General features: G+C 51.3%; 98 protein-coding genes (1 of these 98 only partly in view). 49 read left to right on the top strand and 49 right to left on the bottom strand.

Features of this window, described 5'->3' with window-relative positions; all coding sequences use genetic code 11:
• Positions 1-63 precede the first annotated feature (63 nt).
• Entirely contained in the window at positions 64-1,725 is a 1,662-nt protein-coding gene (locus JMI88_RS23930) for a peptide ABC transporter substrate-binding protein (protein WP_201364487.1), read from the top strand.
• A 104-nt stretch (positions 1,726-1,829) separates the two neighbouring features.
• Here JMI88_RS23930 and JMI88_RS23925 read toward each other — a convergent pair whose 3' ends face one another.
• Positions 1,830-2,150, bottom strand: a complete 321-nt coding sequence (locus tag JMI88_RS23925) for a hypothetical protein (protein ID WP_201364486.1) — start codon at positions 2,148-2,150, stop codon at positions 1,830-1,832.
• Positions 2,151-2,712: 562 nt separating this feature from the next.
• On the opposite strand from JMI88_RS23925, the gene JMI88_RS23920 reads away from it, so the two are divergent.
• Positions 2,713-3,030 carry a type II toxin-antitoxin system Phd/YefM family antitoxin gene (locus JMI88_RS23920; RefSeq protein ID WP_201364485.1) on the top strand — a complete coding sequence of 106 codons (318 nt, stop codon included), beginning with the start codon at positions 2,713-2,715 and terminating at the stop codon, positions 3,028-3,030.
• A gap of 18 nt (positions 3,031-3,048) precedes the next feature.
• On the opposite strand, the gene JMI88_RS23915 is transcribed toward JMI88_RS23920, so the two are convergent.
• Entirely contained in the window at positions 3,049-3,537 is a 489-nt protein-coding gene (locus JMI88_RS23915; RefSeq protein ID WP_201364484.1) for a helix-turn-helix domain-containing protein, read from the bottom strand.
• 447 nt (positions 3,538-3,984) lie between these two features.
• On the opposite strand from JMI88_RS23915, the gene JMI88_RS23910 reads away from it, so the two are divergent.
• The gene (locus JMI88_RS23910; protein ID WP_201364483.1) at positions 3,985-5,184 is read left to right on the top strand and encodes a sensor histidine kinase; all 1,200 of its coding nucleotides are present in this window, start codon (positions 3,985-3,987) and stop codon (positions 5,182-5,184) included.
• On the opposite strand, the gene JMI88_RS23905 is transcribed toward JMI88_RS23910, so the two are convergent.
• Together JMI88_RS23905 and JMI88_RS23900 are read right to left on the bottom strand one after the other, a co-directional pair.
• Positions 5,172-5,801 carry an RsmD family RNA methyltransferase gene (locus JMI88_RS23905; RefSeq protein ID WP_201364482.1) on the bottom strand — a complete coding sequence of 210 codons (630 nt, stop codon included), beginning with the start codon at positions 5,799-5,801 and terminating at the stop codon, positions 5,172-5,174. The two genes, JMI88_RS23910 and JMI88_RS23905, sit on opposite strands and share 13 nt — an antisense overlap.
• Complete coding sequence (locus JMI88_RS23900) at positions 5,782-6,993, bottom strand: hypothetical protein (RefSeq protein WP_201364481.1); 1,212 nt, start codon at positions 6,991-6,993, stop codon at positions 5,782-5,784. Before JMI88_RS23900 ends, JMI88_RS23905 begins: the two co-directional genes overlap by 20 nt.
• A gap of 366 nt (positions 6,994-7,359) precedes the next feature.
• On the opposite strand from JMI88_RS23900, the gene JMI88_RS23895 reads away from it, so the two are divergent.
• The 3 genes from JMI88_RS23895 to JMI88_RS23885 all read left to right on the top strand — a co-directional run bounded on the left by JMI88_RS23895 (position 7,360) and on the right by JMI88_RS23885 (position 11,819).
• Positions 7,360-8,046, top strand: a complete 687-nt coding sequence (locus JMI88_RS23895; RefSeq protein ID WP_201364480.1) for a hypothetical protein — start codon at positions 7,360-7,362, stop codon at positions 8,044-8,046.
• Between the two features lie 118 nt (positions 8,047-8,164).
• Positions 8,165-10,105 (top strand): AAA family ATPase, encoded by a 1,941-nt coding sequence (locus tag JMI88_RS23890; RefSeq protein ID WP_201364479.1) that lies wholly within the window; start codon positions 8,165-8,167, stop codon positions 10,103-10,105.
• A gap of 178 nt (positions 10,106-10,283) precedes the next feature.
• Positions 10,284-11,819, top strand: a complete 1,536-nt coding sequence (locus JMI88_RS23885; protein WP_201364478.1) for an ArnT family glycosyltransferase — start codon at positions 10,284-10,286, stop codon at positions 11,817-11,819.
• Positions 11,820-12,207: 388 nt separating this feature from the next.
• On the opposite strand, the gene JMI88_RS40390 is transcribed toward JMI88_RS23885, so the two are convergent.
• Positions 12,208-12,561, bottom strand: a complete 354-nt coding sequence (locus JMI88_RS40390; protein WP_201364477.1) for a DnaJ domain-containing protein — start codon at positions 12,559-12,561, stop codon at positions 12,208-12,210.
• 3 nt (positions 12,562-12,564) lie between these two features.
• Positions 12,565-13,014 (bottom strand): dUTP diphosphatase, encoded by a 450-nt coding sequence (dut, locus tag JMI88_RS23875; RefSeq protein WP_236023028.1) that lies wholly within the window; start codon positions 13,012-13,014, stop codon positions 12,565-12,567.
• A 179-nt stretch (positions 13,015-13,193) separates the two neighbouring features.
• Here dut and JMI88_RS23870 point away from each other — a divergent pair, with 179 nt between their 5' ends.
• From JMI88_RS23870 to JMI88_RS23855, 4 genes are all read left to right on the top strand, one after another.
• Positions 13,194-13,622, top strand: coding sequence for a hypothetical protein (locus JMI88_RS23870; protein ID WP_201364475.1), 429 nt, complete (start codon positions 13,194-13,196; stop codon positions 13,620-13,622).
• Positions 13,622-14,464: a DedA family protein gene (locus JMI88_RS23865; RefSeq protein WP_201364474.1), complete on the top strand. Its 843-nt coding sequence runs from the start codon at positions 13,622-13,624 to the stop codon at positions 14,462-14,464. The genes JMI88_RS23870 and JMI88_RS23865 overlap by 1 nt, the downstream gene beginning before the upstream one ends.
• A gap of 350 nt (positions 14,465-14,814) precedes the next feature.
• On the top strand, positions 14,815-16,050 hold the full coding sequence (locus JMI88_RS23860; protein ID WP_201364473.1) for a sigma-70 family RNA polymerase sigma factor: 1,236 nt from the start codon (positions 14,815-14,817) through the stop codon (positions 16,048-16,050).
• Positions 16,051-16,338: 288 nt separating this feature from the next.
• Positions 16,339-16,680: a hypothetical protein gene (locus tag JMI88_RS23855; RefSeq protein ID WP_201364472.1), complete on the top strand. Its 342-nt coding sequence runs from the start codon at positions 16,339-16,341 to the stop codon at positions 16,678-16,680.
• A 62-nt stretch (positions 16,681-16,742) separates the two neighbouring features.
• On the opposite strand, the gene JMI88_RS23850 is transcribed toward JMI88_RS23855, so the two are convergent.
• The 3 genes from JMI88_RS23850 to JMI88_RS23840 all read right to left on the bottom strand — a co-directional run bounded on the left by JMI88_RS23850 (position 16,743) and on the right by JMI88_RS23840 (position 22,840).
• A complete protein-coding gene (locus JMI88_RS23850; RefSeq protein ID WP_201364471.1) occupies positions 16,743-19,217 on the bottom strand; it encodes a RelA/SpoT family protein in 2,475 nt (824 codons plus the stop codon).
• Between the two features lie 328 nt (positions 19,218-19,545).
• A complete protein-coding gene (locus tag JMI88_RS23845) occupies positions 19,546-21,993 on the bottom strand; it encodes a RelA/SpoT family protein (protein WP_201364470.1) in 2,448 nt (815 codons plus the stop codon).
• 541 nt (positions 21,994-22,534) lie between these two features.
• Entirely contained in the window at positions 22,535-22,840 is a 306-nt protein-coding gene (locus JMI88_RS23840; RefSeq protein WP_201364469.1) for a zinc-ribbon domain containing protein, read from the bottom strand.
• Between the two features lie 534 nt (positions 22,841-23,374).
• On the opposite strand from JMI88_RS23840, the gene tgt reads away from it, so the two are divergent.
• The 4 genes from tgt to JMI88_RS23820 all read left to right on the top strand — a co-directional run bounded on the left by tgt (position 23,375) and on the right by JMI88_RS23820 (position 27,324).
• Positions 23,375-24,556, top strand: a complete 1,182-nt coding sequence (gene tgt / locus JMI88_RS23835) for a tRNA guanosine(34) transglycosylase Tgt (protein WP_201364468.1) — start codon at positions 23,375-23,377, stop codon at positions 24,554-24,556.
• Positions 24,557-24,622: 66 nt separating this feature from the next.
• Entirely contained in the window at positions 24,623-25,444 is an 822-nt protein-coding gene (locus JMI88_RS23830) for a lipoate--protein ligase family protein (RefSeq protein WP_201364467.1), read from the top strand.
• Positions 25,445-25,810: 366 nt separating this feature from the next.
• Positions 25,811-26,545, top strand: coding sequence for a GlcG/HbpS family heme-binding protein (locus tag JMI88_RS23825; RefSeq protein WP_201364466.1), 735 nt, complete (start codon positions 25,811-25,813; stop codon positions 26,543-26,545).
• Positions 26,542-27,324 carry a hypothetical protein gene (locus JMI88_RS23820; protein ID WP_201364465.1) on the top strand — a complete coding sequence of 261 codons (783 nt, stop codon included), beginning with the start codon at positions 26,542-26,544 and terminating at the stop codon, positions 27,322-27,324. The genes JMI88_RS23825 and JMI88_RS23820 overlap by 4 nt, the downstream gene beginning before the upstream one ends.
• A 46-nt stretch (positions 27,325-27,370) precedes the next feature.
• Here JMI88_RS23820 and JMI88_RS23815 read toward each other — a convergent pair whose 3' ends face one another.
• Positions 27,371-29,806: a glycoside hydrolase family 2 protein gene (locus JMI88_RS23815; RefSeq protein ID WP_236023027.1), complete on the bottom strand. Its 2,436-nt coding sequence runs from the start codon at positions 29,804-29,806 to the stop codon at positions 27,371-27,373.
• A gap of 460 nt (positions 29,807-30,266) precedes the next feature.
• Here JMI88_RS23815 and aroF point away from each other — a divergent pair, with 460 nt between their 5' ends.
• The 4 genes from aroF (at position 30,267) to JMI88_RS23795 (ending at position 34,806) form a co-directional block, all read left to right on the top strand.
• Complete coding sequence (gene aroF / locus JMI88_RS23810; RefSeq protein ID WP_201364464.1) at positions 30,267-31,331, top strand: 3-deoxy-7-phosphoheptulonate synthase; 1,065 nt, start codon at positions 30,267-30,269, stop codon at positions 31,329-31,331.
• A 137-nt stretch (positions 31,332-31,468) separates the two neighbouring features.
• Positions 31,469-32,041, top strand: a complete 573-nt coding sequence (locus tag JMI88_RS23805; protein ID WP_126595593.1) for an ANTAR domain-containing response regulator — start codon at positions 31,469-31,471, stop codon at positions 32,039-32,041.
• A gap of 126 nt (positions 32,042-32,167) precedes the next feature.
• Positions 32,168-33,181, top strand: coding sequence for a PSP1 domain-containing protein (locus JMI88_RS23800; protein ID WP_201364463.1), 1,014 nt, complete (start codon positions 32,168-32,170; stop codon positions 33,179-33,181).
• A gap of 47 nt (positions 33,182-33,228) precedes the next feature.
• Positions 33,229-34,806: an SPFH domain-containing protein gene (locus JMI88_RS23795; RefSeq protein ID WP_201364462.1), complete on the top strand. Its 1,578-nt coding sequence runs from the start codon at positions 33,229-33,231 to the stop codon at positions 34,804-34,806.
• An 85-nt stretch (positions 34,807-34,891) separates the two neighbouring features.
• On the opposite strand, the gene JMI88_RS23790 is transcribed toward JMI88_RS23795, so the two are convergent.
• Positions 34,892-35,860, bottom strand: a complete 969-nt coding sequence (locus tag JMI88_RS23790) for an alpha/beta fold hydrolase (protein ID WP_201364461.1) — start codon at positions 35,858-35,860, stop codon at positions 34,892-34,894.
• 517 nt (positions 35,861-36,377) lie between these two features.
• On the opposite strand from JMI88_RS23790, the gene JMI88_RS23785 reads away from it, so the two are divergent.
• Together JMI88_RS23785 and JMI88_RS23780 are read left to right on the top strand one after the other, a co-directional pair.
• Positions 36,378-37,295: a pseudouridine-5'-phosphate glycosidase gene (locus JMI88_RS23785; RefSeq protein ID WP_201364460.1), complete on the top strand. Its 918-nt coding sequence runs from the start codon at positions 36,378-36,380 to the stop codon at positions 37,293-37,295.
• A gap of 163 nt (positions 37,296-37,458) precedes the next feature.
• Positions 37,459-37,848 carry a hypothetical protein gene (locus JMI88_RS23780; RefSeq protein ID WP_201364459.1) on the top strand — a complete coding sequence of 130 codons (390 nt, stop codon included), beginning with the start codon at positions 37,459-37,461 and terminating at the stop codon, positions 37,846-37,848.
• A 194-nt stretch (positions 37,849-38,042) separates the two neighbouring features.
• On the opposite strand, the gene purH is transcribed toward JMI88_RS23780, so the two are convergent.
• Positions 38,043-39,614, bottom strand: coding sequence for a bifunctional phosphoribosylaminoimidazolecarboxamide formyltransferase/IMP cyclohydrolase (gene purH / locus JMI88_RS23775; RefSeq protein ID WP_201364458.1), 1,572 nt, complete (start codon positions 39,612-39,614; stop codon positions 38,043-38,045).
• 293 nt (positions 39,615-39,907) lie between these two features.
• On the opposite strand from purH, the gene JMI88_RS23770 reads away from it, so the two are divergent.
• The 4 genes from JMI88_RS23770 (at position 39,908) to JMI88_RS23755 (ending at position 44,510) form a co-directional block, all read left to right on the top strand.
• Positions 39,908-40,816 (top strand): glycosyltransferase family 9 protein, encoded by a 909-nt coding sequence (locus tag JMI88_RS23770; protein ID WP_201364457.1) that lies wholly within the window; start codon positions 39,908-39,910, stop codon positions 40,814-40,816.
• A gap of 384 nt (positions 40,817-41,200) precedes the next feature.
• A complete protein-coding gene (locus tag JMI88_RS23765) occupies positions 41,201-42,046 on the top strand; it encodes a hypothetical protein (protein ID WP_201364456.1) in 846 nt (281 codons plus the stop codon).
• A 98-nt stretch (positions 42,047-42,144) separates the two neighbouring features.
• A complete protein-coding gene (locus JMI88_RS23760; RefSeq protein ID WP_201364455.1) occupies positions 42,145-43,104 on the top strand; it encodes an AAA family ATPase in 960 nt (319 codons plus the stop codon).
• Positions 43,101-44,510, top strand: coding sequence for a DUF58 domain-containing protein (locus JMI88_RS23755; protein WP_201364454.1), 1,410 nt, complete (start codon positions 43,101-43,103; stop codon positions 44,508-44,510). The genes JMI88_RS23760 and JMI88_RS23755 overlap by 4 nt, the downstream gene beginning before the upstream one ends.
• Before the next feature lie 66 nt (positions 44,511-44,576).
• Here JMI88_RS23755 and JMI88_RS23750 read toward each other — a convergent pair whose 3' ends face one another.
• Positions 44,577-44,834, bottom strand: coding sequence for a helix-turn-helix domain-containing protein (locus tag JMI88_RS23750; protein WP_201364453.1), 258 nt, complete (start codon positions 44,832-44,834; stop codon positions 44,577-44,579).
• Positions 44,835-45,102: 268 nt separating this feature from the next.
• On the opposite strand from JMI88_RS23750, the gene JMI88_RS23745 reads away from it, so the two are divergent.
• Positions 45,103-46,281 (top strand): citrate synthase/methylcitrate synthase, encoded by a 1,179-nt coding sequence (locus tag JMI88_RS23745; RefSeq protein ID WP_236023026.1) that lies wholly within the window; start codon positions 45,103-45,105, stop codon positions 46,279-46,281.
• Between the two features lie 265 nt (positions 46,282-46,546).
• Here the strand turns inward: JMI88_RS23745 and yabN are convergent, their stop codons facing one another.
• Positions 46,547-48,067: a bifunctional methyltransferase/pyrophosphohydrolase YabN gene (yabN, locus tag JMI88_RS23740; protein WP_201364452.1), complete on the bottom strand. Its 1,521-nt coding sequence runs from the start codon at positions 48,065-48,067 to the stop codon at positions 46,547-46,549.
• A gap of 185 nt (positions 48,068-48,252) precedes the next feature.
• Here yabN and JMI88_RS23735 point away from each other — a divergent pair, with 185 nt between their 5' ends.
• The gene (locus JMI88_RS23735) at positions 48,253-48,774 is read left to right on the top strand and encodes a hypothetical protein (protein WP_201364451.1); all 522 of its coding nucleotides are present in this window, start codon (positions 48,253-48,255) and stop codon (positions 48,772-48,774) included.
• Positions 48,775-48,846: 72 nt separating this feature from the next.
• On the opposite strand, the gene JMI88_RS23730 is transcribed toward JMI88_RS23735, so the two are convergent.
• Complete coding sequence (locus JMI88_RS23730) at positions 48,847-49,803, bottom strand: alpha/beta fold hydrolase (RefSeq protein ID WP_201364450.1); 957 nt, start codon at positions 49,801-49,803, stop codon at positions 48,847-48,849.
• 309 nt (positions 49,804-50,112) lie between these two features.
• Here JMI88_RS23730 and JMI88_RS23725 point away from each other — a divergent pair, with 309 nt between their 5' ends.
• The gene (locus JMI88_RS23725; protein ID WP_201364449.1) at positions 50,113-51,279 is read left to right on the top strand and encodes an MGDG synthase family glycosyltransferase; all 1,167 of its coding nucleotides are present in this window, start codon (positions 50,113-50,115) and stop codon (positions 51,277-51,279) included.
• A 138-nt stretch (positions 51,280-51,417) separates the two neighbouring features.
• Here JMI88_RS23725 and JMI88_RS23720 read toward each other — a convergent pair whose 3' ends face one another.
• From JMI88_RS23720 to JMI88_RS23680, 9 genes are all read right to left on the bottom strand, one after another.
• A complete protein-coding gene (locus JMI88_RS23720) occupies positions 51,418-52,566 on the bottom strand; it encodes an acyl-CoA dehydrogenase family protein (protein ID WP_201364448.1) in 1,149 nt (382 codons plus the stop codon).
• Between the two features lie 135 nt (positions 52,567-52,701).
• Entirely contained in the window at positions 52,702-54,783 is a 2,082-nt protein-coding gene (locus JMI88_RS23715) for a serine/threonine-protein kinase (RefSeq protein WP_201364447.1), read from the bottom strand.
• A 121-nt stretch (positions 54,784-54,904) separates the two neighbouring features.
• Positions 54,905-55,759: a hypothetical protein gene (locus JMI88_RS23710; protein ID WP_201364446.1), complete on the bottom strand. Its 855-nt coding sequence runs from the start codon at positions 55,757-55,759 to the stop codon at positions 54,905-54,907.
• 177 nt (positions 55,760-55,936) lie between these two features.
• The gene (locus tag JMI88_RS23705; protein WP_201364445.1) at positions 55,937-57,064 is read right to left on the bottom strand and encodes a MerR family transcriptional regulator; all 1,128 of its coding nucleotides are present in this window, start codon (positions 57,062-57,064) and stop codon (positions 55,937-55,939) included.
• A gap of 371 nt (positions 57,065-57,435) precedes the next feature.
• Entirely contained in the window at positions 57,436-58,473 is a 1,038-nt protein-coding gene (locus tag JMI88_RS23700; protein ID WP_201364444.1) for an aldose 1-epimerase, read from the bottom strand.
• Positions 58,474-58,667: 194 nt separating this feature from the next.
• Positions 58,668-59,576, bottom strand: a complete 909-nt coding sequence (locus JMI88_RS23695) for a carbohydrate ABC transporter permease (RefSeq protein WP_201364443.1) — start codon at positions 59,574-59,576, stop codon at positions 58,668-58,670.
• Between the two features lie 28 nt (positions 59,577-59,604).
• Positions 59,605-60,543 (bottom strand): carbohydrate ABC transporter permease, encoded by a 939-nt coding sequence (locus tag JMI88_RS23690; protein WP_201364442.1) that lies wholly within the window; start codon positions 60,541-60,543, stop codon positions 59,605-59,607.
• A gap of 147 nt (positions 60,544-60,690) precedes the next feature.
• On the bottom strand, positions 60,691-62,070 hold the full coding sequence (locus JMI88_RS23685; protein WP_201364441.1) for an ABC transporter substrate-binding protein: 1,380 nt from the start codon (positions 62,068-62,070) through the stop codon (positions 60,691-60,693).
• Positions 62,071-62,897: 827 nt separating this feature from the next.
• The gene (locus JMI88_RS23680; protein WP_201364440.1) at positions 62,898-63,686 is read right to left on the bottom strand and encodes an SDR family NAD(P)-dependent oxidoreductase; all 789 of its coding nucleotides are present in this window, start codon (positions 63,684-63,686) and stop codon (positions 62,898-62,900) included.
• 544 nt (positions 63,687-64,230) lie between these two features.
• On the opposite strand from JMI88_RS23680, the gene rplU reads away from it, so the two are divergent.
• The 4 genes from rplU to JMI88_RS23660 all read left to right on the top strand — a co-directional run bounded on the left by rplU (position 64,231) and on the right by JMI88_RS23660 (position 67,100).
• On the top strand, positions 64,231-64,569 hold the full coding sequence (gene rplU, locus JMI88_RS23675; protein WP_201364439.1) for a 50S ribosomal protein L21: 339 nt from the start codon (positions 64,231-64,233) through the stop codon (positions 64,567-64,569).
• Between the two features lie 35 nt (positions 64,570-64,604).
• Positions 64,605-64,922: a 50S ribosomal protein L27 gene (gene rpmA / locus JMI88_RS23670; RefSeq protein ID WP_201364438.1), complete on the top strand. Its 318-nt coding sequence runs from the start codon at positions 64,605-64,607 to the stop codon at positions 64,920-64,922.
• A gap of 280 nt (positions 64,923-65,202) precedes the next feature.
• Positions 65,203-66,186, top strand: a complete 984-nt coding sequence (locus JMI88_RS23665) for an ABC transporter ATP-binding protein (protein WP_201364437.1) — start codon at positions 65,203-65,205, stop codon at positions 66,184-66,186.
• Entirely contained in the window at positions 66,183-67,100 is a 918-nt protein-coding gene (locus JMI88_RS23660; protein ID WP_201364436.1) for an ABC transporter permease, read from the top strand. The genes JMI88_RS23665 and JMI88_RS23660 overlap by 4 nt, the downstream gene beginning before the upstream one ends.
• Positions 67,101-67,283: 183 nt before the next feature.
• On the opposite strand, the gene JMI88_RS23655 is transcribed toward JMI88_RS23660, so the two are convergent.
• The 4 genes from JMI88_RS23655 to JMI88_RS23640 form a co-directional block, all read right to left on the bottom strand.
• On the bottom strand, positions 67,284-68,720 hold the full coding sequence (locus JMI88_RS23655; protein ID WP_201364435.1) for a hypothetical protein: 1,437 nt from the start codon (positions 68,718-68,720) through the stop codon (positions 67,284-67,286).
• Positions 68,721-69,073: 353 nt separating this feature from the next.
• On the bottom strand, positions 69,074-69,442 hold the full coding sequence (locus JMI88_RS23650; protein WP_201364434.1) for a hypothetical protein: 369 nt from the start codon (positions 69,440-69,442) through the stop codon (positions 69,074-69,076).
• A gap of 9 nt (positions 69,443-69,451) precedes the next feature.
• Positions 69,452-71,194 (bottom strand): ATP-binding protein, encoded by a 1,743-nt coding sequence (locus JMI88_RS23645; RefSeq protein WP_201364433.1) that lies wholly within the window; start codon positions 71,192-71,194, stop codon positions 69,452-69,454.
• A 15-nt stretch (positions 71,195-71,209) separates the two neighbouring features.
• The gene (locus JMI88_RS23640; protein WP_201364432.1) at positions 71,210-71,914 is read right to left on the bottom strand and encodes a DUF8166 family protein; all 705 of its coding nucleotides are present in this window, start codon (positions 71,912-71,914) and stop codon (positions 71,210-71,212) included.
• Between the two features lie 392 nt (positions 71,915-72,306).
• Here JMI88_RS23640 and JMI88_RS23635 point away from each other — a divergent pair, with 392 nt between their 5' ends.
• Complete coding sequence (locus JMI88_RS23635) at positions 72,307-72,693, top strand: ArsR/SmtB family transcription factor (protein WP_201364431.1); 387 nt, start codon at positions 72,307-72,309, stop codon at positions 72,691-72,693.
• Positions 72,694-72,727: 34 nt separating this feature from the next.
• On the opposite strand, the gene JMI88_RS23630 is transcribed toward JMI88_RS23635, so the two are convergent.
• The gene (locus tag JMI88_RS23630) at positions 72,728-73,141 is read right to left on the bottom strand and encodes a response regulator (RefSeq protein WP_201364430.1); all 414 of its coding nucleotides are present in this window, start codon (positions 73,139-73,141) and stop codon (positions 72,728-72,730) included.
• A gap of 451 nt (positions 73,142-73,592) precedes the next feature.
• On the opposite strand from JMI88_RS23630, the gene JMI88_RS23625 reads away from it, so the two are divergent.
• On the top strand, positions 73,593-74,207 hold the full coding sequence (locus tag JMI88_RS23625) for a superoxide dismutase (protein ID WP_201364429.1): 615 nt from the start codon (positions 73,593-73,595) through the stop codon (positions 74,205-74,207).
• A gap of 90 nt (positions 74,208-74,297) precedes the next feature.
• Here the strand turns inward: JMI88_RS23625 and JMI88_RS23620 are convergent, their stop codons facing one another.
• Positions 74,298-75,542: an MFS transporter gene (locus tag JMI88_RS23620; RefSeq protein WP_201364428.1), complete on the bottom strand. Its 1,245-nt coding sequence runs from the start codon at positions 75,540-75,542 to the stop codon at positions 74,298-74,300.
• Between the two features lie 183 nt (positions 75,543-75,725).
• Here JMI88_RS23620 and JMI88_RS23615 point away from each other — a divergent pair, with 183 nt between their 5' ends.
• From JMI88_RS23615 to JMI88_RS23600, 4 genes are all read left to right on the top strand, one after another.
• Positions 75,726-76,628: a LysR family transcriptional regulator gene (locus JMI88_RS23615; RefSeq protein WP_201364427.1), complete on the top strand. Its 903-nt coding sequence runs from the start codon at positions 75,726-75,728 to the stop codon at positions 76,626-76,628.
• Between the two features lie 82 nt (positions 76,629-76,710).
• Complete coding sequence (locus JMI88_RS23610) at positions 76,711-77,958, top strand: glycosyltransferase family 9 protein (protein ID WP_201364426.1); 1,248 nt, start codon at positions 76,711-76,713, stop codon at positions 77,956-77,958.
• Positions 77,959-78,113: 155 nt separating this feature from the next.
• Positions 78,114-78,497, top strand: a complete 384-nt coding sequence (locus JMI88_RS23605) for a hypothetical protein (RefSeq protein ID WP_201364425.1) — start codon at positions 78,114-78,116, stop codon at positions 78,495-78,497.
• A 383-nt stretch (positions 78,498-78,880) separates the two neighbouring features.
• On the top strand, positions 78,881-80,437 hold the full coding sequence (locus tag JMI88_RS23600; protein WP_201364424.1) for a DUF4129 domain-containing protein: 1,557 nt from the start codon (positions 78,881-78,883) through the stop codon (positions 80,435-80,437).
• Positions 80,438-80,471: 34 nt separating this feature from the next.
• Here JMI88_RS23600 and recF read toward each other — a convergent pair whose 3' ends face one another.
• Complete coding sequence (gene recF / locus JMI88_RS23595) at positions 80,472-81,665, bottom strand: DNA replication/repair protein RecF (RefSeq protein ID WP_201364423.1); 1,194 nt, start codon at positions 81,663-81,665, stop codon at positions 80,472-80,474.
• Positions 81,666-81,767: 102 nt separating this feature from the next.
• Positions 81,768-82,907, bottom strand: coding sequence for a DNA polymerase III subunit beta (dnaN, locus tag JMI88_RS23590; protein WP_201364422.1), 1,140 nt, complete (start codon positions 82,905-82,907; stop codon positions 81,768-81,770).
• Positions 82,908-83,715: 808 nt separating this feature from the next.
• Between dnaN and JMI88_RS23585 the strand changes: the two genes are divergently transcribed.
• Positions 83,716-84,102, top strand: coding sequence for a response regulator (locus tag JMI88_RS23585; RefSeq protein ID WP_201364421.1), 387 nt, complete (start codon positions 83,716-83,718; stop codon positions 84,100-84,102).
• Positions 84,099-85,169, top strand: a complete 1,071-nt coding sequence (plsX, locus tag JMI88_RS23580) for a phosphate acyltransferase PlsX (protein ID WP_201364420.1) — start codon at positions 84,099-84,101, stop codon at positions 85,167-85,169. Before JMI88_RS23585 ends, plsX begins: the two co-directional genes overlap by 4 nt.
• A gap of 190 nt (positions 85,170-85,359) precedes the next feature.
• On the opposite strand, the gene JMI88_RS23575 is transcribed toward plsX, so the two are convergent.
• From JMI88_RS23575 to JMI88_RS23535, 9 genes are all read right to left on the bottom strand, one after another.
• The gene (locus JMI88_RS23575; protein WP_201364419.1) at positions 85,360-86,712 is read right to left on the bottom strand and encodes a transposase; all 1,353 of its coding nucleotides are present in this window, start codon (positions 86,710-86,712) and stop codon (positions 85,360-85,362) included.
• 270 nt (positions 86,713-86,982) lie between these two features.
• Complete coding sequence (locus JMI88_RS23570; protein ID WP_201364418.1) at positions 86,983-87,723, bottom strand: winged helix-turn-helix domain-containing protein; 741 nt, start codon at positions 87,721-87,723, stop codon at positions 86,983-86,985.
• Between the two features lie 36 nt (positions 87,724-87,759).
• Positions 87,760-88,506, bottom strand: coding sequence for a response regulator (locus JMI88_RS23565; protein ID WP_201364417.1), 747 nt, complete (start codon positions 88,504-88,506; stop codon positions 87,760-87,762).
• 21 nt (positions 88,507-88,527) lie between these two features.
• Complete coding sequence (gene pstB / locus JMI88_RS23560; RefSeq protein WP_201364550.1) at positions 88,528-89,319, bottom strand: phosphate ABC transporter ATP-binding protein PstB; 792 nt, start codon at positions 89,317-89,319, stop codon at positions 88,528-88,530.
• Between the two features lie 162 nt (positions 89,320-89,481).
• Entirely contained in the window at positions 89,482-89,706 is a 225-nt protein-coding gene (locus JMI88_RS23555; RefSeq protein WP_201364416.1) for a hypothetical protein, read from the bottom strand.
• A 77-nt stretch (positions 89,707-89,783) separates the two neighbouring features.
• Complete coding sequence (gene pstA / locus JMI88_RS23550; RefSeq protein WP_201364415.1) at positions 89,784-90,719, bottom strand: phosphate ABC transporter permease PstA; 936 nt, start codon at positions 90,717-90,719, stop codon at positions 89,784-89,786.
• A complete protein-coding gene (gene pstC, locus JMI88_RS23545; protein ID WP_201364414.1) occupies positions 90,716-91,675 on the bottom strand; it encodes a phosphate ABC transporter permease subunit PstC in 960 nt (319 codons plus the stop codon). Before pstC ends, pstA begins: the two co-directional genes overlap by 4 nt.
• 147 nt (positions 91,676-91,822) lie before the next feature.
• The gene (locus tag JMI88_RS23540) at positions 91,823-92,770 is read right to left on the bottom strand and encodes a phosphate ABC transporter substrate-binding protein (RefSeq protein ID WP_201364413.1); all 948 of its coding nucleotides are present in this window, start codon (positions 92,768-92,770) and stop codon (positions 91,823-91,825) included.
• 258 nt (positions 92,771-93,028) lie between these two features.
• Positions 93,029-93,397 carry a hypothetical protein gene (locus tag JMI88_RS23535; RefSeq protein WP_201364412.1) on the bottom strand — a complete coding sequence of 123 codons (369 nt, stop codon included), beginning with the start codon at positions 93,395-93,397 and terminating at the stop codon, positions 93,029-93,031.
• A gap of 366 nt (positions 93,398-93,763) precedes the next feature.
• Here JMI88_RS23535 and JMI88_RS23530 point away from each other — a divergent pair, with 366 nt between their 5' ends.
• Entirely contained in the window at positions 93,764-94,072 is a 309-nt protein-coding gene (locus tag JMI88_RS23530) for a hypothetical protein (RefSeq protein ID WP_201364411.1), read from the top strand.
• A gap of 54 nt (positions 94,073-94,126) precedes the next feature.
• On the opposite strand, the gene JMI88_RS23525 is transcribed toward JMI88_RS23530, so the two are convergent.
• The 4 genes from JMI88_RS23525 to JMI88_RS23510 form a co-directional block, all read right to left on the bottom strand.
• On the bottom strand, positions 94,127-95,446 hold the full coding sequence (locus JMI88_RS23525) for a glycosyltransferase (RefSeq protein WP_201364410.1): 1,320 nt from the start codon (positions 95,444-95,446) through the stop codon (positions 94,127-94,129).
• A gap of 246 nt (positions 95,447-95,692) precedes the next feature.
• On the bottom strand, positions 95,693-96,337 hold the full coding sequence (locus tag JMI88_RS23520) for a 50S ribosomal protein L25 (RefSeq protein ID WP_201364409.1): 645 nt from the start codon (positions 96,335-96,337) through the stop codon (positions 95,693-95,695).
• Positions 96,338-96,661: 324 nt separating this feature from the next.
• Positions 96,662-98,422 carry a DNA polymerase/3'-5' exonuclease PolX gene (gene polX, locus JMI88_RS23515; protein ID WP_201364408.1) on the bottom strand — a complete coding sequence of 587 codons (1,761 nt, stop codon included), beginning with the start codon at positions 98,420-98,422 and terminating at the stop codon, positions 96,662-96,664.
• Positions 98,423-98,432: 10 nt separating this feature from the next.
• A complete protein-coding gene (locus tag JMI88_RS23510) occupies positions 98,433-98,900 on the bottom strand; it encodes a hypothetical protein (RefSeq protein ID WP_201364407.1) in 468 nt (155 codons plus the stop codon).
• Positions 98,901-99,036: 136 nt separating this feature from the next.
• Here JMI88_RS23510 and JMI88_RS23505 point away from each other — a divergent pair, with 136 nt between their 5' ends.
• Together JMI88_RS23505 and JMI88_RS23500 are read left to right on the top strand one after the other, a co-directional pair.
• On the top strand, positions 99,037-99,642 hold the full coding sequence (locus JMI88_RS23505) for a chromate transporter (protein WP_201364406.1): 606 nt from the start codon (positions 99,037-99,039) through the stop codon (positions 99,640-99,642).
• Position 99,643: 1 nt separating this feature from the next.
• Complete coding sequence (locus tag JMI88_RS23500; RefSeq protein WP_201364405.1) at positions 99,644-100,156, top strand: chromate transporter; 513 nt, start codon at positions 99,644-99,646, stop codon at positions 100,154-100,156.
• A gap of 324 nt (positions 100,157-100,480) precedes the next feature.
• Here JMI88_RS23500 and JMI88_RS23495 read toward each other — a convergent pair whose 3' ends face one another.
• Positions 100,481-101,830 carry a replication-associated recombination protein A gene (locus JMI88_RS23495; RefSeq protein ID WP_373323966.1) on the bottom strand — a complete coding sequence of 450 codons (1,350 nt, stop codon included), beginning with the start codon at positions 101,828-101,830 and terminating at the stop codon, positions 100,481-100,483.
• A gap of 200 nt (positions 101,831-102,030) precedes the next feature.
• On the bottom strand, positions 102,031-102,918 hold the full coding sequence (locus tag JMI88_RS23490) for a DMT family transporter (RefSeq protein WP_201364403.1): 888 nt from the start codon (positions 102,916-102,918) through the stop codon (positions 102,031-102,033).
• A gap of 165 nt (positions 102,919-103,083) precedes the next feature.
• On the opposite strand from JMI88_RS23490, the gene JMI88_RS23485 reads away from it, so the two are divergent.
• From JMI88_RS23485 to JMI88_RS23470, 4 genes are all read left to right on the top strand, one after another.
• A complete protein-coding gene (locus JMI88_RS23485; RefSeq protein ID WP_201364402.1) occupies positions 103,084-103,509 on the top strand; it encodes a TIGR03667 family PPOX class F420-dependent oxidoreductase in 426 nt (141 codons plus the stop codon).
• Between the two features lie 239 nt (positions 103,510-103,748).
• Positions 103,749-104,291 (top strand): PadR family transcriptional regulator, encoded by a 543-nt coding sequence (locus JMI88_RS23480; protein ID WP_201364401.1) that lies wholly within the window; start codon positions 103,749-103,751, stop codon positions 104,289-104,291.
• Between the two features lie 52 nt (positions 104,292-104,343).
• Entirely contained in the window at positions 104,344-105,492 is a 1,149-nt protein-coding gene (locus tag JMI88_RS23475) for a WD40 repeat domain-containing protein (protein WP_201364400.1), read from the top strand.
• Positions 105,493-105,704: 212 nt separating this feature from the next.
• Positions 105,705-106,649: an alpha/beta fold hydrolase gene (locus JMI88_RS23470; RefSeq protein WP_201364399.1), complete on the top strand. Its 945-nt coding sequence runs from the start codon at positions 105,705-105,707 to the stop codon at positions 106,647-106,649.
• A gap of 9 nt (positions 106,650-106,658) precedes the next feature.
• Here JMI88_RS23470 and priA read toward each other — a convergent pair whose 3' ends face one another.
• Positions 106,659-109,280, bottom strand: coding sequence for a primosomal protein N' (gene priA / locus JMI88_RS23465; protein WP_201364398.1), 2,622 nt, complete (start codon positions 109,278-109,280; stop codon positions 106,659-106,661).
• Between the two features lie 5 nt (positions 109,281-109,285).
• On the bottom strand, positions 109,286-111,475 hold the full coding sequence (gene mutL, locus JMI88_RS23460) for a DNA mismatch repair endonuclease MutL (protein ID WP_201364397.1): 2,190 nt from the start codon (positions 111,473-111,475) through the stop codon (positions 109,286-109,288).
• 614 nt (positions 111,476-112,089) lie between these two features.
• Here mutL and JMI88_RS23455 point away from each other — a divergent pair.
• The 3 genes from JMI88_RS23455 to JMI88_RS23445 all read left to right on the top strand — a co-directional run.
• A complete protein-coding gene (locus JMI88_RS23455; RefSeq protein WP_201364396.1) occupies positions 112,090-112,845 on the top strand; it encodes a hypothetical protein in 756 nt (251 codons plus the stop codon).
• An 88-nt stretch (positions 112,846-112,933) separates the two neighbouring features.
• The gene (locus JMI88_RS23450) at positions 112,934-114,298 is read left to right on the top strand and encodes a dipeptidase (protein ID WP_201364395.1); all 1,365 of its coding nucleotides are present in this window, start codon (positions 112,934-112,936) and stop codon (positions 114,296-114,298) included.
• Positions 114,299-114,472: 174 nt separating this feature from the next.
• On the top strand, positions 114,473-115,343 hold the 5' portion of the coding sequence (locus JMI88_RS23445) for a M20/M25/M40 family metallo-hydrolase (protein ID WP_201364394.1). It continues 527 nt past the right edge of the window; 871 of the gene's 1,398 nt are visible here — the first part of the coding sequence; it begins with the start codon at positions 114,473-114,475; the stop codon falls past the right edge of the window.

Here is a 115,343-nt window from a genome sequence, read left to right as displayed (position 1 = left end):
GGAATTCATCGCTATTATTTTTTTTGGACATAAGCAAGTCTCGTTCAGAAAGAGAGTCACAGCATGGTCAATTGCCCCACGCATTCCCGACTCAGGAATGCGCCACGAGCAACGCTGCCATTCATTATTTTTAGCCTTCTACTGGCAGTGTTGGCCGCCTGCGGTGGTAGCAATACCTCCACTTCATCCACAAATTCACAAAAAGCGAACCTGGCTCAGCAACAGGTACTGAATTTTCCTAATGTCGGTATCAACGACCTGGCGGTGTTAGATCCAGCCCAGGGGCCAGATGGTAATTCGGCCCAGGCCGTCAATATGATCTATAGTGGACTGGTCAAAAACGATCAAAATCTGAAAACACTGCCAGATCAAGCGACGTGGCAAATTTCCAGTGATCAAAGGGTCTACACCTTCAAGATCAATCCTAATGTCACGTTTTCGGATGGAACTCCAGTTACGGCTCAAACCTATGTGTATACCTGGACCCGCTCCCTGCTCCAGGCTACAGCCTCCCCGATTGCATCATTCTTTATGGCTCCGATCGAGGGCGCCGATGCCGTGGCTAACAATAAAGCCAAAACTTTATCTGGTGTCAAAGCCATCGATGATCATACTCTGCAGGTAACATTGACCCACCCCACACCATATTTCTTGAGTGAGCTGAGTAATTCACTTTTCTTTCCCCTGAATCAGAAGGTAATTGAAAAGTATGGCAGCCAGTGGACCCAGCATGCGGCCGGAAACGGACTGGGTACGGGTCCCTTCATGGTAAAAGATTGGCAGCATAGCAAAAAAATGGTGCTGGTCCCCAATCCACACTACTATGGCAACAAACCCAAACTGACCCAGATCAATATGTTGTTTGTTGTCAATCCTGCTACGGCCCTGCAAACCTACCTGGCCGGCCAATATGACTTTATGTGGAATATTCCGGCCGAACTGCAGGTGACAGTAAAAGACAAACCTGGCTTTGTGCGCAAGCCGCTCCTGCAGAGCGATCTCCTCTTCTTCGATAACACGAAGGAACCTTTTAATAAAACCGCTGTGCGCCAGGCCTTTGCCTACGCCACCGACAAGCAAACCCTGGTCAAAGACGTCTTCAAAGATGCGGTCACGGTCGCTCCCACAATTATTCCTCCAGGTATGCCCGGTTACCAACCTGGCTATGCGGGACTTCCATACGACGCCAATAAAGCGAAGGAGCTGCTCAAATCAGCCTATCCCGATCTCAATAAGGTACCAAAGATAACCTTTTCGTATCCCAGCTCGCAGGTTTCAGCCAATGAGGCTGCCGTACTACAAAGTATGTGGCAGAGCGCGTTAGGTATTCAGGTAAAGCTCGATCCGGTGGAATTGAGTGCCTACAACGATCGCACCTCCAAGCATGAAGTGCAGTTTGGCTTCACCCAATGGGGAGCCGATTTTCCGGATCCTTATGATTGGCTGACCTTAAATCTAAGCAGCCACGCATCCAATAATAACGGTCAGTGGAGCAATGCTCAGTTTGATCAAATCGTTAAAAAGGCAGAGCAGACCAGCGATCAAAATGCGCGCATTCAGCTTTATAACCAGGCGGAACAGATTGCCGTCAGCGATGTGGGCTGGCTACCCATTGATCACCAGGCGCTGGCCGCCATTATTTCTACCTGGATTCATGGGCTAACCATGAGCGGCAATGGCCTCTACTTCGGCGATTGGTCAAATGTCTATATCCTGCAGCACTAAAACTGCGGCCTCCTATCTGTAACAAAAAACACAGCTCGTATGGTTACTAGATTAGAGTAGCCATGCGGGCTGTGTTTTTGAGTATCTCTACCTCGAAAAACGCACTAGACGCTCTCGATGGTAGGGCCAGCGCTCTCGGGGGTCGTCGTAGGTGGAGGCGTTGTTGGGGTCTCCTGTGCGGCGGCTGATGCAGGCTGATCGGCATAATCGCCATCCTGGGCCGGACGCTTAAACACATAGTATGCGGAGTTAGCAGTCAGGGGCTGATTGCTGGACAGTTCCCAGCCATCACGACCGATGCTATCGAAGTAGCGCCGTACAAAAGCGCTGCGGCGCTCATTATGCCCAATCAACGTCTCCACACCCTCGCAAGAGATACGTCCTCGATAATCGACGTATACGACTTTATATGCCCATTGTCCCATCGCGTACTCCCTCCTTTCCAGGAAAAATTTCCTCGCTATATATGGTCTACTTATTGGCATGCCTTAAGTCTCCATCAGTATAGCTCCATTGATACTATATCCGATAGCACCCTCAGCCACTACTTTTCTGCTCCGTGCCACATCGTCACGCCTCGCCCGCAGACAAATAGCACATAACAAGTAGCTCAACTGAACGATCATAGAGTGCCGGGTTCCACAATCAGCACACTATTTCTCACTGGGTACCATACCGATGGTTCCTCTGCACAGTCGTAGTATACCCGCGTATCAGAGCAACCACACCGCTATTTCAGCCAGTCTTTCAAGCCGGAAAAACTACCTGCCTGTTACCTGTCTATTTCTACAGGTATGCCAGACAACAAAAAACATTCACCAGGTACGTTACAATCTATGCAAAAATGCGTCTTATCATAGATAAGATACAACACTATCCCATCACTATATGATAGTGGGATAGCCTCATTGTCAAAAAGCAGATGATCCAATATAGTAGGACTGAGCAGAGCACCAATGCAGGACAATTTACACAAAGGGGAGTACTATGTCCGAACGTCATTTGTCGTTGTCTGAGGCACAAAAACAGTTAGCAGATTTGCCGCAGCTATTTCAACAGATTGAAGATCCAATTATTGTCACGGAAAATGATAAAGATATAATGGCTATTTTTTCTATGAAGAGCTATATGCAGATGCGTGAAACGATTGCCTCCCTCAATCAAACACTTCAAATCCTTCATGATGAAAAATTTATGGCGTCATTTCTCCTGACCCATCGTGGAATGAAGGCGGATAACCTGGTCTCGCTGGATCAGCTTAAACGTGAGCTCGGCTGGGAAGACGAAAATCTGGAATCGAAATGATGGGCATGTACATGCCCATCATGCCTGATCGGCCTCGCGCCGCTGCGCGTCTTCGATTAACTTAACCATAAATTGTAGCTTCTTGATTGTATGCTCCGCGTTGCGCTTATTACGTTCATAGCCATCGGGCGCTAATTGCTGGAACCAGAAACGAATATCTTCTTCCGAAATATCATACCACTTGGCATCGGCCTGCAAGCGTAAATACACACGCATCTGCGGGTCTTGCTTTTTGCGCGCAGCTTTGGCCGGACCCGCTTCGTCAGCGGTCTCCTGTTCATCTGCGGCCACGGCCTCAGCCACCTCAGCCGTTGGATGTAATTCGTTATACAATGCCTCCACATCACCCGCACGGAAGAACACATCGCGTCCCACGCCCCGATGTGTCTTTATACGCCCCTCTTTAACCCACAAATCCAGCGTCACCCGATCAATGCCTAAACGACGAGCAGCTTCACCCGCATCAACAAACGCAAACCGCCCACCACCTGGCTTACCAACCATCATACCAACCCTCCTTATGGTTTCTTACAATTATATGTTTATTTGTATTATAGCCCACAACGGTGCCGCTTTGCGCCCACCCAAAATACACATTCACATAAATTTAATACTTTTTATATACAAAAATAATTGTCCAAACGAATAAAGGTATGCTATGCTTGAAAATGGAAGAAACTTGTTTTAACGTTGTTAAATCAATAAATATCAATACATTTGTATTGGCTCAGGCTGTGTCTGAATGCCTTGCTTTACGTGCCTTCGGCTCCTAACACTACGCGCCCGCGGCGCTCAAAAGGTTTTTATTCGTTGGTGCAGCATGAGCGCTTTGCGCTCATGCTGCACCAACGAATAAAAAGGGCTCGGGCGCGCATGCGCCCGCCCGTATGGGGGCGCTTGGCTTCTTATGGTGACAGGTCTCAGATACATTTTTATACAAGGGAGGGAAGAGATATGTATGGGAACCAACGCTGGCCGTGGATATTATCGGTATCCAATATACCATTCACTCTTCGACTATGTGCCTGTCTGGCCAGTGTTCCCATCTGTGTGCTCATTTATGTGCTGACTTTCACGAAATTCTACGATAGCAGAATTCTGGTGGTGCCTATGCTTATCTGGGCCTGGACTTTTGATAAAAAGGGCACTTATATCTATTTCTGGAGTTTTGTGGGAGGTGTGGGTATATACTATCTGCTATCCCTGATAAGTGCTCTTCACCTGCCTGCGGTACCAATATCATTAATCATCGATATACCAGTGATAATTATAGTAGCCGTAGCCATAATAGCGTTAAAGAAACGGCAAATAGATAGAGATACCGAACCATTACGGGTTTTAACTGAGGAGAATAAACAGCAACGACAGCTGGCCGCCGAGCAGATTCGTCAATTTGAACAAATCAAAACACAGTTTTTGATCAATGTAAATCATGAGTTGAGGACACCGCTGGCCGCAACCTACAGCTACTTTGAGCTACTTAAAGTACTCTTTGAGCAGAAGGGTCAACTGGACTACAAAGATCACGGGACGTACTTGCGCGACGCTTTACGCTACTGTGAGGAATTACGCTCAATCGTCAATAATATCTTAGATACAATGGATATTGATAATATCCAGCCAGCTTACAGCTATGGGCAATATAATGTGGCAGAGGTTATTCTAGAAATATGCACAAATATCGATATAGTACGGCATGAACAGTACCGTATCCACATACAGGTGCCGTCCAACCTGTATGTGCAGGCCAACATGCAATACCTGCGCCACATTCTGCACCAGTTACTCACCAACGCCTTTAAATATACTCCTCCCGGCTCGCCCATCATTATTCGTGCCGAGCTCGATCCCGCGGAGGAGAATACGGTTTATATCAGCGTCAAAGATAGAGGGCCCGGCATTCCCTTCCGGGAGCAGGCGCATATCTTTGATCAGTTCGCGCGCTTGCCCCGGGATATAGGGGGAACCGTACGCGGCACAGGACTAGGGCTCTACATTTGTAGACAGCTAGTTGAACGCATGCATGGACATATCTGGGTAGAAAGCTCAGGACTCCAGGGGAGAGGCTGTTGTTTTCGCTTTACGCTACCCCGGGCCGAGGTTGTGACAGCAACCACGGGCCATATGCCCGGTGATCCAACTCAGGGGTTTTGAAGTCGATAAAACATCAAGAGTGTGCTACCGTAACGGCGCTCATCGGTTAAAACAAAATTCTGGCACTCAACCGCCGCTACGCCAGGACGCTCTTTCGGGTGAATCTGGACAATAATGACTGTATCATCTACCCAGAGTTTCGAGCTATCAACTAATCCTAATGCGCGAGCCGCCATCTCTTCATATTGAGGAGGAGCAATATAGATAATGTCGTATACTCGCGGCTGTCCCAGGGCCGGCGCGGGAAAGTAAGCACGCCTCTCCTGCCCATGAGCTGGCGGCAAAGGCTGCGCCTGATGGGCCTGCAAGAACTTAAACGAGTCACCTTGCAATACCTCTGCATGCGCGGTTAAATCAGTGATCTGCAAATTTTCACGCACCAGCTTGACGATTTTTGGATTCATTTCGATAAAAGTAGCCCGGGCGGCACCACGGCTCAACGCCTCAATGCCAACGCCACCAGTACCCGCGAAAAGATCCAGAAAGCGAGCGTCCGTAACCTCATCGGAAAGGATATCAAACAAGGCCGTCTTCACCCGATCCATAATCGGCCGGGTGCCAATTGTTTTGGGAGACTTCAGTTTTTTACCCTTTGCCTCACCGGTTACCACGCGCATAGCGTTCCTCCTCTAGCACTGCCAGAACAGCTTCTACCTGTTCAATAAAATCATCTTCCAGCTTCGCCCAGGAGATCAACGCTTCTACCTGGTCAACTTTCAACTTCTTGGTCACTGTAATATTCCAGACCCCCTCAATCAACTCACGCAATTGATCGTCAGAGATCTGCGAGAGTACGACATTGCTCAACACCTGCAGGCGCTGTGGGCTGGCGGTGGTAGCGCCCTGTGATTCACGCAAAGAGCTAATTTTGGTGCGGGCGCGCTCTAGCTCCTGCTCGCTAAATTCATCCGGAGACACGGGTAAATCTTCCAGTTCCTCCAGATCTTCATCGAGTCCCGGCCCGTCCTCCAGATCCTCAGGACCGATTTCTTCCACAAAACCAGCCCCTGACCGAGGCACACGCATCTCGATAATCGATGAATCACGGTCCCCCCGTCCAATGCGCGGCAGTTGTCCCGAGGATTGAGGACGAATGGGATCGGGCTCACTCTGCCCGTAATCAGGGCGGGTGGTGTTGTCGCTCTCGCTCCGCTTCGGCAGAGAAGTAGGTGCCGGACCACTCTGGCCAACGATCTCTTTGAGTTGCTCCAGGGCCTCGCGCAGATTAATGCCAGTAGTCAGGGAGCGCACATTGAGTAACTCCATCGCCTGCTTGGGGGTCAGATCCATATTTTCTTTTATATAATGGATAAATTGAGGCAGCGGCATATTGCTACCTGGTTCACCGCCCGGAACGGTCAGATTGCCTGTGCGCATAGTCTCGCCACTGCGCCCGGTCTGCGGCTCAGCTTGCGCGCCACCGCGTCCCTCGTTCGGTTGCGTGGCGGTCGGGGGAGCAGCCATGGCGGCCGGGCGATTGCCCGGCGTATTTACCCGTGAATTGACAGTGGGTTGAGCAGGCGCAGGTTTGGTCTTGGCCTGCGGTTGAGGAGTAGATCGCGCCATTTGAGCACGCGCCGCCCCTTGTGGCGAACGTTGATCCATATGTGTCGCCAGCTGCTGCATGCCAGCCTCAGCCTCATTAAATAGCTGTTCCCGCTCTTCTGCACTGGCGCCGAGAGGCACAGGAACACTCATCTCAACGGTATGGGTACGGCCATCTTTTGTATATTGGGACGCATAACGTAACCAGATATATGGCCCCGATTCTTCCTGTTTTTTACTATTGCCGTCCATGGACGCGCTCACCTACTTTCTCCTACAATGCTGCTCTACCTGCAATTCCAGGGACTCAGGGTCGATTATAAACAGTGTACATATATTATATCAAAAACGTCCCGCTGGCACATCCTAATATCATCACATTTCTTCAGTTTGTTAACAAATGTAAGCAGGCAGGGAGTAAATACTAACTATAGCTTACATAAGCACAGTGGAATGTCTTGATAAATGCTAAGATATAATGTATGGTACTACAATGAACCCATATTATAGGGTTGGTAATCAAAAGCCGTCCAGCGCAACCAGCATATGTTGCTCTCTTACGATGATACACGTTGTATAGTTCGTACTCGATAGTTTGCTTCTGTGCCAGAAAGTTGAGATAAGCTATCTATGATACCAGCACCGACTCAGCCGCCTACGCAGGTTGTTCCATCACCGAACACGACTGAACAGAACGCGGCCGCACCACCTAAAGTTGCGCTGACGCCGGCGCGCAGAAGAATGGGCCAGGCACCCCTGGCCAGGGCGATCAAAGCGATCTTGCGTCCCATCTTTAAGTTGCTCTACTATACGATTCGCTGGATGCGCTCGCATAAACTTGTGACCCTCCTGGCCATTTTGCTCGTTCTGGCAAGCATTTTCGGCACCAACTATCTATTAACCGGGCAGACACCGTTCAGCTCAGATTCCTCGGCCGCAGTGCAACAATCTGTACAACAGAATACACAGATCAGCCCTGATGTCCAGAACTGGCTGCTGGCCCTACGCTCGGGCGACCTCAATACGATGCTGAACATCCAAAAATCAATGGGTGCATCAACCAGGCCGCCAGATAGTGCTTTGTATGTTTTACAGTTCAGCGAGAAATATGCCCAGGTGAAGTGGACAGGTATCAGCGTCACCGGTCTAAACAAAGCCCCAGATGGTATGCTGGATATCTTTATCGAAGTGGACATGTCCTCAACCAGTACCAGTTCAACCACCAGTAGTAGCAATAGCATTGTGCTCTGGCATTTTACGACCATGCCAACTGGCCACATTTTCCTGATTGATTATGTATCGGGGCGAACAGCCTGATACTTCCACTACAATAATTAACAACATTTCGCTAAAATATTCTCGTAGCGCGAACGACCGATACCTAACCAATAAAACACCCTGTTAATGCATACAGTGTGCTGAAGGGATAGATACAGTGTCAACAAATACAACCAGAACCAAGCGGCCGCGTAGCGACCTTGATAAGTCCATTGATCTGGGTATAGATCAGTTTGGACGCTTTATTCGACGAGCCTGGTGGTGGATTGCCCTGAGTATTTTCGCCATCTGGTTCTTTACTTCTGGCGTCACTATCGCTGGCCTGGATGGTGGTACAGCCCTGAGCGGTATCATCCAGATTACATTCGCGATCTGTTATGTCTTAATCCAGTTTGTGGCCCTCTTCTGGTTCCTGGCTCGTCCGCGCCTCTATTGGGTCATGCCTGGCGAGACTGGCGTCACCTTTGACGACTACAAAGGCAATCCTGAGGTCTTAGAAGCTGCCCGCCGTATTGTGGCCCTGCTGCGCGGCGTGAAAGAATTTCAGGAAATGGGCGGTAATCCCGTCCGTGGTCTCCTTCTTTCAGGACCTCCCGGAACCGGTAAGAGTTACCTGGCGCAGTGTATGAGCACCGAGGCCGGCGTCCCCTTCGCCTATGCCAGTGCCGCCAGTTTCCGCGCCATGTTCATCGGTATCGATGTCCTGATGATCAGCAATCTCTATCGCAAAGCTCGCCGTCTGGCCCGCGAATACGGCGGCTGCGTCGTCTTTATGGATGAGATCGATGCCATCGGTGGCTCGCGTGGCAATAACGGCGGTATGGGCATGATGGGTGGCATGATGGGTGGCATGATGGGCGGCGGCACTGGCGGCCTTAACCAGCTGCTGATGGAGATGGACCCACCCAACATCGAGACCGGCTGGTTCAAGAAGATTCTGCGCACGCTGGGCCTCTACCACGGTCGAGCGCAGCATCAACCCGTCCTGACCATCGGAGCCACCAACCTTCCCGATGCGTTGGATCGCGCCCTGCTGCGCCCCGGCCGCTTTGATCGTCAGATCAACGTCGCTCCACCCACCGACAAATATCGGCCCGAAGTGATCGAATACTATCTCAACAAAGTCGAGCATGTTGACAACATCTCTATCACAGCCCTCTCGGCCCGTTTCGTCAACTATACACCTGTTGCCATCAAGCACGTTGTCAACGAGGCAGTGATCATCGCCCACTTCGCCGGACGCACAAAGGTGACCTATAAGGACCTCACCGAGGCCCAGGATGTTCATGAATATGGCCTGCGCCAGATCAGCGAGCTCACAGAAATTGAACGACGCCGCCTGGCCTATCATGAAGCCGGCCATACCGTTGCCAGCTACTATCTGATGGAGCGTTACTTCCCAGCCTATGTCACCATCCATATGCGTGGAGATGTTGAAGGGGCTGCTGCCTTCGCCCATCCACGTCCAAAAGAAAGCGTTGTAACGCATAACCGTGAAGATGTCCTGGCCGATATCCAGGTTTCGCTGGCTTCACGCGCCGCGGAAGAATTATTCTTGAACACAAAATTGAATGGCGTTACTGGTGATTTTGCGCATGCCACAGCTCGTGCAGCTTTCTATATCGGTGCCTATGGCATGGATAATACCATCACGTCCTTCCTGGCCTTTGGGGATGCGGGAAATGCTCTGGGAGCGGTACCACGTTTTGCGGATCGGGTTGAGGCGCTACTGCAATCTCAGTTAAATGCGGTCAAGCAGCTTTTTATTGAGCATAGTGAGGCGGTCATCGCGGTCTCGGAGGCATTGATCGAAAAGGATGAGTTGGTGGCGGAGGAGATCAAAGAGTTGATCGACAATGCCGATGCTCGTCAAGCCTCGAAAAACATTTTCAAGGAGCTTACCCCCTTGCTGGAGGCAGGCTCAAGTTGGAATGGCAACGGCAACGATCATGATAATGGTCATGAGACCTATAGCAATGGCCATGGGCACAGCAGCGAATCGATAGCCAGTCCCCCGATCAACAATATGAGTCTGAATATCAACGTAGATGGGGTGCACCTACCACCCCTGGGCTATACAGATAATCTGGATCTGTAAAGTGTAAAGTCAATCATAATTAGCCACGAGGTTCCCGGGTAAGGGAACCTCGTTTTTTGTGTGTAGGTAAAATAGATAGCTTAAAGTCGTGATTACTTGAATAATTTTGGGTTATTTGCTACTGTTGTCAAAGATTATTAGTAATTTCCCCATCATAGAGGAGATAGGTGCGACATTCATGAATACAGTTCTCTCAAATGCGACCAGTACACATGAACATACTTCCACGCCCATGACCAGGAAAAAGTTACTTTTGATCGGCGGCGCCCTGCTTGTGCTATTGATCATTGGACTGTTGATGCGCCTGTATACTCTGGGTGTGCCCTTTGACCGGGACTCATATGATGAGGGAGTTTACTGGCAGACATTGCGCTCACTGGCAGCTGGCTCGGCGCTGTACCATCCCACGTTCTATTCGCAGCCACCAATGTTCATCCTCTCTATCTTCCCTACCTACCTGCTGTTTGGTCAGACCCTGTGGGCGGCCCGGCTGGGTATTGTCCTGGTGTCGCTGCTGGGTCTGGTGGGAGTATTTCTGCTGGGCTATGCTTTGCGTGGCTGGATCGGAGCTTTTATTGCCCTGCCATTATTGCTGCTGGCACCGCTCTACCTTTCGGCCTCACAAACCATTCAGGCAGAAGGGCCCCAGGTAGCCTTCTCGATCCTGGCAGTGGCCTTTGCCTACCTCTGGTGGCTTAAACCCTCTGGCTGGCGTGGTGACCTCTACGCGGCCCTCTGTACGCTTACACTGACCTTAAGTGTCTTCAGCAAACTCTTCGCACTGGCCACGCTGGTACCAGTCTGTCTGCTGGCCCTGGCCCATCTCTGGCGCATCCGGCAGCAGGCAACAGGAATGCGCTGGCAGGCCAGCCGCTCGCTGCTTATCGGCATCGCCGTCATGGTCATAGCAACATTATTGATCATGCTGCCTTATCTGAACCGGCTAGGAGATTTCTGGTCGGGCGTGATCAGCTTCCATACCGCGGCGAGCGAGGTCACTGGCCATGTAAGCAACACCGGCAAGGTTGTGCGCTTCTTTATTGCTCCCCTGGGTATTGCCGCCCTTTATGGCAGTATCGTCGCCCTTGTGAGGAAAGATTGGCGCGTCGTACCGCTACTGGGCTGGGCGCTGGCCTGCGCAATTTTGCTCTGGCAGCAAGAGCCGCTGTTTGACCATCATTTTGTGATAGTGATACCTGCGCTGGTCGCTTTGACCTGCATGGGACTGGGACCTCTGCCCCTGAACGGTCAGCAGTGGCGTCAACCTTCCGCGCTGCTCACAGCCGGCTGCCTGCTGCTCGTGCTGATCAGCATTGGCTTCGGGGCCAGAACAATCCAGCTCAATTATCGCCATTTGCAGACACAGGCAACGTCGGCGGCCACTCAGGGCACGCTGCGTACCGCTCATGACCTGCAGCAGGTCGTATCACCCGATCAACTTGTAATTACCGACGGGCAATTCGTTACTGGCCTGGCTGGACGCAACACGCCACCGGAACTGGTGGACACATCCAGTGTCCGCATCAACACCAATTATCTAACCAGCGACCAGCTGATCCAGCAGGCATCGCAGCCCAAAGTACAGGCCATCCTATTCTATACAGGGCGCCTGACAAATAGCAGACTACAAGCCTTCCGCGACTGGATACCCGCACACTTCCGCAAAGTACATAGCTATGGCAAGGATAGTTCCCTATGGGTTAAAATACAATAAAGTAATTGTTTACCAACCGTTGCTATTCGTGCTTTCGCAATAAGCCATGGCAAGCCTGGCACATACACGCCGATGCTTAAAAATTTATGGTGTGTGTTGCATGGATGGTGCCGGGCACCATCCATGCAACACACACCATAGAAAAATGATTGGAGGCGTCAACGCCTCCAAGCCAGCACATTTTGAGCGGCAGATAGGCATCGCTTTTTAAGCGAGGAAGAAGAAAAAAATGCAGAAGAAAAAGAAGACATTTAGTACGATGGAAATCGTACTGGTCGGAGTCCTGGTTGGCTCACTCGTACTCTCATTCCTGCAAGCGCGCCAGGAAGAAAACAAAAAATAGGCACAAATAGACAATTAAAAGGGCTTGATTTGACATCAAGCCCTTTTAATTGTCTCGCATCCCCTTTTTAAGTTCGCGCACGAAGCCGATGGCCCCTTCTTTCCAGGTCATGCGCGGCTGCTGTTTCCTGTGCCTGGCCTGTTCACGCTGCTGCAGAATAAAGTTGAGCAAAACATCACGTTTCATAGTTTCCAGACGCTGAATATCATAAGCCATGCGCCGGGTAGGGTCGCTGAGAACGGCATACGCTTCATTGATCAGTTTAATGTACCGATCCTCGGCATTGCGATTGATATCAGGATGATACAAGCGCGCCAGGCGCCGATATGACTGCTTGATATCTTCAAGTCGCGCCGTAGAAGGCACTTCAAGGATGGCGTAATAGTCTGGTAGAGCCATAATTTAGTCCCCCGTGCTTCCGAAGCCTCCCCTGGCACTCCCAACCTGTTCCACTTCATTCCAAGCAAAGCGTCCAACCGGAATAAAAATACCTTGCGCGATACGCTCACCGCGCAACACGGTTACTGGCTCATCCCGAAAGTTGTAAACCGATACCAGCAGTTCGTCGCTTTCACCGCAATAATCCTGGTCGATTACACCCACGCCATTGGGCATCAATAACCCTTTGCGACGGGCGGTGCTGCTACGCATAGTTAACAGCAACATATATCCGGGAGGGGTCTGCACAATCAGATTACTAGGGATCAGTGCCAGTGAACGTGGCGCGACCTCAGTAGTTTCCCGGCTGAGCAGATCAAAGCCTACCGATCCTGCCGTTGCATAGGTGGGCAACGGCAATTCTGTATCAACTCGTTTAATATTAACCTCTAGAGGTTGTGCAGAGTCATCCATATAAGTTATTCTAGAGAATAGATGGTATCTCGTCAAGAGAGTTTTTTTCAACTGGCCACCTGCGGTAGCCAATTGAGGGGGGAGAGACGTAGGTTCGTGCCTTGCGCCCGATTTGTCCCGTCGACGCAAAGCGTTCCCATAAGTTTAACCCTTATGGTCAATTTATTCGTAATATGGATATGCAAACACGTATAGTGCCAAAACAATCAATGCAACGACGCTTTATCATTATTAGCTTCTTTCTGATTTTATCATTAGGGGCGACTGTCATTGCGACAAATGCGACCATTGATGCAGTGCAGAATGTTCATCAGCATCAGATAATGGCGCATGAGGGTGATGTGCATCTCATTCGTCAGTGGATGACAATTCCTTATGTGGCTCATGTTTATCGAGTACCAGATAGCATACTGTATTCAGCCTTGAAGTTGAAAAATGATACAGTTACACGCCATAGCACTTTGCAGACCATTGCTCTCCAACGCAAACAGTCCCCTGATGTCATCATTCATACACTCCAGGTGACTATTCTAAAGTACCGCAAATCGCACCCCTTTAAACCATATCCAACACCAGCGGTGCACGGAGGGGGGAGCATAACTATTTAATGAATACTTTACTGCCATTAATTCTTAGCTGGCTGCAGTTGTATGGCTATCCAGTTTTGTGGATTTGTGTATGCGTGGCTGCTGTGGGAGCCCCTTTACCCATCGGGCTTTTGTTGTTGGCGACCGGCGCCTTTGCTGCATTGGGAGATTTTAATCTTTTTCTGCTATTTATTATCGCTTTGAGTGCCTCGGTCTGTGGCGATAGCATCGGATATTTTATTGGCCGTAAAGTAGGCACGCGCGTCATTGCCTGGTTGACCCGGCAAAAACGCTTTCGCTTCATCTCACCGAAAGTAATCAACCGCTCTCAGGAATATTTTCAGAGCCGGGGCGGCTGGGCCGTCTTCTTGAGCCGCTGCCTGGCGCCAGCCCTGGGAGGAACCATCAATATTCTGGCCGGCGCTGAACGCTACCCTTACCGCAAATTTTTGCTGGCCGACGCCACAGGCGAAGCCCTCGGCATCATTCCACCCCTGATTCTCGGCTTTGCCTTTGGCGCCAGTTGGGAAGCGGTGGGCAATTTGCTCACCACGATTTCAATCCTGACATTATTATTACTCATTGCAATCTATCTGATCGTCTTACTGATACGTACCCTGAGAAAAATGAAACCGGGGCAAGCACAAACTACGATAGAAGAAACAGGAGAGTCAGCAACTTCCCACAAGAAGGCGCAGGACTCAAAATTTCGTTATAAACAGTCAGGCAAGGAAAAAAATCCGAAAACCACTCTATTTCTTGCCACTTTAAGGCGTGTTCAAACGTATAAAAGTACAGATGGATTACACACGGGTTACAGTTTTCCCAAGGAAACTACGTCAAATCCACGCCGTAGGGACTAGAATGAAAGGGTGACTTGCGTTATAATTGAGGTAAGGACGTAGTTCCTTGTGCTGATTGACAACAATATTGTCATTATTGTTTGACAACCCGATTGACAAAGCCGGCAACATTGCACGCGCTGTTATTCAAATATCGGGGGAACGTCATTATGTCAATGAGTCTAGGAATATTTTCCAAACCGGCGATGTTTCTACTAGTAGAGACTGATTGCATGTCATTGATTTTCCTCCCACTCGGCTCGGACAGAATGGTCCGATGAAGGGCTCAAATTCCCTGAGTGTAGGACCAGACTGACGACGAACAGATATCTTGCTGCTTAGGATATACTACTTTTCATGGAGGGCGCACAATGATAGACACCAAGCGTGCCATGACGGGAACAACGCTTACCTTAAATAAATCACATACCACAGATCTTGACAAGCCGTTCGATATTGTGGAACAGCTTCTTTCAAAAGATCTTGACTATACATCGGAAGATGATGGGGAGGCTGGTACAGAGAAGGATGACCACGAGTTGGAAGATAATATGGGTGGCATTGATACCGGTGCGCTCGATATCGAGACAGGTCCATTGGATTTAGAAGAGGATCTTTCCGATTCCGATATCCATGAGGAGCCGCATACCGCAGAACTTGACAATGACGCGCTTATTCATCTTCCTTCCATCCATGCGGGTGAAGAGCAACAGGCTCGTCGCCCCGCGCCGCGCCGCCGCCGCTCTGAAGATCAAGATGAGAACCAGGTGAATAGCGCTGACGCAGGCGAATCTGACGCGGTGATGACCTACTTGCGTGAGATTGGCCGCGTTCCTATGATTACCCACGAACGCGAAATCGAATTAGCCAAACGGATTGAGGCTGGTGATCGCGATGCGATGAAGCAGTTCATTCTGGCAAACCTTCGTCTGGTGGTAAGTATCGCCAAACGCTATGTGGGCCGTGGTTTGACCTTGCTAGACCTGATTCAAGAAGGCAATATCGGTCTTATTCGCGCCGTGCAGCGCTATGATTGGCGGCGTGGACATCGTTTCTCGACCCATGCAACCTGGTGGATTCGACAGGCCATCAGTCGTGCCGTGGCCGATAAGGGGCGCACCATTCGCCTCCCGGTATATGTCAATACGGCATTAAATAGAATTCGCCGTGAACGCCAGAGGCTGCTACAGGAACTTGGTCGCGAACCAACAGAGATGGAGCTGGCCGAGGCTACGGGGCTAGATCCAATTCGCATGGTTGAATTACAGTCAGCTCCCGGCGCTCCTGTTTCTCTTGAGCTGCCCGTTGGCGAAGACGAAGAGCAGGAGCTGGGCGATGTGCTGGCGGATACCGAATCCGCCTCACCCGAAGAACTGGCAACCACACAGACATTAAAGGACGAAGTGCAGCGAGTGCTGGAATCGGTGCTCACACCACGCGAGCAACTGGTATTGCAGTTGCGCTTTGGCCTGGGCAATGGGCAGGCTCATCCACTAGAACAAGTTGGTCGTGAGCTAGGTATCACGCGCGAACGTGTGCGTCAGATCGAGGCCGGTGCTCTGGCTAAACTGCGCCAACCACCAGTGCTTGAGCGTCTACGCGGCTAGCTTTAAAAGCAACATAACATACCAAAAAACATGTGCGAAGTCCTCCGGGAGGGTGCATCTTATTAAGACGCTTCCTCCCGGAGGACTTCGTGCTGCCCGTAAAATTTCCTTTCTCCTCTGCGTTTATACATTGAGCATTATCACAGTGACCTTCTGATAGACCCGACTGTACTAAAAATAGTCCTTTGGTCTATTTTCATTTTGGAGATCAGCGGTTATGCTAGGTGTGACAGCGACCAAGAAACTATACTTCAATATTCTGATCTAAAGAGGGGAAAGAATACTGGTATGGATGGTAAAACGTGCCCGAAGGAGTGCGAAAAAAACACTTCGCGGATCCATTGGACGGCGTATCTCAGCATTAGCCTATGCTTGATCGCAGGTATCTGCTTTTCACTGGATACCTATTTGTCGTCCATACTAGGATTACTACCACTTGGCTTTGTGCATCTCTCGGTTTATCTTTTTCTGATCTGTCCTTTGCCGGCCTTAATTCTAGGTATTGTGGGGCGTTATCGGGCCCGCAAACCCCTGTGGAAGGAAGGAAGACTGCTGGCAACTCTGAGCCTGGTAATTGGCAGCGTGCTCCTGATAATGGAAATCGCGATTGTCGTAACCGAGCTTCCCTGATCAACCAACGAGCAGAACAGGAAAAAGCGCCCACAAGGGGCGCACCTACGTTTTCGGGTGGCTTATTTGCGCTGTCCCAGGTCGCGTGCTACATGGATCACACCCTTGACCTTCTCCAGTTTCACGAAGAGGCGATGCATCTGATCCAGGTCAGCAATCTCTAGCGTGGCCATAATAACGACCGTCTGATGGTTAGCACTGACGCTGGAGTTAATAGACATCAAGTTAGCCCCGGAATCAGAGACCACGGTAGCCACGTCACGAATCATGCCTGTACGGTCATGGGCGGTAATCACGATCGGCGCATGATAAGGCTGCTGGCTCATACCAGACCAGTTGACGTGAATCAGACGCTCACGGTCCTGTTCGCCCAGACGCGCAATGTTGCGGCAGTCAGAGCGATGCACAATCACGCCTTTGCCGCGACTGATAAAGCCCACGATGTTATCGTCGGGCAGAGGATAGCAACAATTCGCCAGCCGGGTAAGTAATCCACTGACGCCAGCCACCTCTAGCTGGGCGGTCGCCGTTTGCTTGGCTGAGACCGAAGGCAAGGATAAGGTATCATCGCTCTCCTTCGACTCTTTCGTATCCTTATTTTCGCGCTGCCAGTATTCGAGCAACTTGACAACAACCGCGCGGGGTCGGAGATCATCAGAGCCGATGGCCGCCAATAGATCCTCAAAAGAATCAGCGTTCATGCTGTTGCAGACCCAATTTTCGGCATCCTCAGTGATAGCATCCGCTCCCCGAGAACCGGCGGCCTTCAGTTCACGCTCAAGCCGTTCTTCACCAATTTGAATATTGATCGGGCGCTCATTCAATTTGAGGTAGCGGCGAATCTTATTGCGGGCCGCCGCCGTACGCGCAAAGTGCAACCAATCGCGCGTTGGATGGGCACTGCGGCTGGTCACGATATCCACAATCTCGCCATTTTTCAGCTCGTAATCCAGCGAAACCATACGTGAGATGAGCCGATCACCGCTGCCATCTCCTCCATCAGAAGCAATAATGCGCGCCCCCGCACAGTGGTCGCCCACTTTTGAATGGACGCGGTAAGCAAAATCCAACGGCGTCGAACCAACAGGTAGATCTTTCACTTCCCCTCTGGGGGTCAGGACAAAGATCTGCTCCTGGAAAATATCATCCTTGACCGCTTCCACGAATTCGGTGTCGCTGGTGTTGGCAGTACGCAGGTCTTGCTGCCATTCGGTCAACTGTCGCAGCCAGGTCAGCAATTCTTTCGCCGAAGCCGAAGCATTGTCGCCGACATCCTTATAATGCCAGTGCATAGCCACACCATACTCGGCCGTTTCATGCATATCATGAGTCCGGATCTGGATCTCAACCAGCTGGTCATCCAGGCAAAAAACGGTCGTGTGCAGGGCGCTATAGCCATTGGGCTTAGGGTTGGCAATAAAGTCTTTGATGCGCCCCTCTTTGGGTCGCCACAGGCTGTGCACATGTCCCAGCGCCACATAGCAGTCCGTGGTCGTATCGACCAGGATACGGAAAGCCAGCAGATCATGAATCTGGCTGAGATCGGCCGCCGCCTTGAGATGTTCTAGATCCTCAAAGTCACCGGCAGTGCGAGCGATCTTCTTATAAAAGCTATAGGCATGTTTGACGCGCCCAGAGATATCAGCTTTGACGCCGATCGAGGCCATCTCGGCCCGCAGCCACTCGCACACCCGATCCACATAAGAGCGCCATTGTTTGGTTTCTATATCTAACAGATTGCGCACCCAGAGATAGCGATCAGGCTCTAGAATCTGGAAAGCCAGGTCTTGCAGCTCGCTCTCCACCAGCGACATACCCAGGCGACCGGCCAGGGGAGCATAAATCTCGCGCGACTCCTCCGCCAGCGTCATCAGTTCCTGCGCATCGCCCTCGTAGGATGGCTCACACATCATACGCATCGCATGCAGTCGATATGCCAATTTGAGTAACACCACCCGTGGATCATCCGCCATTGCCACGAACATTTTGCGCACAGTCTCAGCCTGCTGGCGCCTCATCGCTTCACGTACACGAGGCTTCTTATTCTCTAACGAGGAAGAGATGATATCATCATCACGCTCGCCATAGGATTTTTTTGAAGAAGAGAGCTGAGGATTTTGAATCGCCAGCATGGCGCCTGTCGCAACATTCTGCTTTTTACGTTCCAGGATATTCAGGCGCAGCATGCTCTCAACCACGCGGGCCGTAGCCGCTCCCAAAGTATACTCGACCTGGTCGTGGATCAATAATTCAGCATCGACAGCCTCATATACCAGTCCGGCAGCGATTCCAATGGCATCCACATGCATCATCTGTGCCATGATAGTCGTTACCGCCAATGCCTGCTCCAAAGGTGGGATTGGACGTGCGCTCGTACCAGGAATGTCCTCGCAGGCCTCTAACGTCAGTTGAAAGGCTTTCACTACGAGGTCAACTTCGGCTGGCGCCATATACCGGCTGATCAGCGCAAGCAGTTGCTTCATAGCAGGTGGATAAGGAGGCTCAACAAATTGTTGTTCTACAGACCTATCTATCATAATTCATCTATGGCCATCTGACATATCCAGTGCAGGATTGTCGAATATCATTTACTCCGTAGTATTCAAATTGATTCACGATACATTCATGACTCTATACAATTTTAAACCTACAACAGTATACGTGCCAACAGGTTACTCGTTGGATTTTGGCTCATGCTTCTCACAACAAGGCACAGGCACTGCGTCGGCGCAGCACGTGAACGCTCAATATATATTGTCGCACATTTATAGCAGATGCCACTTACAGTGAGGGTGAGGATGATACACCCTGAAACAGGGGCTGGAGCACCTGCCCTCACGCCAAGTGCTCGCATTGGCGGGAGCCTTATTTTCCTATTGCTCGCTCAACGCTGACCACTGTTTTTACCTGTCGCAAACGCCGCAGGATGCGCTCCATCTGATCTACTAATTCACCCTCACCGGGATAAATCTCCAGGGTCGCGGTAATCACAGCTCTTTGGGATGCAGGGGTGGTGGTCGAGGTTACCGACGCCATATTAATCCCGGCATCTGCCACGACAGCGGCGACATCGCGCAATAATCCGGAGCGATCATGGGCTACCAGTGAGATAGTCACCAGGTAACTGATAGGATGAATCTGTCGCCAGTTGACCTCAACCAGATTAGAGAGTGGCTCTTGATTGCGCCGCAACAGATCACAGTCGGTCCGGTGCACGACCACACCTTGATCCGGGGTCAACTGACCAATAATAGGATCGCCTGGAATAGGACAACAAAAGCGATCCAGTTGAATCAATAGCGTGCCCTCGCCATCTTTCTGCAAATACAGGCCTCCCTCGCCTTCAGAGGTAGCAGAGGCCACGCATTGCGGCAACCGGGGTTGCAACAGGTTCAGGACTTGCTCGACCAGTAGATCTTCACGCCCTAACGCCACATAGATATCTTCAATGGTAGCGTATTTCTTGAAGGTTGTGCTGGCCGTTGGTTCTTCTGTGCAAAAGCGGCGCAACAGTCCTTCGACCTGCTCATCCACACCGGCCTGGTAACCAATGGTTTTCAGGGCGAAGTCCAGGCGCTCATGGCCCAGTTGCAAGTTGATCTCGCGCTCATATGTCTTGAGATAGCGGCGGATCTTATTGCGAGCCGCGGCGGTACGCGCGAACGATAGCCAGTCGCGCGTCGGGTGGACGGTGCGATTGACCATAATCTCGACGATCTCGCCACCCTTTAATTCGTAGTCTAGAGGCACCAGGCGCGTCACCAGGCGACCACTATCATCAGTATTCGTGATGATACGCGCTCCGGCACAATGATCACCAATATCCGTATGAATACGATAGGCCATATCCAGGGGCGTCGAGCCACGCGGAAGATCCTTGACCTCGCCCTGCGGCGTAAAGACAAAAATCTGCTCCTGGAAGATATCACCCTTCACCGCCTCCACAAACTCATCGGCACTCTGTGGTAGCGCTCGCTGCCATTCCCGCAACTGCTCAATCCATGTCACCATCTCACGATAGGAGAGACGCCAGCTGCCTGGAGTGCTTTCGTTAGTATGCTCACCGCCACGCTCTTTATCTTTATCCATATTGCCCATGCGCTCGCGCAAGAACCAGTAGCTGGCAATCCCATAATCAGCGGTTCGCTGCATATCATAGGTGCGAATTTGAATTTCAGCCAGGTGATTGTCCAGACAGAATACGGTCGTGTGAAGCGACTGGTAACCATTCAGCTTAGGAGTGGCGATAAAATCTTTAATGCGGCCATCCTTTGGTCGCCAGAGAGCGTGAATATGGCCCAGTGCGAGGTAACATTCATAATCAGAGTCGACCAGAATGCGGAACGAGATCAGATCGTGGATCTGGCTCAGTTCATTACCATTCAACTGAGAGGGCACATCTTCCAGCTTGCGATTAATGCTGGCCAGGTGCTTCTGCCAGGCCATTACATCGGCCCGAATACCGGCTCGCCCCATCTCTGCGCGCAAAATGCGGCAGACTTCATCGACAAATGGCTGGCGGCGCTTGACCTCTTCCTCGACCTGCCTGGCCAGCTGAACATACTTCTCAGGTTCCAGATAACCAAAAGCCAGATCTTCCAGATCGGCCTGTACGATGGACATACCCAGGCGTCGAGCCAGGGGAGCATAGATCTCGCTCGTCTCGCGCGACGTGTTTTGCTGCTGTGCTGGCGACATCGCACTGAGTGTCCGCATATTGTGCAAGCGATCGGCCAGCTTCACCACCACGACACGGGGATCCTCGGCCATCGCCAGCAGCATCTTACGCACCGTCTCGGTACGGATGCGCCGCTTATCTACCAGAGAAGGTGGAGCAGCATCTTTTGCCTCCACCGAAGGTTTGGCAGGTTTATTGCCAGCCAGGGTGTCAAACTTCGTCACCCCATCCACTATATTGGCCACAGCCGGCCCAAACTGTTCACTTAGATCCTCAAGTGAGTATTCAGTATCTTCAACTACATCATGGAGGAGTGCAGACACGATACCATCTGCATCAATACGCATTCCAGCAAGCAGTAGGGCTACCTCCAGTGGATGTTGAATGTAGGGTTCGCCAGAGCGGCGCACAGCCCCCTTATGCGCGCGATTTGCTAAATCGTAGGCGCGCTGAATTTTCTCCATATCCTCTGGAGTAAGGTAGTGTTTTGTTTCATCTAATAAGTCTTGAATTGTCATCCGAGAGGGCGCTACTTTCGTTCCCCAGGTTGTCGTTGTCCTCACCATGGGCATGATCGCCTGAGTATCCCTGGATTTGCCAGACTCATCAGCAACTTTGTCGAAATTGGTAGCCATTCTCTAAATACCTGCTACTACATGCTGTACCATCTGCCCATATCTGCCTGGATAGTTGGTAGCTTTTTACTAATAAAGTGTCCCCATCAATAGAGCTGTCCTCTATATGGAAACACTTACACCTGGGCGAAACTGATGTTACTTCTCTATTATAAGGAGCAATGAGCGACTGTCAAGCAGGTACAATGTCACTTATGCTGGAGAAGGAGTAAAAAGAAGGCACTCAGGCAGGAAAACAAGGCTATAAATTCACCTTTTACGGGCCTTTGCGGCATTTTTATCTTCAATCACCACAAACGGTACATATACTTTATCGTTTTGTAGTTAATTATACCACATAGGGATGAATCGCTGCGGGGATGCTAAAAGTCAGGGGAAACAAAAGAGAAAGGCCAAGCCAAGAACACACCTTGACTAAGCCTCTTTGTTTTTGGGAAAAGTTCAGTAAACTGGCGCCTATTGCTTACCAGCGGAAATCCTCAGAAATAGAGCACTTCACACTGAGATAGAAATGTGAGCGCAGCACGCAACCAACGTAAAGTTAGTCGCGAGCAACACGGACCTTGTCGTAGCAAGGGCTGCAATAGACCGGGCGATCATTCTTTGGTAAGAATGGCACCTGTGTTTCGGTACCGCACTCGGCGCAAATTACTGTGTGCATTTCACGGGGAGCACGCTCGCGGCTACCTGAACCACCGGCTGCCTGACGGCGAGCCGAGCGGCAAGAAGGACAGCGACCAGGCTGATTCATCAGACCCTTTTGCTGGTAGAACTCTTGTTCTCCGGCGGTGAACACGAAATCTGTTCCGCACTCACGGCACTTTAAGGTTTTGTCAACGAAGTTCAACTAGGGACCTCCTGTGTGATATGTTGGTTATCCTCCGGGTCCATATCCTAGCAGTTGTCACCAGTCATTTGTCCCCCTACCAGCGTGGGATTCTATAACCCTGGACGAGCACTGTATGCGAGACCGAGATTGGATACCGATTGAAAGCATACACTATTGTTTCGAGATTTGCAAGTGTTTTTGTGATAAATTATCGTTATGGTACATATTTTTATATAGCTTTTATATGCAAATGAATTTGGTGATTTACATATGATGATTATAGTTAGCTTTCACAAACAGATTCTCAATCTTGCGTAAATACGATTATACTCATCCTTTCCTGCGGGATTGTATTTTTTTACATGATAAAAGATTTATCTTTCAGAGGCAATACTTCGGCGCCGCTTAACGGTGCCACCAGGGAGAGGGAAGAGCAGCGTAAGAGCTAACCGCTTGCACAACTATTGACGTTCATGAGAAAATAAGGAAAAAATCGGGCACCATTTAAACTCAATTTGTGCTCGCTGTTACCAACCCACTTTTGAGAAATGCATGTCATCATTCAACTTTACAATTGAGGCTGAATGTCCGGAAACATGGGCACGCGCCGGAACCATTCAGACCCCACACGGGACGATTCAAACTCCTATTTTTATGCCTGTAGGGACACAGGCAACCGTTAAAAGCGTTGCCCCAGAAGAGCTGCACGCAGCTGGCGCCCAGATTATCCTCGCCAATACTTATCATTTGATGCTACGACCCGGCTCCGCCCTGATTGATTCTTTTGGTGGTCTGCATTCTTTTATGCAGTGGCATGGCCCTATTCTGACCGATAGCGGTGGTTTCCAGGTCTGGAGCCTGGGTCACTTACGCAAATTGAATGAGGATGGGGTAGTGTTCAAGTCGCATATCGATGGCTCGCTGCATACATTAACCCCCGAGCGTGTGATGCAAATTGAGGCTGAGCTGGGATCGGATATTATCCTACCGCTCGATATCTGCGCTCCCTATCCGTGCAGTCCTGAGGAGGCCAGAAAAGCGATGGAGTGGACCCATCGCTGGGAAGAACGTGCCCTGGTGGAGAAGGAGAAACTACGACCCGAACAGACGCTATTTGGGATTGTGCAGGGTGCCTTTGAGCCTGAGCTGCGGGCGCAAAGCGCACAGGTGATTGGAAATATGCCTTTCCCAGGCCTCTCAATCGGTGGACTATCTGTGGGCGAGCCAAAGGAAGAGATGTGGGGGATGCTGAAGCATGTGACCCCTAATTTGCCGCGCAATAAGCCACGCCACCTGCTGGGTGTCGGCTCACCGGAGGATCTGGTGATCGGAGTGGGACTGGGCATGGACATGTTTGACTGCGTGCTGCCAACACGTGTGGCTCGCCACGGTGGCCTCTTTACCCGCGATGGCCGTGTCAGCATTAAGGGCGCGCGCTTCCGTACCGCCAGGGGTCCAATTGAAGAGGGCTGCGACTGCTACACCTGTCAGCATTATAGTGCAGCTTATGTCAATCACCTGGCTCGAGCCGAGGAACAATTATATTTTCGCCTGGGCAGTATTCACAATATTCGCTTTATGCTACGCCTGGCTGGCCAGCTACGGCAGTCAATTATTGATGGAACCTATCCAGCCTTCCGCGAAGATTTTATGGCTCGCTATGTACCCGCTTCAGAGAAAGTACGCGAAGCGCAACGCGAAAAATGGAAAGAAGCTCGCGACAAACGCGCATAAATAAATTAACTCAGACAAAGAGCAATTTTCTATGCATTTATTATGCATTTATAAGGAATCTAATTTATGCAGAAAACTCCATATCGTTTTGTGAGTACAGGTATTCAGGATGCCGCTTTAAATATGGCGATCGATGAAGCAATCCTGCTTCACCATCTTCGAGGAGATGTACCTCCGACGCTGCGCGTCTTTCGCTGGAACCAACCATCGATCTCGCTGGGACGATTTCAGAGTATCGAGCGCGAAATCGAGCAGCCGTATTGTGAGGAGCAGGGGGTAATCCTGGTACGGCGCCCTACTGGCGGGCGTGCGGTCTATCACCGCGACGAATTTACTTATAGCATCGTCATCGGCAAACGCGATGGGGTGCCTTCGGGGGTGGTCGCGGCCTACGCCTATCTCTCGCGGGGATTGTTGGCCGCCTTACGCCTGCTGGGTGTGCAGGCTGAGATCAGCGATGAGCGCGTCAATAAACATCCTTCGGCAGCCTGCTTTGCTTCATCTACCCAGGCCGATCTCACCAGCGGCGGCTTTAAACTGGTAGGCAGCGCCCAGGTCTGGAAAGAGGAGGCGCTGCTCCAACAGGGCTCGCTACCATTGGATGATCGCTCGGCCGAATTCTTTAGCATGCTGCGCTATCCCGATGCTCAGGCACGTGAGAAAGCATTGCAGTCTTATCGCGAAAAGACAACACCCCTGCACACTTTCGCGCCCCAGGCCAGCTGGGACGACGTGGCGCAGGCGTTCCGCCAGGGCTTCAGTACTTTTTTACAGCACGAGATGCTCGAAGAAGAGCTCAGCGCTTCAGAATGGGAGCTGGCTCGTCAACTGGTGGAGGAGAAATATAGTAAGCTCAACTGGCGCAAAGAGCGCATCTCGTTGTCGTAACCTGATAGGTAACAACTACGTAGATAATAACAGCCAAAGGTATGGGTAGCCCGCGGCCATCGTGTTGTAGCGCGCAATCGGCATACAGCGCCGCGCCCGCGCTCACAGCTATAAAAAAAAGTTCGCCCCACAGAAACTGATACATTGCACGTAAATGGTATGTGATGTACAATGAGCAAACATACACGTAGTTATGTTTTTTAACTTTTTGAGTGGGTGTATACAGCCATCTTCATCTATCTCTAGAAAAGCACAACATAGCAACGGGGAAACACTACCTCACCAGCACTGGAACACCGGTCATGGACTTGCATTTGCTAATTGTCCATCCATCGAGAACAGTCATTTAGTAAGGAGTATCTGGGCGTGAGTATATCTATCGAGATGGCCCGCAAAGTTCTGGAGGCTTGCAAGCAGCGAGCAAGAGAGCTGCGTAGTCCAGTCAGCATCGCAATCGTCGATGCAGGGGGGCACCTCGTCTTATTTGAGCGCATGATGGCACCATATGGTTTTGCGACTGGTGATATCAGTATCGCCAAAGCCCATACGGCGGTGATGTTTAATCAATCTACCGACGATGTGGCCCAATGGGGGGCCGCGATTCCAGGTTTTGCCTCTAGCCTGGCCAGCATGACCAGTGGCAAGTTTATCATGGCAGCGGGCGGCTGGCCTCTGCGCGTCAATGGTATTACAATCGGTGGTGTTGGTGTCAGTGGTGGAAATGCCCCCGGAAGAGATGATGAAATCGCACGAGCCGGCCTCGGTATCATGGAGTCCATGGCACCTCCAGTGAAAGTGGCTCCAGCAAATATGCCACAGCCACAGCCACTCTATGTTAATCCATCAGAACCCACAGCCCCATACTCGCAGCCGCTTTACTCACAGGCAGCGCCATATCCCCGGGATAATAGCAACAATGGAGCCCCAGTCGCTGGCTCAGCACTTGCCAGGGATAGAGATAACAACTCCAGCTATAATCAATCTCGGGAAAAGTCCGTGGACCAGCCTTCAGCCACCACGCGCGAGTATGATGCTTATCAATCATTCCGTAATAATTCAGCTAACCCACCAGAGGTGGACCATCCAGGAGACCAAGCATGAGTCAAGATTACAATACTGTTGCTAAGAGACCCCGTCGCAGCCGTGTGCCACGCAATCGACCAGTCCTCGTTACCGGTAGCGAGACTCAGGAAGAGACGCTCGCCCCTACTACCGAAGATCTGACATTGGACACGGCTCCAGCTGCGGAGGAGGTGACCAGCGAGCCTGTAGCAACTTCCAGGCGTCTACCACGTCTCCCTAAATTTTTCTCCAAAGTTGAGCAGAGCGAAGAGGATGGTCCTGCCAACAAAAATGATGTGGTTGAAGCACGCATGGCCCGCGCTAAGAAGAGCATGAATACCAAAACCGCCATTACCAAGGCGGAAGAGGCTGCGGAGGCAAAGGAGAAACCAGCCGCCGCCAAAGCCCGGCCGGCGACACGCCCCTCCCTGTTCAAGCCACGCCACTTCATTGGTATGGTCATCTACCTGATTGGTGCCAACGCCCTGCTGCCTTTAGAGCACACATTCTCGGTCAATATGCATATCGAGAGGGTCATCTTCACGCTTCCCATTGGGAACCTGCCATTAACAACGTCCTTCTTGATCAATATTCTGACCCTGATCATCCTCTTGTACGCTCTGGTGGCCTTTGACCTGCTGCCAAATGGTAAGCAATTCGCCGCCAGCCAGGCGCAAACCAGCAAAACCAGAAGCGGCGCCAGCTCACAGGGTCCTCGGACCCCCAAGGTCGCGCCTCCCACGATGCGCCAGGGTGTCAAAGGTGAGCACGATGATCTCTACCAGGCCTATCGCACCAACCAGCGCAAAAAACGATAAAAAAACGATAAACGTAGGTGCGCCCCTCGAGGGCGCACCTACGTGTTTATTTATCGAGCCAGCGGGCTTGAATGGCTTGGTCACCAAGGCCGGAGGCGACAATAATCTGTGGGTCACCGGGTACAATGTCCAGCATGTTGTCGCTCCATTTAACCGTAGCACCAGCCTCCAACCAGACTCCTTTGGCTGGTCGCCTGGCGCTGACCCGAATGTGCTGGTCATCGAGCCGTTCGACGCTCAACTGGGGATCTGGCAGAGTCAGGTATTTATAGGGCTCGGACCATAATGTGGCGCGAGCCACAACCACACCGTCCCGCCACAGGCGCGCTTGCAAGACCTCTTGATCGTTCTGAGGCTGCTGGATCACATCCAGCTCTCTGGAACGATTGCCGGCCAGGGTCACAGTGCGGCGATGCTCGGAAAGTACTTCGCCCCCCAGATTAACCGTCCGCAGCTCCAGCTCAATCTGCACCTCAGCAGTATCACCGTTGACGGCCCAGATAGCGACACTATCAGGGGATTGGCGGCTCAGGCCAACTGCCAGCGGCGCCAGTTCACGAGCAATGGTATAGTAGGCAGGCTTGATGCGCAACTGGTAGTCGACCAGCGCCCAACTCATCACCGGATAACAGTCGTTCAATTGCCATACCAGAGCGCCGGCCGTATATTCGCAGCCCGGACCCTGCCAGCGGCGGCGCCAGCCTCGAATGGCAGCGCTAAGGGCCTCGGATTGCACCAACTGGGTCGCATAAATCTGGCCCTCCAGGTCGGCGGGCACGCGTACATTGTTCACCAGGTACGGCGCCATCAGCCCGGGACCGCCATCCGCTTTGTTGTGGTAGTCCAGTGTGCGACTCTGAGGGTAGAGTTCTTCAGGCGGAGCAAATTCCTGAATGGTTTCCAGGACAGGAAAAGCCTGCATGCCAAACTCGCTGACAAAGCGACCGGCCAGCCTGGGATAATCCTGATAGGGTAATCCTCCATGCCAAACGCTCCAGACATGGACATCTCCGATGGTTGGGTCAGATGAGCGAACGCCACCGTAGGGACTACCGGGCCAGTAAGGACGGGTCGCATCCAATTCAGCGCAGACCGCTGGCAACAATTGTTCATAGAGTGCCCGAGCCGGAAAAGCTGTCTGTTCAAAATGCTCGGTAATCTGCGGATCTGACACTCCCTTGCTCTCAGCTATCGCATAGTCTTCATTGTTGGCGCACCAGATGACGATGCTGGGATGGTGGCGCAGTCGGCACACAGCGGCCTCGGCTTCGGCCCGTATGCTCTGCTGGAACTCTGTATGGGCTGGATAGAGTCCACAGGCAAACATGAAATCCTGCCAGACCATCAGGCCGAGTTCATCGCATAGTTCATAGAAGGCGGGATCTTCATAAATACCTCCACCCCACACTCTCAGCATGTTCTGGTTGCCATCAACCGCTAGTTGCAGCCATTGGCGATAGCGGTCCCGACTGATACGTGGAGTAAAAGAGTCAGCGGGAATCCAGTTGGAACCACCACAGAAGATAGGGGTGTTGTTGATTTCAAAATAGAAGCTGCTACCAGGCTCATCCTGCAATGCTTGCTGTACCAGGCGCAGGCGGCGCAGACCCAGGCGCAATTCATGGCGATCCTCCTCACCTTGCGTGCCGTGCAGAGTGGTCACCAGGCGGTACAGCGGTTGTTTGCCATGAGTGTGAGGCCACCAGAGCTCTGGCTGGCTTATTTCCAGCTGCGTCTCCACTACTTGCTCGCCCTGCAGAGCCAGGGTTCTTTCCACCACCAACTCACCGGAGGGAGCATACAGAGCCACATGCACTTCCTGCGCACTGTCCGCTGCCAATTCCTCAACCTGTATCCTCACCGGCAACAACGCGCTGGCTAGATCCTCAGCCACTTCATAAGGACAGTGCACATTAGCCAGGCGCGCATTATATGCCTCCAGGCGCACCGCACGCCATAAACCAGCCGTCATGAAGACCGGACCCCAATCCCAGCCATAGTGGTATTGGGCCTTGCGTACATAGAGACGACTGGAATCGCCGTTCCAGAGCGGCAATTTACCATATTGCGCTTCAAGTTGCTGGCCCCGTAACAAAGCCGATTCAAAGACTATATGCAAGTCATTCGAACCGACCCGTAATAGAGACTTTACGGAGACGCGCTGCGGCACAAACATATTATCGCTTGTCAATATTTGCACACCATTAAGCCAGACCGTTGCATAGGTGTCCAGGCCATCAAAGCATAAAGCCAATTCTGCCTCTGCCAGCTCTTCAGCCGTTATCTCAAAGGTACTGCGATAGAGCCAATCCCGCTCACCAATCCATTGTAGTTGCTGCTCGTTTAAAGCATAGAATGGTTCAGGAATCTGTCCTGCCGCCAATAAATCCAGGTGTACGACACCCGGTACGTTGGCAGGCAACCAGCTTTCCGTTGTCGCAAAATCAGCGGTCAGGTCGACTTCGGGAACTCGTTGTTTCAATTGCCAATTCTTTGTAAGATCTTTGTATTCCACTGCTCCTGCTTTCCTTTTAGCGCCATTGCCTGAATATCCATGCTGCACAGCATAACAGGAATAAAGCGCCTCCGCAATGTTCACTTACTGTGCATTCTTGCCATGAAATAGCCAAACTGTACGCTTCCCCCTTGACATGAAGATATAAACCTCCGTATAATCAATACAGGGACTGAAGCAAGCAAACTCATTGTAACCAGTCCTGCTTAAAGTAAACAGAAGCGGAAACAATCATATGCTCAGCCAGCAAATCAAATTTGTACAATCCAGCTTTTATTACTGGTTTAGCCCTCCAGCATGATGGTGGGCCCTTTGGGCTGAGCAAAAATAAACCACCAGCATGCTGGGGAAGCAGAGGAAAAATCCTCTGCTTTTTTGTTTCCAAAAAACTGTCCAGTTTTTTTCGGTTGATGAAAGGGTTCAGGAGATGATTATTACTATCCGCAAAGAAACAAGCGGTGAATCCAGGGCACAGTTAATGGCGCTGTTGTGTAGGATCACCGGCAGTAAACGTCCGATTACGTCGACGCACATGCGCGAACGAGAGGTCATTGCCATTGACTCAGCGTTAATCGATGCACAGGCGCAAACAACACTTCAAGCCCAGAGCGCAGTTGAACAGATCCACTCTCTCAAGACCCCCTACCAGCTAGTCAGTCGAGCCTTCCAGACAGAAGATACCAGCATTACCATCGGTGCTACCAACGATTGTACCCCCATCACTATAGGCGGAGCTTCAGCACAACCAGTCATTATGGCTGGACCATGCGCCGTCGAGAATAGGGAGCAACTCATTACAACCGCACAAGCAGTCAAGCGTGCAGGTGCACAAGTTTTACGCGGAGGAGCCTTCAAGCCGCGTACATCACCATACCAGTTCCAGGGCCTGGGGGTAGAAGGTTTGCACCTGCTGGCCGAAGCCCGTACTCTAACCGGACTGCCAGTTATCACTGAGGTTATGGAGCCAGGTATGGTGGAAACAGTTGCTCAATACGCGGATATATTACAGATCGGCGCCCGCAATGTCCAGAATTTCCCGCTCTTGTCGGCGGTAGGCCGCCATAGCAAACAGTTGCCAGTGCTCTTGAAACGAGGCCTCGCCTCTACTATCGATGAATGGTTACTCGCTGCCGAATACATCATCGCCTCAGGCAATCCAAATGTGATCCTGTGCGAACGTGGTATTCGTAGCTATGATCCCCAGACCCGCAATGTCCTCGACTTATCCTGCGTACCCTTGATCCATCAGTTGACACACCTACCCATCATTGTAGATCCCAGTCATTCTACCGGTCGCCGCGAACTCGTGCCCATTATGTCTCGTGCCAGCATAGCGGCCGAAGCACAAGGGCTTATCATTGAAGTTCATCCTGATCCTGATACCGCACTCTGCGATGGTAAACAATCAATCACGCCGGATCAGCTAGAAAAAATTGTTCGCGAAACGGCCTTGCTCGCCCATATGATGCGAGAGGAGGTCTCTGTCGCTTGAACATAAAGTCTCGCCAATAGCTAAGAGAGCCTACCCTGCTATCGACGCTTGATCCAGTGTTATGATATACTCTTTGTACGTAGAAAGAGTATTTAATTAGATGGGTGGGAATAGACCAAAGGCTTTGAGGAGACACTATGCCAACACGAATTATTATTGCTGATGACGAAGCCATTCAGCGCATGGATTTAAAGGATGTGCTAACCAAACAAGGCTATCTAGTCATTGGAGAAGCTGGCGATGGCCAGAGCGCGGTTAACCTGGCTCGTGAGCTGCGACCGGATCTGGTCATCATGGACATACGTATGCCCGACATGGACGGCATTGCCGCCGCCGAAACTCTCACACAGGAAAAGATTGCACCAGTGTTGTTGCTCACTGCCTTCGGAGACCAACAGTTGGTTGAACGTGCTAAAGAGGCGGGGGTGGTAAACTACATTGTGAAACCACTGCGTGAAAGTGAGGTTGCTCCGGCAATTGAAGTCACGCTGGCACGCTATAGTGAATATCGCGCTATTGAGGACGAAAATCGGACGCTCTCCGAGAAACTGGAGACCCGTAAGGTTGTCGAGCGTGCGAAAGGGCTCTTGATGGAAAAGCAGGGTCTCTCGGAACAGGAAGCATTCCGCAAGATCCAGAAGGCCAGCATGAACAATCGTAAGTCCATGCGTGAGGTAGCGGAAGCTATCTTGCTAACAAACGAAATGTAAAGCAGGATAAGAGGATGTGGCAATGCGGCTACATCCTTCTTTTGTCATATTGTACGATCGGATGAGCTGCTGCACAGCAGGCAGCCTATCTGACTGCTGAAAAAGCTAGCAAGAAATAAAGAGTCGATGTCACTGGCAACGAGTAGTACAAGTACAGATAAAAGCGTTATTGTCGTTGGTATTCGCTTTCGTCCCGCTGGTAGAATCTACCATTTTGATCCCCTGGGACAAACGTTTTCAACGGGCCAGTACGTCATTGTAGAAACAGTGCGCGGTGTAGAGGCAGGCCGTGTAGTGATCGCCTCAAAAAAGATGGCCGAAGTCGATCTAAGCGATACACTGAAGCCCGTTCTACATCTGGCGACCGAAGACGAACTGCGAATGATGCTCTCATACAAGAGTAAAGAGAAAGACGCATTGGTTCGTTGTCATGAGCGTGTGGTTTACCATAAGCTTCCGATGAAGCTGGTGGAGGCCGAATATACCTTTGACGGCAGCCGCCTGACTTTCTATTTTACCGCGGATGAGCGTGTAGATTTTCGCGCCCTGGTACGAGATCTGGCCGCTACTTTCCGTACACGTATCGAGTTACGCCAGATCGGCGCGCGCGACCAGGCTAAATTACAGGGTGGCGTTGGGCCATGTGGCAAAACCCTCTGTTGTAGTTCATGGATCACTGACTTTGGCATTGTCTCTATTAAGATGGCCAAAGAGCAGGGACTCCCCCTCAATCCCTCAAAAATCTCTGGCGTCTGTGGGCGCTTGATGTGCTGCCTCTCTTATGAGAATGACAACTATATTCAAGCCAAGCAGCAGATGCCGCAAATCGGTACCTTCCTCGATACTCCCGGAGGTCGTGGCAAGGTCGTGTCGATCAATGTTCCACAAAATTCTGTTGAAGTTATGTTAGAGAGTGGCGTCACGATCCATGTCCCTGTCAGTGAACACAAGGAGAAGAAGTCGGCAGGCGGCTGTGGTAGCGGGGGCGCATGTTGTAGCTCGAAAGGCGGCGGTAGTTGTGGTAGCGGCGGCTGTGGTAGTGGGGGCTGTGGCAGCGGCGGTTGTGGCAGCGGCGGTTGTTGCTCCACAAAGGGGGCCGCTGGGGGTTGTGGTTCATGTGGCCTCAGGAAGAAGCCGTAATTCAACGACTATCTGGTTGCAGAGATGAGAGGAAGGTGTGTGCTTACATGTCGTCGGATAGGAAGGATCCCGGGGATTCCTGGCAAGATTCCCCTGGCTTGACTTCGAACTGGCCTCAACAGCAACAAGAAGAGCAGTTTCCAGTCGTTGATGGGGAACTGATCGGTGCCCGGGGCGAACCGCTAGAAGATGATGGAGAGGCGCTCCAGCCAGGTGGGACGCGCCGTCAATATGCGGGTCGGCGGGCAAAAGCTACACCAGCAGAGCTGGCGTCCTCATTTTTTGAGTCATTCAATCATGTTAACCAGTACGTTACGCTGATCCTGTTGCCGCTTGTGTTCTGCGGCCTGGCCTGCCTCCTCGTTCTACCGCAGGTAGCCTCGGGACATGCCGTTCTGGCACCCGCGGGCTTCTGGCCAATCCTGATTGTACTGCTAGCGATCACTATCGTACAGGCAGTGATGGTCTATTACGCGGGTTCAGATAACGGCATGTGGACACTGGGTACGGCGGGAGGCCTCTGTCTCTTCTTGCTGGCCACTTGCTTTGCGCTCTATGGATTGCTGCCCGGCTTGCTGGTACTGGTAGCACTAATAGCGCTGGGGATCACCCTGGCCCGACGCTGTGTGCACCCGGTGCCCGAAGGTTTTGTAGACATCGTCTATAGCTTCAAAAAGTATACACGCACCCTCTACCCTGGCTTTAATATCCTTTTGCTCTGGGAAGAGATTACCCAACAACTCAATGTCGAAGAGATCCAATGGATGTGCCCGGCCCAGATCGTCCAGATTTCACGCGATGAGGATGTGATGTTGCGGGGCGTCATTTCTTATCAATTGTTGCCAGAGGATGCCTACCTGGCGGTTACTCAGGTCCGAAACTGGGAAGAGAGTCTGCGCGCACGTTTTCAAACGATGCTCCAAACCATTACTACCGTTTTCCAGCCAGAAGATTTGCTGGTCTGGCCGGATGGCAGAAGCGGTCATATGGAACAACCTGGTGATGATGATTTTGTGGGTGGCTTTGAGCGTCGTGAGCAGATCAATGATTATCTGCTCCAATTGATGCGCGAAAAAGTGGCCTTATGGGGCGTGCAAATTAATTGGGTCAGTATCAGGGATATTGAAATTGCTCCGCATGGTGCCATTAAGATTGAGCCGGTACAGCCTGTGCTTACGTCTCGACCAGCGACAGTGCCGGCAGCAACGCCAGGATCGGCCACGGAAAAAACGGCTCCGGAGATGCCTGTGCCACGAACCAGCGCTCAGCAGGGCCAGCCCGTCGAAGCCCCGGCTCGTCCCCATCACCTCGAAGAGGGGACACCAGCGCCCCCTTCCTATGACCTGACTGAAGATGTGCTTGTCCATGCCTACAAAGATGTGCAAGATGGGCGTATTACAGATCCCGAGACTATTCGTGGCATCGCCGCTAAATTCTACGAAGTTGCGCAAGATCCTGAGGCCAGCCAGAAAGTGCATTTTGATGCTGCCCAGGCCGCGCGTAACCTCTATGAAGAAGCAAAAAAACATGAGCAACGCTATCCAGGCAAAACATATCACGACGCGACGCAACCCAACTGGGTCATGCAGCATCCCAAAGATAAAAATTTGATGACCGGCGGCTAAGCCGGGATAACAAGCAAGAAGGAAGGCTCAGGTCGCCAACTGGCGACCTGAGCCTTCCTTCTTGCTTGGTAATATCAGGTATCTATTATCGCACAGCAGCATTGGCGAATTCGCGCACCATGTTGTTAAATTGGCCGGCCTGCTCATCCTGAATCTGCAGAGTTGCTTTATCGATAATACGCACATCGATACGTGGATTGACGCGCTTAAAGGCCGTGCTGGCCTCGGCTGGCGTCAGGAAACCTTCGCGACCCCACACGGCAACTACCGGAACCTGCAAACGGGCCAGGGGCTCATGGACATCCAGCTGCAGATGGTTGCTGAGGAATGCAGCGCTGGCATGGCGGCTATTGGGCTGATGGGCAGAGGTATAGATGTACTCTACCAGCTCATCAGTAATCAAACCGGGATTGTGATAGCCCTGGCCATCGTAGTAAGCACGAATAGCCTGGCGCGATGTCAAAAGATTGTAGATGAATTGGCCAATAATTGGCGCGCGCAGGACAGCTTTCTGCAATGCATTTAAAGGACCAGGATAAGATTCCGCTAATATTGTTGGCGGAGCCCCTACCAGGATCAAACGCTCAAACAACTGTGGGCGACGATAAGCGGCTGCGATCACATAGGCGCTGGTCAGGCCACGGGCCGCCACAATCGCCGGCTTACCCACTACTTCACGAATGAAATCATTAAGCAAATCTGTATACGTTTCCGCGTCATAGTCGATCGCGGGATGATCTGACAGACCGAAGCCCAGCAGATCCAGAGCATACACACGGAACTGCTCCGCCAGTGTATCAATATTCTTACGCCATTCATAAGATGAGGCTCCAGGACCAAAGCCATGGATCAAAACCAGCGGCTTTGCATCACGGCTTCCCTTCACCTCATAAAACATATCGCCGTACTTCCATGGATAGCGGCGCTCTTCTCCTGTCAGAACAGTATCAAGCTCGCCTGCCATTGCCTCAGTTACTTTATTATATAGAGCGAGTGCACCCAGGGTACCACCAAGGACCAGGCCAGTGTTAAACAATTTCTTTGCAATTGCCATTTTTATACACACTCCTACTTGCTGTTCTACCTGATTTGAATTGAGAGGCATTTCATAACATTGCCTCGACACTATACTATACTTACTTTACTTACTTTGCCTATAGAAATATCAATATCCCTATACGATTTGTCTAATGTATAGAGCACAGCAGGCTCAAGAAGTAATATAGCATGTGCAAACAAAAATGCGCAAACACTTCTGCTAAACTAGTACTCTACTACTTACTCATCATTGGCGTGAAATAGAGGCTGTAGCACGCCTTGCGGGCGGGCGCATGCACGGCACATGGGTTTGCGCGCCTGCCGTGCTCAGGATATCCTTTCATGGCTGGTGCAGCAGATGCGCGAATGCGCATCTGCTGCACCAGCCATGAAAAAGAGGTTGGGGACGCTTGCGTTCCCCACGCCAGGGGCGCTCTGCATCTCAACATCTTCCTTCTCCAGATGGTGCGCCGTCTGGCGGCACCACCTGGAGCCAGACAAAACCATTTTAAATGTGATACCATTATTTTACTATGCAAGATATCTCATCATATTTAGATATTGCACCAGAGGTGCAGATAGCACTACAAGCGGGGCAGGCCGTTGTGGCACTCGAGTCGACGGTCATCGCTCATGGTTTGCCATATCCAGCGAACATTGAAATTGCGCATGCTATGGAGGCCACTATTTGGGCAGAGGGCGCTGTTCCAGCCACCATTGGGATTCACGATGGAAAAATCGTCATCGGACTCAATGCGGATGAAATAGAGCAGTTGGCCACCGCTGCGCATGTACGCAAAGTCAGTCGGCGTGACCTGGCATTTACGCTGGCCAGGGGCGAATGGGGAGCTACTACCGTCGCTGGTACGATGCTCTGTGCTCACATGGCGGGCATTCGCTTCTTCGCAACCGGGGGCATTGGAGGTGTCCACCGTGGGGCCGAGACCAGCATGGATATTTCAGCAGACCTGCAAGAGCTCAGTCAGACACCAGTACTGGTTACTTGCGCAGGCGCCAAGTCGATTCTGGATCTTAATTTGACGCTAGAATATCTGGAAACGCATGGCATCCCTGTCATTGGCTGGCAGTGCGACGAATTTCCTGCCTTTTATGTCGCCCAAAGTGGGCTACGCCTCTCACAACGACTCGATGATGTAGCAACGCTGGCCCGCCTGGCTCATATTCAATGGCAAAGCGGCCTGCACGGCATCATTGTCGCCTGCCCGATCCCGGCTGCCCACGCCATGGAAGCCGCGCCGCTGGAACAGGCGATCGCGGCAGCCCTGCGCAGCGCCCGGGAGCAAGGCATCCAGGGAGCGGCACTCACTCCTTACGTCCTATCTCAGGTAGCGCAAACAACCACCGGAGAGAGTATCGAAGCCAACAAAGCCCTCCTGATTAACAATGCCCGCTGGGCAGCCCGTTTCGCCCAGGCCTATGCCAAAAGATAATTTAATGTGGGATTATTAAGGAAAGAAATTTTGGAGTTCGCATTGAGCAGACGTTGATTTATTCCAACATAACGACTACAATACGAATACATAAACGATGTGTGCATTCACACTGACTCGTCCTTTTCTTGTAATAAGTCCTCCTCGAAAGGAGCCGTATACTGTGAACAATCCATTGGAGATTCGTAAGGTGGTCGTGGGCGTAGTCCTTGCCATCCTCTGGATGTGCCTTTTCATATTTCTGAAGGATTCTCTCGTCATTGATTGGTCGGGAGATGGCTCAAACCTTACTTCTCTTAAACTGGTGCTAGGAGTCATCGGCCTGGTGATCGTTGCTTGCTACCACCTGTTTCTCAACGCACGTCCCGAAACCAAGAAGCTTAGTGCGACCGCAACATTGACTATTGTCTGGCTCTCCCTTATCCTTTTTTATCCCTTTAAAGATCCAAACAATACCAATGGTGGTGCAGTCGGTTTCTTCGCTCTGATCGGCGGCCTGGCCGTGGTAGTACTTTGGGTACGTTTCTTCTCAGATGATTTGATCGTTGCCTGAGCACGAAGCATCTTTTACTTTGGTGTTCGGGTGCGCAAATGCGCACCCGAACACCAAAGTCATTCCCGGTATTTTACGATGTATGCGCTATTGCGCATGTATCGTAAAATACCGAAAAAAGAGAGGGGGGCGTGGCGCCCCCAGGCTGGCGAACGACGAGAGCCTCAGAGTGCCGGACTCCCGGCACTTTCTAATTAATGTCTGAAGTGACGTTTGCCAGTAAAGATCATGGCGATAACATGTTTATTAGCCATACGAATAGATTCTTCGTCTCGTAACGATCCACCTGGTTGAATGATGGCGGTGATGCCTGCTTTAGCGGCGCACTCGACCCCATCGGCGAAGGGGAAGAAAGCATCCGAGGCCAGAACCGCCCCACGTGACCGCTCACCGGCTTTCGCTACCGCCAGTTGTACGCTGGTAACACGGTTCATCTGCCCGGCACCAACGCCAACAACCATCAGTTTATGCGCCAGCACGATGGCATTGGATTTGACACCCCGCACCGCCTTCCAGGCAAACATTAGATCGGTAATCTCCTCCAACGTTGGATCGCGCTCAGTCACTGCACGGTAGTCAACCTCTCCATCCCCCACAAAATCTGGCGTCTGCAACAGCAATCCTCCCCCGACCGTTCTGGCTTCCACATGTCCATTCAGCAGGAGCTGGGTATTAATAGCCCTGGGCTCAATCGCACGATGGGTTGCCAGGAGCCGCAGATTCTTGCGCTGTCCCAGAATCTGGCGCGCATCCGGGGTAAATTCAGGAGCAACGATGGCCTCATAAAATAGTTGACTGATCTCTAATGCAGTCGCTTTATCAATGGAACGATTGCTACCGATGATCCCACCAAAAGCGGAAACCGGATCGCCCGCATGAGCCTTTTTATAGGCCTCGACAAGTGTATCACCACAGGCCAGGCCACAGGGATTGGTGTGTTTGACAATCGCAATGGTTGGAGCGGTAAAACTTTGTACGATATTTAAAGCCGCGTCGAGGTCCAACAAATTATTGTATGAGAGTTCTTTGCCCTGCAAAATTTCGCAGCCGGCCAGGGTTGGGAGGTTTGTACCAGCCGATGAAGCATCGGCCCAGCGATAGAAAGCTGCGTGCTGGTGCGGATTTTCACCGTAACGCAACATATGCAGGCGCTCCAGGGGAATGGTCAATTCTTCCGGAAAACGTTCTCCTGTCGGTCCACGCAAATACTCGGCGATAGCAGAATCATAGCACGCCGTATGCTGAAAGGCGATCGCAGCCAGCCGACGTCGAGTTTCCAGGCTTATCTCCCCCTGCTCGCGCCACTCTTGCAATACAGGAATATAATCCTGGGGACGTACCAGTACCACAACATCCTGGAAATTTTTGGCGGCCGCGCGCACCAGGGCCACACCACCGATATCGATCTGCTCCAGAGCCTCATCCAGGGATGTCGAGGAATCGCGCGCCGTATCCACGAAAGGATACAGGTTGACTACGACAATATCGATAGGTACAATGTGATGCAACTTGAGTTCCTTCTCATGTTCGGCCAGTCCACGATGAGCCAGAATACCACCAAAAATAGCTGGATGCAGCGTTTTTACGCGTCCATCTAAAATTTCAGGGAAGTGGGTCAACTCATCGACAGATAGAGCCTCAATACCTTCTCCCGCTAGTGCTTGCTGCGTGCCACTGGTAGAGAACAGGGTTACGTGATGGCTCTGTAGCTCCTGTGCTAACATAGAAAGGCCATCACGGTTAGCCACACTGATTATCGCTCTCATTGGTCATCCTTTCGGGATGTATAGGGATAAGAACGAACCACAAAGATGCCAGGTACAAATGCCGCCATACTATAACGGGCAAGTTCGCTAAAAAGAACAACTCATAATAAGGCTTACGTTTCTAAAAGAAAGTCGGTAATAGCTTGTTTGTATCAGTATATTCCACAAGACATAGAACGGCGAACGCAACTATGGAGCAGGCCGCCCCACACCTGGTCAGAAGAGATCTTGATCAGCGCTAATTTCAATCGCTACATTTTCAATCACTCAGGCAAGGAGAGGGCAAGAAAGCTATGCGCATACTCATTGTACGGCCTGGGGCCATCGGTGATACCCTGGTGACGTTTCCGCTGCTGCACTATCTGCGAACCCGAGCACCCGACACACATCTCACGGTTGTGGGCAACGCTGCCGTGCTGCCCCTGCTCCAGGCATTCACGCTGGCGGATGATATTGCGAATTATGAGGAGCGACGCTGGAGTCAGTTATTTCTATCGCCAGATGGTTCACATCAACAGAACCTGCAGCCCTTCCTGCGCACCATAGAGAGGGCCATCTGTTGGCTGAGAGATGCAGATGGCACGATTACAGCCAACCTGCAGGCCGCCGGGATTCCACGTTACAGTGTTGTCCCAGGACGTCCACCGGATTCATACACTCTGTCCATTGGCACCTATCTGGCCCAGAGCATTGGCGAGGAGGCCGCCATCGCACACCATTTGCCCGTTCCCGCCGCCTATGCGTGGCAGGCGGCCAATCATACAGGACCCGTAGCCATTCATCCTGGCAGCGGAGGCCAGGCCAAGTGCTGGCCGGTCGCCCACTTCGCCCAGATCATCATAGCGTTATGGCAACAGCACATCCCGGTACTCTTGCTGACAGGGCCCGCCGAACAGTCGCGGCAGCACGACCTGTACCAGCTATTACCCGAACCTCCCGAGCCATCATTGCTCCAGCAATTGAGCAACGCCCCGCTGATAACAGTAGCCCGGGCGCTACAACATTGTCGTGCTTACCTGGGCAACGATGCGGGCATCACCCACCTGGCCGCCCTGCTTGGTCTTCCCACACTCGCCCTATTTGGACCCAGCAACCCCCTGATCTGGCAACCCCAGGGACAAACAGTCACAACACTACGCGCCCCCCAACTAAGCCAGCTATCCCCCGATATAGTATTGGCGGCACTCACAGACCTGCTCTAACCCCGGGTATTTTCCGGGGTCTTTGCGGGCCTCGGGCGAGAAATCGGGCGCAAGGCCCGAATCTACGGGAGAGCGTTTTCGGGCCTCGGGCGAGAAATCGGGCGCAAGGCCCGAATCTACGGGAGAGCGTTTTCGGACCTCGGGCGAGAAATCGGGCGCAAGGCCCGAACCTATGGAGGGGAGGTTCACGGAAAATAATTAGCACTTTTTACTATAAATTTTACAGGAGCAAGCAGATCGCATATACTCCTTATCATTGACCTTATTAACACAAAGCGCTGGATGCTGCAAAAGGAACTATTTCTTTACGATCCATAGCAGTTATATATTTGATCTTCAGCACTATTACTTGCTGCAGCCCCCGATAGAGAGGAGGACTTTGTTATGAATCTCGGTCCATCAAATCCCAACCAACCTGATATGCCAGGGCAACATGATGCCCCAACAGAAATGTTCCAGGCCAATCCTGCTTCTCCCAACTCTCCCTATCAGCAGGGGGCAAGAGCGCCATTTCACCATGGTCAGCGGCCAGGCCCAGCAATACGGCCAGAACAGCTAATCAACAAAAAAAAAGCGCAAACGCTCCCTCCAGGACCATGGTATACCAAACTCGCGTATTTATGGCGTTCAGACCCTGCATACAAAGTACTTTTTATCGCCATTGGGGTGGTAATTTTGAGCAGTATCCTTGGCGTTATTTTACTTGGCACCGCCTTTTCATCGTTTACAAACAAACCAGCTACAAATCCCAATCAGAACGATTCGCAGACCACAGCTAACGGCCCACAGAATACACCAACCGCAACGCTGCAGCCAACCGCAACGCCAACGCCAACCGCAACACCCACACCGCAGCCAACCGCAACGCCCATACCTCAGCCTACAGTTGCTCCTACACCAACTCCTGTGCCCAATAACGGACCATTGACCGTTCAGTTCGCCAATGTGCCTGCACAGGCGAGGAACCACAGCACGGTCTTCATCACAGTCACAACCAAACCCGGCGCGGCAGTGGGACTGCTTATTACCTACAATGCTTCGCCTTCCTACCAGCAAACGAGCCCGGTGGTCGCAGATGCTAATGGTACAGCCACCATTCCCTGGTCGATCAATGAGCGCTCATTTGGCGGCTTCACACAGACCATTACTGCCCACCTGATTGCTGTGGCTCGTGATCAAAATGGCCAACAGGCAAACTCGCAGCCAGCTACAGTACAGATTATTGGGTAATATTAATAGGACAGTTGGTGAATTTTGCGTTCCTTTGTGCGTATAAATCTATATAAGATACATAAAAAGATATATACCACAAATGCATAGGAATATATATGGAACAGAACGACGAAATTCGATCGATACAGAGTATGGCTCACACTATTGGGAACAATGTCAGCCGCGTCATTATCGGTAAGGATGAGGTGATTCAGTTCCTGGTGGTGGCGCTCCTCTGTGAGGGCCATGTGCTATTTGAAGATGTGCCTGGTATCGGCAAGACAACGATGGCCAAGGCTCTCGCGCGCTCGCTCGGCTGTAGCTTTCAGCGCATTCAATTTACACCAGACCTGCTGCCGTCCGATATTACAGGCATTACTTTTTACAACCAGAAAAAGGGAGAATTCGAATTCCGGCCCGGCCCCTTGCTCTCCCAAATTGTACTGGCAGATGAAATCAACCGCGCCACCCCGCGTACACAGTCGGCCCTGCTGGAAGCCATGGAAGAAAGGCAGATCAGCATTGAGCGCAACAGCCTGCCACTTCCCCGACCCTTTATGGTCGTGGCTACACAGAATCCCGTTGAACTTGAAGGCACATTCCCCCTGCCAGAAGCACAATTAGACCGTTTTCTGATGCGCCTGCGCCTTGACTATCCTGACAAAGACGAGGAACGCCAGATCTTGCGTCGCTTCAAAGAGGCACAACCGCTGCAAGAACTGAAACCAGTGGTGGATGCAGAGCAATTGACGCGCCTGCAAAATGCTATTCGCAAAGTCTATGTCAGTGGGGGCATCGAAAACTATATCGTTGAATTGATTCATGCTACCCGTGACCATAGCGAGGTTGAGTTAGGCGTCAGCCCACGCGGTACGCTGGCACTCTACCGGGCCAGCCAGGCGATGGCCGCCATCCAGGGACGTAACTATGTGATACCAGATGATGTGAAGCGCCTGGCTCCTAATGTGCTTTCGCATCGCATTATCGCCACCACCCAGTCGCGTTTACATGGACGTGATATGGATCAAGTTATCGTAGATATTCTGCATAGCACAGCGGTACCGGTTGAACAATGAAACAAGCCCAGCTTGCGCCGCGTCAGCGCAAAGCCAAACAACAAAGTGGTACAGGCGATAGCCACATTAATAGAAACCTCTATCTCCTAGGCGGCATCGTCTTGTTAATAAGTATCCCGGCTCACATACCATTGCTCCTGGTTTGTAGCTGTATTTTCCTGTGCGTCCTCCTGATTACTGATATCTGGGCTACCTATTGTTTGCATGAGGTGCGCTATCAGCGACACCTCAGCGAAACCAGGGTCTTATTCGGTGAGGATATCACTTTATCGATCTCGATTGAGAACGCCAAACTACTGCCATTGCCTGTCCTGCAGGTCAATGATAGCATTCCACGCGCCTTACCACTAAAAGGACAAGCCTTTCGCAAAACGCTGATCAGCAACATAGTAACGCTGGAGAGCCTCTTCAGTCTGCGTTGGTACGAACGAGTCACGCGCACATACACAATACAGTGTATTAATCGAGGCGTTTATACCTTTGGGCCAGCTAAACTGCATAGTGGAGATCTCTTTGGCTTTATCAGCCGCGAATTACAGGATGAAGCGGTACAGCATATGGTAGTCTATCCCCTGGTAGTGCCCATCAGTAGCTTCCATCTCCCTTCACAACGCCCATTTGGGGATTACCGCACCAGGAGACGCTTCATGGAGGATCCTTCGCGCGTCATAGGTGTCCGCGATTATGCCTATGGAGATAGCTTGCGCCGGGTAGATTGGAAGGCAACCGCACGCACTCAGGAACTGCAAAGCAAGATCTACGAATCCACTACCACATATTCGCTCTCCATCTTCTTGAACTCATCGGTGAAACTGGATAACTACTATAGTATCCACCCCGCCTTACAGGAGTTGGCAATATGCGCGGCGGCCTCCATTAGCAACTGGGGACTTGATGAGGGCTATACGGTGGGCCTCTATGCCAATACCCCTATGAGTCTGCAAGATGAGGAGCAAACAATGGACGAAGCAGCTGGCGAGCACGATCTGCAACAAACGATTGCCAGACAACTCAAACGCCGGACGGTCAGTATCCCACCGGCCAGGAGTGAGGAGCAACGCAAACGCTTGATGGAAGCGCTGGCGCGCATTCAACCACACATGGGTACACCACTGGAAGAGACCATGCAGAGGGAGCGTGCGCATCTATCCAACGGTGCAACCGTAATTGTAATTACTAATGTCATCAGTGAGCGCCTGATGGAGATTATGCTGCGCATGCAGCGTAGTGGCCATGCCGTCTCACTCCTGCTGGTGGGAGATAATCCACCACCAACCAGGATAGCCGGCTTCCCGGTTTATTATCTGGGCGGCGAAGAGACCTGGGATAATCTGCAGGTAACGTATGGCAACGTACAACCAGAGAAAGACGAGATTCAAACTGAGATAGCAGGTTTGAATCTCTAATCGTAGGTGCGCCCATCAATCGTATGATTTTAGACGAAATCATACGATTGATGGGCGCACCTACGATTAGATGTCGGAAACCCAATCGCTGGCATAGGGTATTTCAGGTACCACCGTATCAAGCGATGTCGCATCATCGCTCGCCCGTAAACGTAAGAGGGCTTCCAATTCTACCTGTTTGTAGAGCCGCTGACGTTTGATCCCCTGGCGGTAACTCTTGAGTATTCCTCGACTGACATACGTGTAAAGGGTTGAGATTTTTATGCCAAGCAAAGTTGAAGCTTCTTGTCCATCCAAATAATGTTCACCATTTAACTCAATCAAGGCTCAGCCCTCCTTTCATAGCGCGCATGTATTTAATTATCGATTTTACCTTTTGAGCCGATAATGTGCCCTCTGGTACGTATTAAATATCTTATGTTACCTTTTATCATCGCATGTTTAGGCTAAAAAATCAAGCCTTATCAGATATGATCAATATAAATCAAATAACATCAAGTTTCATTGACATCCATGGGCATAGATGATACAACTAACAAGAGATGAATGTATTTGATCAGTATTATCATAAAAGCAAAGGAGCAGATATACAATGTCAATGACGATACCAGATACAGGAAACACCCCTCAAAAAGATAATGCAACCACTCCCCCGGTAAAGCCAAACAAAGGTGGATTAGAGGGAATCGTTGCTGCCACGACCGCTATCAGCAAGGTAGATGGCACCGCCGGACGCCTGGTTTATCGCGGTTATGATATTCATGACCTGGCCCGTACCTGCAGCTTTGAAGAAGTTGCTCACTTGCTCTGGTTTGGACATCTTCCTACCCAGAAAGAGCTCTCGGATCTACACCAGAAATTTGTAGCGGAACGTTCATTGCCCGAGACCGTTCTGCAGGCGATCCGCGAGCTTCCCAGCACTACCGAGCCAATGGATGTGTTACGCACCGCGGTTTCCGCCTGGGGCGCAGTCAGTATTTCCGGGAAACCAACGATCGACCAGGCTATCGCTGTGACGGCACGCTTCCCGTTGATTCTGGCGGCATTTAACCGCCTGCGTCACGGAAAAGAGATCCTGGAGTCGCGTTCAGAGCTGGGGCATGCAGCAAACTATCTCTATTTGCTAACAGGCGAGGTGCCGAAAGAGGAGCATGTCAAGGGGTTAAATTCCTACCTGGTACTGCTTGCCGATCATGGCATGAATGCTTCGACATTCACGGCCCGTATCGTTGCCAGCACTGAGTCCGATATTGTTTCTTCACTGGTAGCCGCTCTGGGAGCTTTAAAGGGTCCACTGCATGGTGGCGCCCCCTCTAAAGTACAGGATATGCTACGAACCATCGGCAGCATCGAGAATGCAGATCCCTGGATTCGCGATGCAATTACCCATGGTGGTCGCTTGATGGGCTTTGGCCATCGCGTCTATAAGACCGCTGATCCGCGCGCTGAAGAGTTGCGCGAAATGGCTCGCGTGGCCGATCCAGAGGACTTCAAGCTCGCGCACCATGTGGAAAAGACCGCACTTGCTTTGTTGGATGAATTGAAACCCGGCCGTCGCCTGTATACCAACGTCGAATTTTATTCAGCCGCCCTGATGAAGGCTGTGGGTCTGAGTGGAGACCTCTTTACTCCGACATTCGCCGTCAGTCGCTGTGCCGGCTGGACCGCTCATATTCTGGAACAGGTCAACAATAACCGCCTGATTCGACCTGAAGCCGAATATACCGGTACGTTGAACGAAACCTTTGTTCCCCTGGCCGAGCGCTCATAATATGAGCGCTCACGCGCCCGAGCTATAGGGTTCGCGCCTTCGGCGCTCAAAACGTTTGAATGTGTCAGACTCCCAACATACTGGGAATCAGAGCGCCCCTGGGCCTGGGGAACGCAGGCGTCCCCACTCTCTTTTTTATGTTGGTGCAAAACGTGCGCTGTGCGCACGTTTTGCACCAACATAAAAACCTCTTTTGAGCTTCGTAGGAGCGTAGCGTGAGGCAAAGAGACCACGATGGGCGTGGGAATCAGACACGCTGTTAGTTCTACTGCCCTTCTTTGGCGCGCGCCCACAACGCTTCCCATTCAGGGGTGCTATATGAGGTCAGTGGGCGTCCCTCGGCTTTGGCCATCACCTCCATAGCTTGAAAGCGCCGACGAAACTTACGATTGGCAAGGCGCAGCGCCTCCTCAGCATCAATTTTGAGGAAACGCGCCAGCTTGGCCACCATAAAGAGCACATCCCCTATCTCTTCCAATTGCTCATCGGGCGAGGTGGCCCTTTTGATCTCTTCCAATTCTTCTTCCAGCTTGGCATAGACGTCCTGTAGCGACGTAAACTCAAAGCCGGTTTTCACTACGCGTTTCTGATACTCTTGCGCCACCATCAAGGCTGGCGTGGCCTGTGGCACACGATCCAGCACGCTCTCATTCACGGTATCCATTCCGGCTGAAGCGCGCTCCTGCTTCTTAATCTCTTCCCAGTTCTGCACCACCTGGCCGGCGTTCTGTACCTCGACATCGCCAAAGACATGGGGGTGGCGACGAATCAGCTTGGCATTGATATGCTCATAGACATCCCCGATCGAAAATTCGTCCGCCTGGCGGCCAACTTCGGAGTGCAGGTAGACCTGGAGCAATAGATCTCCGAGCTCTTCCGCCAGCTTATCCATATTATTTTCTTCGAGCGCCTCCACCACCTCATAGGTCTCCTCAATCACGTAGCGCTTCAAACTATCGTGCGTTTGCTGGCGGTCCCAGGGACACCCATCAGGCTCGCGGCGCAGGCGCATAGTAATATAGCGTAAGGTTTCAGGCAGGCGCAGGGCCGACAGCTCACTGACAGGAGGTACATAGAGCGTGCTCAAATGATTGGCAAAATTATTGCGATCCAGCTCATAAAGCGGCATCTCAATCACCGCCTCGTCTTCTCCGACGCCAGCGGCCCGCACCAGCTTGACTGGCCATTCATCGGGATAGCACTCGCCCAGCGCTAATTTAACCTCGCTGGCCAGGCGACGATTATAGACCTGAACAATCATCAAAGGAATGGTCGGAATGATCTTGCCCGCCACCTCATCGCGATGCGAGAAAGCCAGGTTGGTCGCATCAACGATCTGGGCTCCCACCTCAAAGGGGTCCAGGGCCAGCAGGTTACAGACTGGCTCGATAAAAGAAAGGCCAGAAACGATGCGGGTTGATAATCCGCGCTGCCGCGCCAGCTCAAGCACCAGCTGGACAGAGGTCTCACCAACCAGGGGATGGCCGGGGACCGTATAAATAACTGGCTGTTTGGCCGCCAGGTCACAGACTTCCGTGGCAATTTGTTGGTATAATGAGCTCCAATCATCCGACTCATCATAGAGTCTATCAAAGGATTCTATACGTAATTTAGGTATATCTAACTTCAATGGCTCAACTGTAGGGTGAATAATAGTACGAAAGTATACGGTTTGATCACGCTCGGCCGCCTGTGCGAGTACGCGGCGCGCCTCCACTGTCAGATCATGTATGCTACCAGGCCCCAGGCCAACAATTGTGATCGCTGATGCAGTCGTGTCAGTCATAAAAAAAGATCCTCTCCTTACTCCACCGTGCTGGTGGTAAGTGTACTGGTTGCGCAAAACTGTGTCAAATAATGGGATGGAGAGATCTCAGCATTGTCGAATATGAAGCAACGTGCTATGCTATTTCTATAACAATACAGCAAAGGTTGCTTATTCAATGAATAAGCACTACAAGGAGGTTCTCGATGGTGTCCGCTGACAGCACAAAACCCACTTGTCCGGTTTGCAATCAAGCAGACCAGGTCAAGACTATGCAAGCAGCATATAACTCTGGTGTGGCCCGTTGTGCCCCGCCGGATATGCCTACACGTAATGTATCCATGATGAAACCCGTTACTGTGTGTGGGCTTTTTATTGGCATCTGTCTCTTTCTTATTATTACCCTGATCGGTGGGCTGGGAAGCAACTTCCCGCAAATCCTTCAGTTAATTCTCCTCGTTATTACACTTATCCTTATTGTGACGGCACTCGCGGTTTCCTACTGGTCTTTCCAACGCGTTGTGCGCGGCGACAATGAGGCGGTTGAGCTCTACCCAGCCTGGGATAAAGCTACGGCTCAGTGGAAGAGTCTATACTACTGCCAGCGCGACGACGCGGTCTTTGATCCGAAGACCAACACGCAGATCTCAAATAATCAACTTGCCTCATTGCGTGCCAGTGCAACACAAGCCATCAAAAGCGAACTGCAAGCCGCGACCCAACATTAATTTATTTGCTATCATACAACAGGGGATCGCTTATGGATCCCCTGTTTTGGCTGCGTTACGCTACAGGTATATTCAACGCTGGGCGCCACGTGAGCTACTCCGTTGATCCGAGTTCCTGGAAGTTTGTAGACCAGCCTGTCGCTTCAAGGTGAAGCGCCGCCGCTGCCCGGGCTTTTTCCCCTGCCGTTTCAACCATTGCTTATACTCAATGGGACGCAATTTGCCCTGGCCAGCATCCAATCGCAATGGCCGCCTGGGACGCTTCACCCTGGGTTTTGAGACATTTACAATGCGACCTTCGGTCAGGAAGGGTAGTACCACCTCCGCCACATAGGGCGCAGCCAGCATAGGGGCGCTATGATTGGCAGGAATCACGACGTCATGTGGTCCCAGGTGCCGTGGACGCGCAATCAAGGCATCGCGCCCTCCCCAGATGAAGAGCGTAGGAATCGATGGTACATAAAAAGGGGTACGGCCTTGACCAGGCATCTCGCACAGTGAGCGCACCAGAATATCGATTGGCTGTAGCTCAATCTCCTTTTTCCAGACATAGGTGTATTGGTGCTGCTGCCAGTTAAAACCGAGGGCGCGTACCAGGCTATGGAGCCGCCAATCAGAGAAGACCCATTGCATCAACGCTGGAGAATGGGGACCATCTAATAAACGGACAAATAAAGCCCAGATTTCCAGAATATAGGTTGGGCACAAGAAGATAGCATGGCCAACAGACTGTGGATAGCGCTTGACATAGGCCTCTGCAGCGCGCGTACCAGATGAATATGCCAGCATTGCCCAGTGTTCAATACTTAAAAATTGACGGACCTCTTCAATCGCCTCGGCACATATTTGATAATAAGGCTCATCTGCCGCAACGTGTGGAGAACCGCCGAGGCCAGGTAATTCAATCATGATTAATTGAAAATGCGATTTTAATAATGGGGCCAAATTTTGCCATATTGCAAAGGTCACGCCCCAACCGTGAATGAGGAGGAGGGGTGGTCCACTTCCTTCAAGTCGGTAACGTAGCATAGTTCTTTCGCTTCCATCAAAGTGCCATCTGGCACAGGCCAATGATTTAACTACCCACCGGATACATCTTCTCCCAATAATTGCCTTCAACTTACCCTATTTCCGGCAATAAACAAAAAAAGACATATCTCTCCTACATTAGAATTACGAATATCCCCTCAGATGAGTAGCGAAAGGTGATAAAGTGTTGCCCAATAGTAATGGGTATGAACCATTTTACCATAGGGCAACGTATGCGCCAAGAAATATAGAGGCATCATAGTCAGTGCAAATGAAATATGGTATAGTCGAGATGGTGAACCCATAACAATGGGGATCTTTGTTGCGCGCGTCCGCAAAAGGGAGCGAGAGGAGAACAATCATAGCAGAATGCGTACCATCTTGATTCTTACATCAAAAACTGGAGGCGGCCATGTAAGCCTCGCTGAATCTCTGCGCGATCAGCTACAAGCGGATGAAAACTTACAGATCGAGATCCTAGACCCACAGTCCAGTTTCTTCCACTGGCATTATCGATTGGTCAGTCGTTATGCGCTCTGGCTCTGGTCGGCTGAGTTCCGCTTGATTGATACTCCTGCTCGGGCGCGCGTAGCCCATGGTGTCTTTACGCTACTAGTGGCCCGCGCCCTGCGGACAGCTATCCAGCGTTTGCGGCCCGCGCTAATCATTACGACCTATCCTTTTTTGACCCGGGAAGTGATGCAGGTGTTAAAAAGCCTGAAAACAGCGATCCCGTTTGTGATGCTCTTTACTGATCCCAAAGCGTTACATGCTTCCTGGTTGACGGAGAAGGAAGCCAGCGCGGCGCTGGCGCCGACGAAAGAAACGTATCAACGGGCAATAGAGGCCGGTTTTATACCAGCACGCCTTCACCAGGTGGGCTGGCCGGTACGCGCACAATTTAGTCAGCAAGCTACACAGGCCACTGCTGCCAGTCGGACCAGCATATTGCAACAGCTAGGGCTCAATCCCGCCTATTTCACGGTCTTCTTGCAGGGCGGAGGCGAGGGGTCCGCCCAGTTTGGTCAGGCGATAGAACAGCTCCTGGGCACCGACGAACAGCTACAAATCATTCTGGCAACCGGTACCAATCAGGCGCTACAGGCGCGTTTCCGACAGGTAAAAAATGTCTATCCTCTCCCTTTCACCAAAGATATTGCAACCTACATGGCTGCGGCAGATGTGATCATGGGCAAAGCCGGGCCGAATATGCTCTTTGAGGCAGTGACATTGGGCAAGCCATTTATCGCCACTACGTATATCCCAGGGCAAGAAGAGGCCAATCTGGAGTTTATCCGGCAGCATCAACTGGGCTGGGTGACACTGACCCTGGCTGAGCAGTGCACGCTGCTAAAGAAGCTAGTAGCACAGCGCGAGGTTCTACAGAAGATGGAGCAAACGGTGGCCGCCTATCAGCAGTGGAACAATACCCAGACGGCCTTGATTGTCCCACTGCTCCGTCAAATCCTCACATAGGTTCGGAGCTGGCCTCCGATTATTGCCTGCCTCACGGCTCGGCGACCCGGTGACAATGACCCCGACATGATCAATGCCGAGCCAATCGGAGGCCAGGAGGAGATCATGCCCCCGGCATGCTCGTCCGAACCTATGGATTTATCGTTGGAGGTTGCCCAACACATGGCGCGCAATCACGATGCGCTGGATTTGATTGGTGCCCTCAAAGATCTGGGAGATCTTGATATCCCGCATATAACGCTCAACTGGATAGTCTCTCACGTAGCCGGCACCACCCAATACCTGGACGGCGTTTGTTGTGACCTCCATCGCCATATCAGTGGCAAAACATTTAGCCATTGAGGCGTACATACTGGCTGACTCACCCCGGTCCATTTTATAGGCTGCTTCATAGACCAGCAGGCGGGCCGCCTCGATCTTCATGGCCATATCGGCCAGCATAAACTGAATGCCCTGGAAGGCACCAATGGCCTGGCCAAACTGTTCGCGCTCGCGAGCATAGGCACAGGCCACGTCAAAGGCAGCCTGGGCTACGCCGACCGCGATGGCACCGACATTGACACGTCCGCCATCCAGTACCGAGAGGGCCAGCTTAAAGCCATGGCCTTCTTCACCAATGCGTTGCTCAACCGGCACCAGGCAGTTCTCGAATAGCAATTCGCGGGTGGGAGAGGAATGCAGGCCCATTTTGCGTTCGCGCTTGCCAAAGGAAAAACCGGCACTGCCTTTCTCTACCACAAAGCAGGAAATGCCGGAGGAGCTCCTACCGGCACTGCTGCGCGCCATCAATAAATAGATATCAGCCTCGCCACCATTGGTAACCCACATTTTAGAGCCATTGATCAAATAACCATCTGCCTGCTTTTCCGCCTGGCATTGTAAACCGGCCGCGTCAGAGCCCGAGCCAGCCTCGCTGAGCGAAAAGGCTCCAAACAGCTCACCGCTAACCATGCGTGGCAACCAGCGTTGCCTCTGCTCCTCACTGGCGAAGTGCGAGAGCGCACCAGACACCATATTATGCACCCCCAGGCCAACGGCCGTTGCCATATCACCACGAGCCAACTCTTCATAGACCAGGGCACAGGACTGACGGTCCAGCATGATGCCACCATATTCTTCAGGTACCGTCATCCCCAGCAGGCCCAGTTCAGCCATTTTGCCAAATATTTCACGTGGAAAATGCTCTTGCTCATCCCATAACTCAGCCTGGGGAGTAATTTCTTGTGCAGTAAAGCGACGCACCATGTCGCGAATATCCGTTTGCTCTTCATTGAGTTCGAATTGCATTAAATGTGCTCCTTTTTCTCTTTCTTCCAGCACAAAGCGCACTATTTCCGGCAGTCATTACACGGAAACACTTATACATAGACGTAGCATATGTTACCAGAATATGCAAGAAAAAAGGAAGGAATATAAAAATTTTTATTTGGCTTGCCAGACCTGGATGGTGCGGTCTACACCAGCGGAGGCAATGCGGCTCCCATCGGGGGACCAGACGATGCTCTGGACGTAACCACTGTGACCGTGATAGCTGTATGTTTCTTTTTTGGCAGCGATATTCCAGAGATGGACCAGTTTGTCGTTGCCGCCAATGGCCAGGTGCTGTCCCGAAGGGGACCAGGCCAACGCATTTTTGAGGGTCGAATTATCAATCCTTAAGGTGGCGACTGGATAATTGCTCAGGGCGCCGTCGATGCGTACCCGATAGTCGCTACTGGCAGTAGCCAGGTAACGGTTGTTCGGCGACCAGGCCAGGGCGAGGACGTTACCATTATAACCACGCAATATTCTCTGGCTAGGAGCCGGAAAAAAAAGGGAACTCAAAAATGACCGCTTCTGGTGCACGCGACCGGGCTCCCAGATACGGACACAATTGTCCTCGCCAGCCGAAGCGATCATGTGTCCATCAGGCGACCAGGCCAGTGTACTGACGGGAGCGGTATGCTCTTGATACGTCACGCTGACCTCGTGGCCAGGCTCTTGAGCCTGCCAGACCAATACCTGCGCATCCTGTCCCGCCGATGCCAGTGATAGACCATCAGACGACCAGGCGACAGCTTTAACCGCGCCGCTATGTCCGGCAAAAACATACTCTGTTTTGCCCGTCAAGGGCCTCCATAGACACACTTTATGGTCATCGGAGGCCGAGGCGACCATTTGACTATCTGGCGACCAGCACACGCCATTTACGCGCTCTGTGTGTTTTTTGTAGGTGAGAAGATGTGTGCCGTTGGCGGCTTCCCAGATTTGTACCGTTTTATCATAACTGGCCGAAGCCAGATATTTACCATCGGGCGACCAGGCCAGCGCCGTAATCCGGGTAGCATGCCCCATACAGACATAGAGCATGTTCGCCTGTGGAAACACCTGGGGGGGTCCCGTGCGCCGGGCAGAGCGTTTGCCGGTTGGTGTTTTAGGTACCACGGGTGGCGCTTGATACACAGCCATCTGGGAAGCTGCGGTGGGCTCCGGCTTTAACGGCAGCGGAGCCAGCAACGAGGATACAGTAGGCATCTGAGATGAGCCATTCAAGGTCATACGCGGCAAGGTCTGGCCCAGTGTATATTGCATAGTCACAGCCTGCAACTCCTGGCGCACCTGAGCGATATCGGCGGGACGTTTAGTGACATCCACACAGACCATACTCATCACCATACTTGCCAGGGACGCGAGCCGCTCATCCTGTAGATGAAGCTGAGAAAACTGAAAGGGCGTCTCGGATGGATCTTCACCCGTCAGCAACTGGTGCAGCGTCGCCCCCATGCTATAGATATCCGCGCGCACAGTGGTCTGGGATTTACCGTATTGCTCGGGCGGCGCATAACCATAAGAGCCCAATGCGGTCGTATCTTTCTCTTTACCGGGCGTAAAATTACGGGCGATACCAAAATCAATCAGGTAGAGATGGCCGGTCGAAGTCAACATAATGTTGGCGGGCTTCAGGTCGCGAAAAATGATCGGCGGCTGGCGCGTATGGAGATATTCAAGCACCCCACACAACTGTAAAGCAATATCCAGCACCTTCTCAATGGGCAATTTCGCCCCGCCCAGGCGTTGCAAACGATCCTCCAGGGTCTCGCCATCGATAAAATCCATCACCAGATAGGAGCGGCCGCCCTCCATAAATTGATCATAGATGCGAGGCAGATTGGGATGGGTCAGGCCCGCCAGGAGCATGGCCTCGTGTTTGAACGAGGCCACAGCCTCTTCCAGTTCTTTTGAGTTCAATGTACTCTGGCTCATCTCTTTAATGGCTACCAGGCGGTTACCAAACTCTAAATCTGAAGCCTTATAGACTGCCCCAAAGCCACCACGCCCGGCCTGGCCCAGAATCAGATAACGCCGCTTCAGCATGGCCTGCGCCGTCAGCAAGCCAGTCAGAGTCGAACTGTTCACCGGGGCAGCAGAAAGACGCAGCGACTGTCCACACGCCCGGCAAAAAAGGGCCTGTTCGCGATTCGCAGCGCCACAATGATCACAAAACACGTGAGATGAAAGTGCCATCAAACTCCCAATAAAAACATTTGTACCAAAATAGTAATCCTCAAGTAAAGTAGTACAAATGCATAAGCGTTGTCAAGAGGAATGCCACTACTTATACCTCTTGTCATTATGCGCTGCACATTTAAATTAAAAGAAAATCTTCTTTTTGCCAGGTAAGCCAGAGGATAAACTGATATAGAGCAAAGAGCTCAAGCGCAAAAGGTAGGTAGCCAAGATAGCCGAGCAGAGGCATTTCAAAGACTTTCCAGAAGTTGATATAGGGAACCGTGTAGTACCATTTAGGTAAGGAAAAGTAGTTCCACATCTCCCAGAAAAAGCCACAAAAGAGGGCTCCAAACGGCAAGATCATAAAGCTCCAGTTCTGGGCAGCGATATGGGCAAAGACTGATTTGCGTCCAAAATAGTTATTGAGTGGGTCAAGCAGAAAAGTTAAACTGAACCAAACAAGAGGGAAACAGTAGTGTGGATAGACCCAGGGAAGTATAAAGCAGGCGATCCCTATTAGTTCCAATATAATAAAGGATGGTAATGGCAAGCGTGCTCCAGGATCATAGGGGGACAGTTCCAGACGCCTGGTCTTGAATGTAAAGAGAAATTCAGTGGTTTCTAATACAGCCGGTAAGACGGTACTGAAATTTATGCTGGCCAGCACAATAAACATAAATGGGGTATATGGATGGTCAACGATATAGTGCCAGTTTTGAATCGCGCTATTGAACCACTCAAAGATCCACCAGAAAATACTGGAGGTTATAAATAAGAAAACATAGCGCCAACGCATACGCATAAGCAGAGACGTGCCATGGCGCATTACTACCAGAGCATCCATAAAGAAGATATACCCTAGCCAGAGTGGAAAGAACAGATAGCCGCTGAACGGCTCAAGATGGAGCCATGAACCGGTCCAGGCAAGGACGCAGAGAAGAAGGGCAACAAAACCATACCAGGGAAAAGGCTTGCGATATAGTGATCTCACGTATTTCTCCCATACTACAATAATTTGTTGTATGCGATAAACCGCCAATCCATCACTCAATATAAACGCCAGGAAGCCAAAAATCGTAGATTCTTTTCCTGAGTTGAAAGTGGGTGGAGTGTGGCTTATATAGGCAGGCGCCAACGTAAATCGATGCCGCGATAAACAGCGGCGCCCTTATTTTTTTACAAAAGGATCAAGCACAATCGATTGTAAGCGCATTGTGATTTCATTCAAATCCCCAGTCATATACACACCTTCGGGAATCAAATTTTCAGGATGTGGAAACTGTGAGAATGCCTGCCCGCCAAAGATCAAAATCGGCCGTGGCTCCGGCATAAGTTGTAGTTGCCGCCCCAGGCTTATCAATGCAGGCAGATAAGCAGGTAGCGTCAAAGAGAGGCAGATAGCCGCAGGAGATAGCCTTTTGGCGGTATGCAGCAAACCGGTTGTCTCAATGCTCTGTCCCAGGTAGACTACGCGCATCCCTCGGCGGCGCAATAAGAGCGACAGCATCAGAATAGATAATTCATGCGGCTCGCCTGGCGCACAACAGGTAAGCACAATTGGTCCTGAGCTCGGGCCACGTGTCACATGAAACATATTCGTCAGTACAGCGCGAAAGAAACTACTGGCAAAATGTTCTACCGACACCGTCAAATAGCCCTCGGCCCATAAGCGACCGATATCCCATAGCGTGGGCATAATCAGTTCGCTACAAACCTGCTCAACAGCATAAAAAGACAACATAGAGCCCATTAAAACCTGGGCAGCCTGTTCATCCATGTCCTGAAAAATCTCAATTAGCTGCGCGCGTGCCACTTGCATGCTGTAGGCTTCAGGATATCCTCTACCTGCTTTAAAATTTTCAGCCTGTAGCGCAAGAAAATGGTCAACAAGCATCTCTTTAGCAGGATGAACAAATTGCTCGGCATTAAGATCTGGAGGATTCAATGCGACCAGGAAAGAAGGTGTGGCAACCTCAAAATAAGTATCAGCACCCTCTTCTGCAGGGTGCTGCTGTTGCTCCTCCAAATGGCGAAAAAGGGCTACAGCATGGCTAATCGACATACCACCATCTATACACTCTTTCAACCAGTGGATCAGCGCAATATCACGTTCCGAGTATAAACGGTACGCATTGTTGGCCCGCTCCGGCCTCAATAGTGCGTAGCGCCGCTCCCAGGCTCGTAGCGTCGGAGCAGGAACACCCGTTTGTTGCACAACAGCTTTCGTATTAAAAACTGGCTGATCCGAATATTGTTCTAAACGGGGCCACTCCATCGACCCATCATAAGTGGTCATACAATTCTCCGATTAAACGGACATATACGTTCAAGCCAGGGTCCCCATCCACGTGTACTCATGCAGACCAGGAACTCTCTATTGCGCTATACCATAACACATCATATCTCTATCAGTCCAGGCTTTGCACAGGATTTGTTAAATCTCTTTTCAACCCTATCATAGACGTGCTTTAGTGGGTAGAGCGGGTAGAAAGGTAAAGCCAGATTCTTAAAATCAGGAGTCTTTGCAAAACCAGGCATTCGTGCCTTCGGCACCTGACGCTACGCGCCTTCGGCGCTCAAAACGTTTTATGGGTTGTTGCAGAACGTGCGCATCTGCGCATGTTCTGCAACAACCCATAAAAAGAGATCGGGGCGCCAGCGGGATACTCAGTGACTGAATTTCACCTGATAATTCAGGGTCCCCTGGAAGGACTCCCCTGGCTGCACCTCTAGCAGGTGGGCCATACGCCGACGCTCCTCGCCCTGGTGATGCAGATTGATCGCATCAGTCGAGCAGGTCTGGTGCTCCAGGCAGAAAAAATTATCTTTTTCCGTGGCCGTATAAATGATCGCATGGGTAAAGTCATCGGTGGCAGAAATGTGTAATTGCAAACCCTGCTGGCGATAATCGATAATGGCCGGGGCCCCAGGCTGCAAATCCATATACACATGATCTAGCTTCAAATTTCCAACGGCAACCGGCTGACGCACATCAAACATAGCATACATAGTGCCTCTCACATCCAATAACCGGCCCGTTGGTAACAACTCCTCATCAGCCTCCATCACAGTTGCAACAGGAACACTCACATAGGTATCCTGCTTGCCTGAAAGCAACGAAAAATAGGGATGTAGAGCAAAGCCAAAAGGCAATACGCGCTGGCCCTTATTCTGAACCTGATAAGTAATGTGTACACCCTCTCTATTTAGTGTATATGTCAAAGAGAGACGACTATCAAACGGATAAGACTCGTACCAATGATCGCTCTCTTTGTTAATATCTACATAGGTGGTCACACTCACAGCATCCTGCTTCACAACCGGCTGCTCATAGTGCCACTGACGATCAAATACCAGGCCATGGATCAGCACATAATTTCCCTGTGGTCGCTCCACATCCACCAGAGAATAATCCTGACCCTGGAAAGAATAACGCCGATCGCGTATACGATTAGGTAAGGGCCAGAGCACAAAATCGCCGGTAAAAGACATCTGCTTCAACAGCTCGCGCTCGCAGTGGATGATTTCGTGGTTGCCCACGCGAAAGCGGTACAGATTACTACCAAGATCGGGCGCAATGCTGATGCTCATACTCCGAGCGGGATTTTGAGGGTCCTCATACGCCAGAGATAAGATCGTGGATGCCAACTCGGTATCCTTACTTATATCTGCTGAAAAAGCTCCCTGATGATGTTCTGCTGTCATAAGATAATCCTCACAAATTTTTCTTTAAGGTTGCTGGATTATTTATATCTTATCACTCGATTTCCAGAAAGTGATCAGATACACTCTTATTTTGACATTTAGCAAAAAATAAGGGTAGCCCGACATGTGCCGCGGCACATGTCGGGCTACCCTTATGGGAAAGGGAGGAATAAGAGCTAGTCCCCTTCTATTCGTTATGACTTCAAGCCAGTCATAGCAATACCTTGAATGATATAGCGCTGAGCAAGAATGTATACAATCAGCACTGGCACGACTGCGATCACCGAACCGGCCATCACCATGGTCCATTCCGTTGCGTATTGGCCACGGAACTGATTGAGCATCAGCGGCACCGTGAATTTGTCTGAGCTATTGAGCATGATCAACGGCATGAAGAAGTTGTTCCACTGGGCCAGGAATGAGAAGATGCCCAGGGCGGAAAGCGGCGCACGGAGCAGCGGTAAAATGACCCGTGTATAGATCGTCCAGCGATTCGCGCCATCAACGATGGCGGCCTCTTCCAGCTCATGTGGAATGCCCATAATAAACTGGCGCATCAGGAAAACGCCAAAGGCGCTGAACAGCGCGGGCGGCACAATCAACGACAGGTGGGTATCCAGCCAGCCGAGATATTTCATGGTCATAAAGATCGGGATAATGGTCAACTGGAAAGGAATCATCATTGTGGCCAGGAAGAGCACAAAGATGAAACCGCGGCCGGGAAAATTAATGCGCGCGAACGCATAGCCAGCCATTGAACAGGTGACCAGCTGACAGGCCACCACGATCACCGCAATATAGATACTATTAAAGTAAGCCAGGTTAAAAGGTAGAGCATCTAAGGAATCAGGGTAATTGCTCCACACAAAGGGGTTGGGAATCCAGACCGGAGGATCGCTAAAAGCCTGGCTCGTGTCCTTCAGTGAGGTCAGTACCATCCAGACAAATGGCGACGCCATAATGATGGCTCCGATAATCAGCAGGATATGGAGAACAATGGTAAAAAGTCGACCATTGCCCTCGCTCTTACGCCTTGGTAGCTGTTTCGCGCGATTAGAAGCAGTGCTGCCAGCCACATCGCTCTTAACAGTTTCTTGCAACATATGCGTACTCCTCTTTCTCGTACATGCTCTATACGTCGTAAGTGACCCAGCGGCGCTGGAACCAGAGCTGAAGCAGCGTCAGAACTAACAGGATCGCAAACAGGATTACGGCCGCCGAACTGGCCCCGCCAAACTGGTTTTGTTCAAAACCCAGGTGATAGATGTGATACACGATCGTATAGCTATCTTTACCCGGGCCACCACCAGTCAACACAAATGCCTGGTCAAAAACCTGGAAAGAGCTAATAACCGACAGGACAGTGGTAAAGAAGAGGGTGGGAGTAAGCATTGGCAGCGTCACACGAAAGAAGAGCTGCAAGCGATTAGCGCCGTCAATCCGGGCAGCTTCAGCGTATGTTGCCGGAATACCTTGCAGACCGGCCAGGAAGATGATCATATTAAAGCCCAGGCTGCTCCAGATGCTTAGCATCGCGATCGAAGGGATAACAAAACGGGAATCAGTTATCCAGCCAGGCCCATGAATATGAAACCAATCTTTGAGCAGGATATTGATCAGACCGAAATCACTGTTGAGCAGCCAGCCCCAGATCACCGCCACGGCGACGCTACTGGTAACCACCGGCATAAAGTAGATCACACGATAGATCGTTTTGCCACGTACGTTATTGAGTCCTAGTGCGGCCAGCAGTGCCAGAATCAACCCACCCGGTACAGTCAGAATAGTGTAATACAGGGTATTCCACAGCGCGATATGCAGGTCAGGGCTGTTAAACTGATCAATATAATTCTGAAAGCCAACAAATGTCATGGGCCCCAGCCCATCCCAGTTGTTGGCGCTATAGTAGAACACCGCAATGAGAGGAATTAAAGCAAACGCCAAAAGTCCAATCATTTGAGGAAGAATAAAGAAGTAACCCCATAAGGCTTCACTCATCTGACGTCGGCGCAAGTTATTCCTTGATGACCCTTGTTTAGCCACCCCAAGCGAACTGACTTGATACTCCATGTCTCGTACCTTAACCCCTATGTTTTCAAGAGACTGCGAGGGAAAGCAGCCTGTGGTGAAGATAGTAAGGGAAATAGCCTTCTTGACAAGGCTATTTCCCCACATACACAAAGTGGATGTGTACCGCTTGCGAACAGTATTACCAGATTACTGTATTTTTTCCTGGCCGGCTTTGATACGGGGATTGGCCATGGAAGCAACACCGGCGAGAGCGGTGGTAATGTCTTTACCTTGCAGCCAGACTGGATCAAGGGCGGTTTTGATGTCATCCGACAGGGCGGGGGCGCTGCCCTCGGCCGGGGGGAGACCATAGCCAATGTTACGCGCATCAAGCAAGAACTTGGCGTGAACTGGTATGTTGCCTTCCGTAACCACTTTTTCTGTATCAGTCGATTTGATGGAAGGTACGGCGTTACCACCTCCATGGAGACGGAAGGTCTGGCCATCAGCCGAAACGAAGTTGGTGAGGAAATCAAAGGCGGCATCTTTCAGTTTGGTCTTCTTGTTGATGACCATATATGCCAGGGCTACTGGTGCGGGAGCAATGGTACCCGATGGGGAGGGGAAAGGTACGCAGTCGTACTGAAGGCTACCAGCAGTCTTGAACTCGGGCAGATCCCAACGTCCAACTGAGATAAAGCCAACCTGGTTACCAATGAAGTTCAGATCTGAACCCTGGCCCTTTGGCAGGCTACCAGCATAGACGATAGTCTTCTGCTTTGTCTGATCGGCCAGCCACTTCATGGCATCCAATGACTTGGGGTCTTCATGGGCGATAAAGTTGCCATAACCATTGTTGTCATAGACTTTACCACCATTGGTGGTACACCAGGCCCAAAATTGCATAGCCCAGGCATCAAGGATAAAGCCTTGCTTGCCGTTGGTATGAATCTTCTGGATCATCTCCTGGAAGGCGTCACGCGTCCACTTATTCTGCGCATAGAGATCGGTGGGCATGTCTTTGACGCCGGCATCGGTCAACACTTTCTTGTTAAACCAGAGCAGCAGAGGATTGCAGTCTACAGGTACACCAAAGATCTTTCCGCTCTTGGTCTTGGCAGCGCCCCACAGGCCAGGCAAGTAGTCGTCAGCCGACTCTTTACTCTTTGAGCTGGAGAGCAGGTCGTTCAGTTGCATAATGGTCTGGTTAGCGACCAGCTTGGCAATGTCGCCATCACCAACATAGAATACGTCCGGCGCATTACCACCATTCAGCTCGGTCGTGATTTTGGTGAAATAGTTGTTGTTGGCCGAGGGAACGTAGTTATACTGCACATTGGTTTTGTGTTTCTGGTTGTAGTCCTCGGTGAAGGCTTTAAAACGCGCCAGTTCACCAGTATTGGCCCAGTTGGACCACGTAATCGAGGAGCCAGAGCCACCGCTGCCACTGCCGCCGCCACAGGCCGCGACAAATGCTTCCACGCTAGCCAGAGAAATACCAAGCCCGACGGCCCGGTTGATAAACGCACGCCGTCCAATTTTGCCGGTCAGGAAACTTTGAACGAGGCTTTGCTGAGGATTGCCCATGATGATACCTTCCTTTTATTCCATCTTTGGAACCAAGATCACTGATGCATTAGTGCATCATTAACGATACCAGATTGACATAAATAAAATGCTAGAGTCGATGCAAGTACATTTGAGTATAAAAATACACCTGAGATACGACTCAGATGTCATACTATTTGGGACAAGAGTTGCTTATAGCTAGAATTAGACTATAGCTCCACAAACTAAAGTCACAACTATAGGCTAGTTTTCCGAAGCAACGAAACTTATCTATATGTATCATGCATGACCATCAACGTTGAAAAAAGCTGCTCTAGTACAATTATACGCTAACATCGCGTATAAAACCTCACTGGAATTCAGCGATCCTAGAATACATAGAATAAAGGTTAATTAAATACTATGTATTCACGGAAATCCTGTATGCAAAATTTATAACTGAAAAATTATCATTTGTCAATATGAAGGATGCAGTATTTCAAAAAAAGGGATTAATGCTTTTTCTAATAAACCCTGCTGCCAGCTAGATTGACAAATGGTCGAGCTATCCTGATTGAGACAAAACACTACATTTACACTCATCAATTAGCATCAGAATCAGTTATACTCTCTGCGCCTATCTGCTTTTTGCAGGTATTGTACCTCCTTACTTATTAGAGACTGATCAACTGTGGAATTTCGGACAATTTTGAGACGAATTTTTCGCGGCGCGAAAAATTCGTCTCAACGCTGCTGACAACATGAATCATTTTGTATCATGCAAATATGTTCTTCCGCCAGCGGCTCTTGAAAATTTTGTGTGCAAATATCTCTATATAATACGGAGTATGTGCGCATTAAGTATACTAGATGATACTGCGCACAAGTCCACCATCCACGCGTAGTGCGGATCCATTGATGGCTGACGCCAGCGGGCTGCATAGAAAGGCAACAAAGTACGCTACCTCCTCTGGCCGGATCAAACGTTCGATTAATGACGTAGGGCGATTCTCTTGCATAAAGCGCTTTTCTGCTCTGGCGGGCTCCTCATCTGGAAAAACATCATGAATAAACTTGCTGACACCTTCTGTCAAGGTTGAGCCTGGCAATACAACATTCACGGTCACCTGTGTACCCTTTGTAAGTTCGGCCAGGCTACGCGACAAAGCCAGTTGCATCGTTTTAGTAGCGCTATAATGCGCCATCTCAGGCGCAGGATTGATAGCCGACTCGCTAGAGATAAAGAGGATACGCCCCCAGCCCTTATCAAGCATGCTCCTTAAATAATGACGTGATAAACGTACCCCACTCATATCATTGACCTCGAAGAAGTGCAGCCACTGCTCATCCGTAGTATCGAAAAAATCTGAAACCTCAAAAATGCCCAGATTGTTCACCAATATATCCACATCTGGATATGTCCCAATGGCCAGCTGGCATCCCTCTTTTGTCCCTAGATCCGCTATGAGAGCGGCAGCCTGAGCCTGGGGATAACGCTGCCGAAACTCCTGTCGTGTTCGCTCAACGCTGTCCTGGTTGCGACCGTTTACAATCACCTGCGCCCCTTCCCTGAGCAGTTCCTCTGCAATCGCCTTACCAATACCCATCGTAGAACCCGTTACTAATATCCGTTTACCCTGCAATTGTAAATCCATATCTGGTACCTTTCTATCTATAGGTTGATGAGATCCATCCCTCCTTCTCCAGCACATGTACGTCAAAAGATTGCGCAAAGCGTTAGCCTGGCGGCAACATCAGTAGCACGAGGCAACATCATGATCAGTGACAGGCAAAAGTAATCAACGTCTGGCGTGATGCATTGGCAGATAAAACAGCAGCTATGTTGCAAAGCAAGCGCAAGCAACTGTTTGGCAATATAGCTTGACAGCGCAGATAATCACTGCTATCATGGGGAGGCACAAATGACAACGGCATCGCTATGTCTAAAAGTGCACTATCACCCTCAAGAGCCACACACAATATGTGTGTCAGCCCCCTACGCTGAATGGCCAGTGGTGTGTATATATCTATAAAATACTGAGCCAGGACGTCAGCTTCATTCGGCTAGACGCATCTTTTCAGTCAAAACCTAAGACAATCGTCCAGGAAACAGGAACTGTTCAGAACGGCGAGCCACCCATGCCTTCTACGTATCCTCCTGGATTTGAGCGTAGGGACCTTATAAGGAGAAATAAAAGCATGTTTGCAGTCATTAAAAGTGGTGGACGGCAATACAAGGTTTCCGTAGGCGATAAGCTCGAAGTAAACCGACTTGCAGTCGAAGAGGGCTCACAGATTCGTATCGGCGAGGTCCTGTTGATCTCGGACACCGACAACACATTTGTTGGCGCCCCATTTGTAGAAAAAGCCGAAGTGCTGGCAACCGTTGAAGGCCACACACGCGGTGAAAAATTGATCGTTTTCAAATATAAATCCAAAAAGCGCTATCGCCATCGCCGCGGCCATCGCCAGGAACTGACCGTTCTGCGCATTGACGATGTTTTCGCTGAAGGCAAGAGCCTCGTTTCAAAAAAGTAATCAGGCCCTGAGGCGTATTAACGGAGGAATAATTCATGGCACATAAAAAAGGTATGGGTAGCTCTCGCAATGGTCGAGATAGCAATCCTAAAATGCTTGGCGTCAAGCGCTTCGATGGTCAATTAGTCACCGCTGGTAGCATCATTGTTCGTCAGCGCGGCACAAAGATTCGCCCGGGCGTCAATGTTGGAGTGGGTCGCGACCACACTCTGTACGCACTCACCCACGGCTATGTGAAATTCGGCCATGCTAGCCGCGAGCGTCGCGAGGTCAGCATTGTGAGCGAGTTTCCTGATCGCCCATCACTCGCTGAACTGCTGACAGCCCAGGAAGCAGTTGTAGTCGCCGAGTAGATTTTCCTACCACAGAAGAAAAAGAAAGCTCTCCAGTTGTCAATGACAACTGGAGAGCTTTCTTTTTGGCTATACCTACGGTATTTGCTTCTATAATTGCGACAAATTTGCGACAATTACATAACATCTTCGAGACAATAAAGGCGTATAATCCACCTTATAAGTGTTGTGTACGGCATCAGCATATCTCATTTCTCTTTACATCACACTTTTTTCTAATGAATACATACTTATCAATAAAAATTAAAATTGCAGGTAAATGAAAGGAACGGTCAAACATATGGCATATGGACCTCCCCTGATAGCCGAGATGCAGCGCTCTCGCGCTGGCATGTCGCGCTCAGATGAAGTGGTGTTGCGCATCAATAACCTGAGTAAACAATATAAGCAGCGTATGGCTGTCAATAACCTCAGTCTGGAAATTCATAAAGGTGATATCTTTGGCTTCCTGGGCCCTAATGGCGCAGGTAAAACGACTACCATCCGTATGGTGTTGGGATTGATTACGCCGACGGCTGGAAGTATTGAAATCTTAGGTAAAGAGCTTGCGCACCACCGTTCCCGGGTTCTTCCCCGCGTTGGCGCGCTGATCGAGACCCCTGCCCTCTACCTTTATATGTCTGGACGTGACAATCTACGGGCCGTCGGTTCCGTTCTGGGTGGCGTTTCCAATAAGCGTATCGATGAAGTGCTTGAGCTGGTCGGACTCACTAACCGTCAGAAAGATCGCGTCCGTACCTATTCACTGGGTATGAAGCAGCGATTGGGTATCGCCATTGCCCTGCTGCAGGACCCCGACCTGGTCATTCTGGATGAGCCAGCCAATGGACTCGATCCGGCTGGCATCGTGGAGATGCGCGATTTGATGCATCGTCTCGCGGCTGAGGGCAAGAGCGTGCTTATTTCCAGCCACCTGCTTACCGAGGTGCAGCAGATCTGCACACGCGTCGCGATTATCTCGTTGGGCTCCCTGGTAAGGGAGACGACCATTGAAAATCTGGTCCGGGGCGACGGCGAGTTTAGTGTACGCCTGGAAAACGCGCCAGGAGCCCTGCAGCTGGTGCAAAAAGAGTCCTGGGGTAAAGGGGCCTATATTAATCCAGATGGCGCCCTGGTGACGACGGCACCCGGAGGACAAGGCCGCAACCTGAACCTTTTCCTGGTCCAGGCTGGATTTGTACCAGACACGCTGACACCCGCGACCAAAGACCTGGAAAAGATTTTCCTTGAATTGACAAATAGTAGCTCAGGAGAGATACAGTGAGTACAGCAATTGTAATGAGCGAGGCGGAACGGGCGCGGCTCCGAGCCTCAACCCCTAGCTTTTTCGGGATTATTCGTGGCGAATTATTAAAAATGTCGCGCCGCTGGTCAACCTGGATTCCTCTGCTTCTAGTGATCCTGTTTATCTGCGCGGGCACACTAGTGCGACTCATCGATAGTGAACTAAAACAAACTATTGCGATGGATCAACTTGGCTTTATGTATAAAGAGATGGAAAATGGGCTGGCCTTTGTCCAGATCTTCACCGGCCTCTACATCCTGGTTTTGACTGCTTATGTGATAGGTCTGGAATATCAAATGGGTACCATTCGTGTGCTGGTGGCACGTGGCGTGGGGAAGCTAACACTGCTGGCAGCCAAAGTAACCAGCCTTTTGATTGTGGCCTTGCTCGTCCTCATTGGCTGTATACTGCTGACAGCCGCTCTGATCTTTATCCTATTGCTGGTCAAAGTAGGTAACCTGGATGCTTTAAAAACGCTTACCTCACAGTTCTGGTCAGATACCGGACTCTACCTTCTGACAGTGCTGGTCAGTACCGTGGTAACTATCCTGCTGGGCACCGTGTTCAGTGTGCTCGGTCGCTCCCTGACGATCGGTTTAAGCGCCGGACTGGCCTGGTTTCCAGTCGACAATATTGGCGCCCAGTTTTTCCGCCTGGGCTATCTGATCACCAAAAATGACTTCTGGAAAAATGTGACCGCCTACTTCCTGGGGCCTAACCTGAATGCTATGGCCAGCCAGGTATTACCTGCCAAACTGCATATCTATCCAGTTGGCATCACCCCGCTGGTCCAGGTTGATGGTGCGCACACCCTGTGGGTCGCATTGGTATACGGTCTGATCTTCCTCGTAGCCTCGATCGCACTGACAGTGATGCGCGATATCAAAGAATAACCTCTCTACTTGCAGAAAATAAATTAGAGCAGCTCCTGCAAACAGGTACGCCCCTCCTGCTTATCGATCAAAACCGCTCCCAGTCGCTTTTTGGGAGCGGTTTTGATCGATGCATACATAATGTTATTATTGCTTATTTTTCGATTTTGAAGAGTAGAAGCGCCCACAAGGGGCGCACCTACTTTATTTTATAATCTCCGGAACTGGCTGGGTCTGGGTGCTCTGCTGGTTGCCAGTATCTTGCTTCTTCACTGGCTGCTTCTTACCCTGATTACCGTTCACAACCTGTGTGCCAACCAGAGTAGCGTTGACGGTAATTTTGTCCTGCATACTCAGCTTGATCGGACTCTTCAGACCAAGCAGGCCCCGACAATTCAGGCCCTTGGCTCCCCAGCTACCGTTGAAGCGCTGAGCCAGGAAGGTAAAGAGGTTATTGGCTAGCATAGGATCGGCAGAGGGCTTCAGACTGGTCATAGATTGATCGGCAAAAATACGCGACGGAGCTTTGGCCAGGAAGTTCTGACAGTACTGTGCTGTATTTGCGTCAGCCAGGCTCTGGGCCAGAGGCTGATTGACACCTGCACGATACAGATTTACTTTGGCCAGGCTCGTATTATTTCCAACCTTAACCATTGGATCACCACTGGGAACCAGTGCTACGGGTGCTGCCTGGTGGGCCGCTGCCTGCAACTCATTGAGAGGCAAAGCCGTCACATTATGACCGGGATTGGCAAGGTCTGGTGCCGACCACGATTGACATCCCAACGCGCTATCCAAACCAAGCGCGAGCAGGCGGTTATCGCTACCATTGGTCTGCAAAATGCCCTGTGGCAGCTGGCCCGAAGCAGCATCAGTATGCTGAGCCATGCGCCGGGTGGCTGGATCAATCAAGTATTCGGTCGTGACATTGTCGCTCTGGTCCATATCAATCAAACTAAAGTCCCGTACCGTAGGACAGGGCATGCCGTCATTGGCCATACCCAGAGCAGGTACGGTCAATTTACCAGCAGTGATTGCCTGATTGGCTGCATTGAAAAATGCCGATGCATTACAATAGGCAAACTGACCAAAGATCGAATTCGCCAGGCCATTGACACAATTACTGGCCTGCAGATTCTGCGTGCCCCCACGCAAGGTCAAATTATTGCCATTAAACCCAAACCAGAGGCCAACGATAGCGCCCTGTGGCAAAGTAGGCACCACAGGAGCAACGGCTGGCTTGTCTCCCCGATCAACAACCAGGGGATTGTAAATAGAGATCTGGTTGGTCTGCGGATTAAAAATAGCTCCCTGCACAAAAGCGGCTTGCTTGAGATTATTCTCGTGGCATGCTCCTTTGTCGCGATCGGTTGCCACCAGTTGATAGGGAGTAGCCAGACCCTGGGCCGTTAAGGGCTGGGGCGGCACGATCAAAGAGCAATCCCCATTGACCGCAGCGTCATCTTTCGCGTGGGATGAGAGCGACGGACTAAGCAGGAGCAGAGCTCCAGCTCCGGCAATAATAGCCAGGGTGAGCAGTGAACTTATCAGCACAAAAGGTGAGATGTGGCGTTCACGCCTCCTCTGGTTTGGTAGTACGCCTTTTCGATAAAGGTGGCTTTCAGGTGACTTATTACTCATATGCATACACTTTAACTCTCTTCTATCCAGGATTTCCTGGGTATTTGGGCACGCATCCGTGCGATAGAAGATAGAGCTGCGTGAAACTGCCATCCGGTTGCAGATTGTTACGCATGGCTCTAGTTTATACTGGCAGTTTCAATGACATATATTGAAACTAGCATAGTTATTTTAACTATCATTGAATCACAATAGTTAAAAATGACACACTGCTAGATGTGATAATAACATAGCTAAAGGGGCTATCAAGCTTACGGTGATGAAAGTTAGTACTTTCTACTAAGTTTCCAACTAGGGCAAATGCAGTTTTCATCGGCGTAAGATGGGAGAGAGGATTATTGAGGAGCGATAGATTATATTTTGCGAGCAAGAGAGAGAATTTCGACAATCACAGCAGCAATGATGATGATGAAGGCGGTAAGAATATTCCAGCTGTGGAGGGCACGCAGGGCGAGATTGGCGAGGATAATAATGGTGAGTAGTCCGGCCTGTCGCAGGGCCTGGCGGTTGGTAGCCCGGTAACGGCGCGTAAAAAGCAGGCGTTGACCCAGAAAATGGGTCAATGGGAAAAAACTGCACATGAGCGCGAGAGATAATAGCCCGAAGAACATTAAAATGGCGAACAATGAAGAAGGCACCACTAGATATGTAAACAATAATAGACCGCCCCAGGCCAGTGGGGCGATCATAGCGACTATTGTTCGATAGGGGTACTTTTTCATCCTTTACTCTTATCTCATCAAATTAAAGCCTTTATTGCCGTTCAGTGGCGCATCTGAGCGGCGGCGACTCTCCGGCGTATCTTTGTTAAAGTATTGCTGCCATAGATCTGGCGCATCCTTACTTTCACCGCCGTGCTGAGTATAGCGCGTACGTACACGACAAATGACAGGCGTGTTTACGGCGGCGCCAGCAACGATCACCTGGCCCTTCGAGAGAGCGGGCAAATTACCCAGCAGATCGCGTCCAACGCCTTCGATTGCGGCTGCGACGCTCTTCTGGTCGATCTCGTTGACGATACGCATAATACACTGCGTCTGACACTGGCTGAGCACGTCGGCATCCAGTTTACCTGGCCGCTGACTGATCAAGCCAACGCCGATACCAAACTTACGGCCCTCGGCCAGCACCTGCTTGAGAATACCGGTCGAGACGACTTCTGTTCCGCCTGGCGCGAAGTGATGTGCCTCTTCCAATAGGACAAACACAGGGTAAGGCAGATACGATTCGCCAGAATGGACCTTGCCGCGCTCGGTATCCATGCGCGCTTGATTGAGGCGGCGCAAAAGCGTGGCCACAATTACCTGCTGATCGCGTTCATCGATCTCATTGAGCTGCAAGACCGTACACTGTCCCGGGCGAAAGATTTCTGGCAAGTCCAGGTGCTGAGTATCATCAAAGGTAAAGCTATGCTCAAAACGCTGCTCGACACGCCACGTAAGCGCATGCACAGTACTGGAGTCGTCGGCTCCCTCGCTATCCTCGTCATTCTTCTGGCGCGAGACCGCCTTGATGGCCTGTTTGAGGTCCGCCACGCCCCAGGGATGGTTACGCCTGGTTTCATGCACCTTACGCAAGGCCCTGCTTAGCAGATACTGCTGCTTCTCGGTCATCTCTGGTAGCAACTGACGCATATCACCAATATTCAAGGTTGAGATGCGCACCTTGACCTGTTCAGGTTTATAGACCTGTACCTGGGCCCGATAGCCGCGACCGGTACCATCGCCCTCCGCAGAAAATTGCGCATAATTGGTAATCTGGTCCAGGGTTCCATATTCGCCATGGGGATCAACAATTAAGACGCAGGCCTTATTCTGGGCCTTCATCAGTTCCTCAATGACCACACTGGCCAGGTAGCTCTTACCGGCACCTGTGCTGGCTATAATTGCCAGGTGAGTGCTCACCAGATCCTTAACCGAAAGTACGATCGGCACAGCATTGGGAGCGCGCGTCAACAGCGAACCAATGGTGGCCGAGCCCGGATCAAGATCTCTTTTACGACTCAGGATCTCAGCCAGCATGACATCATCGGCCAGGTATATCTGCTTGCCCGATTGCGGAGGAATCCAGGGATTGATGAATGAGCCAGTGGCGGCATCATAATATCCCATAATGGCTACATGCAACTCAAACAGTTCATTAGTGCGCGAGTTATAGCCAACCATCGCCGCCACCTGAGCAGGTGGAATCTCTGGCTCGCCCAGAAAGGTATCCGGATATAATTGCAATGGTACACGCTTAATTATACGTCCGAGCACGCGGCGCACAGGCACCTCACCAGTGCCACCATTCAAAGCGACAGCCTCAGGATCGAGCAACTCATAATAGACATACTCACCGTTTTTCAGAACCTGGTCATCGTCGCGCGAGACAAAAGTATATTCATGCGTCTCCTCACCCGGCCCCTTGGTAATACCGACCGGTCGGCGATACGCAGGATGGGTAGGAGAATCCGTTCGTGATGGTTCAAGCATAGTTGGGCACCTCCGCTACCCGGTTGTTTCCACTTTTAGGCGCCAGGCAAAATTCCGTTTTACAATGGAGAGTAGCGCGAGATTCTGCGGAAATAAACGCTCTAATTGATCAATAATCCGCAATGTCACCATCGGGAGCAAGCTACTGCGCTGAGCAATGATATGTGGCACATAGCCCATATGCAGATATGAAGATTGGCTATCGGGCCCACCGGCAGGGTCAGCAAAGTAATGGAAGGTGCGTACCTCTGCATCGGTCATGGTCTCGATCTCGCTATCCAGTTCAAGGGAGAGCAAAGGTACACCATGCATAACAGACAACACCTCTGGCTCTTCGCCAGCAATCGCACGCTCTTCCATCATGCCCAAAATCATAATATAAGTGAGCACGGCCTTCTCGGAAATATAATCAGGCGAAAATAGTTCTACCTGCGTCTCATTCGAGAGGCGAGGCCCCAGGGCACCGAAAGCGGGATTTTGCAAAATCGTATCGTAAATGACGCCAACCGCGTAAGTAATCGGTTCTCGGCTGTGGCCTAGCACTTCATCTAGTAACGCATCCGGATCATCTGAACGCTCTGAGCGCACAGCTATACGCACAAAACGGCCAAAGGCATAGTCCGCCGGGCCTGGTTGGATATCAGCCTCGCGGGGACCAAAAATTTGACAGACATAGTTAATATGAGAATCTGATTTAACTATTTTCCCGATTTTCATCATTCAACCTCTCGGGGATGTTATAAAAAAAGCAAATTGCATCCAATGCACATATCCCTGCACACAACATCGTGCTGTATACAACCGACAACAACTACATATTGTGAAGCAAGCCGACAGGAAAGGACAGAAAGGTCCACAATGATCCCCAAAAAACAACGATTAGAACAAATGGTTTGGCGGCATTATAACACAGACTCTGATCTTTGTGCGCTTCTTGCCGCTATCAATGGTACCTCTGCGGCAAGATAATAACATAAACCGCGGGAGCCTGTACCACCTGCCTACGAACGGCATAGCAATACCATAAACAGCTAGCCGTTTTCAACAGATGAGTTTATGGTCTACAATTACTAATGCTATTTACTCATTATCGCTGAGGAAAAGGAGAGATTATGTCAGAATCGTCTTCCACCACCAATCAAAAAGAGAAAAACAAAGCACCTCGCCGACCGGCAGAGGTAGATAAATATGTCGATACGTTTTTATCCGTCGTCTGCGATCCAAGCCGACGCTATATTCTGGAATTGCTGTCTTTTACGGAGCCGGGGGAAAACTCTCCAATGCCAGAGATGCGTTCAGGGGAGATTGCTAAAGCCATCGGGCTGTCAGCGGCGACTACATCCGAGCACTTGCGCCAATTGGCGACAATCGGGCTGGTTTCTTGGCGTCGCGAAGGTAATGTGGTCTACTATCAGTTGTGTAATGTTGAACTGGTTGCATCGTTTCACAAACTGACCGAAGCACTGGATAATAATTACGCGTTGAAAAAAGAAATGTAGTCACCGTCTTTTCCAGTCACAACTAAATCTACCTTTAAACAATAAGATTTTCGATGGTTTGCAGAAAGTCATCTAAATCGATAGGCTTGCCCATGCCCTGGATATGGCGCTTATTGATTTCATGACGTGGTAAATGGGCGCTCAACATCAAAGCCGGAACATGCGCAAGCTCTTCTATGGAATGCAATTGATCGTACAACTCGATGCCGCTCATGCGCGGCAATTGATAATCTAAAATAAATAAATTTGGCCGGATCTCCTTGACCATCTGGAGCGCCTGAAATCCATCTGAAACAAGTATAGCTACAAAAGACGTTTCTTGCGTTATAGCTTGTTGTAACACTTCACCGATGTTTATATCATCCTCAACTAACAGGATAGTTTTTACGTGCGAAGGAGATAAGGCGCTCGTCCGATGCTGATTAATTGGCACTGGATCATGAGCCATTACACTGCTCCATACAATCGTACAGGTATTCATTCAACAAGTCACATCAATTTCGTTCATTACCGAAATTGTATTTAGACTATACCACGTTTTGCCTGAGAAAGATAGTTTCATTTCCTTCGCTACATATGAGCGTCAGGGCATTTATGTCTTTTCTATGTGTTATTGGACGCATGTATGTAACTGTTTATTTAGGTTAGCACGTATAATTATATAGACAGACGCATACGATAGAGCCAAACGAATGATTGAAGCGCGCTTTCGAGCACAAAAAAGCGCGCTTCAGCTTGACAATAGGATACTCTATCGCATACAACTAAACATATGGACTATATCCTCTCTAGACTGCTCGAAGTAATATTACCAGAAGAGCAGACAGGGGCCCGCAATGTCACATTAGGAGGGAAATCCCCTCCTAATTATATTTGAGTTGAGTAAGGAGAGACGTTTTATGGCTTTTGAGCTTCCTAAACTGCCGTATGACTACGCTGCGTTAGAGCCGTATATCGACACTCAAACCATGCAACTGCATCATGATAAGCACCATGCCACCTACGTGAATAATTTGAATGCAGCTCTTGAGGGTCATCCATTCGCGAACCTGCCTGTTGAGGAAGTGCTTCGTCGCCTCAATGAGGTTCCCGAGGCAAAACAGACCGCTGTCCGTAACAATGGCGGTGGCCACATGAACCACACCATGTTCTGGGAGCTGATGATTCCTGGTGGCAGCAAAGAGCCTACTGGCGATCTGGCTACGGCCATCAATGCCAAGTTTGGTTCTTTCGAGGATTTCAAAACAGCTTTCAACGATGCGGGTGCCAAGCGCTTTGGTTCTGGCTGGGCCTGGCTCATACTGGATAAGAGCGGCAACCTGGCGATCACCTCGACCGCTAATCAGGATAACCCGGTACTCGATGGCAATTATCCTGTCCTCGGCAACGATGTGTGGGAGCATGCCTACTACCTGAAATATCAGAACCGCCGTCCTGAGTATCTGAGCGCCTGGTGGAACGTCGTGAACTGGGATGTCGTCGCCAAGCGTTATGCGCAGGCTCGTGGCCTCTAATACTATATAGGCATAGCTGAAGCAGCTGGATGTTCGTACGAATGTCCAGCTGCTTCTCTGTTTTTTAGAAATTGGATGCAAGGCCCGAACCTACGTGCCTGATTCAAGCGGATGCGGATGCTGATAGAATAAGCCAAAGCGCAGCAGGCCAGCCATACCGAGGACGATCATAATCACAGCGCAGGCGCTGATGCCAGCCATCACAGAGATATGCGCGAACATAGGTACGGCACCAAGTAGTCCCAGGGATGCCCCAACGTTGGCCAGCACCATGCGTAGACTATAGACTTTCCCCAGTTGGCCCACTGGGAGCTCGGTTTGCATGATAGTTAACATGGTGATGTCTCCCATCGGGCCACCAATAGCGGCGAAGGCAGATGCCAGGATAGCCAATGGCAGGGAATTGGCCCAGGCCAGTACCAGGAAACCCAGCCCAACAATAATTTTGCCCACGAAAATGATTGGAATCGGCCGTCTGATACAGATACTTCCCATCACCAGATTGCTCACGACATTGCCAATCCCATAGGCGCCGATAATCAGGCCGAGCGCACCCACGTTACTCTTCAAGACCTGGTTTACCAGTAGTGGTACACCGATGACAAAACTAGCGCTCCAGGCCAGATTCATCACACCATTTAAGGAGATGGCCCAGCTCAACGGTCGATGCTGGCCGACGAGTGTGATAGCGCCCCGAATATCACTCCAGATACCTTTAATGCCAGCGTCCACCGGTAAGCGATCTTTATCCTTCCAGACTACATGTCGTCCTAACGATAAGATAGCCAGCGCTGAAATGACATAGCTGACTGCATCCAGGGTAAAGAATTGAGACAGTGGCATAAAGAGAACCAGCAACCCGGCCATGCTGGGTCCAAGTGCCCTGGCTAGACGAGCGGTCACATCCATCAAACCATTGGTGGCCTGCAAGGTTGGCACATCGCCAGCCAGAGCAGGCAAGCTTGCCTGTAAGGCAGGATCAAATAATGATCCCAGGCTCCCAATTACAATAGCAGCCGCCACCAGTTCCCAGAACTGAATAGCGCCAGAAAGCGCCAGGATCGTCAGCACGCCCACTGTACCAGCCCGTATGATATCAACTACTACCATCACTGTACGGCGGTCCCAGCGATCGGCATATACGCCTCCCAACAAACCAAATATTAGCTGAGAACTTGCCGAAGCCGCCGCTACAATACCCGCGCTACTACCAGCCGCCCGCACAGCTATCCAGATCACCGCCAGGTTATAAAGATAGTCCCCCATCGAAGATAATACCTGACTCACCCAAAGCCAGGCTATTGATGGACGACGCAAGGCCATCAAAAACCCCATATGCTCCGTTTTCCTCCCTCTCGAAAAAGCTCATGAGAAAAGTATAGAGGAAGTTATGCTATAATCCAATCCAATATTACCTATACTTGTTATTAGATTTTTTAATAGCTGATATAGAGCGTACGCATTTCTGTGTATGTAGAAGTGTGTCGCCCCTGGAAGGAGCGACACAAAAGGTGGATCATGGATACTGAGCAATTATTGACATTTGAACACATTGTGCGCGAAGGCAGTTTTAGTCAGGCCGCCCGCATCTTGAATCTGTCGCAGCCAACTATGAGCACACGCATTCAAACCCTGGAGGAAGAGGTGGGCGGTGCGCTCTTTGTGCGCGGCGGACGGAAAGTGGCGCTCACCGAGCGGGGCGAGAGCTTTCTACCCTATGCCCGACGGGCACTGGAAATCCTGGCTGAGGGTAGAGAGGTGGCCCAGCTGACCCAGGAAGGCAAGCGTGGCCGCGTAACCATTGGCACCTTGGAGTCGTTTAGCGGTGGCTTCCTGGCTGCAACTATCGCAGAATTTCACCACAGCCATCCCGAGGTTGAAATATTTGTGCGCACCGGGCATAGCCAGCAGGTTGAGCAAATGCTGTATGATGGAGTTGCACGCCTGGGCCTGATCGGCTGGCCGTTTTTAAATCCTGATCTCACAACTCTGTTACGCTTCAGAGAACCGCTGATCTTTGTCGCCCCACCCCAACATCCACTGGCACAGCAATCCTATGTGCAGGCTGAGGATATTCATATCCATGCTGCTCCTCTATTGCTGGTCCAAAAAGGCTTCGCGCTCAGCGAGGTCCTGACCCATATTCATCCCCATCCCGAACGTACAATGGAGCTGCCAGTGCATACGGCGCGTGAATTATTGCGGCAGGGCATCGGGGCAGCCTTTATTACGCGCTCCGCCATAGCAGAAGAGTTGGCCAGCGGACAGGTAGTCGAGATTGGCGTGCAGGATATTACGCCCAGTTATCGCGAAAGTGCCCTGGTGCGCCTCAGCCGCAACCACGCTCTCCCGGCAGCCAGCCGCGACTTCATCAGGGTCTTACGTCAGCAGGCAGACAATAACTATCAAATCAACGCTTGACACAGCCTGACCCATTCTGTACACTGAACCGCGATTAAAGGTCGATCAACAGGCAATCTATGTGCAGAATAGGTCAGTGCAGATGGAAGTATACGATCTCGCTTTTATAAGCAAGCTGGCCCGCAATCCCAACTATGTCCTATCTTCTCAAGAAAAGCTGAGCTTGCAGGCCAACCAGCGGGCGCTACGCCAGGCCAGCAGCATTATTATCTTATTAGGCGGCAAGGCGGGCCGCCTGGGAGAATGCGTGGTGGGCACAGCCTTGCTCGAAGGGACATTACAGATGCTGCTCTCTCTGCACAAAGAAAACATCCCCGTCCAGATCTTGATAGATCAAAGCTCAGTTACACTCTTCGATATCAGCAGCTATCAGCAGGCATACTGGCCAGAAATCAGTATGCAGTTGATGGAAACGCCATTGACTGCTGACGATCTCATCTCTATGCGCTCCGCGACAGACGCGGATCAAGAAACGCTGGTGCTGGATTTCCATGGCGCCCATGATAACATGCCAACCCATACACAACGATCTACCACGGCTGGCACGCTCACGGTGCTGGACAACCTCTTTCGGGTGGGCATTCGCTACTATGCCTGGCGTGGACCGGAGCGGCGCTATGCTGATTTTCTCTGCGAGCTCTTTGCTCTACCAACCTCCACGCTGACAGGATCGACGACACAGCCCTGCATCCGACTCACATCAGCAGACGAACAACGCTACCAGCAGATCCAGCACAGCATCTCGCTCGCCTCCGATTCCATCCTTATCGTCTGCTTTTTTCAGTCGGTCGTGCTGGCAAAATGCTATGAGCTATGGGATGAAGTTATGCAGATGCTCTGTGAGTATGCCGCGCACAACATGCCTGGCAAAAAAATCAGCTTTGTACTGGCCTGTGGGCCAGATGAGAATCTACCAGAGGGCTTTAAAAAGGCTGATATGATCGATTGGCTCCAGCATTTCAGTGGCGTGCAGGATAACGCCCATGTCCATTTCTACAGCACAGAAACCCTGCGCGATCTGGCTATTCTGAGCAGCCACGCTACACTGGCCCTCTCAGATGACACAGGGCCCGGGCATATCTCGGGGGCCCTGCACATTCCAACCATTGTTCCTTTCCTGCCAGGCAATATTTACGCCCGCATTATCTGGTCGTCCACCTTCTGGCATCATGGCGTTACTCTCGATCCTAATCCCTACAGCGATCAGCAGATCGAGGCCGCCGTCATCTGGGGTAAAACCGACATCATCGATAGCATTCCACCGGCAAGCCTCTATCAAGAAGCCGTGCGCGTGTTTGAAAACCCTCCTCTACGCGCCTTCGGCCCCTGACACTACGCGCCTGCGGACACCCGAAAGAGAACGTATTGCCACCAAAATATTTTATGCTTTATTAACTTTTTAGCATTGACATACTTACATTATTCAATTTAAACTACAGATACTTGTATGTGTCGTATGGATGTTGAAGTGAGAAAGGTTGGGTTATGTTTTCGACACTAAGGCAACGCATCAAATATCGCATCGCTCATATCCTCTATAATATGTTCGAAGCCAGAATCGACGCTCAAAACTGGTCACAGACGGTTACCTGCACCTCCTGCAGTCATATTATTCCAGTCGATGCCTGTTTCTGCGCGTACTGTGGTATAAAGGTAGGCACTTTCTTCGCGCCACCCATGGCTGTTCAACTACAGGATACAGATCCGCTCCTTTTTGAGCAGGTGACAATTAAGCTACCATCTGAGAATCAACAACACCGTTTCCTACGCTCTGTGCGCGACATGAAAACTGCTGATCGGGGCCCGGCTACAAGAGCGCATCGCCATCTACAAGACTACGCTTCGCACCCACCTATCCCCGGGAGATAGTACTTATAGCGAAATCTATTGACTTATCCACATTCTCTGTGGATAAGTGTGGATAAGTATCAGAGAATGTGGATAAGTCGAACAATTCACAGAACAAATCATCGGACAGATGAGGAGTTTTCCACACTTACCAGCCAGAATAATAATGGGTTAACATATGTGCGCAAAGGAGGCTATAAGATCTCTGTTCTTACAGCAATGAGGCATGCAAACGGGGAAGAGCGTCTGAAGCTGGCATAACAGGCAGATTACTGTGCCACAGTTGATAAAAGTGTAGAACACATTGACAATGTTTTTTGAGACGCTTACAATTTAGCCAGCAGCATGATCAATAGCCTGGCTCTGTCCAACAGAGTTAGATGGCGAGAGAAAGGTTCCGGGAGATGGATAGTATGCCGCAGGTGCCGCAAAATGATCGGACAGATAAAGACCCATGGGGTCCACCGCCTCGTAGCCTGGCCGGTATAATGAGCTGGGGCGAACAGTTACTTCCACTATCCTATGCAGCGTTAGAATCCTGCTGGATGGGCGCCGTGCTCATCGGACTGGCACGCGTCCATTTTCTAGGGCTGGATCAGCCTTTTACTCCGCTCTGGGGACCATTTTTGTTGATGATTACCTCAACCTGGTGCGCGCTGGTCTTACCAGATCAAGCTCTGAAGAACGATGGCAAAAAGGCGGCACGTACCCATACAGGCAACCTGGCGTTTGTTATTCAAGCCATTAGCGTCCTATGCGCAGTATGGGGCACATTCTATGCAGGAACGAACGCGCTATGGAATCCAGCCTGGCTGATGGCTCTTCTCACTGATTTCTTGCTCTTCAATCAAACCGCCTTTGCAATCATTGCGATCATCATCATTTCGTATACGCTTTGCTATCGCGGCATTCGGGCTGCGCGCTATGTATTGGAGCCCAGCGAAACGCTGAAGAGTATTATCATCGGCAGTATTATCTTTGTGGGTGTCTGTCTCATACCGCCTGCAGGCGCCAACGACCAGGCCTACCTGCTTCTGCTAGTGCTGCTCTTCTTCTCTTTAGCACTGCTGACCAGAGCTCTATCTCATGCTATTTTTACACGCCAGTATCATCTCACCGGCCTGCAGGGCAGCAAATTTATGCAGGATAGACTGATCCTGTCTACGGTAAGTATGATCTGCCTTATGCTGGCGGTTGTTGGCTTAATCCTGGGACTCACTATCAATCCAGGCCTGCTGGCCGCGGTCCAGCAATTTTTGTCACCGCTGGGTAAGATCTACGATGGAGCGACCTACGCCATTGCCTGGGTAATGGCATTCTTGATTTCCTGGATTCCGCTGGATCCCAGGTTTAAATTTGCCCAACCCAAGTTAAACAGGCTCACCCCACCGCAGGGTCTACATCAAAAATCGGGAACACCAGTCCCTCCAGGCATACAAACGATAGCGGGCTTGATTTTCATTGCTCTGCTGATTGCGCTTCTAACCGCCGTGATCCTCCTCATCGTGGTCCTGCTGCGCAAACGCAAAGCTGGCAAACTTTCACTTGACCTGCATGAAAGCCTGTGGTCCTGGGAGCTGTTCTGGCAACAAATTACAGGTCTGCTAAAACACTTATGGCAACGCCTTAACCGCCATAAAGACGAGCAGCCCGTACATATCGGGGAACAACGGATTGAAGAGGATGAGACGCCTGTTCTGCGGGATGTGCGTGCGATCTATCGCGCCTTTCTACAATGGGCGGCCAGTCAGGGTTATCGGCGACAACATGCGGAGACGCCTGGGGAATTTCAACAGCGACTGGCTCAACCCCTGCCGGCTTTTGAGCCGGAAGTGCGGGCGGTAACGGAGATATATACAGCCGCACGCTACAGCCATGTACCGCCCGGAGACGCAGAGGTAGCCAGGATGCAGCAAAGCTGGCTCGCGCTCCAGAGCAAAAGCGCAGGAAACAAGCCATAGCCTCGGACCGCCGATAGGACAGTGCGGACAAACCCTATTCTTCGCTGCGTATCTCACCGCCAGATACCCGGTAGCGATGAGAACGCTGCAACATATCGGTGGGAAAACCATCCAGGTCAGTTGAGGTCAACATGACCTGCTCATACTGAGCCACCTGATAAAGCAGATATTCACGACGCGAGGCATCCAGTTCGCTGAACACATCATCTAGCAAAAGGATGGGCTGATCGCCGGTACTGGTATGCATAAAAGTCAGCTCGGCCAGTTTTGCCGCCAGGGCCGCCGTCCGCTGCTGTCCCCGCGAACCATAGGACAGCATATTCACGCCGTTGACCAGGAACTCCAGGTCATCACGATGGGGACCACGCAGGCAGACGCCCTGCATAATCTCTTTTTTGCGCGTTTCACGCAGTTGTGCTTGATACTGTTGGGGTGCCTCGCTCAAACTCCAACTGGAATCAACCTTAAAAGAGGGCCGATAGACAATCTGCAATTGTTCACGTCCGCCGCTGATGGTGTGCTGGAATTGATTGGCCTGCTCATTCAGCGCGTCAACCATGCGCCTGCGCTCATAAATAATCTGATTGGCAAGTTGAATCAATTGCTCATCCAGATAATTGAGCATCGTCGGATCTTCTTGATTCTCACGAATACGCTTCAGCAGTGCCGAGCGCTGGGCCACCACCTTACGATATTTGACCAGCGCCACGCTATAGCGTGGCTGCACCTGGCACAGCGCCCGATCCAGAAAGCGCCGCCGCTCTTCGGGGCCACCATCCACCAGATGCAGATCCGAAGGTGCGAACAGCACCACCTTCATCTGCCCGATCAAATCAATGGTCCGTTTCGGTACTCCATTCACTTTATAGCGTTTCCGAGGCGCATGGGCGGGCAACTCAATGCTACGCGGACTCACAGTAACACCCGAGGAAGGCGCAAAAGTAGGGGGAGTCGGGTCCAGGACCAGCACCTCAAGTTGAATGCTATCCTCCCGCCTCCGCACCGTGCCATCCAGGCGTGCCACATGATCGGGAGCCGACCAGCTCACAACTTCACGATCACTGGAGGCATGAAAAGAGGTCGCCGTCGCCAGCATACTCACTGCTTCAAGCAGATTTGTCTTCCCCTGAGCATTATCTCCATGAAAGAGAAACACACCCGGGCCTAATGGCAATTCCAGCTGTTGATAATTCCGAAAATCCGATAATGTGAGGCGAGAAAGATACATGCACCCATCCGTGAAGATCTACACTAGCAATATAAAAACAGGGCGAGGACAACCTCGCCCTACTATTTCCATTCTTATCAGCCTGGCAGATGTGGAAAAATGTTAGCGATTTGTGCTCATTGGCATGATAACATACGTATATTCAGCTGCACTCACTGGCTTTACAACGCCAGGACGAGCAGGCGATGTCACTTCCAGGGCTACCTCGGGCGTATCCAGGATTGCCAGCACATCGCCCAGGTATTTGACATTGAAAATGATCTCCTGCTCAGGGCCATCTACGGCCGCATTGATGGTGGTCACATTGTTGCCAACATCTTCCGCGGTCGCTTCCAGGGTCAGAGAACCGGCGCCACCATCTTGCGCACCGCCGCTGGCAATCTTGATACGGGTAATATTGGAACTATCGCGCGCAAACGGTGTCACTGTCTTGACGGCAGCCGCGAACTCTTTGGTCTCAACAACGGCACGCGTCGTATGTTCCTTTGGAATAGCCGCCTTAATATTGGGGAACGTTCCCTCGATCAAACGCGAGACCAGGTCGATATGCTCGGTATGAAAGAGCACCTGGCTACGGTTCGGAGTCACCACCATCTGGACCGCTCCATCAGAGGGCAGAATACGAGCCAGCTCGCTCAAGGTACGCGCCGGGATCAAAATACTGCTGTGACTGGCCGTGTGACCAGCCAGAGGAGCTACACGCAGCGCGAGGCGGAAGGCATCGGCCGCCGCGAACGAAACCTGTTCATTGGCCACCTCAACCAGCACGCCCGTAAGAACGGGGCGCGAGTCATCGTCGGCCGCTGCAAAGACCACCTGGGCGATCATATCCTTCAACATGCCCGCATCCAGGATAATGGGCTCCTCATCGCCTTCTGCACTTGGAATCAGCGGGAACTCTGACGGGTCCATGCCCTTAATATTGGCATTACTACCAGTGCTCTTCACATTGACATCATGAGACTCTTCAGCGACGGTCAACTCTACCTGGCCCGGACGCAAACTATTGACCAGATCGGTAAAAGTCTTGGCCGGCACCGTAGTTGAACCATCTTCTACGATTTCGGCATCAATCAAGCAGTTAATACCAATCTCGAGGTTGGTAGCCGAGAGCTTCAAACGCCCCTGGTCAGTTGACACTAAAATATTTGCCAGGATCGGAAGCGTACTCCGGCTTGAGACAGCATGGCTCACAATAGAGAGGCCACGACTCAAATCCTGTTGCTTACATGTGATTTTCACGAAAGATTTCCTCCAGACACAACCAAAACGCAGACATTTCCACGCTAGTATAGCGCATGTTGAATGCACTTGTAAACGCGAGCGCAACATATACGATAGATCGATCGCTGACGTAGCGGCACATGGCAGCGGCGCTATTTCGGGTAAGGTATGTTAGCCAGTCATTTCTATCGTACATATCCCACCTAAATAATATTCCTCAACAGCGGAAGAAAAGAGGATGTTAGTAGCAAAACTCAGGTGAACTAGTGCTGACAGCTCATATCGACGAGATAAGATATATGTATAGGGCGGCACGTAATAGCACAGGCCAGCAAACTTCACAGAACATAGTCCTATTCATTTAAAAAAATGAGCACCGAACATACACATACCATCATGGGATGTTATAATACATTTATCTACGCGGGGCGGCTCATCCCTTTGTGTTATTCCTATCATGGGCAGGCGCCACCGCTGTATGCCATACTATAAAGAGCATTCGTATATGCCACATGATCGCAGCTAGTTATGTCGCCACTTATCAGCAGTCGTAGCGATACCAGTGGTAGGGGCAAAATACATATTCTGGACGGCTGCACTCATACAATTAAATGACATTGGAGTGAATAACGTTCACAGTTGCCTTTTGATGGCATTGCCATACATTTGGATGAGCAGAACCGCCTGGGAGGCTTGACATTGCTTCCGCACAGCTTGCCTATGGCGACAAAGCTAGTCGCTCGTAGCGGCATTTCCAAATGCTTTATAATGGCATCAAAATGCTTTTACGGCATGTGTTACTGAGAGATGAGGGGGATGATGATCCATGGCAAAAAAAATCCTTATAATGGACGATGACCCAACGATCGCTGATCTACTCACAGAAGCATTGGCAGATGAAGGGTATGAAACCTTTATGACCACCCAGAGTCTGCGCTTCTATGACGCTGTGCGTGAGCACCAGCCAGACCTTGTCATGCTCGATCTGATGATGCCATACCTGGATGGGCGCGATGAGCTAAAATTAATGGCCATGGCGGTTGATCGCCAGATTCCGGTCATTGTCGTCACAGCATTTCTGGGTGCTGGCAACGAAGAGAAAGAGTTCCGCGAAGCTGGCGTAGCTCATATTGTCTATAAACCATTTGATCTGGATAAGCTTGTTGAACTTGTCAAACAAACTATTGGAGAACCTGGGGGAAGAAAAGCATGAGTGCTTCCGTAAGTGCTCCTGTTCGCGTTGCACTGGATGCTATGGGTGGCGATAATGCGCCCGGTGAAATTATTCTGGGTGCGGTACAGGCAGCTCGTGAATATGGTATTGGTGTTTACCTGGTTGGGCGCGAAGAGGTGATTCGAGCTGAGCTAGCTAAACACGACACAACTGGACTGGACCTGCCAATCGTCCATACCGATGAAGTGATTGAGATGGACGATCATCCAGCGACCGCTGTACGGCGAAAGAAAAATGCATCGATCATTCTAGCTTTACAGCTGGTACGCGACGGGAAAGCACTGGGAGCTGTCTCCGCAGGCAATAGTGGCGCCATGATGGCCGCATCTCTCTTTACGCTCAAACGCCTTCCAGGCGTCGATCGACCGGCCCTGGGAGGTATCTTTCCCACCAGGGATAAAGCTTGCCTGGTGATCGATATGGGGGCCAACACCGACTGCAAACCTGAATATCTGCAACAATTTGCTCTGATGGGCTCTATCTATATGGAGCGCATTTTTAATATTCCCTCTCCCCGTGTTGGCCTGCTGGCCAACGGAGAAGAAGAGAGCAAAGGCAATCAGCAGGTCGTTGAAACCCATAAATTATTAAAACAAAATGCAGCGGTATTGGGCATCAACTTTATTGGCAATGTGGAAGGACGCGACATCCCTGCCGGTGTAGTCGACATTGTGGTCTGCGATGGCTTTGTGGGCAACGTTGTGCTCAAATTGAGCGAGGGCCTGGCCGAAATCCTGCTGGGGTTGATTCGGACAGAAATGACCAGTTCATTGGTCAAAAAGCTGGCCGCAGCCATCTTGAAACCCGGATTGCGCAAAGTCTTTAAGCGCCTTGACTACGCCGAATATGGCGGTGTACCGTTGCTGGGTATTAACGGATCAGCCATTATTTCACATGGCCGCTCCAATGCCAAAGCGATCAAAAATGCTCTCCGCGTCGCTCGCCAGACTGCCGAGACGGGCGTGGCCCAGGCGATCGCCGAAGGGTTGACAAAAATAGAGCAGGGTCAACAGCCCCAGGCTGAAGTACAGCAAGTAGACAAATAAAAAGCACACCCATGATATGGGTGTGCTTTTTATTTGTCGCCTGCGGCGGCACGGGGAAGAGGGGAGAGGAATTGGGGGCACAGCTTGATCATGCCCCCAGCATGCTCGCCAAACCCCCAGTCAAGGGGCTCGCCGCCCCATAGGTGCGAACGTAAGCAGTACCTAAACAATTGAATCAACGAAAGAGACCTCAGACAGATGAGAGATACAGCGTCTGGGCCAGTTGCGTGACCACATCTGATTCCTGATGCACGCGGTTTTGTGGATGATACCGCACTACCTGCCGCATCTGGAAGAGCGACGCTTGGATCTGCGACCACGTCCAAGTGCCCAAGATCATCGTGTGCAGGCTTTGAGCAAAGACGGCACACAGCGCCCAGGTACTCAGCGGCCCTGGCAGGCACTCTCTCGCTTGCTCGTGCAACTCACGACGTGCTTGGCTCACCTGCTGCTCCAGCAGGATCCAGCCCACCAGCATGGCCGCAAGCACCGCTTGATTGCTTTGCAGATCATCACTGCGCAAGCGGTGCAAACGCACCAATTGCTTGATGCGCTTGAAAAGCAGCTCGATCTGCCAACGCGCCCGATAAAGCTGCAGGATCTGCTCGGCTGACCAGCGATCGGCAGGCAACGAGGTGAGCACCACCAACCAATCTGCGATCTGGATCGTCAACGCCTGGTTGGTGCGCCCATTCTTGCGTGCCTTCTCCTTTCGCTTGCTGTGCGCTCGTTTGGCCGCCTCCGGGCTCAGATGAACGGCCACCAGACGCATCGGTTGCTGGCGGGTACGCACCTGGAACACAACGTTGGCTTCTCCCTTGCCGGTTGGCTCCAATTGGCTCAGCCAGCCAGAGAGATCAAACGGCGTCTGGCCATCGGCCTGCAGTAAGGGCATCGTGGACCAATGCAACCGGGTCACGACATCGACCCCTTCATCCAATTGATCCAGGATCGCTTGGCGACGACAATAGGCACAGTCACCGACAACAATGTCTCCACGATGTCCATGGAAGTGTTTGAGCCCTTCGCCCACATGGTGATCCGTCAACAGAATCTGGTCCAGCCGTTTGCCAAGCAGATCATAACTGCAGTGCAAACGGCGACTTTCTCCCGAGCGTCTCCAGGTGCGGAGATGGGTGGCATCTACCAGATGGATCCGTCCGGTGAAGTCCTTGGGCAGACCCAGTGCTTGCTCTGGCTGGGTCGATCCCACCAGCGTTTGCACCATCGAGAGCAACCAATCGGAGGATTGATGCATCCGTTTGGCCCACGAGCGGGCTCCATTGGAACTCAGTCCCGTGCTCACTGCCCAGGCTGCGACCTCACGGAACGAGCGGAAGCAAAACACATAGGCAAAAAGACCACGCAGCAAATCGGTGGGGCACTGCAATCCATTGGCACGGCTAAAGGCCTGATGGATAAAGGCTTGCTCATTGACATCTGGGGGTAAGAGAGCAATGATCTCTTGCCATTGGGCATCGTTCATCTGGCCCAGGAATTGCTCTGTCAGACATTTTTGCGTATGATGGGGTCGGCTTGACATGGTTTTTCTCCTTCGTTACGTTTTCGTTTTTGTCACGATACAAGAGAAAGACCGTGTTTGGCCTCTTTTTTCGTTGTTCAAGTACTATTTTGCTTACGTTCGCACCTATGGGCTCGCCGCCCCTTGCATCCCCGCTCCAATTTTACCCTCGACGAACGATACCCTTCCCCATAGGTTCGGGCCTTGCGCCCGATTTGTTCCACAACGTATATCTCCGCGTCAAAAAATAGGTTCGGGCCTTGCACCCAATTTGTTCCACAACGCATATCTTCAGGGTTTGAAGCAATAGCCTACTCCACGCACGGTTTGGAGCAGACGCGGATGCGCAGGATCTTCTTCTAGCTTTTGTCGCAGCCAACGCATATGCACATCAACTGTGCGCGATCCCTCCGCCTGCTCATATCCCCATACCTGCTGGAGCAGCCGTTCACGCGATAGCACCACCCCTTGATGACGTACCAGATAGAGCAGAAGGTCAAAAAGAATCGGCTGGTGAAGCTCGATACAGCGATTATTATATATCACCTGGTGTCGATCGATATCGATAAAAAGTCCATTGACCGAGATCTGCTCACCCGCAGAGTAGGCAATTTTGCGGCGCATACCTGGCCGAACAGAGTTTTTGTGCTGGCTCCAGCGCTTGCCGCTGCGCGCCAGCGTACGGACACAGGCCAGCAACTCTTGCCACCAGATTGGCTGCACAACATAATCATCTATCTGGATCGAAGAACGCTCTATCCGCGTAATCTCAATCGTACTGTGCACCAGTAATAGTTGAGCAATTGAGGCCGTTGCGCGCTCGGCCCGCAAATTTTGACAGGTCGCAAATTGGTCAGCATAGCATACTGCTACATCGAAGATAACCAGTGAAGGTTCAAGCCGGGAAGCGAGATCAACAACCATGCAGCTCTGCTCTAACGCCTGGACAATATAGGCCTCTTCTTGTAATTTTGTTGTGATGTACTGACGCAGATTTTTATCTTTTACTACAACCAGAATAGTTCGTGGCATCGCTGGATTCCTTGCGATAAAGTGTTCTGGAGAATGTCATGAGCGGAAAACGTAACCAACACCGCGCACGGTCTGGATAAGTTTAGGACTGGCCGGATCTTCTTCGAGCTTTTCACGCAGCCAGCGTACGTGTACATCAACAGTACGAGTATCGCCAGCATAATCGTAGCCCCAGACATTATGTAGCAGTTGGTCACGGGTCAAGACAGTACCACGGTTACGCACCAGGTAGGTAAGCAGGTCAAATTGCTTGGGCTGGAGATCTAAATCCTGTCCACGGCAATTGACGCGTCGTCCGGCCTGATCGATACGCAAGGGTCCGGCCACCAGTTCGCTACGCGGTGGGATGATACCACCATTATCTGTCGCAGCGTCTTGTGGAGTGGTGCGCTCTTCCTGCACCACAGGATAGTCTACCCGACGCAACAGAGCCCGGACACGAGCAAGTAATTCGCGGCGTCCAAAAGGCTTCGTAACATAATCGTCCGCCCCCACTTCCAACCCCACCACTTTATCGATCTCCTCACCCTTAGCGGTCAACATGATGATGGGAACAGCGGCGGTACGATCTTCGCGCCTCAACTGACGGCATACTTCCAGGCCATCCATGCCTGGAAGCATGATATCAAGCACAATAAGATCTGGATGCTCTTTACGGGCCATCTCCAGGGCGCTCATGCCATCCATGGCCGTGACAACCTGGTAACCAGATTGTTCCAAATTATATGCAATGGCTTCAATCAAGACGGCTTCATCATCCACTACAAGTATTTTACGTACCACAACCGCCTCCTGCCTGGTCTCTTAGCCGAAACGTCCACTGATATAATCTTCCGTTTCTTTCTGTCGAGGACGCTCAAATAAATTGGCAGTCGGTGCCACCTCGATCAATTTACCGCTCAAGAAAAAGCCGGTAAAGTGAGAGACGCGAGCCGCTTGCTGCATATTGTGCGTCACAATTACAATCGTATAATCTTTGACCAGATCGGTAATCAGTTCCTCAATCTTTAACGTAGCAATAGGGTCCAGGGCCGAACAAGGCTCATCCATCAGCAGAACCTCGGGCTCTACAGCCAGGGCACGCGCGATACACAAACGCTGCTGCTGACCGCCGGAAAGGCCCAGCGCCGAAGTGTTCAGACGATCTTTCACTTCATCCCACAGGGCGGCTCCGCGCAGGCTCGTCTCAACTCGCTCCTGAATAAACTTCTGTGATTTGCCCTGCACCTTCAAACCATAAGCCACATTCTCAAAAATGGACTTGGGGAATGGATTGGGGCGCTGGAACACCATCCCAATACGCTGGCGTAACAGGACAACATCGGTCTTCTTGTCATAAATGTTGAAATTGTCGAACAGGGCCTCGCCCTCAATGCGTGTATTGGGGATCAGATCATTCATGCGATTAAGGGTACGTAAAAAGGTGGACTTACCACAGCCAGAAGGACCGATCAGGGCCGTTACCTGGCGCTCACGCAGCGGCAGTGAGACATCATACAAAGCTTGCTTGGAACCGTAAAAGAAATTGGTATGCCGCACATCAACTTTTGTACCAGCCGACGTGTTCAAGGTCTTAGTTGGATCGAACTCGCCCATATGTCGAGCAGCTTCAGAAACTAGAGGCATATTCTCCCTGGACTCCATTCGTTCTAGAGGTCGAACTTGATAGTTTCCTTCAACTACCCGAGTCCGATCCTGGCGTTGATTCTCCATCACTTCTCCTCATAATCATTGAGCACAATAAAGCGGTCCTGCCAACTAGGCCAACAGGTACTCTTTATGTAATGGAATGGCGGCATCCACAATCAGGCGATCATCTACAACAATCAAACGAATATAGCGTCCTGCCAATGCCTTGCTAATGAAGTAAGGTCGTCCCTCGTAAGAGATATGACCACTTCGTGCAACCTTGCGTGAATAGATATTCGCGCCTTCAGGAAGAGTCATGTTTTCAGCCAGGTTATTTGCTGAAATATTGATCATTAGCTGATCCTCGCTTCTCGTATGTTTGCATCACATTCTGGATGAATGCTCGTCAGATTCATTAAAAGTTATGATACTTATGCAGCCATGACCCGGCGCTGGATAAAACGACCCAGGAAGCGCGAGCCAAGATTAATCACTAATAGAATGATAATGAGCAGGGCCGCTGATCCAGCCGAGACCGCATTGGCCACATGTTCTGGAATGGTACCCGCGCCAACAGTCTTGAGAAACCAGATATGGATCGTCAGATTATCGGTACTGATCATAGGATTCAGTGTGTACACATTTGAGGGATTCGAGGACCCCATGGTAAAGATGAGCGCAGCCGCCTCAGCAATGACTTTTCCGGACGACAGCACTATACCGGTGATAATACCTGGCAGGGCTGCAGGCAAGACTACAGTGCGGATCATATGCCACTTGGTGGAGCCCAGAGCCAGGCCACCCTCGCGCTGCTCGCGTGAGACCGATACCAGCGCATCCTCAAATAGACGCAACGCCACGGGAAAATTGAGGCAGAGCAAAGTCAACGTACCAGACAGGCGGCTCAGGCCAAATCCCAGTACACTGGAAAAGACCAGGTAGCCGAATAGACCAAGAACCAGCGAAGGAACGCCAGCCAGCGTCTCAGCAGCAAAATGGATGACCGTCACCAGGGGTCCCTGGCGCGCATATTCCACCAGATAGATAGCGGCGGAGAGAGCAATGGGAACCAGAATGATCTCTGAAAAAACCAGTAGGTAAATGGTATTAAAGATCTGTGGGCCAACGACGCCGGTACCATCTGTACCATAGAAATCTGGATTGATCAGATAGGGAACACCATCGATGAGCAGTTTAACAATGATGGCGATAAACAGGAGTGCCGACAATGCCGTAATCAGGGCCAACACGGTGCTGGCAATGCTATTATTAAGGTGAAGTCGACGCACCAGACGTCGCAACGCAGCTACACGTTGCTGCTGCTCCTGATCAGCGAAAGCCGGCGAAATTTGTTGCTGAGCACTCATTTATACACACTCCTACTGGCAATGTAGCGGCTCAAGCAGATAAACAAGAACGAAATGATTAAAAGGACAAAGCCCAGCATAAGGTAACCATTGCGCTCTGTGCCAGAGGCCTCAGAAAAGTAGTTCAAAATGGCATTAGTGATGTTAATATTTGGCTGAAAGAACCACCCCAGTGAGAACGGCCCATTCGGCAAATGCGTATCGCCCTGTAAGACCATACCAACCGCCAGCGCCTCACCAATCGCGCGGGTCATACCCAGCACAACCGCCGTGGCCAGGCCAGCTGAAGCGGCTGGGAGTATGGCGCTTTTCATCGTCTGCCAGCGGGTCGAGCCCAGGGCCAGGCTGGCCTCGCGCACACTTTCAGGCACCGCGGTCAACGCATCCATTGAGACACTCACAACGGTCGGCAGAACCATTACCACCAGAATCAAAGTGGCTGCGCCCCAACCTACACCGGCATTGGCTGCGCTCGGTGCGATCGGTGCCGCAACCTTTGTCAACCAGGGCACCAGCACGATCAGACCCAGAAAACCAATAATTACTGATGGCATACCGGTAAAGATCTCGATCAGGGGGCGCAATAAAGCATTCACCCATTTAGGCGCCATCTCAGTCAGATAGAGAGCCGTGGCAAAAGATAGTGGTGTCACAATAATAGTTGCGAGCAGAGTCGTAACCACCGAACCCAGAATGAAACCAAGCGCCCCATAACTGGGAGAGTCCGCTCCGGGATCCCAATTAGTGCTGGTGAAAAAGTTCTTCGCCGCTGGATCCTGGAACATCTTCAAACCATTGAAGCCCAGAAAAATAAAAACGCCAAAAATAATGGCTACCACGAGAATGGCACAAATCAGGAAAACACTATTGGCAACCTTGTCGCTAAAACGACTACGCCGGGTTCGTGCGCTACGGGTATCTTGCGAAACCTGAGCATTCACACTATTAGCCGCCACAATGCACTACTCCTTACCTGAGGGAACACTCTTATTTAAGATTTTCTATTATCGTGTATATATCCTGGAACAGCCCTTAGCAGGCTATCCCAGGAATACAATGTGTATGTATGTTGCGTAAGTAACTTCCGCTACCTGAGTGTGAACTTAGGCTTTGGGAGTTTTAGCAGCCAGGGCATCAGATGACAGAGCACTGATCTCCATGAAACCGTACTGCTGGCGCAGGGAGGCAGCATCGGCACTTTTAACATAATCGATGAAGGATTTTGCCAGGCCGCTAGCAGCACCTTTGGTGTACATGTGCTCGATGTTCCAGAACTTGTAAGCGTTGGTCTTTACGTTGTCCTGGGTAGGCTCCTGACCGTCAATTTTGACGGTGGTCAGATTGTTCTTTTTAGCGAAATCGATGGTGTCGTAGGAGATCGAGCCGCTCTTGCTCTGCACGTTGGCAGCAACGTCGCCAGAGGTTTTAGCGGTGCTGTGGTTGGCGCCAGAAACGCTCTCATCCATACCACCAAGGACATATTTGCTGAAGGTGTTGCGGGTACCGGAACCCGAAGGGCGGCTGATAACAGCGATCTGCAGGTCAGGGCCACCAACTTGTTTCCAGTTGGTAATTTTACCAGTGAAGATGCCTTTGAGCTGCTCAGAGGTCAGGTTAGTAACACCGGTAACATCTTTATTGATGATGACAGAGAAGATAACAACAGCAACCTGGTTATCGGTCAGGTCAGAGTATTCTGGATTTTTCTTCAGGCTGACAAAATTGTCAGAGTTACCAACCTGCAGGCCACCCTCATGGACACCTTTCAGGCCAGCGCCACTACCTGTCAACTGAGTTGTGATGTTCGCACCAGAGCACTGACTCTGGTAGCTTTTCGCAGCAGCCTGAACCAGGGGTCCCAGAGCGGTCGAACCACCGGTACCCAACGTGCCAGAAACACAATTGATCTTGCTGGTTGTGCCACTTTTGGTCGCAGTTGGCGTGTTATCAGCACTTGGTGTGCCACCTGTTGAAGCACCACATGCGGTCACCAGAACACTCAGCATTGCCAAAGCGGTCAGAATAATTGCAATGCGCCACTTAGTTAACATAAACGCTCCTAACTCTCCTAATAACGAGTCATGAAATTATTTGCGCAGAAAAAATTCAAAATTCTAGTATTAGAATTTCTTTATCGTGTTGTCGCATTCATAAATTAGCATTGCTGAATTAACTATGCTTTATGGATATGTTAATTTACTGTTAAAATTCATCAATTTAACATTAACAATCCCTTTTACTCATCCACACAATAAGGTGAAAGAAGTAAAAGGGATTGTTAATGGTGTCAGTTATGGCAAAAAACGGGGCTAATCAGCTGGTGTTTTTTTCGAGGGCTGTGTGCCTGCACTTTTCTGCTGGCGCCGGGCGGCGCTGCCTAATTTTCCAATACGGCGGTAAAAATCGGAGTCCTGGCGTGCCTTCGTCATATTTCCGCCCTTCCGACCCATGGCCGCAAAGTGCTCTACTCCATACTTACTGACGTTGGCTTGCCCGCCCTTCTGGGCGATCTCACGGTAATACTCACTGCCACGTTTCGCTTTCAGCGTGGTGCCTCCTTTTTTCCCGATACGGCGATAATAATCTTCGCCATATTTATCGCGTACCGTACTACCTCCCTTACGACCAGCTTCAGATGTTGACATTGGTACGGGTTTCACATCATCTTCAGACAACATAACACTATCCCCTTTCCCCGGACTTCCACCCAGGCAACCTGAAGGCCCCTGCACCCGCTAGCTGATGCGGCCCTCACCACACATTCCATATATCTGCATATGTAAAAATAAGGCACACAAAAACGCTTTGCTATGCCCATAAATCTCACATAGTAGTATAATGCATCATTTGTTGTTCTGTCAATGAAACAACAAATGATAGGTTCTCAAATGCCATCACACATACGGGCAACTGGACAAATATAGAGAAAGGCAGTATACTACAAGGCAAAAGGACAAGGCAAAAGGATAGCTTCATTTGTGCAGTGGGCAACTGTGCCCGGTTAGCGAGCTACATATTTCTGCCCAGGGAGCCAGAGAAACAGAATGTACGAATCGCCCAAACAGGAAACAACCGGTACAACTTCATCGTTCATCCACAGGCTTGGCGCTAAAATAGCATTGCTACCCACCAGAGGCTTCTTTCAACAACAGACACTGACGGCCATACCTGTGCGCACAACATATCCAGGGACAACGGGCAAAAGCATACTCCCTTATAGGGAGTCAGATTCCTGGTACACCATATGTATTGCCTGGATACGCTATCAAAGTATTCAAACACGCTGGGATATTGAACGACACGTCGCCAGACTGCTCCATCGCCGCTGGGGCAACACCAATAAAAGCAGATAAACTCAAAGGCCCAGGTAGATAACATATTCATCACCGCGCAACTATACTGCCCGGTTATTTCTGTTTGCGCTTGCGACGCGGGGAGGTAGTTTGATCCAGGCCCAGATCTCCAGTACGGCGGATATGCGGGCGCTTCACATTCTTGACCTCATCAGCCATATAGCCTGGATATTTGTGGGCGGTACGCATATGCTGGCGTAGCATTTTCTGTTCTTTAAATTCAATCGAGAGGCGACGATAGAGGTCTTCCCAGATATCCAGCACTTTGACACGGTCATGGGTAGAAATAATTCGTAAGCTCTGCTGGCCCATCTTTGCTCGCAACTCAGCATTGCCCAGCAGTGTATCAATCTGCGCAGCCATCTCATCACTATTTCCAGGCGTAAACAAGAAACCGTTAACCTCGTGGCGTACCAGCTCTGGTAGCGCATAGGAGTTGGCAGCAATCACCGGCAAGCCGCAGGCCATTGCCTCCATCGTCGCCAGACTTTGCAGATCGGCTTCCGAAGGAATCACAAATAATGACGCCGTACGTCGTAACGCCAGCAGGTCCGCGTCACGGACAAATCCCAGGAAGCTTACGCGGTCGCCAATGCGCAGCTGCTCCACTTGAGCGCGCAACTCGGCCTCGGCTGGCCCCGAACTGACCAGCCCTACATGGGCGTCTGTCTTCATTCTAGCCACCGCGTCCAATAAGACATTGACACGCTTCTCTTCACTCAGACGATTGACATGCAGGATCAAAGGTTTATCAGTGGGCAAACCAAATTGCTGCAAAATCTCAGGTTCAGGCTCGCCCGGCTGATACTTCTGCAGATCTATCCCATTGGAAATAGCGGCCGCCGGAGCCCGCAGGCCATGCTTATAGAGCAGGTTCAGGGCCGTTGCCGTCGGCGCAGTCACATATTCACAACGATTACAGAAATTGATCAGGTAAGAATAGGTAATATTGCTGAAATGCTTACCAAGAAAAGGGTCGGCACTGAGCGAGCGGCTCATATTAATGGGTAGATAGTGATTGGTAGTAATAACTGGCTTACGCAGCCCACCAGCCAGGAGTTGGGCGATATTGCCCAGCACAATCGGAGAGTGGATATGAATAATATCCGGATCACAACGCTTGATTAGATTGCGCACAGGCACAAATGGTAAAAATGGAATACGCAAATCTTTGTAGGTAGGCCATTCAAACGACGAGAAACGATAGACGCGTACCTTTTGTTCCATTCTGCGCACATCGCGTGCTCCATAGCTTGGAGCCACCACCCATACCTGGTGGCCTCGATTCGCGAAATCTGTCGCCAGACCGTGAGTCACAGTTGGAACACCTCCCACCATTGGAGGATATTGATCAGTCACAATCATGATACGCATATCTACCGCTCACTTCCCACAAGGAACGCTACTACACATAGTTATATTTATAGATATCTATTATTATGAATAGAGCGTGTTTCATTACCAGGGCCATCGGGATGAGATGGCCCGTCTCTTAGCATATCACAATCTCTAGCAGAAATAAAAAAATCCACCAAATGAGCCAGAGCCTCAAGTCTATCCACGTAACAAAAACAGGCGACCAGAGCTGGTCGCCTGTTTTTGTTACGTGGATCAGTATCGTTATTCCGCGGCTTCCTCGGTTTCGGCAGGAGCTGCAGCAGGAACCTCTTCAGCAACCTCAGCAGCCGGTACGACCTCAGGTACCTCAACACGTGGTGCTGATACCTTCACAATGGGCTCATCAGGATCAGTAACCAGTTTATAGCCGTTCGGCAATTTGACATCTTTAGCGTGCAAGGTCGAATCGATATCGGTCAGAGAGGCAATGTCTACATCCAGGCTCTCTACGATAGCCAGGGCAGTACACTCTACTGCCAGAGCATCAAGCAGATGGAGCAGCATACCACCCTGGATTTTGACACCAGGAGCAACACCAACAAAGTGCATTGGCACCTTTACCTCAAGGCGCTCGCGCAGGCTAACACGGGTGAAATCCACATGTAGCACTTCACCAGTAGGAGCATGCTGGACATGGCGGATCAGGGCCGTCTGCTCAGGAGCATCTGGCAAGCGCAAACTAATAATATTGCGCACAGCATGATGACGGCGTAGACGGTCGAAGATCACAGCATCAAGTTGAATTGGCATTGGCTCTTGCTTATGCCCATAGATATTAGCAGGAAGAATACCCGCGCGGCGTAAGCGCCTGGTTGCCTTTTTCATTACTGTTCGTGGTTGAACTTCTAAGACAGTTAGTTCTGCCATAATTAACTTCTTCCTCTTTCCGTTTTGATATATTCAAGTCCGGCCCCTGTAGAATGTGTCTGAAGCTCATCACATGGGATGTAGAGCGCCCCTTTCGGGCGGGCACATGCACGTATGTGCCTTTTGTATTGGTTGGTGCGAATGTGCGCTGTGCGCACATTCGCACCAACCAATACAAACATTTTAAGCGCCGAAGGCGCGTACCGTGTGGTTTTCAGACACTTTCCAGGACCAGGTCAGAATTTAAGCAGCTTTCCCAGGCTCTTACTATCACCCTTATTTTTAGGGATGATAGTATCATCTATCGACACAATTTCTGGGGAACTACTTCTTACTTCTTCTTACGTGAAAGAAGGCCATTAACGCTTCAAAATCAAACGTATTGAGTACATCTTCAGGACGCAACCATCCCTTGCGGGCTATCCCTATACCATATCGCATAACATCAATACCTGCAAGTGCATGGGCGTCTGGATTGACTGGAATCTTGATGCCCTTGTCCCGCGCCTTCCGTACATAGCGCCAATCCAGGTCCAGGCGTGAAGGATGAGCATTGATCTCAATACAGGTACCATGCTGCGCCGCCGCCTCGATCACCTGGTCCAGGTCGATAGGATAACCAGGACGACCGAGCAGAATGCGGCCAGTGGCATGGCCAATGATATCGACATAAGGATTAGCGATGGCGCGCAACATGCGCTGGGTCTGTTCTTCTTGTGAGAGGTTGAAATTGCTGTGGATAGAGGCGACTACAAAGTCCAGGCTAGCCAGAACATCGTCGGGAAAATCCAGTGAGCCGTCACGCAGGATATCGCACTCGGTGCCTTTCAAAATATGGAAGCGGCCAGCATATTCTTCATTAAGCTTATCGATCTCTTCTCCCTGGCGCTTTAAGTCGTCAGGACTCAAGCCACCGGCATAGGTAGCGGCGCGACTATGATCACTCATGCCCAGATAGCTATAGCCACGGGCAATACAGGCCTCGGCCATGTCGCGGATACTATTCTGTCCATCGCTCCAGGTTGAGTGTGCGTGCAGCACACCGCGCAGGTCACTATCTTGTGCCAGTTTGGGCAGAGAGTGGCGCGCCGCCGCCTCAATCTCCCCCATATCCTCACGCAACTCGGGCTCCACATAATCCATCTGCAACGCATGGTAGATATCGGTTTCATCCTTACAGGAGATCAGAGTTTCCTCACCATCCTCAACCTTAAACAGGCCATAGTCATTGATGGTCATGCTCATGCTCAAGGCACGGCGGCGCAAGGGAATATGGTGTTCGCGCGAGCCGGTGAAATGATGCAGGGTATAGGGAAACTGGCTATCTCCAACCAGTCGCAGGTCCATGGCGATGCCACTACTGAGAATGACGCTGGATTTGGTTTCACCTTTACCAGTGATAGCCTTTACCGAAGGCTGACTGGTGAAGAAATCCATAATCGCCTGCCGCACCTTGCTGTCCGCCTGATCATCGACGCTCAAGACCATATCGATATCTTTGACCGTCTCACGCCGGCGACGCAGACTGCCCGCGATCTGCAGGCGCACTACGCCGGGTTGCGCAGCCAGGGCCTCGCGAATCCTTTCCGCCTCCACCTCCGCCACATCATATAAATAACGGTCGGCATGCTGGCTCAAGAAGGAGAGGCCCTGCAGAATCTTCTCCTGCGTCTTCTTTCCAAAGCCCGGGATGCGCGCCACGCGATCATCTTTGCAGGCCTGCTCCAGCTCCGCCAGGCTATTAACATTCAACTGCTGATAAATTGTGTTGACGCGTTTGGGTCCCACGCCCGGGATGCGCCGCATATCCAGTTTGATCTGGGGAGTATTCGCCACCAATTCATCATAGAACGCGATATGGTCTGTCTCCACCGCTTCCTCAATACGCTTGATCATAGTTGAGCCCAGACCGGGCGTGCCTTTGAGCTTGCCATCCTTGATCAGCTGCTCGAGATTGCCTTCCAACGATCCAACCGCCCGAGCAGCATTCTCATAAGCACGGATCTCAAACACACTGCTACCTTCTTTTAAGGCCAGCAGCACCGCGATATCTTCCAGCAAACTGGCAACTTGATTTTTATCCATAAAAAACCTCTCAGGTGAGACGCAAATCAAAAAACTCTGGTGAGTGGGTCGACACTTCGAATGGATGCCGTCCCTTTAAGTCACGACTCAAATAGCGCTTACAATCAAAGTGGGTCAGCAGCCAGCAATGCATATCATGGGAAACAAAAACTGCATCCCATGGTTTTTCCTCACCCATATCGAGCACCTGATTACAGACAAAGCAACGCGCCATGCCCGCTGCAACGGCCCGCTCAAACCAGCTCAACACAAATTCATTCATATCATCCAGAGTCATCATCTCTAGCGACGACTCTGGATAACCAAAGAGCACCGGATCGGGACATTCCCGAAAGTCATCATTGGAGCGACTCAGGGCGACTAGCGGTGCGCGTACCGCTATTTTTATTTCATCGTGTTCGGGATCTTGCTCCGGCGAGAGCACGTTCGTCAGTAGTAAGCCCTCACGAGCAAACCAGGCCAATAATTCGTTTCGCATACTCTTATTCTATAACATTGGGCCGCTCAAGCCATATGGCTTCATTCAATCCCAACCGCAGGCCGGGATTGAAATGTTTTACAATAAAAGAACAGCTACATCGATGTTCTTCCTCATTAGCAAAGGTTTTCAAAAAATGCAAAAAATACAAAAAGATCTGCGACCAGGCCTCTGGCGCTTATTTTTCATCTGGACCAGTATTGGACTGCAATCGTTTGGCGGTGGAGCGACCACCAATCTCTTGATTCAACGCGAGTTTATTGAGAAGCGCCAGTGGATGACCATAGACGAATATACACACTACTGGAACTTATGTTTGTTTGCCCCAGGAATTAACCTCGTTGCTTTAACTATTCTAATTGGGAAGAAGCTAGGTGGAAATGCTGGTATTTTTGTCTCGTTATTGGGCTTACTCTTTCCGAGCGCAACTATCACCTGTCTGCTCGCCGCTGGCTTTAAACAGGTTGAACACATACACCTGGTACAGGCTATTTTACAGGGGGTGGTGCCAGCTACCGCGGGCATCATGCTACTGGTAGGCATTAACTTTGCCCAACCTCAATTACTACGTGCCTATAAGGAAGGCCCTCTCAATCTCATCCTCAGCGTGACTTTAATTGCGCTCTGTACGCTGGCAATCATCATCAAAGTCCCGGTCTTTATCGTGCTCTCCAGCACCGCATTGCTGGGCGTACTCTGCTTTACGCGTCCCCTATTCAAAAAGAAAGTTGAGGAACGCTAAATTGATAGATCCAATCAGTTATTTTCTTATTTTTCTCAAGGCCACCATCTTCTCATCCGGTGGCTTTAGCAACTTGCCCAGCCTGCACCAGGATCTCACCGCCAACCGCTGGGCGGTCGAAACCGACTTCGGCGAATCCCTCTCTATCGGACAAATCAGTCCAGGGCCCAATGGCTTGTGGGTCATCTGTCTGGGCTACCTGACCTATGGCTTCCTGGGAGCTTTTCTGGCCCTGGTAGCAATTACTATTCCACCGTTTTTCGTGCTGGTCGTCGCCAACATTTATGGTCGCATCGAACACCAACGCTGGGTACCCGGCCTGATGCGCGGCATCTCACTGGCCGTGGTAGGAACCTTTCTCACCGTCTTCTGGACCATCAGTAGTAGTTCGGGGACCGACTGGCGCAGCTGGTTGATCTGCGTCATCGCCTTTGGCCTTATCTACAGCCGGCGCGTCAATATTTTTCTGATCCTGTTACTGGCGGCCGGTGCTGGCTACCTGATCTATCACTAACGAACAACCATCAATCATCCCTTGAGTCCTGGCTCAAGGATCAAATACATTTCATTTAGGAACACAATGTCGTAGCTTGCGCCCCTCGCGGGCGCTTGCCCCACCGTTTGTGGGGCCCCGTATCCCAGCGTTGAGGTCCCTTCTTGCCCATCACCTCGGCTCACGCGATGCCCAAAAGGAACCTTCGCTTTTGGGCACCATGTCATGCCACAAGCGGCCGAACGACGAACGAGCATGCCGGGGGCATGATCATAACACAAGGCCGCCAATCGGGCGCAAGGCCCGAACCTACGGGCGGGCGGTAATCGGGGGCAAGCCCCGAACCTATTGTGTGTTCTTTTTTTCCAGCCATTTACGAATGCTATTCTCTTTGCCCTGCTTACCCGGTTCGTAAAAGCGACGCCCAACCAGGCTTTCCGGCAGATACTCCTGCAATCTACCGGAGGGAGGCCGTTCAGGATCTTCAATGTCCATATCTTTGTAGTAGTCGTGGGCATATTTATACTCTTTGCCATAGCCAAGCTGTTTCATCAAGCCAGTTGGAGCATTGCGAATCCACAGCGGCACGGGATCGTTGTGACCACCCATAATTTCGGCTCGAATCTGATTATAGGCATTATAGACGGCATTGCTCTTGGGAGCGGCGGCCAGGTAGACGATCGCCTCGGCCAGAATAACACCGGCTTCAGGCATGCCCACAAAATGTACCCCTTGCTGGGCCGCCACACAGATAGACAGGGCCTGCGGATCGGCCAGGCCAATATCTTCAGCCGCCATGCGCACCATGCGGCGCGCGATATATAACGGATCTTCGCCCGCTTCTAACATACGTATCAGCCAGTACAGACTGCCATCGGGATCGGAGCCGCGCACAGCCTTATGCAAGGCAGAAATCATATCATAATGCTGATCTCCACCTTTATCATATTGCAAAGCGCGATGCTGCATAGCATCCTCGATCATTTCAGTGGTGATCTCAACCGGCTCGCCCTCAACCACCGGCTTGCCCGTGCCCACCACCGCCAGCTCAAGCACATTGAGAGCCGTTCGCGCATCGCCACTGGCAAAAATCGCCACCTGGCGCAACACCGTCTTATCGACCGACACAAGCCAGTTCCCCAGGCCCCGCTCCTTATCGGCCAACGCCCCCCGTAGAATAGCAACAACTTGATCCTCGGTCAGGGCGCGCAGCACAAAGACGCGCGAGCGGGACAATAAAGCAGAATTCACCTCAAAGCTAGGATTCTCGGTCGTCGCGCCAATCAAGGTCACCACACCACGTTCGACGTGCGGCAAAATAGCATCCTGCTGCGACTTATTGAAGCGATGGATCTCATCAATAAACATAATGGTGCGCTGACCCATAAAGCGCTGTTTCTTCGCCTCTTCAGCGATTTTGCGCAGATCTGCCACGCCCGCTGAAACGGCGTTCAAACGAACAAAGAGGGCATGAGTCTGATGGGCAATTACCTCGGCCAGGGTCGTCTTACCACTTCCCGGCGGCCCCCATAAAATCATTGAAGAGACTTTATCGTTCTCAATGATGCGGCGCAACAACTTACCCGGGCCCAGCAGGTGCTCCTGACCCACTACCTCACCCAATGTGCGCGGACGCATGCGGGCCGCCAATGGCTCGCCGGGCGCCGGACTTCCACTATCAGATGGGGCCGCCATATTTTTTTTGTTGGGAGACGCTTTATCACCTGAATCGAAGAGAGATCCTTGAAATACCATATTTTTCGCTTTTCATGCAATTTCAAACATAGACGTTTTGCTCATAACAGTATCACATGTTTGCTGCTTTCTGGCAAGCCAGCAAAACCCAGGCGACACATGAGAGAAATAAGTGGAGATAGACACAAAAATAGAAGTAATTAAAGGTTGACCAGGACGATACCGGCAAAGATAACGAGAATACCCAGCCATTGGGTGAGCCGCAGACGTTCACGCAGGAAAAGCCAGGCCAATAAGACCGTGACCGCGCTGTAGAGGGAAGATAGCATCGTGACCAGCGAGACCTGGCCAGGCTGCATGCCGCTGGTATACGCGATATAAGCCAGCGTATCAAAAAAGCCCGCGCCCAGCAGAAGTAGCCAGATGTTGCCGCGTGGGAACGTTAAAGGTTGCTTCAATAATGGCGAACACACCAGAAGCACAAATGGTGTCACAATTCGAATAAACCAGACAGGTGTGATATTTCCCAGGCCAGGCGTAACCAGAAAGCCCAGCAGCCAGAAGGTCAACCCATATCCCAACGAAGCCAGCAGCGCCAGGAAAATACCTCGACTGGAAGCGCCACGCCAGGGCAAGGTCAGCAGGTATCTCTTTTTTCCACCAGTCGCAGTCGAGGGCGTTGAACATGCAATCACTCCAAACAAAACCAGCACGATAGCTAGATTTTGTAAGCCCGTCAACACCTCACCACTCAAAAAAGCCAGTATCACAGTTACAACGGCGTAGCTGGCGGCAATAGGTGAGATCAGAGACAGCGTTCCTACCTGGAACGCGCGATAGAGGGCCAGCGAACTGGCAATATTAAGCAGAGCAGCCAGCAAGGCCCATAGCCAGGGTTGCCAACTGGCATGCGCAAACACATGTTGGAGCTCACCAGTCAAAAGCAAATAAACAGTTAATCCAAAGATACCAATAAACTGCAAATAGCAAAGTGTTCGATAGGTGCCAATACGGTGCGTTGCATAGCGCGCGCAGAAATCGCCGAGCCCCCAGAAAATAGCTGCACTAATTCCATAAAAAATCCCCATAGATAATATTCTATCATTTATAGCTGTGCTTAGAAAGGGGAAAATCATTAAAGATGGAACATAGTGTCACAAAATATTGTTCTCATGCTTACATAATATATAAGCTGATAGAACCATGAATAATAAAGCTGACTATACCAAAACAAAAGAAGGAAGGTAAAAGCGATGGTACTTGACCTCAAGCAACCTAAAGATGCGCATGTTGATCAACGGCTACGGCAGGAACTGATGATCTGGCTAAATAGTGTTAAAGCCAACGGGCGCCCACACACGGCTCCCGTCTGGTTCTTATGGAATGGCACACAGGTCTTTATTTTCAGCCAGCCAGGTAAGCAAAAGGTTCGCAACATCCAGCGCAATCCTTATGTCACCCTGGCACTGGACACACGTGATGATGGCGGCGATATCGTCATCATTGAGGGTGAGGCCAGATTGGAGCAGCAACAGCTCGATGAGGCCACGCTCCAGGCCTATGCAAACAAGTATGCCGAGCAGATGAAATCCATGGGCTGGACATTTGAGAACATGAGCAAAGAGTATTCACAGCTCATCAGTGTCACGCCAACAAAATTCATCAGCTGGAACGATTAATCATGTAACGTAGAAACAAGGCAAGCCATCAAAAGAAACAAAAACACGACCCGTAGGTGCGCCCCTTGCGGGCGCTTGCTTGCTTTCCATTCGAAAACGCACCTACGGGTCATGCTTCTTATTGCTTTATTTTATAATTTTCGCCTAAATTCAAAATATTGTATTATTCCAATATTGGAATAATACAATATTGGAGGGTACATATTATAACTGCTCTTGGATATGCCTTACTGGCGCTGGTGGCTCGCCAGGCTGCTTCTGGCTATGATCTGTCCCAACGCCTCAAGCGACCGATTGGTTTCTTCTGGTCCGCGAATACCAGCCACATCTATAGCGAGCTGGCACGCCTGGAGGAGGCGGGGTTAATCACACATCAGTCAATCGAACAGGCTACACGCCCCACCAAGAAGCTCTTCAGCTTGACCGAGAGCGGGCGCGCCGCGTTGCGCGATTGGGTAACCACACCTATAGAGCCATCTCCTCCGCATGATGAGCTTGTGCTAAAAGCCTATGCTATCTGGTTGGCAGACCAAACCAAAGCCATCCAGTTATTTCGGCAACAGGAAGAGTATCACGTAGCGCGTCTGACCGAATACCAGCAGATTCTGGCACGCATTGAGCACGAACATGGAACTGAGATAAGCGTTACCCTGCCAGAGTTTGGCAATTATGCCACACTTCATGCCGGCGTCTACTCTGAACAGGCCTCGATTACCTGGTGTCGCTGGATGGTGGAGCAGTTTGAGCGCCACGCACGCCAGGCGCCAGAACAAGAAGCGTAACGTTATCGGCTCTTTTTATATTTATACAAGTACAGGGAGGTTCTTTTGTGCCATGAAGCAAGATGTTTCCTACCAAGATGTTTCCTACTATGCACAATCCAGCGAGAGGGCGCACATCGCATCCACGTTGTTTTCCAGGCGTCGCTTTTGTGCTCTGACGGCGACAGGTATGCTGGCAGCCGCCTGTCAACCTTTCGCGTCCACCAGCATACCCGCGACGCCTACGGCTCGGCCCGCACTTAAACCCATCACTGCTACCAACGCCAGCCATCTCAAACAGATAGGGATACTGGATAACCTGCGGGACAAGGTACGCGGCCTGTGCTGGTCGCCCGATGGTCAGCTGCTGGCTGTGGCACCGAGTGAGCAGCTTCAGATCTGGCATGGCACCACCATGAAGCAGGTTACAACGTTGCAAGGGGTGGCTGGCAGCATCAATGGGATGTCCTGGTCGCCCGATGGCTCATCACTGGCGGCGGTCGGTGATAAAGGAGTGGTTCAGATCTTGAATACGTCAAACTGGCGCACGCGCATGGTGCTCAGCTGGCAGACAACTTCGGCACATCCCCGAGCAGAACTGATGAGCGTGGCCTGGTCGCCTACTACCCATCAGCTGGTAGCAGGAAATGCCGATGGGGCGATCCTGATATGGGATACAGCAACTGGCAAGAATTCTGGCCTCTGGGAAGGTCCTGCTCAGCGCGCAAACTCAGCTGGACGCTATCCTTACGCCGTCTGGGGAATTGCCTGGTCGCCAAATGGACGCCACATTATCTCGAACCGCTATGATACCTATACATTTGTGTGGGATGCTCAAAGCGGAAAAATCGTCAAACAGCTACCACCCCAGGACCAGCCCAATGGCGTGGCTTACTCGCCCAATGGACAGCTTGTGGCCACATCTAATGATGCCGGAACTGTGCAGATCTGGGACCAGCAGGGCAAAAATATCCAGGTCCTGACCGGCCATACCGAGGCCAGCTGGGCTTATCCGGTTATGTGGTCGCCTGACAGCACACTACTGACCACTGCACGTGGCGAGGGCCTGATCCAGCTCTGGGAGGTGAAAAGTGGACACGAGCTGGTGTCCATCCAGGGACATAACTCAGGCGTGTATACTGGGGGCTGGTCATCTTCAGGCACCATCATCGCGACTGGTGGCGACGATGCGACAGTTCGCCTCTGGGGTGTAACCAGTTAGCAGCTCCGGCACAGACAAACATACTCCATCAAATCTTTGCAGTAAAAAAAGCAGCGCCGTTTTCCAGCTCACAGTTCCCCCAGCCTATACAAAGTTTGCAAAAAATAAACAGTAAAAACCTTGCGAAATTTTTAATGAATCTATACAAAATCTTGACGTTTCTCAGGTATTGTTGACCTATAGCAAGCAGTAACTTTTGTTGAGGCGATTAAATGGGAAAACAAATGCAAGGAAAGCGCTGGCTACTCGCTGGAGCAGCGGTAGCGGCCAGTACGATATGTTATACGATGACATATCATAGTTGGCGCCAAAAAGAGATCAGCCGTCTGGCCGCCGGTAGTACACTGATCGATACCAGGCTGGGGCCAATTGAATATAGCTTGAGTGGTACAGGACCGGTTATACTGATCGTGCATGGTTCACCGGGTGGCTATGACATGGGACAGGCGTTTGCCAGACTGTTTGGCCGGCCGCGTTTCTCTTACCTGGCCATCTCGCGTCCGGGCTATCTGCGAACACCGCTGGAATCAGCGCCTTCGCCCGAAGAGCAAGCGGACCTGTATGCGGCCCTGCTAGAGAAGCTCAATATCGAGCGGGTCAGTGTGCTGGGTATCTCCGGTGGTGGACCCTCAGCGATCCAGTTCGCGCTACGCCATCCGGAGCGTTGCAATAGCCTGGTGATGATTAGTGGAGTAACGCAACACTATTCGGAGCAAGAAATCTGGCAGAGCTATTCACCACTCAAGCGTATATTCAGGCAGATCTATAGTAAAATTGTCGCCTTTGATCCAGTGATCTACTTTATTCTGCCCTTCGCCGGTCTCCAACCAGCGGGTGCCGCAGCAATTGACCTGGTACGTACAGCTTTGCTCTATAACCAGAGGAAGCGCGGCTACGACAATGACATGGAGCAGTTTGAGCGCATCACACGCTATCCATTAAAGAACATCAATGTTCCAACGTTTGTTGTACACGGCACCAGCGATGACGAAGTGCTGTTTGCAGACGCGGAATTGCTGGCCAGCCAGGCCCCTCAGGCGCAGTTGCTGGTGATCCCCAATGGTAGCCATATGGCCTTCTATACGCATGCCAATATCGTCATGCCGGCCCTGGAGGAATTTCTCCGACGCACAATCGATGCGCAGGCCAGTCGCTGACACGCTTCGTTACAGAGTACTCACGGGATCAATGTCGATCTCCCATTGCGGGGCCTCGATGACGCGCAGGAGTCGATGCAGATCAGGCCCACGCACAATCATTTGCCAGTGATACTTGCCCCGCACACGTTCCATCATGGCCGGTGCCGGCCCCACAACATCCGTTTCTACTAAACCCAGGCGCGTAATCCATTGCTGCAAGCGATCATAAAGCAGCAGGGCCTCGTTCTGACAACGCTGGCGATTCTCATGACTATAAGTAAATTTCACAAAACGGCGGAAGGGTGGATATTGATAGCGGTAGCGTGCCTCGATCTCGACTCGATAAAATTCATGATAATCATGGTGAGAAGCCGTCTCAACGCAGAAGTGTTGTGGATTAAAGGTCTGTATAATCACCTGGCCGGCTTCGGCGCCGCGTCCTGCGCGGCCCGCGACCTGGGTCAACAGCGTAAAGGCACGCTCGGTCGTTGAATAGTCAGGCAGCCCCAGCGCAATATCCGCCGATACCACTCCCACCAGTGTCACGCCTGGCAGATCCAATCCCTTGGCAATCATCTGTGTTCCTATCAAAATATCAGCTTCCCGATTGGCAAAACGATCCAGTAGCTGCTCATGCGCTCGCCGATTGCGCGCCGTATCGCGATCCCAGCGCAACAGTCGCGCCTGCGGAAAGAGTCGCTGAATCGTCTCCTGTATCTTTTCGGTGCCCAGGCCAAAATAACGAATACCAGAACTCTTACACTGGGGACAAAACTGCAGCACCTTGCTCTGCAGTCCACAGTAGTGGCACAGTAAAATACGCTCGGTCGAGTGATAGGTCATGGGAATATCGCAGTACTCGCACATGACAGTATAGCCGCAATCGCGACAGAGCACACAGCTAGCGGCTCCACGGCGATTCAGGAACAAGATAGCCTGCTGCTTGTTCTCCAGCACCCGGGCCAGTCCCTCCTGCAAACGGCGGCTGATAATACTGGTATTGCCCGCATGCAGCTCGTTGCGCAGGTCCACTACCTCGACGGGGGGTAGAGTAGCATTAATGCGACCGGGCAACTCAACCAGGCGATAGTGCTCCTGTTCCGCCAGATAGAATGACTCAATAGCTGGCGTAGCGCTACCCATCACCACCGGGATATCCAGGATATTCCCCAGCATCAAAGCCACGTTACGGGCATGATAGGTAGGTCGGCGCTCAGCCTGCTTGTAAGCTGGCTCATGCTCCTCATCCAGGATAATGATGCCCAGATTGGGTAAGGGAGCAAAGAGGGCCGAGCGCGAACCGATCACCACGTCTACCTCGCCCGTGCGAATGCGCCGCCACTCGTCATAGCGCTCCCCTGTACTCAACTCGCTATGGATGATCGCAACGCGATCCGGGAAACGCGCCGCCACACGCAGTACAGCCTGCGTCGTCAAGGCAATTTCGGGCACCAGAATGATGCCCTGCTTACCTTGAGCAATCAAAGTCGCCAGCGCCTGCAGGTAGACCTCGGTCTTACCACTACCTGTGACGCCATGCAAAAGAATGGGCCGCAAATCGTACTCATCTCCAACGATACAATTCAGCGCATGCTGCTGATCGGGGGTAAGCGGCAACGGCTGGCTGGCTGGAGTATTCCTACCCTGCAGCGGATTGCGGCGCAGTTCGGTCTCTTCAATGGCCAGGATGTGTTCGTTCAGCAGCTGATTGAACTGGGCTTTCGTCATACCACTGGCCTTGCAAAGGGCATTGGGAGACCAGTGGGCGTTGGGATCGGTATTATGCATAAGGAGATCCACAGCCGCCAGCTGGTGCTGGGCCCAAAGGCTCTCTTTGTCGGTACGACTCAGGGTCAAGGTAGCAGTAGAGCTGACCGCCTCAGGAATAGCCCAGGGATTAGCGACCGCCTTGCGTCCTTTCCTGCCCGATGACTTTGGCTGCATGATATGGTCGGGAATGACGGGCACGGGCACTGGTAGAGCATTACGCCGGGCCAGTTCCTCAGTACGGGTGCGCCATTCCTGCAGCGCATCGCCGCGCGACACCAGGCGCACCACCCGCTTCACCCGGGCCTTAGCGCGTGGCGTATCAAGTTGAGAGTCCTGCGAGAAGAGGTCGCTCTCGCGCACCTCTTTTAAGACCGCCTTAGCCCGTTTTGGCCCCAATAATGCTTTCAGCCGCTCGACATCAATCGTTCCTTCGGTCAGCAGCAAGCCGATCAGAGCGCGCAATTGAAGAGAGCCACCCTGCAGAGCCGCATCGATAGCTTGCTCATCATGAGCAGCCAGGCGCAACACCGCTCGTGAACGCTGCATCAAACCAGGCGGAAGCATCATCTGCGCCACATACGCCAGCGGCGTCACATAGTAATCAGCAATCCACTGGGCCAGGGCCATCTGGTGTCCCTGCAAGGCAGGTTCAGCATCCAGAATAGTATGAATCGGGCGTAGCTCCTCACCCGGCTCAAGCTCCACCCATTCATCCTGGTTGGTAGTCCAGACAATGCCTTCAACCAGACGCTCCCCATATGGCACGGCAACCAGCTGGCCTACACGTAACTCCTCGCTAAGCTCTTCGGGAACCACATAGGTCAGCAAAGAGCGCTCACCCAACCAGCTGGCAGCCGATGTTAACACATCAGCAAGCATACGTTCTAACGCCTCTCAAATGCACGAGCCAGGGCATTCAATCCAAAATGCACCATCGTGGGACGACCATGACAGCAACTAAAAGGCGCTTTGGTCTGCTCCAATTGCTCAAGCATCTCACGCATCTCACTGACGGTCAAAAAGTAGTTCGCCTTGATAGCAGCTTTACAGGCCACATTGGCCAGGGCCCGCTCTTCCCAGGTCTCTGTATCGCCCAGGCTTTCTGCCGAGCTCAGTTCAATCAATAATTCATGCAGGGAGCGCGCGTTCATCTGCTTTACCAGCACGCCGGGGACCGCGCGCACCTCCAGGGTACCATCGCTGGCGCTGGCCAGCTTAAAACCAATCTGCTCCAACTGTGCCTGATGGTCCTCAATCGCCTCTAATTCATTGGGAGATAACCCCAGTTGGATCGGAGTCAACAACAGCTGCGAGATAGGCGTGCGCGCCTTCAAGGAGGTAACCATGCGCTCCAACAGGATACGCTCGTGGGCGGCATGCTGATCGATCAGGTACATGCCACCCTCGCCCTCGGTTACGATATAGCTTTGTGCTACCTGGCCTACGACACGCACCTTGGGAAAATGGCGGGTACCATGCGGATCCACCACATCAATAGCTGACTCCATAGGAGACGTCGAAGCGGCCAGCCTCGACACCTGCTGAGGTAGCGGCGCAGGCTGCACCGGCTCGAGAGCGGGCGTATTAACGGCCTCCGCCTGTGTGCCATTGCGCTGCAACCACAACTGCTCAATGGGCGATAACGCTGGAGCGGCGGCATCTGCGGCCTCCGCCACATTATCCTGCGGGACAGGCTCAATCGTGGCGGCGTCCGGCCGCTCTTCAGCGGCCGCGGGTTTGCGTGCCGCTGACCGACTGCCTGCCTCGGTAGTTGAACGCTCGGGAGAAGGAATATGACTCTGCCAGAGCCGCCCCAGCAGCGGAGGTCTGGATCCGCTCTCTTCTTCCGTTACCGTTATCCAGGGATTATCCGCCGGAAGCTGGCGCCGGGAGGCCGCGGTTGGAATAGGGGCTGGCTGCTGACCACCACCGGATTCATAGACCTCTCCGGTCTCCTCATCGATATCCAGAGCCAGCGACTCGACAGCCTCGCGCTCTTGCTGTATCGTGCGCGCTTCAAAAGAGCGCTGCGGCGCCAACTCTTCTTGTTTAGGGTCCCAGTGAGGCATCTCTGGCTCTTCCAATAAGGCCGCGCGCACCGCGCGCAAGATTGCAGCATAGACGCGGCGCTCTTTCAAAAAGCGAATCTCGGTCTTAGCTGGATGCACATTGACATCTAACACAGAGGGATCGATCTGAATGTTGATCACCGCGATAGGATGGCGGCCCGTCAAGAGTAGAGAATGGTACGCACCCTCTACCGCCGAGGTCAACATACGACTGAGAACCCAGCGCCGATTGACAAAGAAGGAGATATGCTGGCGATTACTCTTATAAGCGGTGGGACGACTGGTATAGCCAGTAATTACAGGATAGGCTGTATCCTCTGGTTGCTCATCACCCTGCACCTGGATCATCTGCTCAGCAATTTGTAGTCCGTATACCTCCACCAGCACGCTCGCCAGTTGCCCATCGCCCGGCGTCGCAAAGATCTGTCGCCCCTCGCTGAACACACTGAAACGTATCTCTGGATAGGCGAGCGCATATTGCTCCAATAAATGATGACAATGGCTAATCTCGGTATTGCGGCTCTTAATAAACTTCAGGCGGGCCGGAACCGCGCTAAATAGGTTGCGCACCGTAATCGTCGTGCCTTCAGGCGATGCCGCAGCCGTCACATCCGAAATTTGCCCGCTCTGGGCACTAATTTGCGCGCCTTGCTCTGCTCCGCGCGGACGACTCATCAAAGCCACCTCAGCAACGGCGGCGATACTGGCCAGGGCCTCACCGCGAAAACCAAGCGAGCTGATATGTTCCAGGTCATCAATATTAGATACTTTACTGGTAGCATGGCGTGCTAAGGCCAGGGGCAACTCCTCTGCCGGGATGCCACTCCCATTATCAGTGATGCGAATCAGTTGCAGGCCACCATGCGTCAAATCAACACGAATCTGTGTCGCACCAGCATCAATGCTATTTTCAATCAGTTCCTTTACAACCGAAGCTGGCCGCTCTACTACTTCTCCGGCAGCAATTTTGGCCGCCACATCAGGTGCCAGTTGTCGTATGGGCATATATAAACTCCACAAATCAGGCGGATGATGTTTCTCCACAAAAATAGATAAGAACGAGTGTTCATATGGCATTATAGCACAGAGATAACACCGCTAAGCTATTCCTTACAGATAACCGGGACTTTTTGAATTCTTCACAACAACCTCACAAAAACATCACAAACTACATCTTTCAGGCAGAAAATAGATATAAGAAAGCTAAAGACATGTATAATATACTTAATCAACTTTTTCACAGCACATAGAATAGTCATTCATATATGACTATATGCATATCAATATTAGAACATGTCTGAAAGCCAGAAGGTTCGCGCCTTCGGCCCCTGACGCTACGCGCCTTCGGCGCTCAAAAAATTTATTCAGACAACGGTGCAAAAAAGCACGCTCGGCGTGCTTTTTTGCACCGTTGTCTGAATAAAAAAAGTGCGGCCGCGTGCCTGTAAGGGGCGCCTGACTTCCCATGGTGATGGGCTTCAAGCACACTCTTATTAAATAAAACTAATATCTTCTTAATTGACTATAATAACATGGCTAATTATGCTTGGTATTACGTGTGGTTTTGAGCAGAGAAACGTAAGTATCGTAGTTGGCAAGCCAGAAGGAATAGATGGGTTATGAGGGGTGAAGATGTAGAAATTCCATCAGCGTTCTACACCAATGTGCTCAATGGCAGCAGTACTGTTCCCGAGAGCATTCGCTTTTGGACGCTTTCAAGTTTGATCATTCAACAGGCGCTAACGCACATGGACCCCCAACGCCAGGGTATGGCGCTACGCATCGTGCGCTGCATGCCACCGCAAGCCGATGGCAAAGTATATAGCCTGCTGGAGTGCTATGGACAGGGTTCATTCCCCTGGAAAAATAACCTGGAATCGCAAGCTGTCTTGCAGGGGGTGGAATCGCTGGCCGGACAGGCAGTAATCATGCACAAAGTAGTAGCTATCCATCCCTACGAGCCTGAGCAACCTGTTTACACAGTCAATGGCACGACAGGTTTACATAATGTCAGTGCCGCAGCATATCCTATTCAGCGTTCCAGTCATGTCGCTGGCTGCCTGACAATTTCAAGCTTGCAACCCGACTTCTTTACGGCGGCACGCCATACATTGGCCCAGCGCTATGCAGATCTGCTGGGCGTTGTCTTTCATAGCAGCGAATTCTATGAGGCGCATCGCATTTATCTGCATTTTATGCCTGCACCTGATGAACAAAGAAAGTACCTGGGCACCTTCAAGCAACGCGTCGCAGCGCTCTTGCTGGATGGGATGAAGCAAAAACAGCAGATCGACGCCCACCTGGCGGAATTACGCACCTGGCAACAATTCGAAACCGAGTTCCTGGCCATGACGGCGCCTGAAAATGAATATTGATGATATTTACATTAAGCATCTACACTGGACAATCCACACCTGCCCTGCTACCATAGCACAGAAGAAGCATATATGAAAGGCAGGGCTTATGAATCAGATTGAAACGTATATCCAGGAGCATGAGGGTCAGTTTTTAGAGGATCTGAAAGCCTGGCTACGTATTCCTAGCATCAGTACACTACCAGAACATACAAGCGATGTGCAGCGCGCTGCGGAATACGCAGTTGAGCAATTAAAACGCCTCGGCATCGAACATGCAGAGCTCATTCAGACCAAAGGACATCCCCTTGTCTATGGAGAATGGCTGCAGGCCAGCAACAAGCCAACATTACTTATCTATGGCCATTATGATGTTCAGCCGGTCGATCCAATCGAACTATGGGATAGCGCTCCCTTCGATCCCACCATTCGTAACGGCAACATCTATGGTCGCGGGGCTGCTGACGACAAAGGACAGGTAATGCTTGTCTTTAAAGCGTTAGAGACATTGTTCAGCGTTAATGGCACTCTTCCCATCAACGTTAAGGTGCTGATCGAAGGCGAAGAAGAGGCTGGTGGCGAATCCATCGAACACTATATCAAGACCTATCCTGAGCGTCTGGGCTGCGACGCCGCTTTTATCTGCGATACCCATATGCCCTCGCCCAGGGTGCCCGCCTTAATTACAGGTCTACGCGGCATTATCTATACCGAAGTGATTGTGCAGGGTGCCAAACAAGATCTGCACTCAGGCACTTACGGCGGCGTAGCTCCCAATCCCCTCCACGCGCTGGCTATTATTATCAGTCGTCTAAAAGATGCCGATGGACATATTCATATTCCCGGCCTCTATGACCATCTGCGCAAACCGTCGCATGAAGAGAAAACCTTCTGGGAGCAGGACCCACTGCATATGGATGAGGCCTTTCTGCATGAAATGGGTGTCTCACAGCTCTCGGGCGAGCTCGAATATCCACCATTAGAGCGCGTCAGTGCACGCCCAACATTGGAAGTCCATGGCATTATCGGTGGCTTTACGGGCGAAGGCGCCAAGACCGTTATTCCCGCCGTGGCTAAGGCCAAAATCAGCCTGCGCCTGCCCCCGGATCTCAAATCTAAAGAGATCTTCAACCTCTTCGAGCAGGCCGTCAGAGATGTTGCGCCGTCTGGTGTCAGCGTCGAAGTCGTCAACCTGCACGGTGGAGAAGGTGTGCTGGTTTCGCCTGAATCAAGTGTGATGCAGGCTGCCTCAGCGGCCCTGGAAGAGGTCTATCACACCACACCAGTCTACTTGCGCGAAGGAGGCTCCGTGCCGATCGCCGCCCTCTTTGACGAAGTACTTAATGTCCCGGTCGTCCTGATGGGCTTTGGACTCCCCGACGACAATCTGCATGCCCCCAACGAAAAATACTCGCTACAGCAATTCTTTAATGGAATTCGCACGGTTGCGAGCTTTTTGCAAAAAATGGCATAAGACCATGTAGGTGCGCCCCTTGCGGGCGCTTTTATCCTTCCCGCTCGAAAAAGCACCAGGAAGGTGATTTGGAGCGGTTTGATCCGATACATATCAATCCATATTGTTTGTTTTTCAAGCAGGTAGCAAGCAAGCGCCCGCAAGGGGCGCACCTACGACAAGAAAGAAAGGCGCATGATGCCCTCCACTCCTGAACTTCCAACCACGTACCTGGCTGCTCATGCAGATGAAGCCATCGATCTGCTTACACAGCTTTGCCAGCAACCCAGTATTGCGGCCCAGAACTATGGTATTGAAGCCATGACCGAACTCACTGAGCGTCTGCTCAGTGAGAGTGGATTTCAAACTCAACGCCTCTACTATACCTCTAAGGCGCCGCCCGCCGTCTATGGTGAACTGCGAGGAAGCGGTCCATACACCTTGCTCCTCTACAACCACTATGATGTTCAGCCCGCAGAACCACTGGACCTCTGGCATAGTCCTCCATTTGAGCCAACTGTGCGCGAAGAGAAGTTTTTCGCGCGCGGTGCCGTCGATAATAAAGGTGAGATCGCGGCCCGCCTGGCGGCGATTCGAGCGTTGCGCGCCACCTACGGCGAACTGCCCATTACTTTGCGCTGGATCATCGAAGGTGAAGAAGAGATTGGCAGCCCCCATTTTGAAGAGATCGCCGAAAAATATACTGAACTACTGCAAGCGGATGGCTGTCTCTGGGAAGGAGCAGGGTTCACTGATGAAGGACATCCTTCGCTGAACCTCGGAACCAAGGGTCTGCTCTATGTGCAGTTGGACGTACAGGGCGTGGGTATCGATGCCCATTCAGGCAAAGCCCCGATTCTGCCCAGTGCCGCCTGGAGGTTAGTCCAGGCCCTGGCCAGCTTGCGCACACCCGCCGGACAAGTGCGCATTCCTGGCTTTTACGCAGCGGTCAAGTCTCCCACCGAAGCTCAACTGGCGGCCCTGATGCAGCAGGAAAATAAAGATGAGCAATTAAAGGCGGCTCATCAGATAGAACAGTTTGTGGATGGGCTGAGCGGTGTAGCCC

The sequence above is a fragment of the Dictyobacter formicarum genome, assembly GCF_016587435.1.
Note: the sequence above shows the minus strand (reverse complement) of the source record. Positions and strands in the feature narration are given on the sequence as shown.

Bases quoted from the DNA above. Each gene is read 5' to 3' on its own strand.
- JMI88_RS23930 (WP_201364487.1), top strand. From the start codon at position 64: ATGGTCAATTGCCCCACGCATTCCCGACTCAGGAATGCGCCACGAGCA.
- JMI88_RS23925 (WP_201364486.1), bottom strand. From the start codon at position 2,150: ATGGGACAATGGGCATATAAAGTCGTATACGTCGATTATCGAGGACGT.
- JMI88_RS23920 (WP_201364485.1), top strand. From the start codon at position 2,713: ATGTCCGAACGTCATTTGTCGTTGTCTGAGGCACAAAAACAGTTAGCA.
- JMI88_RS23915 (WP_201364484.1), bottom strand. From the start codon at position 3,537: ATGATGGTTGGTAAGCCAGGTGGTGGGCGGTTTGCGTTTGTTGATGCG.
- JMI88_RS23910 (WP_201364483.1), top strand. From the start codon at position 3,985: ATGTATGGGAACCAACGCTGGCCGTGGATATTATCGGTATCCAATATA.
- JMI88_RS23905 (WP_201364482.1), bottom strand. From the start codon at position 5,801: ATGCGCGTGGTAACCGGTGAGGCAAAGGGTAAAAAACTGAAGTCTCCC.
- JMI88_RS23895 (WP_201364480.1), top strand. From the start codon at position 7,360: ATGATACCAGCACCGACTCAGCCGCCTACGCAGGTTGTTCCATCACCG.
- JMI88_RS23885 (WP_201364478.1), top strand. From the start codon at position 10,284: ATGAATACAGTTCTCTCAAATGCGACCAGTACACATGAACATACTTCC.
- JMI88_RS40390 (WP_201364477.1), bottom strand. From the start codon at position 12,561: ATGGCTCTACCAGACTATTACGCCATCCTTGAAGTGCCTTCTACGGCG.
- dut (WP_236023028.1), bottom strand. From the start codon at position 13,014: ATGGATGACTCTGCACAACCTCTAGAGGTTAATATTAAACGAGTTGAT.
- JMI88_RS23870 (WP_201364475.1), top strand. From the start codon at position 13,194: ATGCAAACACGTATAGTGCCAAAACAATCAATGCAACGACGCTTTATC.
- JMI88_RS23865 (WP_201364474.1), top strand. From the start codon at position 13,622: ATGAATACTTTACTGCCATTAATTCTTAGCTGGCTGCAGTTGTATGGC.
- JMI88_RS23860 (WP_201364473.1), top strand. From the start codon at position 14,815: ATGATAGACACCAAGCGTGCCATGACGGGAACAACGCTTACCTTAAAT.
- JMI88_RS23855 (WP_201364472.1), top strand. From the start codon at position 16,339: ATGGATGGTAAAACGTGCCCGAAGGAGTGCGAAAAAAACACTTCGCGG.
- JMI88_RS23850 (WP_201364471.1), bottom strand. From the start codon at position 19,217: ATGATAGATAGGTCTGTAGAACAACAATTTGTTGAGCCTCCTTATCCA.
- JMI88_RS23845 (WP_201364470.1), bottom strand. From the start codon at position 21,993: ATGGCTACCAATTTCGACAAAGTTGCTGATGAGTCTGGCAAATCCAGG.
- tgt (WP_201364468.1), top strand. From the start codon at position 23,375: ATGTCATCATTCAACTTTACAATTGAGGCTGAATGTCCGGAAACATGG.
- JMI88_RS23830 (WP_201364467.1), top strand. From the start codon at position 24,623: ATGCAGAAAACTCCATATCGTTTTGTGAGTACAGGTATTCAGGATGCC.
- JMI88_RS23820 (WP_201364465.1), top strand. From the start codon at position 26,542: ATGAGTCAAGATTACAATACTGTTGCTAAGAGACCCCGTCGCAGCCGT.
- aroF (WP_201364464.1), top strand. From the start codon at position 30,267: ATGATTATTACTATCCGCAAAGAAACAAGCGGTGAATCCAGGGCACAG.
- JMI88_RS23805 (WP_126595593.1), top strand. From the start codon at position 31,469: ATGCCAACACGAATTATTATTGCTGATGACGAAGCCATTCAGCGCATG.
- JMI88_RS23800 (WP_201364463.1), top strand. From the start codon at position 32,168: ATGTCACTGGCAACGAGTAGTACAAGTACAGATAAAAGCGTTATTGTC.
- JMI88_RS23795 (WP_201364462.1), top strand. From the start codon at position 33,229: ATGTCGTCGGATAGGAAGGATCCCGGGGATTCCTGGCAAGATTCCCCT.
- JMI88_RS23790 (WP_201364461.1), bottom strand. From the start codon at position 35,860: ATGGCAATTGCAAAGAAATTGTTTAACACTGGCCTGGTCCTTGGTGGT.
- JMI88_RS23785 (WP_201364460.1), top strand. From the start codon at position 36,378: ATGCAAGATATCTCATCATATTTAGATATTGCACCAGAGGTGCAGATA.
- purH (WP_201364458.1), bottom strand. From the start codon at position 39,614: ATGAGAGCGATAATCAGTGTGGCTAACCGTGATGGCCTTTCTATGTTA.
- JMI88_RS23770 (WP_201364457.1), top strand. From the start codon at position 39,908: ATGCGCATACTCATTGTACGGCCTGGGGCCATCGGTGATACCCTGGTG.
- JMI88_RS23765 (WP_201364456.1), top strand. From the start codon at position 41,201: ATGAATCTCGGTCCATCAAATCCCAACCAACCTGATATGCCAGGGCAA.
- JMI88_RS23760 (WP_201364455.1), top strand. From the start codon at position 42,145: ATGGAACAGAACGACGAAATTCGATCGATACAGAGTATGGCTCACACT.
- JMI88_RS23755 (WP_201364454.1), top strand. From the start codon at position 43,101: ATGAAACAAGCCCAGCTTGCGCCGCGTCAGCGCAAAGCCAAACAACAA.
- JMI88_RS23745 (WP_236023026.1), top strand. From the start codon at position 45,103: ATGTCAATGACGATACCAGATACAGGAAACACCCCTCAAAAAGATAAT.
- yabN (WP_201364452.1), bottom strand. From the start codon at position 48,067: ATGACTGACACGACTGCATCAGCGATCACAATTGTTGGCCTGGGGCCT.
- JMI88_RS23735 (WP_201364451.1), top strand. From the start codon at position 48,253: ATGGTGTCCGCTGACAGCACAAAACCCACTTGTCCGGTTTGCAATCAA.
- JMI88_RS23730 (WP_201364450.1), bottom strand. From the start codon at position 49,803: ATGCTACGTTACCGACTTGAAGGAAGTGGACCACCCCTCCTCCTCATT.
- JMI88_RS23725 (WP_201364449.1), top strand. From the start codon at position 50,113: ATGGGGATCTTTGTTGCGCGCGTCCGCAAAAGGGAGCGAGAGGAGAAC.
- JMI88_RS23720 (WP_201364448.1), bottom strand. From the start codon at position 52,566: ATGCAATTCGAACTCAATGAAGAGCAAACGGATATTCGCGACATGGTG.
- JMI88_RS23715 (WP_201364447.1), bottom strand. From the start codon at position 54,783: ATGGCACTTTCATCTCACGTGTTTTGTGATCATTGTGGCGCTGCGAAT.
- JMI88_RS23705 (WP_201364445.1), bottom strand. From the start codon at position 57,064: ATGACCACTTATGATGGGTCGATGGAGTGGCCCCGTTTAGAACAATAT.
- JMI88_RS23700 (WP_201364444.1), bottom strand. From the start codon at position 58,473: ATGACAGCAGAACATCATCAGGGAGCTTTTTCAGCAGATATAAGTAAG.
- JMI88_RS23695 (WP_201364443.1), bottom strand. From the start codon at position 59,576: ATGTTGCAAGAAACTGTTAAGAGCGATGTGGCTGGCAGCACTGCTTCT.
- JMI88_RS23690 (WP_201364442.1), bottom strand. From the start codon at position 60,543: ATGGAGTATCAAGTCAGTTCGCTTGGGGTGGCTAAACAAGGGTCATCA.
- JMI88_RS23685 (WP_201364441.1), bottom strand. From the start codon at position 62,070: ATGGGCAATCCTCAGCAAAGCCTCGTTCAAAGTTTCCTGACCGGCAAA.
- JMI88_RS23680 (WP_201364440.1), bottom strand. From the start codon at position 63,686: ATGGATTTACAATTGCAGGGTAAACGGATATTAGTAACGGGTTCTACG.
- rplU (WP_201364439.1), top strand. From the start codon at position 64,231: ATGTTTGCAGTCATTAAAAGTGGTGGACGGCAATACAAGGTTTCCGTA.
- rpmA (WP_201364438.1), top strand. From the start codon at position 64,605: ATGGCACATAAAAAAGGTATGGGTAGCTCTCGCAATGGTCGAGATAGC.
- JMI88_RS23665 (WP_201364437.1), top strand. From the start codon at position 65,203: ATGGCATATGGACCTCCCCTGATAGCCGAGATGCAGCGCTCTCGCGCT.
- JMI88_RS23655 (WP_201364435.1), bottom strand. From the start codon at position 68,720: ATGAGTAATAAGTCACCTGAAAGCCACCTTTATCGAAAAGGCGTACTA.
- JMI88_RS23650 (WP_201364434.1), bottom strand. From the start codon at position 69,442: ATGAAAAAGTACCCCTATCGAACAATAGTCGCTATGATCGCCCCACTG.
- JMI88_RS23645 (WP_201364433.1), bottom strand. From the start codon at position 71,194: ATGCTTGAACCATCACGAACGGATTCTCCTACCCATCCTGCGTATCGC.
- JMI88_RS23640 (WP_201364432.1), bottom strand. From the start codon at position 71,914: ATGATGAAAATCGGGAAAATAGTTAAATCAGATTCTCATATTAACTAT.
- JMI88_RS23635 (WP_201364431.1), top strand. From the start codon at position 72,307: ATGTCAGAATCGTCTTCCACCACCAATCAAAAAGAGAAAAACAAAGCA.
- JMI88_RS23630 (WP_201364430.1), bottom strand. From the start codon at position 73,141: ATGGCTCATGATCCAGTGCCAATTAATCAGCATCGGACGAGCGCCTTA.
- JMI88_RS23625 (WP_201364429.1), top strand. From the start codon at position 73,593: ATGGCTTTTGAGCTTCCTAAACTGCCGTATGACTACGCTGCGTTAGAG.
- JMI88_RS23620 (WP_201364428.1), bottom strand. From the start codon at position 75,542: ATGGGGTTTTTGATGGCCTTGCGTCGTCCATCAATAGCCTGGCTTTGG.
- JMI88_RS23615 (WP_201364427.1), top strand. From the start codon at position 75,726: ATGGATACTGAGCAATTATTGACATTTGAACACATTGTGCGCGAAGGC.
- JMI88_RS23610 (WP_201364426.1), top strand. From the start codon at position 76,711: ATGGAAGTATACGATCTCGCTTTTATAAGCAAGCTGGCCCGCAATCCC.
- JMI88_RS23605 (WP_201364425.1), top strand. From the start codon at position 78,114: ATGTTTTCGACACTAAGGCAACGCATCAAATATCGCATCGCTCATATC.
- JMI88_RS23600 (WP_201364424.1), top strand. From the start codon at position 78,881: ATGGATAGTATGCCGCAGGTGCCGCAAAATGATCGGACAGATAAAGAC.
- recF (WP_201364423.1), bottom strand. From the start codon at position 81,665: ATGTATCTTTCTCGCCTCACATTATCGGATTTTCGGAATTATCAACAG.
- JMI88_RS23585 (WP_201364421.1), top strand. From the start codon at position 83,716: ATGGCAAAAAAAATCCTTATAATGGACGATGACCCAACGATCGCTGAT.
- plsX (WP_201364420.1), top strand. From the start codon at position 84,099: ATGAGTGCTTCCGTAAGTGCTCCTGTTCGCGTTGCACTGGATGCTATG.
- JMI88_RS23575 (WP_201364419.1), bottom strand. From the start codon at position 86,712: ATGTCAAGCCGACCCCATCATACGCAAAAATGTCTGACAGAGCAATTC.
- JMI88_RS23570 (WP_201364418.1), bottom strand. From the start codon at position 87,723: ATGCCACGAACTATTCTGGTTGTAGTAAAAGATAAAAATCTGCGTCAG.
- pstB (WP_201364550.1), bottom strand. From the start codon at position 89,319: ATGGGCGAGTTCGATCCAACTAAGACCTTGAACACGTCGGCTGGTACA.
- JMI88_RS23555 (WP_201364416.1), bottom strand. From the start codon at position 89,706: ATGATCAATATTTCAGCAAATAACCTGGCTGAAAACATGACTCTTCCT.
- pstA (WP_201364415.1), bottom strand. From the start codon at position 90,719: ATGAGTGCTCAGCAACAAATTTCGCCGGCTTTCGCTGATCAGGAGCAG.
- JMI88_RS23540 (WP_201364413.1), bottom strand. From the start codon at position 92,770: ATGTTAACTAAGTGGCGCATTGCAATTATTCTGACCGCTTTGGCAATG.
- JMI88_RS23535 (WP_201364412.1), bottom strand. From the start codon at position 93,397: ATGTTGTCTGAAGATGATGTGAAACCCGTACCAATGTCAACATCTGAA.
- JMI88_RS23530 (WP_201364411.1), top strand. From the start codon at position 93,764: ATGTACGAATCGCCCAAACAGGAAACAACCGGTACAACTTCATCGTTC.
- JMI88_RS23525 (WP_201364410.1), bottom strand. From the start codon at position 95,446: ATGCGTATCATGATTGTGACTGATCAATATCCTCCAATGGTGGGAGGT.
- JMI88_RS23520 (WP_201364409.1), bottom strand. From the start codon at position 96,337: ATGGCAGAACTAACTGTCTTAGAAGTTCAACCACGAACAGTAATGAAA.
- polX (WP_201364408.1), bottom strand. From the start codon at position 98,422: ATGGATAAAAATCAAGTTGCCAGTTTGCTGGAAGATATCGCGGTGCTG.
- JMI88_RS23510 (WP_201364407.1), bottom strand. From the start codon at position 98,900: ATGCGAAACGAATTATTGGCCTGGTTTGCTCGTGAGGGCTTACTACTG.
- JMI88_RS23505 (WP_201364406.1), top strand. From the start codon at position 99,037: ATGCAAAAAATACAAAAAGATCTGCGACCAGGCCTCTGGCGCTTATTT.
- JMI88_RS23495 (WP_373323966.1), bottom strand. From the start codon at position 101,830: ATGGCGGCCCCATCTGATAGTGGAAGTCCGGCGCCCGGCGAGCCATTG.
- JMI88_RS23490 (WP_201364403.1), bottom strand. From the start codon at position 102,918: ATGGGGATTTTTTATGGAATTAGTGCAGCTATTTTCTGGGGGCTCGGC.
- JMI88_RS23485 (WP_201364402.1), top strand. From the start codon at position 103,084: ATGGTACTTGACCTCAAGCAACCTAAAGATGCGCATGTTGATCAACGG.
- JMI88_RS23475 (WP_201364400.1), top strand. From the start codon at position 104,344: ATGAAGCAAGATGTTTCCTACCAAGATGTTTCCTACTATGCACAATCC.
- JMI88_RS23470 (WP_201364399.1), top strand. From the start codon at position 105,705: ATGGGAAAACAAATGCAAGGAAAGCGCTGGCTACTCGCTGGAGCAGCG.
- priA (WP_201364398.1), bottom strand. From the start codon at position 109,280: ATGCTTGCTGATGTGTTAACATCGGCTGCCAGCTGGTTGGGTGAGCGC.
- mutL (WP_201364397.1), bottom strand. From the start codon at position 111,475: ATGCCCATACGACAACTGGCACCTGATGTGGCGGCCAAAATTGCTGCC.
- JMI88_RS23455 (WP_201364396.1), top strand. From the start codon at position 112,090: ATGAGGGGTGAAGATGTAGAAATTCCATCAGCGTTCTACACCAATGTG.
- JMI88_RS23450 (WP_201364395.1), top strand. From the start codon at position 112,934: ATGAATCAGATTGAAACGTATATCCAGGAGCATGAGGGTCAGTTTTTA.